Below are 115,343 nucleotides of genomic sequence, written 5' to 3'. Positions count from 1 at the left end.
TCTAGGTGATTTGGTCTAAACCCAGCTAAATACTCCCCATCTTCAAGTTTAAGAAAGATGTCAGTAGCTGGAATTTTATTTGAATTGTGAAAATAAATAAATCCATCTTTTTTCTCTATATTTAAAAAGTTCATTGCTGGGTTAGAAAAAACCTTCGCAGTAGTTGCATTGTTCGGATTGTGATAAACATCTGCTGTTTTTCCAAATTGTGTTATTTTACCTTCCCATAAGGTAGCCACATTACCACCTAATAGAAGTGCTTCTTCTGGTTCAGTTGTTGCATATACAAAAATTGCACCCGATTCTTCAAATAATTTTGGTATTTCTGCTCTTAATTCTTCTCTTAGTTTATAATCTAAATTCGCCAATGGTTCATCTAAAAGAACTAGCCCAGACCCTTTTACAAGTGAGCGTGCCAAAGCACAGCGTTGTTGCTGTCCACCTGATAATTCAAGGGGTTTTTTATGCAACATATCTGTCATTCTCATTAATCCAGCAGTTTTTCTTACGGCTTTATCAATGAAATCTTCGCTTTTTTTCATTAATCGTAAGGGTGCGGCTATATTTTCATATACAGTCATTGCTGGGTAATTAATAAATTGCTGATATACCATTGCAATTTTTCTATCTTGTACTTTCATACCAGTAACATCTTTACCTTCCCACAGGATTTTACCAGATGTTGGTACATCTAATCCAGCCATAATTCGCATTAAGGTGGTTTTTCCAGAAGAGGTTCTTCCTAGAAGAACATTCATCGTTCCTTTTTTCAGTGTCAAGTTTGTATTATAAATATGCATGTTACCATCAACGCTCATAGATATATTTTGTAGTTCTAATGACATTCACTTTACTCCTAATTCTCAGTTTTATCAATTTCATATTAATAATTAAAATCTCTATGTTGTTATAAATATTTAGCAACGTTATAACATTATAATGATAGCCTTTATAGTGACGTATCAAAATTTAAATATAGCTTAAATTGTTCCTAAATTTCAAAAGTTTTTAAAAAACATTTTAATGCAGATAATATTTTTATTATTATTTAAAGCCACTATAAGGTCAGTCTAAGTATAAAAGATTAATTATATTGAATTTTTGTTTGGGCGTTATCTTAGTGTTAGTTTACTTAAATAGCATGTGGATTTTATTAAAAAGTAATATAATATTTTAGTTTAATCTAGTTTTAAAGGTTATGACCTTATAATCTAATCCATAACATTATAACCTTATGATGTAGTTAGGAAATAAGGAATAGAATCCATGAAAAAAAACAAATATGAACTTATTATTATAGGTGGTGGAGCAACTGGAAGTGGAATAGCATTGGATGCAGCTTCTAGGGGAATTAAAACATTATTATTAGAAAAAAATGATTTTTCAGAAGGTACAAGCTCAAGAAGTACTAAATTAGTTCATGGCGGGGTTCGTTATTTAGAAGCAGCAGTAAAAAAATTAAACAAAGATCAGTTCTTATTGGTTAAAGAAGGTTTAAAAGAAAGATCACGTTTACTTAAGAATGCACCGCATTTATGTTCAAGATTAACACTAGTTACTCCTATATATAAATGGTGGGAACTGCCGTATATGTTTATTGGCTTAACTTTATATGATTTAGTTGCAGGAAAAAAAGGGCTAGGAAGATCTTCTATTGTTTCTAAAGATACCATGATAAACTCTTTTCCTATTATAAAAAAAGATGGTTTAGTTGGTGGGGTTAAATACTATGATGGATCATTTAATGACAGTAAATTAAATGTATCTCTTTTGCAAACGGCACAAAAACACGGAGCTGTTTGTAAAAACTATCAAGAAGTACTTGGTTTTTTATATGAAAATGAAAAAGTTAGTGGTTTAAGAATAAAAGATAAAATCAATAATGAAGAATACACAGTAGAAGCAGACATGATTGTAAATGCTACGGGAGTATTTTCAGATAATATTAGACGCTTAGATGATAAAGAAGCAAAAAAGATGCTGGATTTAAGTTCTGGAATTCATATTGTATTGGACAAAAAATACTTGCCTTTAGGTGAAGGTTTAATGATTCCAAAAACGGAAGATGGAAGAGTATTATTTATTTTACCTTGGATGGGAAAATGTTTAGTAGGAACTACGGATGAAAGTACAAAACTTCAAGAAAGACCAGAAGTAAGTGACAAAGATATTGAGTATATTTTAAAACACTTAGAAATATATTTTTCATTAAAAATTAATAAGAGTGAAATTTTATCTTCTTGGTGTGGGATTAGACCTTTGGTAGCGCCTGATAAAGATGCAGATACATCAACAATAGTACGTGATCATGTAATTACCAGCTCAAAATCTGGTTTGGTAAGTATTATTGGTGGAAAATGGACTACGTATAGAAAAATGTCACAAGAAGTAGTTGATTATCTTGATAAAAAGTTTGATTTAAATAAAAATAAATGTTTTACTAAAAAATTAAAGTTAATTGGAAGTGAAAATTTTGATTCTTTCAAAAAAGACAATAATAATGAAGATAAAACATTTCAACATCTTGTTTCTTTGTATGGTGATAAAACTTCTTTGGTTCTTTCTTCTGGGAATAAAAATGAGTATATCAACAAAAACTATCTTTATACACATGCTGAATTAATGTATTGTTTAGAATATGAATTTGTTAAAAAACCTTTGGATTTTTTAGTAAGACGAACAAGTTTAGCACTAATAGATAAAGATGCTGCAAAAGAATCATTAGATACAGTTGTTAATATAATGGCTTTGTATTTTAAGTGGAACGATGAGAAAAAAGAAAATGAAAAAACTACTGCTCTTAGAATATTAAACAATAACTTATAAAAAACAAATGCGTAAATAGGTGTATTTAAAAAAAACTTATAAATTTAAATACACTCTAGAAGTAAAAATATCCTATAGTAAATAAATAATGTTATGACTTAAGTACCTATATTAGTAAAAGGATATAACTTTTGTTTATAAAAAATGGCATACCTCTTTATCTTCAATTAAAAGAAAAACTTTTAGAAGATATTCGTTGTATGTTTCAATTGCATAAACAGCAGCAGAACTATTGTTTGCTTCACCTCTAACTACACTAGAAGCTACTGCTTGCGTTTATCATTAACTCTGATTCCTCACACCATGAACAAACCAATTTTCACAATCATAAACTGATAAAAAAAGTTTTAGATTATATCAAAGAATGAGCAAACTCAACAAATCCAAAACCTCCGTTACTATGGGTGATATATTTTGGCTTATGAGTAAGGGTATCTAATACTTTTGCAATATTTGCCACTCCCACTGTTAGTTCAAAAGCTTCATACATTGGTTCATCATTAGAAGAATCTCCAATGAATGCACATTTTTCTTTTTTGATACCATGTTTTTCAAGCCAAGAAAGCGAAGTTTTAGCCTTGTTGTAGTCACCAAACCAAGCATTAATATGAATTGAACTAGCAGAAACATTTAAGCCTTTTTTTCTTAGCCAATTAGATGCTTTAATAACAATATCTTTATCAATTTTTACTTCTTGATTGATATCAAATGCAATATCTGTAATACGAAAATTTTGATCTTGTGCTAAGGGTATTCCAAATAATTGTTTTATTTCTTCAGCATAACTGATAAATTTCAAATAATTTTTTTTACGCACATCCTCTGCTAGTTGATATTGTTTAATTAAATTTCCATTTTCATCTAAATATAACCAAAAAGCACCATTTTCGCCAATGATACAATCTATTGGCCAAGTTCTAATAATACAGTCGCACCAACCAGCGCAAGCGCCAGTTACTACTACAATTTTTTTTCCATTTTTTTTAAGTGCACCTAATGATAGGTACGTCTCTTGGTGCATTTTTCCTTCCCATGTTAAAGTATCATCAAGATCACTGAAAATTACTTCAATATTATTATCTATTTTAATGGGTAAGCTTTGTATTTTTTGGCTTTTCATAATTTCCTATTTATATTAATTTTTTTCGAATATTTACAACAATAATTTCAGCAATAATAACTACTGCAAAAATTGCCAATAATGCAATTGAAACTTGTCTCCATTGAAATAAGTTCATAGAATCACTTAAGATTACACCAATTCCACCAGCGCCAACTAAGCCAAGAACTGCAGATTCTCTAACATTTATATCCCACCTAAATAGTATAATACTAAAAAATGCTGGCATTACTTGAGGCCAGTAAGCTTTAAGTAGAATGGTAATCATAGGAGCACCTGTTGCTCTTAATGCTTCAACAGATCCCATGTTAACCTCGTCCAATGCTTCACCTAAAAGTTTTCCTATAAAACCAATAGATCTAAAAGCGATAGCAAGAACCCCTGATATAATACCTGGTCCAAAAACAGCAACAAAAAGTAAAGCCCAAACTAAAGAATTGACCGTACGTGATGAAACTAGAAAAAATCGTGCTACCCAATGTACCCAAGAATAAGAAACAATAGTTGAGGCACTCATTAATGCTAAAGGTAAAGCCAGTACTAAAGCTACAAGAGTACCAAGTGTTGCAATGTTTAATGTTTCTATAATAGCAGTGTGAACAGCAATAGGATAGTATTCAAATTCTATAGGCCACATTCTGGAAAATAAATCCATCATTTGCTCTGGTGCATCGTAGAAAAATTCAGGAATAACTTCTACCGTTCGTATTGAGAAAAATAAAGCTGATACAAAACAAACATATACTAAATAACGCAATAGACGTTGTTTTAAAGTGAATCTTTCCCAATAATAATCTATGTTATTCATATAAAAATCCTTCTCACTAAAATAGATATAAATTCCCATACTAGTATGACAAAGATGGTTGTAATTAAAATAGCTGCAACAAAATCGTAGTCAAAACGTTGAAATGCTGAGAATAAAGTACCACCAAGTCCACCGGCTCCTACAATTCCAATCATTGTAGAGTTTCTTAAGTTAGAATCAAATTGATATGTTGCAAAACCTATAAATCTGGAAAAAACCTGTGGTAGAACAGAAAACAAAATAATACTTGAAAAACTAGCACCTGTTGCTCTTATGGCTTCAACTTGTTTTAGAGATATCTCTTCAATTGCTTCTGCAAAGAGTTTAGCAATAAAACCAATAGAAGCAGTAATAAGAGTTAATATCCCTGCCAATGGTCCAAAACCAACGCTCTTTACGAATAAAATAGCAATAATTACAGGGTGAAAAGAACGACATAATGCAATAAAAACTCGAACAGAAGAACTTACCCAAAGTGGCATAAAGTTACGAGCGGCCAATAGTCCTATAAATAGTGATAAAAAGATACCTATAGAGCTAGAAATAACAGCTATTTCAATACTTTCAATCAATCCTTCTAATAACAATGCCCAACGCGTAAAATTTGGTGGAACCATTCGTGCCAACAAATCCCCAGCGTGAGATAATCCCTGAATAAATCGAGGCCAACTCAAGCCCATTGCCTCTACAGAATAAATTACATATAGAACAAAAAGTACGGTCAATCCAATTAATTTCCAATTTGTAGGAAAGGGATTGGGATAATTATTTTTTATTCCATCCATTCTTCGCCTCCATATATTTCCTTAAGCAAAGTGTCTGTAATTCCTGATGGTTCTCCATCGTAAACAACATAACCCTCAGACATACCAATAATTCTAGTTGCAAAACGCTGTGCCAATTTAACATCATGCATGTTTACAATAGCTGGAATATTGTTTTTCTTAGAAAAATCTGTTATTAGTTCCATTATCTCAACTGCCGTCTTTGGATCCAGAGAGGATGTAGGTTCGTCAGCTAATAAAATATCTGGATTTTGCATTACTGCGCGGGCAATACCAACTCTTTGTCTCTGACCCCCAGATAAACTATCTGCACGCTTTTTTGCGTGATCAGACAAACCAACAGTTTTTAGCAATTCATAAGCAGTATTAATATCTTTTTGCGAGAATTTTTTTCTAAAAGCCTGCCATGAAGTCATATAACCAAGTCGTCCTGTTAAAACATTTTCAATAACACTTAGTCTTTCAACTAAGTTATATTCTTGAAAAACCATTCCCATATGACGCCTGACTTTCCGTAAAGTAGAACCTTTTATTTGACAAAGGTCTAAATCTTTAAAAATAATTTCTCCACCATTTGGATCAACAAGTCTGTTTATGCAACGAAGCAAAGTACTTTTTCCTGTACCAGAAGGACCAATTATGGCTATTACTTCTGGTTTTGTAATTGATATATTAATACCTTTTAAAATCAAATCTCCAGGTACGTACCATTTTTTAAGATTTTTAATTTCAAGATAACTTTTTGTTTTCGACATAGGGACCTCTTTTAAATCAATATAACTTTTTGTTTTCGACATACTAACCTCTTTTAAATATGGAAGATTTAGAGAACTGAATGAGTAATCTAAGCCACATAAAAAGTGGGCTTAAATTATTTCAAAATACTTGTGTTAGCTTTTATTTTTTGCAGCAGCAGCTTTCTTAGCAGCTTTTTTTGCTTTCTTAGCAGCATCTTTTGCTGCTAGTTTTTTCAAACCACTTTCAGTATACGCTACTCCTGTAGAGTGAGCTATATCACGAATTACTTGCCATTCTTTTTTGTATGTTATAGGGAAAAACCTATCAGCACCACCAAAAGTTTTTGTCATTTCTGGTGTAAAACGGTAAGAATAAAAAGCATCTTTAATTTTTTTAGCCAATTCAGGTGCTAATTCACTTGAGTAACCAAATGAAGATGTTGGAAACTGAGGACTAGTATATAAAATTCTAAAGTCTTCACTATTAATTCTACCTGCTGCACTCATTCTTTTGAAAACATCAGAAGCAACTGGTGCAGCATCATAATCTCCAGATAAAACACCTAAAATAGATTGATCATGCTTACCAGAATATTTAACAGTATAGTCAACACCTGGAGTGATTCCTATTTTAGGGAAGAGCGCTCTAGGAGCTAAATTTCCTGAATTTGAAGAAGAAGATGTGTGAGCAACTGTTTTGCCCTTTATGTCGCTCATTTTTTTGATAGGACTGTCTTTTCTAACTATCATAATTAAGTTATACCCTTGAAAACCTTCGCTTGTTCCCTTTACAGCGATAGGTACAAAACCACCTAAATTAACTGCATAACCTGTAGGTCCTGTAGAGAATCCAGCAATATGTAAACGTCCTGAACGTAAAGCTTCAACTTCAGCTGCATTAGAATGCACAGTGTAATAAATAATTCTTTTACCTGTAGCTTTTGATAAATAGGCTTGAAAATCAGCAAAAGCATCTTTATAAACAGCTGGATCTTCAACTGGTGTATAAGTAAATACTAATGTACTTGGGTTTTTATAGTTTTCCGAATTTTGAGGAGCATCGGCAACCATATCTTTGTTTTCATCACAATATCTATTGTCTAAAACGCCTCTATTACTACAACCTTCAGCTTGAGCCATACTTCCTGCTAAAAATAACATACTCATAAAAGCTATTTTTAGTTTTTGTACATATTTTTGTGTGTTCATTGTTTTTCCTTTAATTTTGTATGTTTAACTATACACTATCAAGTCAGACATATATACTTAATCACAATCTTATAAATATCTAGCAACATTATAACATCATAATGATAGTTTTATAGTGACGTATCAAATTTTAAAGATAGCTTAAATTGTTTCTAAATTTCAAAAGTTCTTAAAAACTATTTTAATTCAAATAATATTTATTTTATTATTTAAAGCGACTAGAAGGGACATCCAAGGCTAATAAATCAATTATTTTGTTTTTTTGTTTGGCGTTATTTACTTAAATATTATGAGGGTTTTATTAAAAAATAATGCAATCTTTTAGTTTAATCTACTTTAAAAGGTTATGACCTTATAATCTAACCCATAACATTATAGCCTTATGATGTAGTTAGAAAATAAGGAATAGAATCCATGAAAAAAAACAAATATGAACTTATTATTATAGGTGGTGGAGCAACTGGAAGTGGAATAGCATTGGATGCAGCTTCTAGGGGAATTAAAACATTATTATTAGAAAAAAATGATTTTTCAGAAGGTACAAGCTCAAGAAGTACTAAATTAGTTCATGGCGGCGTTCGTTATTTAGAAGCAGCAGTAAAAAAATTAAACAAAGATCAGTTCTTATTGGTCAAAGAAGGTTTAAAAGAAAGATCACGTTTACTTAAGAATGCACCGCATTTATGTTCAAGATTAACACTTGTAACTCCTATATATAAATGGTGGGAACTGCCGTATATGTTTATTGGTTTAACTTTATATGATTTAGTTGCAGGAAAAAAAGGTCTAGGAAGATCTTCTATTGTTTCTAAAGATACCATGATAAAATCTTTTCCTATTATAAAAAAAGATGGCCTTGTTGGTGGGGTTAAATACTATGATGGATCATTTAATGACAGTAAACTAAATGTATCTCTTTTGCAAACGGCGCAAAAACATGGAGCTGTTTGTAAAAACTATCAAGAAGTACTTGGTTTTGAATATGAGAATGAAAAAGTTAGTGGTTTAAGAATAAAAGATAAAATCAATAATGAAGAATACACAGTAGAAGCAGACATGATTGTAAATGCTACGGGAGTATTTTCAGATAATATTAGACGCTTAGATGATAAAGAAGCAAAAAAGATGCTGGATTTAAGTTCTGGAATTCATATTGTATTGGACAAAAAATACTTGCCTTTAGGTGAAGGTTTAATGATACCAAAAACGGAAGATGGAAGAGTATTATTTATTTTACCTTGGATGGGAAAATGTTTAGTAGGTACTACAGATGAAAGTACAAAACTGCAAGAAAGACCAGAAGTAAGTGATAAAGATATTGAATATATTTTAAAACACTTAGAAATATATTTTTCATTAAAAATTAATAAGAGTGAAATTTTATCTTCTTGGTGTGGAATTAGACCTTTGGTTGCGCCTGATAAAGATGCAGATACATCAACAATAGTACGTGATCATGTAATTACTAGCTCAAAATCTGGTTTGGTAAGTATTATTGGTGGAAAATGGACTACGTATAGAAAAATGTCACAAGAAGTAGTAGATTATCTTGATAAAAAGTTTGATTTAAATAAAAATAAATGTTTTACAAAAAAATTAAAATTAATTGGAAGTGAAAATTTTGATTCTTTCAAAAAAGACAATAATAATGAAGATAAAACATTTCAACATCTTGTTTCTTTGTATGGTGATAAAACTTCTTTGGTTCTTTCTTCTGGGAATAAAAATGAGTATATCAACAAAAACTATCTTTATACACATGCTGAATTAATGTATTGTTTAGAATATGAATTTGTTAAAAAACCTTTGGATTTTTTAGTAAGACGAACAAGTTTAGCTCTAATAGATAAAGATGCTGCTAAAGAATCATTAGATACAGTTGTTAATATAATGGCTGAGTATTTTAAGTGGAACGATGAGAAAAAAGAAAATGAAAAAACAACTGCTCTAAGAATATTAAACAATAACTTATAAAAAAAACTGCGTAAATAGGTGTATTTAAAAAAAAAGTATAAATTTAAATACACTCTAGAAGTAAAAATATCCTATAGTAAATAAATAATGTTATAATGTTATGACTTAAGTACCTATATTAGTAAAACTTATTTGATTTTACAATTTTTTTGGTGCTAGTATTTAAAAGGATATGACTTTTGTTTATAAAAAATGGTATACCTCTTTATCTTCAATTAAAAGAAAAACTTTTAGAAGACATTCAACGTAATTATAAAGTTAATGATCTAATACCTGCTGAAGGCAAACTAGAGGCTATGTATAAGGTTTCCCGCATTACAGTACGTAAAGCAATTGAGGAATTAGAAAGAAGTAATGTTGTTGTTAAAAAACAAGGAAAAGGAACTTTTGTAACAGAAGAAAAAATTCTTTATGATGCAAATGCTATTGGTTCTTTAACTCAAAGGCTTGCAAAACAAAACAAATTCTTAAGTACCAAATCTATAACCTTTGAAATAATTAAAGAAGAACATTTTGTAAAAGATTTATTAAAGTGTGATACGCTTATATGTATTAGAAGAACAAGATTGTTAAATAAAATTCCTTTTGCTTTAATGATTAATTATTTTGATATTAATACTGTTCCTAATATAGAACATAAATTAGATGAAGATTCTTTATATACCTACTTAAAAAAAGAATACAATATTGAATTTTTTACAGCAGAAGAAACAGTAGAAGCAAAAGCTGCAAATAAATCAGAAGCTAAAAAGCTTGAAATAGAAGAAGGAACACCTGTTTTATCTCTTCATAGATTGTCTTCTGATAAAAAAGGGAAAGCAGTTGAATACTCTGATTTGGTGATAAAATCAGATATGTATAAACATAAAATAATGTTATTTAGTGATAAAGTAACAAATATTTAATTTCTTTACTATAAAACGCTAAGCTTAGTGTAAAATGAAAACTAAGCTTTTTTCTATCTAATCTCTTAATCCACTTACTATAATGAACTTTCAAATTAATTTTTTAATGAGACATAAATACAGGAATACTTGTATTTTCTAGTAGATACCTAGTAGCACCACCAAACATAAGTTCTTTTAGGCCTTTATGTCCGTATGCTCCAGCTATTATTATGTCAAAATCTCCATTTATTGCAGCATTTAATAATGCTTGTCCTGGTATTCTAGTAGTTTTAATAATTTCATAAGTGGCACATATATCATGCTCTTTTAAATAATCAATAAGATTTTCCAAAACATCTAAATTTTCCACATATTCTATTGATGAAATTATATGTACTTTTTTAGCAGTTTTTAATAGCTCAATTGAAGAAGTGAGTGCACGTGATGCTTCTGTAGAATTATTCCATCCAATAATTATTGAATCAGTAGAAAACTTTCTTAAAACTCTTGGAAACATTAAAACAGGTTTACCACTTTTTAAAACGGCAGTTTCAAATGTTGCAGTAGTAAGACCAGAGGGTGGAGCAGCAGCAATTACAAGATCACAAAATTTTGATTCTTGTTCTACTAAACTACTTCTTAATCCTTCTAAGACTTTTACACGAACCAAAGCATTATTTTTATTAGTATCAATAGAAATATCGACTGCTAAGTCTTTTGCTACCTTATTAAAAAGTTCTAAAAAAACTTCATTTTCTTCTTTATACTTCATATCAACGATTTGGTCAAGCTCATTTATGATTTTTTCAGGAATTGCATATCTTTTATAAAGTGTGTTATTGTCTTTTAAACTTGACTTTAAAATATCTAATTTTATATTAAGTTTTTTTGCGATTAATAGTGCACCATAAATTCTTTCTTCTAACTCATCTCCACCACCAATTGGGAAAAATAGTTTTTTATAATACATGTGTAATCCTTTAAGTTTTTATCTATTCTAAGCAATGCATACAGATAATAATACGATGTTTATTATCTATATTCACGTTTTATATTTAAGAAAATACGTTTTTGTCCTCTAAATAAAAAGTGTAGAGGTCCTCTTAAATAAGAAACAATTCTTATTTAAAGGACGTAAAAATAAACCAATTATTAGTAGGAGCTTATTGAACTTCATGTATTGCAAGCTGTTCAAAAGCTAGAGCAATCCATCCGCTAACTAACATATCAAACCATTGTTCAACACCAGAACAAGCAACTACAACATTTCCATAAACAAAAGATCCATAGAAGGGTAAATCTCCTTCTCTTAAAGACGATGGGTGCATCGCTTGTGTTACAAGATTTGCTTGACTTTCTCTCCAAGCTTGTTGTGCTTTACTTCGTGCAAAGTCATCAAAGGGTTTTTCCCAAGTAGAATTTTTAATTGATTCTTCATATAAAATTGCATCAGAAAAAGAAGACTCCCAAGGTTTTAACCTTGGGTCCATAATCACAATATGAAGTTCTTTTCTATTGGTACGTTTGAATAATTCTTCAATTGAAGGTTTAACGAGCTCAACAGCTTGTTTCGCAATGTTTAGATGATTCATTATTTTGCAGTCTTAGCAAATATTTTAGCAAAATGAGCAACCATATCAGGAACATCATTGTTTGCTTTTCCATCTTCTACTGCGCTTCCAAGTGATGCTTTTGTACCTGCTGCGATGGCAGAAGAAACATTTAATGATTCAGTCATACTTACATAATAAGCTAAATCTTTATGTGCATTTCCAATTGAGAAACCTAAAGATTTAGTATTTCCATCAACTGCATTTGATTTTACAAAATCCATCATCATAGAATGAAGAGGTCCTGCTGACATAATATTATAAAGGTCTTCTCTTTTAATTCCTGCTAAATCAGCCATAGCAAAGGATTCTGACATTGCAGTTGCAAGTGTCATTCCAAAGAAATTATTGATAAGTTTTAAGGTATGTCCAGCACCTAAAGTACCTACATGAAATACATTTTCACCAATATCCGCTAATAGAGATTTAACTTTATCAAAATCAGTTTTTTCCCCAGCAGACATTATATTTAATAAACCATCAAGTGCATGTTTAGGAGTTCTTCCTAGTGGAGCATCCATATAACTTGAGCCTTTCTCTTTTATTTCTGCAGCAAGCATTTTAGTTGATGCAGGTAAAGATGTCCCAAAGTCTATGACTATCGTGCCAGGATTAAGTGCTTCAATTAGGCCATTTTCACCTAACATAATAGATTCAACAGCTTTTGATGTATCAACACAAATAATGATAATATCAGAATTAGAAGCTACTTCTCTGTTATTAGAAGCAACTTTAGCACCACGACTTTCAGCTTTTACTATCCCTGCATTACGGCTTCTACTGAAAACTGTTACTTCATAATTTTTATCTTGTAGTCTATTTACGATGGCAGAACCCATTAATCCTAAACCAATGAATCCAATTCTTTTTCTTTGTGTATTTGACATTATTTATTTCCTAATTTTAATTTATATTTTTCAATTAATATATTTCTATACTTAATAAAGGGGCTAGCCCCTTTATCTTTGATTTTAATTATTGTTTATTATTTTTTGTTTCTTATGAAGCTTTTTTTTCCAATTCTTTTTCAGCTTTTTTCAATTTTACAAACCTTCTATAAGAAGTAATAGCCATAAATAAAGCCAGTGCTAAGAATGAAGCACTAATTGGTCGTGTAAAAAAGATACTAGGATCATCATGAGACATTAATAATGCCCGTCGCATATTTTGCTCAGCCATTGGCCCTAGAATTAATGCCAATAATATGGGTGAAATCGGAAATTTCGCTTTATCCATAAAATAAGCCAGAATACCTACAATAAGAGCTAATCCTACATCAAAGAAAGAAAATCTCATAGCATAAGCTCCTGTAATACAAAGAAGAAATATGATTGGTGTCAAAATACTAACATTAATATTAATTAATTTAGCAAATAATTTTGCACCACTTAAACCTACAATTAATAAAACAAATTGACATAAAATCATACCAGCAAATAAAGGGTAAACAATATCAATATGATCTTTAAATAATAAAGGTCCAGGTTGTAAACCATGAATAGTTAAAGCTCCAAGTAATACAGCAGTAACAGCATCACCAGGAACTCCTAGGGTTAACATTGGAATCATCGCACCACCAACTGCTCCATTATTAGCAGATTCTGGTGCAGCAATACCTTCATGTGAACCTTTACCAAATTCTTCTGGTGTTTTAGATGTTCTTTTTGCTTCACCGTATGCAACAAATGCAGCAACATCACAACCAAGTCCAGGAACACTTCCCATTAATGCACCAATAGTTCCAGACTTACCCATAGTAGGAAGAAGGGCTTTAATATCTTTAAATCTTGGTAAAATTCTACCAACTTTTGATTTTACCTGTGGTACTAGGCCCATAGTTTCTACATTTCTAAATACTTGAGCAAAACCAAATAAACCAATTAATACTGGAATAAAAGTAATTCCACCTAATAAGTTATCGTTTTCAAAAGAAAAACGTGCCACTCCAGATAAAGGATCAAAACCAATAGTTGTTAATAATAAACCAATTAAAACTACGATTACACCTTTAAGAAGTGATTCTCCCGAAATTGAGATAATCATAGTAAGTCCAAAAACAGCCAAAGCAAAAAACTCTGGAGGTCCAAAACGTAAACCAAATTGTGCAATTTCAGGGGCTAAAAATGCCATAATTAATGCACCAATAGTACCACCCACAAAAGAAGAAACAGTTGCAATACCAATGGCCTTACCACCTTCACCTTTTTGAGTTAAAGGGTAACCATCAAGTAAGGTAGCTGCTGCTGCTGGTGTTCCAGGTGTTCTTATAAGGATTCCTGAAATAGAACCCCCATAAATTCCCCCCGTAAATATTCCCATTAATAACAATAATCCCTCAACTGGAGGAAGACTGTAAGTAAAAGGAATTAATAAAGCACAGCCCATAGTTGCAGTTAATCCAGGTAAAGACCCAACTACAATACCAGCAGTAACTCCAATTACAATAAATAATAAACTAGAAGGCGTACTAAAAATTAGTTGGAATGCGTCTAATAAATAATCAAGTGTCATTGCATTCTCCTATAAAATAAAATTCTTGTTTTAAATTTTTTATAAACTTTTTCAAAAGAGCCCTTCTGGTAAAGGTATTTTTAAAAACACTTTAAAAATTCCAAAAACAATAGTAGCAACACATGCACTAACTATCAAGGTAACTAAATAACTTTTTAGACCTAAAAACTTCATAGTTACAAATAAAAATATTCCCGTAGCAAGATAAAATCCTGCAACTTGCATCAAAAATAAATAAGCAATGGCAAATCCTAAAACAATAGAAGTACGAATAAAACCTTTTTTATTTATTGTCTCAAAGTTTTTTAAGGAATTCCCTTTTAATGCTTGATAAATAAGGGTAAGAGAAGCTAAGAGCAACATTACAGATACGACCTGTGGGAAGAAATTAGGCCCGTAACGGTTAACTCCACTTCCCACATATTGTTGTTCTGCATATAAATAAATGGCAATACTTAATAAGCTTAAGAAAATACCACTACAAACATCAATAGTCTTGTTATACATCAAAAATTACTTTTTAAGTAGACCAACAGAATCTAATGTTGGTTTAAGTACATTTTCCATATTTTCTAAAAATTCTTTAAAACCTTTAGCATCTGCATACACTAAGTTAAGACCAACTTTTTTTGTAAATTCTCTAAATTCAGGATCATCAAACATTTTTTTGAATCCAGCTTCTAAAATTTTTGTACGATCAGCTGGTACATTTTTAGCCAATGCTAATCCACGCCAATCTAAGATAGGAGCATCAGATGCGAAACCTTCTTCTTTAAGTGTTGGAACATTTGGGAATAAAGGATGACGTTTTGTATCATCTGTTACAATAATATTAACTTGACCCGCTTCCTTTAATTGCTTCATTTCATCAATACCCGTTGCTGCTAAATCAATATGTCCACCAAGTAGAGCAGAACGTGTAGGAGCTCCTCCATCAAAAGGAATAAAGTTAAATTCAATACCATTTTTAATACCTAAAGAAGCAGCAGATAAATGCCAAGCTACACCAGCACCTGTATGACCAATTGTTACTTTGCCAGGATTTGCTTTTGCATATTTAACAACATCAGCAATTGATGACCATTTAGAATCAGCTTTTACACTTAAAGCAGGAGCACTTTGATTTAATAATTGTAATAATTTAAAATCACGAAAGTTAAGTTTTGATAAACCCATTAATTTATAGGTACTAAGTCCAAAAGTAATCATACCAACTGTATAACCATCTGGCCTTGCAAGTCTAGCTGCACTCATACCAACAACACCTTGACCGCCTGTTTTATTAACTACATTTACATTTACACCAATGTGCTTTTTCGCATTTTTAACCAATGCTCTTGCAATTGTATCTGTTCCACCACCTGCTGACCATGGTACAATTAACGTGATGTCTTTTTCAGGGAATGCTGCAAATGCAGTACTTACAGAAAGTCCTATAGCCAATAGTACACTTCTAATTTGTTTTACTTGTTTCATTTTTTTTCCTTAATTATATTTAGTTTTTAAATTACACATTAGAACAATCAAAATTAATTATTCATTGTATCAATTATAAAATCCAATTCTCCTATTTGGTATGACCAAATTAGTAATTCCATCTTATACTAGTTTTTTTTAAATATTGCTTAATTTATCTATGTAATTCTAAATTAAGACAAAAAATGACTTAATATCGTGATTATTTATTAGTAAAGAAAGATTTGTTTTGATTTTTCTATGTATATAGTTAGGTATATTTTTTAATATGGTTGTACCAAACTAGGACAATATGTAATTATGGTACAATTAATAAATTTAAAGGAGATAATAATTGTGAATAAAACAGAATCAGCTCAGAAAGGAAGAATTTCTGATTATTTAGTAGATCAATTAGAAGCAAGAATATTATCCAATAATATAAAAGATGGGGAAACTTTGCCGGCTGAGAGAGAATTAATGAATCAATATAATGTAAGTAGAACGGTTGTTAGAGAAGCCATTGCTACATTGTCAAGTAAAGGTTTAGTAGTTACAAAACCAAGATTTAGACCCGTTGCAAGAAAACCAGATATTGATTCTGCTTTAAATTCTATTAGTGGGATAGTATCTCATCTTTTAAGTGAAGCTGATGGGGTGAAAAATCTATTTTATACGCGATTAATGATTGAAGCTATGTTAGTACGTGAAGCTGCAATTCATGCCAATAAGGATGATATAAAAGCATTAAGACAGGCTTTAGAAGCCAATTACCTTGCAATAAATGATTCAGATATATTCCATACTACAGATGTATTATTTCACTCTATTCTTTATGCAATTCCTAATAATCCAATATTCCCTTTGGTGCAGAAGGCTTTTGTAAATTGGTTATCTGGTTATTGGAAAAAAATGAAAATGCATGAACAAAGAAATGAAGTCAATTATTATGCACATAAAAAAATATTTGAAGCTATTTTAAACAGAGATCCTGATGAAGCTGAAAAAGCATTAAGAGAACACCTTACAAATGGGTGGAAAGAGCTTGAAGAAACTTTTAAATCATAAGGAAAGTTTTCACAAGTCTTATATAAAGATTAGATTTTTATAAGACGATAACTTTCAATATAATTTAAAAGATATTCTTTCTTAGATACTTTGAATAAAAAATATGTAAAGCAATGAAGCACAGATTTTTTAAATCTTTAAAAAATCTGTGAAAATTCCATCTACTCCCATAGCATAAAGCTCTTTTTTTCTTTTATCGTTATTGACTGTAAATACATTTACTTTATAATTAGCATTTTTTAACTTTTCTACAAGTTTTTTATTAAGAATTGCATCTTATCTTATGTTTATAAAAAATCCGTAAAAATAGCATCAACTCCCAGGGAAAAAAGTTCTTTTTTTCTCTTTTTATTATTAACAGTGAAAACATTTATTTTATAATTAGCATCTTTTATAAGTTTTACCAGTTTTTTATCAACCAAAGAATCTTCACAATTATACGCTTTGACATCTAGTTTTTTAAGATAAAGCAATAAATCTTTTGGATGTTTTTTTTCAACCAAAGCGGCTCTGTGTATATCAGGCGCAATCTTTTTTGCTTTTTTTAAATAAGAATGATTAAAAGAAGATAAAAGTACCTTTTCTTGCATATGTGTTTCTTGAACTATTTTTATGATTTCTTTGACTATTTTTTTATGAAAAGGTGTTTTTTTCATATTTTTTATTTCAATATTTGCTAAAAGGTTCTTTTTTTTACAAAACTCTAATACTTGTGTTAGTGTAAGAATTTGATCTGCTTTGATGTCATTTTTATTGACTCTTTTATCTTTAATAGTATCAAAAGGATCTTTTTCTTTAAACCAAGAAGCAAAATCAAGCATTAATAATTCTTGATAGGTAAAATCATGTATTTTCTTTTTTTTATGTGTTTTTTTATTTCTAATGATATTAGATGTACGTTTTAAGGTTTTGTCATGAATAACAACAGCAATACCATCTTTACATAAGGTTACATCAAATTCAATAAAATCACATTTTCCAAGAGCTGCTTTAAAAGCGCTCATAGTATTTTCAGGACGAATTGCCCTAAACCCCCTATGTGCTGCAATTAGCTTGGATTTGTTCTCTAGCGTATCATAAAACCCTATCATGATTTTTTCTTTGAAAAAATTAAATTTAAGATAGCAAGTACAGAGGTTCCCATAATAAGTAAAAATGAAATAGCATTAATAACAGGAGTACTTCCATCTCTTACTTGCAAATATAAGTTTACGGGTAAAGTAGTTTCAGAACCAATTAAAAATAAAGTAGTATTAAAATTTTCAAAACTCATTAAAAATGCCACGGCACCAGCTCCTATTAAAGCAGGTTTTAAAAAAGGAATAATTATATAACGAATGCTTTGAAATTTACTAGCACCTAAATTAAGGGCTGCTTCTTCCAGCGAATTATCAAATTTTTTAAGTCTTGCAGATACAACTAATAATACAAAAGTAGTAATAAAAGCAAATTGTCCAAGTACAACCAACCAAAAACTAGGGCGTAAAATCTCTAAGTCCAAAGCAAAATTATCTTCTAAAAATAAACCCGTAGAATTAACAGACAATAATAAAGATATTCCTAAAATAACACCTGGAATAACTAAAGGTGTTAGGGCTAAAAAGAATAAAAATTGTTTGTATCTAAAGTGTTCTCTTTCAAATAAAAATGCGGCCAGCGTACCTATAATTAATGAGGAAATAGATACAAAAAAGGCAGTTTGAGCTGAAACCCAAATAGACAATAGATTCTGAGTATCTTTTAATATTCCAAGGCGCTCTTCTGTATCACTTATAAACCAGTCCAAAGTAAAACCATTCCAAGGTAAAGAAGGGAAATTAGAATCATTAAAAGCCAAAACAGATGTAACCATTAAAGGTGCAAATAAAAAAATAAAAAAAGCTATAACATAAAGTTTAAAACCTATTGAATAGGCCTTAGAATTGGGTAGGGTACGAATCATGATAAAGCCTTAGATAGATTTTGTTTGGTGAGTTTAAGTCCTAACCAAATAATAAAAGAGGATAAAGCCAAAAGTAAAAAACCAAAAGCTGCACCTTGATTCCAATTTAAAGATGCTATAAATTCATTATAAATTTGTTCTGTAAACCATAAAGAATTTTTACCTCCCATTAAATTAGGGGTCAAATAATTTCCAAGTGTTAACATAAAAACAACAATAGAACCAGAGACAATACCTGAGGCACTATAAGGAATGACTATTTTAAAGAATATTGTTAGTTTTGAAGCCCCTAAATCATGTGCTGCTTCTATATATGAATCATCCATGCCTTCTAAAGAAGAAATTAAAGGCACAGCCATAAATAACATGGAAGTATAAACAAGTCCCATAATCATGGCCGCATCATTGTATAAAAATTCAATACCTGAACTAGTAAATCCCATACTTTGTAAAAAATAGTTAATCACACCACTTTCTCGCAACAGTATTGTCCATCCATAAACACGTACAAGTTCACTCACCCAAAAAGGTAAAAGTAAAAGTATAATTAAAAAAGCACTGTAACGTTTATTTACTATTTTGGTGATATAAAAAGCAATAGGAAATGTAATAATAAAAGTTAAAAAAGTAACAAAAATAGCATACATTGCTGTTCTTAAAAAAGTCAACCAATAAATATCATTGTTAAAAAACTCTTTATAATTTTCAAAACTCCAAACCATTATTTCATCATCGTTCTCAAAACGTAAAGACATAATTAAGAGCTCAATTTGCGGAATTACAATTAATAAAGCCAACCATAAAATAATAGGCACTAAAAAAATATAAAACCCTAAAGATGTTGCATTTTTCATATTATGCCCTATATGTTTTGCAGTCATTAAAATGTACGGCTGCTTCTATTGTATCTCCTACTTTAATATGAGAAAACTGTCTGTTTTGGGGAAGTGATACTTGAATTTCTTCTTTTGTACCTTGAATAATTGCTAGAAGTTTTGTATTAGAACCATCAAATAAAATACTTTTAATATCTAAGGTAAAACGATTTAAATCCGTTAATTCCTTCTCTGGCATTAATATAATAGCTTCGGGCCTTATATATACTTTACAAGTATCTTTTATTTCTTCTATACAAATAACCTTTAACTGCAAAGAATTCTCTAAAACTACCGTATCATTTTGGGTGAATTTTCCTTGGAATATATTGGATTCTCCAACAAAACCTGCTACAAAAGATGTTTTTGGGTTTGAATAGAGATTTTTGGGTGTATCAATTTGCTCAAAAACTCCATTGTTCATAACAGCTACTTTATCACTCATTACTAAAGCTTCACTTTGATCGTGAGTAATATAAATAAAAGTCGTTCCAAATTCTTTTTGAAGTTTTTTAAGTTCAATTTTCATTGTTTCTCGCAGTTTTAAATCCAGCGCTCCTAAAGGTTCATCAAGTAGTAAGATAGAAGGTTCTAATACAAGTGATCTAGCAATTGCTACACGTTGTCTCTGTCCTCCTGAAAGTTGTGATACTTCTTTTTTTCCATAACCTTTTAAATGAACTTTTTCTAAAATAGCAGCTACTTTTTCTTCAATCACTTTTTTTGAAAGTTTTTTTCGTTTTAATCCAAAGGCAATATTTTCTTCAACATTCATCATAGGGAAAAGTGCCAAGTTTTGAAAAACTAAGTTTACTGGACGATTATTAGGAGCAATTCCAATCATTTCTTCGTCTCGTATTAAAATAGAACCAGAACTTGGTTCTAAAAAACCTGCAATCATTCGCAGAAGTGTGGTTTTCCCACATCCTGAGGGTCCTAGAATTGAAAAAAACTTTCCTTCTTCTACAACAAAATCAATACCATTTACTGCATTATGGTCTGCAAATTGTTTTTGCAAATCCTTTATTTCTAATACATTCTTCATTCATTCCCTTTGTTTATAATAAACAAATTTATGCAATACAAACGCTATTTATATTGCATAAATTTGGAAAAGAGGGTAAACCCTCTTTTTTTATCTTGATGCTTTAATTTTATCTAATAACTTACCTTCTAATTTTTCAATTTTTGCAGGTACTGGTGGGTACCAATTGATATTATCAAGGTCTGCTTTTGAGTAAGAACGCTCAAAGTTTGCTTTAATTTCGGCATTTAAAAATTCATTAGCGCCTTTAGAAGCTGTTCCATAACTCTCTTTATTCGTAAAGTATGCCGCATTTTCTGGTTTTAACATAAAGTTAATCCATTTATAAGCACCTTCAACATTTTTAGCTTTTGCAGGAATTGCAAAAGTATCAATCCAACCTAAAGCACCACTTTTAGGAGCAACAAAGTCAATATCTGGATTCTCTTTATGAAGTTTCCATCCGCCATTATCCCAACCCATTGCTACATATACTTCACCTGTTCGTAACAGTTCAAGTAAAGCATCTCCATTTGCATAATAGTTTTTAGCATAAGGTTTAGCTTTGATTAAATCTTTAGCTACGCCTTCCATCATTGTTTTGTATGCTTTTGTATCGTTATACTTAGAAAATGGATCCATACCTTTTGAAAGTGCTATTGCTAATAAAGTAGGTCTTTTTAATCTGTATGTAATTCTTCCTGTATATTCTTTATTTAATAAATCACTATAATCGCTCGCATTTGGAGCCATTCTTTTATTAATAATTAAACCAGAAGTACCATAATTAAAAGGAACTGCATAAGATTCACCTTTAACTTTAGTATTTGTTTTTACTGCTTTTAACATAGAATCAATAATTTGATTTTCTTCAATTTTAGAATAATCTAAAGCTTGATAAATTTTGTATTTTTTTTGAACAGATGAAATTCTATCTTGACTGGGTTGTGCAAGGTCAAAACCAGCTCCTCTAGTAGCTCTAAGTTTTGCAATCATTTCTTCATTATTTGAATACGTAAGTTCAACTTTAAGACCTGTTTGTTTCTCGAATTTTTCAACCAAAGCTTTAGGTGCATAACCTTTCCACGTTAGTATTTTTAGGGTATCTTGTGCCAGTAAACTTGTACTTGAAAGTAAAGCAATTAATCCAGCGCTTAATAAAATGGTTTTTTTCATATTCTTCTCCAATTGATCTTGTCTCTTGACAATAAAGTGGTTTATCTTTTTCTGTGGCAGAAAAAGACACAAAAGTATCGTTATTTCAAATAAAATCTAATCCAATATAAATTTTATGAGTCATTAATTTGTATATTATTTAAAAAAATAATAAGGCAAGTTATAGAAATTCGAATACATGAATATTAACATCATAACATTCTAATGTTATGATTTATAATGACGTATAGAATTTTAAAACTTTCTTAAAAAGATTTCTTTTTACAATAATTGTGTCAATACTACAACTTTTTGTAGCCATTGTATATAAAATATAGAAGTAATTCTTTTTTTTTATATTCTTTTAATCATCATAACCTTATCATGTTAATATAAAATGACTTGCACGTAGTATAAAATTTTTAAATTACATAAGAGTTACAATAAAGAAAAATATTAAGGCTATGTGTAATATAAAAACACTTACATTAAAAATATAAACAATTATTTTTAAAATACAGTGCTAATGATAAGTAGTTTTTATAAGTATTCGCTTTTTTTGTATAATAAAAGGATTGAAATGATGGGAATAAATGCGATTATTGAAAAAAGTAGAATTAAAATTGTTTTACTTCCTTTAGGTATTTTATTTATATCGTATTTTTTGTTTTCAGATGAAAATATGAAAACTATTTTTGCTGGCATTGCTATTTTTATTATTGGTATGAAATTTATGGAAGCAGGTTTTAAATTATTTTCTGGAAATAGTTTAGAAGCTTTTTTAGAAAAATCAACCAATTCTTTACCAAAATCAATGTTTACAGGTTTTTTTGCAACTACCTTGGTCCAAAGTTCTTCTTTGATATCTATTATAATTATCTCTTTTTTAAGTATTAAAATCATAACTTTATCCCAAGCCATTGGCGTAATTTTTGGTGCAAACTTAGGATCAACAACAACAGCATGGTTGGTTGCATTTTTGGGATTAAAATTAAATATTTCTTCTTATGCAATGCCGATGATAATTTTAGGCGTTTTAGCTACTTTTTTAAAAACCAGAACCTATGAAGCAATAGGAAACGTACTTTTAGGTTTGGGGTTCGTTTTTTTAGCTATTTTTTATATGAAAAGTGGTTTTGAAAATTTGCAAGGAAATATCGACTTTTCTTTGTATATAATTGATGGTTATTTGGGTTTTATTATTTTTGCTCTCATTGGTGCATTTGCTACAATTATTATGCAATCAAGCGCTGCTTCTATGGCACTCATAATTACAGCCCTTGCTTTGGGCCAAATTTCTTATGATAATGCTATCGCTCTAACTATTGGAGTTAATGTAGGAACTCCTTTTACCGCTGTTTTAGCCTCCCTTGGTTCAAATGTAAATGGAAAACGTTTGGCTTTGGTACATCTATTATTTAATGTAATAACAGCATTATTTGCATTAGTATTTTTAGTGTTTCTAAAAGATTTTATTGATGTTATTGCTGTATATTTTGGAATAAATGATGATAATTATGCTATTAAACTCTCGCTTTTTCACACTCTTTTTAATTTAATAGGCATAGTGGTTTTAAGTCCTTTTATTTCTAAATTTGAATATTTTTCTAAGTTTCTTATTAAAGAAAAATACCAAGCCACCTATAAACCTAAGTTTATATCAAAAGAATTAATAGACGTGCCCGTAATTTCTTTAAAAGCTTTAGAAAATGAACTGGTTCACTTATATAAGAGTTCCCAAAAGATTATTTTACATACCATTTCTTTACATAAATCGGATGTTTTTGGTAAAAAGAATTTAGAAAAAACCATTCAAAAATCGAATAAACATATTTATTTAGACAATATTTATAATAAAAATATGAAATCTTTATATGGGGATATTATGCATTTTGCTTCTTTATCCCAAAAATATATGAATAAAGAAGATATACATAAAGTATTCAAATTGAAAATTGCTGCAAAAGAGATTATTAATGGAGTAAAAGAAGTGAAAAAATTGGAGAAAAATACTTCTTTATATTTAAAATCAAAAAATACTTTTATAAAAAATGAATACAATGTTTTGCGCATGGGACTTGCTAATGCTTTAAAAGAAATAGATTTATTAGCAAATGATAAATACAGTTTTGAAAAAAAAACCAGCAAATTGAATAAAATAAATGAGCATATAGCTGCTTTAGATATTTTAAGTAATGGTAAAATTGACTCACTTATAAGAGAAAATAAAATCAATGCGAAAATGGCATCATCTTTAATAACGGATGCTTCAACAACCTACCATTTGTGCAAAAAACTATTGTTAATTTCTAATATATTATTTGTAAAAGAGAACAATGAAGAACTGGATGTTTCTTAAGTAAAAGAAATTCCTACAGTTCTTGAAAATAGTTTATTCTTTTTTAAAGAAATAATACCTTTTTTGTCTTTAAATATATACTTAGTATTGTCATCATCTGCAATACCACACCAAGGTTCTAAACAAACAAAATCAGCATTCATTGGAGCCCAAAAACCAATAAAAGGGAAACCTTCATAACTTATATTAACACTTTTAGTATTTTTGGTGTTTTTCAAAGATACTTTTTTTGATTTTATATTTTCAAAAATGAGAGCATCTTTTTGGAAAATATTTTTTTCTAGTTTAAGTATCTTAGAATTTAAATAGTCTTTTTTTGTTTTAGAAATACAACCATTATCCAGATTTAAACACAATAAATCAAGATTTTCTTTTTCTTCAAATTCTAAATAAGACTCATCAATTCCAGCTTTTAAAATAAAAGCAGGGTGAGCGCCTAAAGAAAATAGAATATCTTCGTTTGAAGATACTTCATAGTTAATATCAAAAGAGTCTTCTTTTAATGTATAAGTGATTTGTAAAAAAAAAGTAAAAGGATAGTGTTTTAATGAATTACTGTCTTCTTTTAAAGAAAATACCAAAGTATTTGTATCTTGTTTTACAAAAGTAAACTCTTTGTGTCTTGCAAGGCCGTGAATAGGTAAAGAATAGTTTTTATTATTGTATTTGTAGTTATTGTTTTTTAATTTTCCAACAATTGGAAATAAAACAGGGGAGCTTCTGTTCCAGTAAACTTTTTCTTTTTGGTGTAAATATTCTTCTTTCTTATAAGAAGCAGAAATAAGTTCTGCCCCAAGAGAATCAACTTTTAGTGCATATATATTATTACTTATTTCATAAATCATTTTTAACCTTTATTTAACAAAAGAAATATTAGTGTGAATCTCTTGCAAACCATTTTTTATCAAGTATTTTAGTATAAGGTTGCTGTAACTTCAAACATGCTCCATCTGCTAATCCTTCTACAAAATCTCTGTAGATTTCTTGCCAAGGTGTTTCATTTTCTAATCGAGGAAGAACTAGGTTTTTTTTACGCTCAAGAATCTCTTCTTTTGAAACCAACATTTGTACTTCTCTTTGATTTAAATCAATTAAAATATCATCGCCTGTTTTTAATATAGCTAAACCTCCACCTGCATGGCTTTCTGGTGTTGCATTCAAAATAGATGCACTAGCACTTGTTCCACTTTGTCTTCCATCCCCAAGCGTTGGAAGAGCAAGTATTCCTTGCCTTACTAGTTTATCAGGTGGAAGCATATTAATAACTTCTCCTGAACCTGGATAACCTAAAGGCCCACAGTTTCGCATAAACAAAATTGATTTTTTATTTATATTTAAACTCTCGTCATTGATTCTGTCATGATAATCTTCAGGGCCTTCAAAAACAACGGCTTTTCCTTCAATTTTTCCATCATGAATAAAATCTTTTAAAAACTTCTCATCAATTACTGAAGTTTTCATAATAGCAGAGTCAAATAAATTTCCACTCATTACTAAAAAACCTGCATTTTCTAAAAGAGGTTGATCATATGTTTTTATGACATCTTCATTTAAAATACTGGAGTTCTGGTAATTTTCTTGGGTTGTTTTCTCATTTACTGTATAAGTATCTAAATGAATTTTGTCTTTTTTAATTAACTCATTCATAATAGCACCCAAACCTCCTGCACGATGAAAATCTTCACTTAAATATTTCCCTGCGGGTTGGCAGTTTAACAAGAGTGGAATTTTATAACCATATTCTTGCCAATCATCAGTAGTAATAGTAATACCAATACTTTTAGCAATAGCATTAATATGAATAGGCGCATTTGTAGAAGCGCCTATTGCAGTACAAGCAACAATAGCATTAATAAAAGACTCTTTTGTCATAATATCAGAGGGTTTTATGTCTTTGTTAACCAAAGATACAATTTGTTTTCCTGTTTCATAGGCATTTTGACCTCTTTCTCTATAAGGTGCTGGAATGGTTGCACTGTGTGCTAAAGACATTCCTAAAACTTCACTAAGGCAATTCATAGAAGTGGCTGTTCCAATTGTATTACAATAGCCAACACTAGGAGCAGAAGCAGCTGCTATGTCCATAAACTCATCATAATCAATCTCACCTTTTGCAAATTCTTTTCGTGCATGCCAAATAGCAGTTCCTGAACCACAAAGTTTTCCTTTATGATAACCATTTAACATAGGGCCTACAGAAAATGTTATAGAAGGAATATTTAAAGTCCCTGCTGCCATTAACGCAGCAGGTGTTGTTTTATCACAACCAATGGTAAAAATTACCCCATCAAGAGGATAACCATAAATAGTTTCTACCATAGATAAATAAGATAAGTTTCTATCCAATCCTGCTGTTGGGCGTTTCCCTGTTTCTTGAATGGGATGGGTAGGAAACTCAATAGGAATACCACCAGCATCTCTTATTCCATCTTTTAATCTTGATGCTAATTCTATATGGTGTCTGTTACAAGGAGATAAATCACTTCCCGTTTGAGCTATTCCAATGATAGGTCTGTTTCCTTGAAGCTCACCTCTTGTTAATCCATAATTTAAATAGCGCTCCAAATATAAAGCAGTCATTCCAGGGTCTTTTTGATTATCAAACCAAGCTTGACTTCGGTACTTAAATAGTTTTCTATTTTTATCCATTTTTTCTCTTTTCAAATTAATGTTGATATAAATTAGGCTTTTGACCTTTTACATTTGTTTCTAATATAAAGGTACTCCCACTTAAAGGGAAAGCAAGTAATTCTTCTTTACTTAGACCTTTTTGTGCACTTGTAATAAAAAGTGTTTTAAAATCTTTTCCTCCAAAACAACAAGAAGTTACATTGGGAACAGGAAGTTCAATTATTTTATCAATTGAACCATCGGCTTTATATCGTGTAATTTTTGATCCTGCCCAATGAGCTGACCAAATATAATCTTCTTCATCAAGGCATAAACCATCAGGATAACCATCTTCATCTTTTATACGAACAAAGATTTGTTTATTGCTCATAGTAGATGTTTCCAAATCATAATCATAAACATAAATAACTCTTTTTGGACTGTCTGTTAAATAAAACTTACTTGAGTTTTTATTCCAACCCAAACCATTAGAAATAAACAAATCTTTTTCTTTTTTTACACAAATGTTTTTATCTAAACAATATAAAGAACCAGTAATTTTTTCTTCATTATTGTCCATCGTTCCTGCAAAATATCTGCCTTTTGCATCGCATTTTCCATCATTAAAACGGTTATTAATTAACTCCTCTTCAGGATTAATTAAGGAAGTGATTTCTTTTGTTTTTAAATCTAAATACTCATAACCTTCATTAGTAGTTGCGAGTAATTTATTCTCACTTGTAAAAACAAAAGAAGCAATTGTTTTTTGAAATTGAAAATGTTCTACTGTTTTTGAATTTAAATCGTATTTATATATTCTTTTATCTTTTATATCGCTCCAATACAAAGAATTTTCATTTTCTTTGTATAAAGGACCTTCCCCTAAAATACATTTAGAATCGGGAATAAAGGTAAGTTTATGCATTTATCTTGTTTCTTCCAATTACTGGGTATTGTTCTACTTCATAAATAGAACCATTTGCAGGAATTGAGTAATCACTTAACCAAAAAATAGCATGTTTTGCAATTTCTTGTGGTGCTAAAATAGTCCCCCTTGGTGCAAAAGCTTTATTAATATTTTTATACCAATCTTTAGAATTTCCTTCTCCTAATTGTGTTTCATTCTCTTTATCTGTATGGGTCCAACCTACATTTATTTGATTGACTCTGATTTCATATGAACCTAAATAATCAGCTAAATTTCGTGTCATTGTCATTAATGCACCCTTAGAAGAGGAATAAACAAGAAGATTATCTTGCCCACAATAAGAGTTAATAGAACCCATATTTACAATTGAGCCTTTTATTTTATGTTCCATAAAATGTTTGATGACAGCTTGACATAAAAATAAGGGGGCTTTATAGTTTACATTCATAATATAATCATAATCTTCATAATTGATATCTAAAATAGTATTTCTAGGAAAAACTCCTGCATTATTTACCAAAGAATCAATTCTTCCAAATACCTCAATAGTTTTATCTACAATGGGCTGAAGTTCAATTGCTTTTGATAAATCTGCGCACACATAAGAGGTATTCTCTCCTAATTCTTTACATAAAGCTATGGCTTTATCTTTTGAATTATGAGAAGAATGTATCATTACTTTAGCCCCTTTGTTAAGAGCTTCTTTAACGATTTCTAAACCAATACCAGAGGTTCCACCTGTAACAATAACTACTTTATTATTTAAGTTCATCTTCTTTTCCTATCTAATTCTATTTTTTGTTTCTTTATCAAAAAAGAGTATTTTTTTAGCCCAAACTTTTAAATTAATATCTTCTCCATCTTTTTTTGAACCACTAGGAGATACTCTTGATACTACTTCTGTATTGTTTAAATTAATATGTAAAAATACATCAGACCCAGTTAATTCAGAGAAATCAATTTTTGCACTTAAATCTTGCAGTTCATTGGTAACACTTGCATCCCTAAAACCGTTTTGAATATGCTCCGGTCTTAAACCAGAAATAACTGTTTTGCCAAGATACTTTTCTAAATCTTCATATTTATGATCTAGGTAAATAATATTATCTACACCCGACTCATTAATATAATTAACAAAATACTTATCGTCTTCTTTTTGTATTTCTACTTCAATGAAATTCATAGAAGGAGAGCCTATAAAACCAGCTGTAAAAAGATTGCATGGGTTTTCATAAACATTAGATGGGCTATCAAATTGTTGAATTCTTCCTTTGTTCATAATGGCAATTTTATCAGCCAAAGTCATAGCTTCAACTTGATCATGTGTAACATATACAATTGTTTTTTTAACTCTTTTATGCAGTTTTTTAATTTCTGCTCGCATTTTTACTCTAAGCTCTGCATCAAGATTTGATAAGGGCTCATCAAAAAGATACATATCCGGTTCTCGTGAAATTGCTCTTGCAATCGCAACTCTTTGTCTTTGACCTCCTGATAATTGTGCAGGTTTTCTATTTAACAATTCTTCAATATGTAAAATATCAGCTGATTTTTTAATTCTATTTTTTATTTCTTCTTTTGAATATTTTGATATTTTCAACCCAAATTCAATGTTTTCTTTAACTGTCATATTAGGATACAAAGCATAGGATTGAAATACCATTGCAAGTCCTCTGTCTTTTGGTTCAAGCTGAGTCAAATCATTCTCTCCTAAAGAGATAGTTCCTTGATTAATATCTTCAAAGCCAGCAATACTTGCTAATAGAGTTGATTTTCCGCAACCACTAGGTCCTACAAGAACTAAAAATTCTCCTGCTTTTAAATCGATGTCAATACCTTTTAATACTTCGGTTTGATCATAACTTTTATGTAAATTTTTTATTATTAGTGATTTCATTTTACCTCTTTTATTTAATGGCCCCAGCCATTAATCCTTTTACAAAATATTTCCCTGAAACAACATAAGCAATTAATGTAGGTGCTACTGCTATAAGTGCTGCTGCCATATCAATGTTATACATTTTAACAGCAGATGTTGAGTTAACTAAATTATTTAAAGCAACCGTAATAGGTTGTGTATCTGAATCTGTAAAAACAATTCCAAATAAGAATTCATTCCATACTTGTGTCATTTGCCAGATAAAACAAACCATAAAAATAGGCATAGAAACAGGCAATAAAATTTTAAAGAAAATCCTAAAAAAACCAGCTCCTTCTATTTTGGCAGCATTGATTAATTCTGTTGGAATAGAAACATAAAAATTTCTAAAAAACAGCGTTGTAAAAGCAATTCCATATACAACATGTACAAATACTAAACCCCAAATACTTCCCGATAAGCCCATAAATCCCATTGTTTGTGACATTGGAAGTAAAATTACTTGAAAAGGAATAAAACATCCAAATAATAATAATGAGAAAAAAATCTCAGAATACTTAAATTTCCATTTTGCAAATACATAACCATTAAATGCACCAATAACTGAAGTAATTAATACAGCAGGAATAGTAAGCATAACTGAGTTAATGAAATAGGGTTTAATTCCACTTGAATCAGGCCCAATTCGAGCATTGCTCCAAGCATCAATCCATGGTTGAAAAGTAACTACTTGAGGTAAAGACAATAAACTTCCATTTTTAATTTCTTCAATACTTTTTAATGAAGTAATAATCATTACAAAAATTGGTAATAAAAAATAAATAGCACAAATGACTAATATTGTATAAATGAGTACACGTGAAAGAATACTTGAAAAACTTACTCTTTTTTTTGTTTTCATCATGAATTTTTCCTTAATTCTCTGTATAAGTACGGAACAATAAATATCATGATAATAAACAACATTATCATGGCAGATGATGCTCCAAAAGCCAATTTATTTCTTGCGAATGAATAATCAAACATAAACAGTGAAGGCATGATACTTGAGTATCCAGGACCTGCTTTTGTCATAACTAAAACTAAATCGAAGGTTTTAATTGCTAAGTGCATTAATATTATTACGCTTGAAAAAAATACTGGTCCTAATTGAGGAATAATTATCTTCCAATAAATTCTAGGCATTGATGCACCATCCAGTTTCGCTGCATTCATAACTTCAGAAGATATTCCTCTTAACCCTGCAAGAATCATAACCATGACAAAACCAGTAGATTGCCAAACGGCTGCTATTACAATAGTATAAATGGACATTTCTGAATTTACAATCCAGTCAAAGGTAAAGTTAGGAAAACCCATTTGTATTACAAAATTTTCTAAACCCAAACCAGGATTTAACATCCATTGCCATACCGTTCCTGTTGCTATAAAAGATAAAGCCATAGGATATAAATAAATGGTTCTAAAAATACCTTCAAATCTAATTTTTTGATCAATAAAGATAGCTAACAATAGACCTATTAATAGGCAAAAACCTATAAATAATGATGAGAAAATAAATAAATTTTCCATTGCTAGCCACCATTTTGCATTGCCGAACAAAGAAATATATTGTTTCAGTCCGGCAAAGGTATATACAGGTAATATTTTTGAATTGGTCAATGATAAAATCATATTCCAAAAAATAAACCCGTATATAAAGATGATCATAATTAGAAAAGTAGGACTTACAATTAATTTAGGAATAGCATTCTCTAAAATCTTAAGTTTACTTTTCATATTTAACCTTTATTCTTTTTCGCTTTTAATTGTAGAAGCTAATATTTTAGTAGCTTCAGCTGAAGACATTTTTGAATTATAGAAGTTTGTAACTACATCAAAAAATACACCTTTTAAATTATCAGTAATAGCCATTTGATGCGCCATACTAGGTACTAATGTTTTAGAATAAGATGCAGCATTTAATTGATCCATTGATCTTAAAGCAATATCATCAAACTGTGTTCTTGGAGCTTCTAGTGAAATTGGAATTGAACCTTTTTTTGTATTAAAGGTAACTTGAAAACTTTTATCTAAAATAAGTTGTGCCAGTTTTTTCTGAGCAACTGCTTTTTTAGCATCTTTTTGATCAAACATTACAAATGAATCAATATTATAAATATAAGAACCAGACGTTTGAGGTGTATCTAAAGCAACATAATCAATACCTACTTTTTTACCAGCAACTTTAAATTCTCCTTTAGCCCAATCTCCCATAAATAACATAGCTGCTTCACCTTTGTATACCATTGATGTAGCTAAATTCCAGTCTCTTCCTGGGGCATTTTTATCAGTAAATGATTTAACCATTCTTAAGATGTCAAAAGATTTTTTGATCGTATCAGACGCCAGCGCTTTTTCATCTAAATCAACTAATGCTTTCGTATAAAAATCAGCTCCACCAACACCTAAAACAATAGTTTCAAACATTGTAGTTTCTTGCCATGCTTGTCCACCAGCTGCTACAGGAATAAATCCAGCTGCTTTGATTTTTTTAGCGGCTACTTCAAATTGTTCCCATGTAGTTGGAATAGAAGCACCTGCTTTTTTGAAAATAGCTGGATTAACCCACATCCAGTTAATTTTATGTACATTTACAGGAACAGCTACATAATTACCTTTGTATTTCATATGTTCAGCAAAACGAGCAGGAATTATTTTATCCCAGTTATTTGCTTTTGCAACGTCATTAAGATTAAGGGTTGAACCAATTTCTGACCACTCTTGAATACTTGGTCCTTTAATTTGTGCAGCACTAGGAGGATTACCAGCAATAACTCTACTTTTAAGTACAGTCATAGCATTTACACCATTTCCACCAGCCACTGAAAAATCTTTCCATGTATGACCACTTTCTTCTAATAAACCTTTTAATTTTCCAATTGACTCAGCTTCAGAACCACTTGACCACCAATGTAAAACTTCTACTTCTGCACTGTATAAAGATAAAGACCCAAGTAATGATAGAGCCACTGTCATTTTTTTTAATGTTTTCATTTATTCTCCTTAATCTTATATTCATTCCATCATATAAGAAAATAGTTAGCTGTTTAAGTGTTTCACCTTATTATGTAACACTGTTACAGAAAATGCTTTTCATGCTTTACATATTTACATTAACAAGCTTAAATTTAGCTTATATTAAAAAGTATGAATATCGATTAAATAGTACTTAAAGAGAATATAAAGAAAATAATGATAGAATATTTATGAAAAAATTTACATATAATTAGTTACATTAAGGAAAATTTATGGGAATTAGAAAAATAGCTGCTTTAGCAAATGTTTCAATTGCAACTGTTTCAAGAGTACTAAATACACCAGAGTTAGTAAAAGAAAACACCAGAAACAAAGTATTGAAAATTGCTCAAGAACTTGAGTATCATAAATACAATAGTTCTTATACTCCCGCTTTGAAAAAAGATGAAATTGCAGTAATTATGCCTGATGTAATAAACTCCTTTTTTGCAAGAATACTTGAAGGTATTGTTAAACAAGCAAAAGCACTAAAATTGCCATTAAACCTCTATTTAACGCATGATGATCCAGAAGAAGAACTCATAGCAGTAGATACTATTCTTCAAAAACAAACAAGAGGTGTTATTTTAATTCGTTCTCGTAATAAAGAAAAAGAATCTTCTAAAACAATTTTAAAATTGAACAAATACAATATTCCTTTTGTTTTAGTTGACAGAGATATTTCTTCTACTAATAACTCTGGGGTATTTTTATCAAATGCAAATGCAGTGTACGATGCTATTAATTTATTGCTGCAAGATGGTTATGAAAACATTTCCATTATTGCAGGAAGTAAAAACAGTTTAAATTCTAATCAACGCTTAGACGGTTATAAAGAAGCCTTGAATAAACATAATATTATAAGCCAAGAAAGTAATATTTACAGGGGTGATTTTTCAATGCAAAGTGGACTCGAGTTAACCAGAGAGATTTTAAAGAAAAAAGTGCTACCAGAAGCGATATTTTCGTGTGCAAATGAAATTACTATTGGCTGTTTAAAAGCAATTTCCGAGCATGGTTTAAGAGTGGGAAAAGATATTAAACTGTTTTCTTTTAACAAATTAGATGCCTCTTATTTAAACAATTTTGACATTTCTTATGTAGAGCATCCGGTTGAATCTATGGGTGAAAAAAGCGTTACAATATTAAAAAATAAATTTGTTGGAACAAAGGGTTTAATTAGAGAAATCGTTAATTATAAAATACACTATTAATAAAAAGGGAAAAAATGAATTATAATGAAGTTTTAGACGAGACTAGGTTGATTGCTATTTTAAGAGGTATTACACCTTCTGAAATATTAGGGGTGGCAAAAATATTGGTTAAAAGTGGATTTAAAATAATTGAGGTTCCTTTAAATTCTCCTGATGCTTTTAAAAGTATTAAAATGCTTGTTGATGAGTATAAAAATGACAAAGATATTTTTATTGGTGCTGGAACAGTATGCACTGTAAAAGATGTTGAAACATTAAAAGAAACAGGTGCATCTTTGGTTATTTCCCCGAATGTTGATGCAGAAGTTATTAAAAGAAGCAGGGAATTAAATCTTATTTCAAGCCCTGGGTTTTTAACTCCAAGTGAGGCTTATATTGCTATTAAAGCAGGTGCTCATTCTTTAAAACTCTTTCCTTTCAAACGTTTTGGTATTGGTTATTACAATGATATAAAAGTTATTATTCCCAAAGAATATCCTTTAGTTGTAGTAGGTGGAGTAGATGAGGAAAATATTTCTACTTTATTAGAAGAGGGAGTGGAATATTTTGGATTAGGAAGTTCTTTATATAAACCTTCTATGGACCTAGGTTTACTTAAAACAAAAGCAGATTTTTTTGTTAAAGCAATCAAGAACTATTATGACTAAGCTCATAATAGTAGATTGGGGTACAAGTAATTTTAGAGCACAGGTTCTAAATGAAAAACTTGAAGAAGTTCACAGTATTTCTTCAAATGAGGGAATGTTACAATTAAAAAAAAATGAATTTCATGCGTATTTAATTAATATTCTAAAAGACTATTTAGATGAAAACAGCATTATAATAATGTCTGGAATGGTTGGAAGTATGAATGGTTGGATAGAAACTCCTTATGTAGTCTGTGATACTTCTTTATCTTTACTTTCTAAAGAACTTGTAAAAATTCCTGATATCAAAGAAAATATTTATATTGTTCCTGGCGTTAAAAGTTTAAAAAATAATAAAATTGATCTAATGAGAGGAGAAGAAGTACAAGTTTTTGGTGCTTTAAAATTATTAAATAAAAAAGATGCAATGTTGATTCTTCCAGGAACTCATTCTAAATGGGTAGAAGTAAGAGGTGAAAAGATTATTGATTTTAAAAGCAATATGACAGGAGAGGTGTTTAATTTATTAAGTACCAAAAGTCTTTTGGCAAAATCAATTTCATCTCATGTAATAAACGAAGATACTTTTAAAAAAGGTTTGGAATTATCTTTTACTGATACCGGTTTACTTAATCAAATTTTTCAAGCACGAGCACAAGCTTCTATTCTAGGTGAGCATAATGTATATTCTTTTCTTTCTGGAATAATTATTGGAAATGAAATTAAAGAAATGAAAAATGTATATGAATGTAAGGAAGTTATTGTAGTTGGTTCTTCTTCTTTAAATGATTTATATACGCTAGCTCTTAATTTTTACAAAATTAAGATACAAAAGGTTGATGCAGGACTTGCTACGCAAGAATCAATGAAAGTTTTATATAAAGAAATAAGAAATTCAAGGAATTTAATATGAAAATGACATTCAGATGGTATGGAACAAATGATGTGATTTCTTTAGCCCATATTAAACAAATACCTGGAATTTCTGGAGTAGTTAGTTCTTTAGTAGATATTCCAGTAGGTGAAGTATGGCAGAAAAAAGATATAAAGAATTTACAAGATGAAGTACATGCACATGGTTTAGCTTTAGAAATTATTGAGAGTGTAAATGTTCATGAAGATATTAAACTGGGTTTACCTTCAAGAGATAAATATATACAAAACTACAAAGAAACACTAAAAAATTTATCTGAATTTGGTATTGAAACGGTTTGTTATAATTTTATGCCAATATTCGATTGGACAAGAACGGAACTTGCAAAAGAATTAGAGGATAAATCTACCGTTTTATCTTTTGACTATACACAATTAAAAGATCTTAGCGCCAAAGAACTAATTGAGCGAATAAAAAAAGATTCAAATGACATGGACTTACCAGGTTGGGAAACTGAGCGTTTGGATAAAATTGAAGGTTTATTTGAAGCCTATGAAAAAGTAAATGAAGAACAACTTTGGAAAAACTTAGAATATTTTTTAAAAGAAATTATTCCTTATGCCCAAAACTGCAATATTAAAATGGCAATACATCCAGATGATCCTCCTTTTAGTATTTTTGGACTTCCAAGAATCATGACCAATGCTTCTAATTTACAAAGAGTACTTGATATTATTCCTTCGCTTTCAAATGGTTTAGCTCTTTGCTCTGGTTCATTAGGGCCAAATGAAGACAATGATATTCCTTCTATGATAAGAGATTTTGGAGCGCAGGGAAAAATTCATTTTGCCCATGTACGAAATGTAAAACGCAAAGGTGAAAAAAGTTTTCATGAGAGCTCTCATTTATCAAGTGATGGTTCTTTGGATATTTATGAAATTATGAAAGCCTATAATGATATTAATTTCCAAGGACATATACGTCCCGATCATGGAAGAATGATTTGGGGAGAAAAAGGTATGCCTGGATATGGATTATACGACAGAGCTCTTGGAATTACGTATTTAAATGGACTTAATGAAGCCATTTCTAAAGCAAAAAATAAAGAGTAAACTAATTATTTATGCCTTAAAATAGATACTTACACTGTAGAATAGGAGATAAATTCACTCTTAATAGTTCTATATTGAAAAGAAGTTTGTTAAAAGATAATATATGACAGAAATTTAATTTAGCAATAATGAAAAAATATATGAAACTAAATTCCCACTTTCTCTCAGAATACTGCATTCCTTGTAAATAAGAGTTGTTAATATCCTAATAAGTAGAATTATTAACACCCTTTTACCAAATTATAAAATATAATTTGGTAAAGTAATTTTTTCTTCTTTTTGTTGAAAATATATATCTAAAAAGATATTATTAATTATATATTTTCCTTGTCCAATTTTTTTTATTAGTCCTTTATCTTCTAAAGAACTGTTTACATTATATAAAGTTTTACTATTTAGGTTAATTTTCTCTTTGTTTGCAATTGAATATAAAACATTTAACGAGTGTTTTTTCAGTTTTGCGTTAGATAATACTTCATCTAAGTAAGCTTTATTATTTAAAATTACATCTATTAAACTTTCATACCCATCTTTATTTGTAAGCTCCTTTATATTATTTACAATGGCTTTAAAATATAAGTGCTGCAATACTTGTAATGAATAATCAGGATGTCCTCCCAAGTAATCTAGTAGATACCTTAGTGATTCACATTTAATACCTTTATTTTTAAACTGTAAAATACTATATTCGTATAACTCATCTATGTCTAAGGGTAAAAGTGAAACAATTGTTACAAAAGGAAAGAAGGGCGAAGTTCTGTATTCAAAGATTTTCGTCATAATTGTCTCCATACTCCCCAGAAAAATATAGGTAATATTTTCATGCTGTTTCATCACAGAACTGCTTTTAATTAAAATTTCATCTGTAGCTATATTTAAAATATCTTGAAATTCATCAAGAGCAAACTTAATATTTATATTTTTCTTTTTTGCAATACTATTCATAATATTTAAACTATGTAAATAGTATTCAACGTCATCAATCTTTTTATTTTCAAGTATCTTAATTGTAGATTCTGCAATATCATCTATTTTTAATTTTTGAATAGCTTTGAAAAGATCAAACATTGAGTTTTTTGTTTGATATAAGAAGTTATCAATCGAATATATTTTATATGCACTGTCTATTATCGTATCTGCTAATGCGGTAAGAGAACTAGCTCTTTTAATATCAACATATACAAATTCATACTCTTTTTTATTTTTTAGCATATGTTTTACCAAAGAGGTTTTCCCAAATCTTCTTGGCGCTTTAATCATAAATGACTGATTGTGGTCAATATAAGTTTTAAACAGTGCTAAATGTTTGTTTCTACCAATAAAATTTTCTCCCGTTACTGGTTTACCCGTTATAAACATTATTATCCTTATCAAGTTATATATAAGATAATTATATCTACTAATTAAATGGATGTCAATTTTAACAAGTAAAATTCTACTTATAGTTGCTATATCTATTAATTATATAGATAAATTAATCATATATATTAATGGATACTTGTGAATATTTCTCTCTTATAAGAATAAAACTAAATATTTAATATCATTTTCAAAAAATATTCTTCAAAATATTTCAAAATTATTTTATTTTATTTGCTTCAATTTTGTGAAATGTGAATAAAATTATTTTTACCATACCGATATAGTAGGCTATTATTGATTTAATTTCAATTTTTGTTTAATTATACTTTTGCTGATATCATTTAAAAAATATCTATCTTTTCTCATATGAAACAAATACTGGCAATATTAAGTTCTTAAATTTAATGATACTAAAAGTTACATATTAAAAATAATAGTTTTTTATAATTGTAAAATATTTTTTAATTTGTGTAGAATATACCTATTTGTGCTAGGATTAATTTAGTTTATGTTCCATATAAATTAAACAAAATAAAAAAAGGAAACAAAATGAAAAAAAGTATTGGTTGGGTATTAAGCCTAAGTTTAATGTTAAGTTCACTTCTTGGGGCTGCTTCAATTTTGAAAACAAAGGGTCCAAATGGTAATAGTGCTGTTTCATATAAAGAAATTAATATTTCTAATGATCAAAAAGATCAAATAAGAAAGAAGAATTTGAAAGCAGTTTTATTGTTACATACGAGTTCTGATTTTACGAATTCGATTAAACTTGGAGTGCAAGAGTCTTTTAAAAATCTTGGTATAGATTTAGTCTTAACAACGGATGCTGGTTTTGATTCAAATAAACAACGTATGGATATTGAAACAGCTATGGTATTAAACCCTGATATTATTATTACATTAATATTAGATCCCGTTTCAGGCGCGGTGGCATTAAGACCAGCTATTGAAAAAGGTATAAAAATTGTATTAATTAGCAACTTACCTAAGGATTTTAAACATCTTAAAGATTATGCATCTATTGTAACAGATGATTTATTTGGAATGGGAGAAGCTGTTGCACAAATGATGAATACACAGTTAAAGGGTAAAGGTAATGTTGCCTTAATGTACCATGATGCGAATTATTATGTTACCAATCAAAGAGATCAAGCTGTTAAATCAGTTTTAATCAAAGAATACCCCAGTATTAATATTATCACCTCAAAAGGAATTGCAAATCCCAGTGATGCGGAAGCAATTGCGGGCGCTATTATTACTCAAAATCCAAATGTTAATGCAATTTATGCACCTTGGGACAGTATTGCAGAAGGTGTTGTAGCAGCAGCAAGATCAGCGAATAGAAGAGATATTAAAATATATACTATGGATTTAGGTGAAATTAATGCACTAGATATGGCAAAAGGAAGAAATATTTCTGGAATAATTGCTGATTTACCTTATGAATTAGGGGAAACGGTTGCTAAAGTGGGAGCATTAAATGTAATTAATATAAAAACACCACCTTTTATTACAGTTCCTGCTATTAAAATTTCAAAAGATAATTTAGAAGAAGCGTGGAAAGAATCATTAAAAAGAGATTTACCAAAATCGGTTAAGAGAGCATTATCTAGATGATAGAAAAAGAATATGCAATAGATATTGAGAACTTAAACATAAGTTTTAATAATGTAAGCGTTTTAAAAAATGTAAACTTCTCTTTACGTGAGGGGGAAATACACGCTTTGGCTGGTAAAAATGGTGCTGGAAAATCTACTTTAATGAAAGCCATTACAGGTATTAATCCCTCTGATAAACATTGCATTAAAATTTTTGGAAAAAGTTTTGATAAGTACACTACTGCTGAGGCTCTTGAATCAAAAATTGCAATGGTATATCAGGACTTAAGTTTAGTCAAAACAATGAGTATTAGTCAGAATATTTTTCTTAATAACGATTCTTTTAGTAAATATGGCATCTTAAATGATGCCTTGGCTAATGAAAAAGCAAAAGAACTTCTTCTTTCATTAGGAATAGATAATATTGATGTAAATACCTTAGTAAGTGACATTTCTGTAGGAGAGGCACAATTAGTTGAAATTGCAAAATCATTAGCAAATGAACCTAAAATTTTAATTCTTGATGAACCTACTGCTTCATTGACGTCAGCTGAAGTTAGTAAGTTATTTGAATCAATTAAATTGCTTCAAGCAAAAGGCATGAGTATTGTATATATAACTCATTATTTGGATGATATTATGAGTTTATGTAATGCCGTAAGTGTTTTAAGAGATGGCGAAATTATTTCTTCTTGTAAAACTGAAGATACTTCTATTGAAGAAATAATTTCAGGCATGTTAGGTGAGGATAATTTAAGCACGCGTAATTGGAGAAATAATAAAGAAGTCATTGATAAATCTGAAATGCCTTTATTGGAGTTAAAAGATATTTCAAGCTCTTATGTTAATAATATAAATTTAAAAGTATACAAAGGTGAAATTGTAGGTTTAGCTGGTTTACTTGGAAGTGGACGAACAGAAATATTAGATTTAATTTATGGTTTAACAAATAAAGATTCTGGTGATGTAATTATAAAAGGGGAAAAAGTTACTATTAATTCGGTGCAAGATGCGATTAAGAATAAGATTAGTATGTCTCCTGAAGAAAGAAGAACACAAGGCTTAGTTCTAGACTTTAGTATAAAACATAATCTTGTAATGCCAATATTAAACGAAGTATCTAAGATGTTTATGATTAATTCAAAAAAAGAAATAAAAATTGCTTCGCATAATATTTCCTATCTAAAAATTAAATGTAATGGTCCAGAGCAGGCAATAAAATATCTATCTGGGGGAAATCAACAAAAAGTTGTTATAGGAAAGTGTTTGGCTAGTAAATCAAATATTCTACTTTTAAATGATCCCACTTTTGGAATTGATATTCACTCAAAGCTTCAAATTATGAATATTATAAAAGAGTACGTAAAAGAAGGAAACTGTGTCATTTTTGTTTCCTCAGAATTTAAAGAAATTGCTGATTTTTGTGATAGGACATATATCGTAAAAAAAAGAGAAATTGTAAAAGAGTTAAACAATGATGGCTTAAGTGAAGAAAAACTTTTACAAGAAGTACAATAAGGAAAATTATGGTGAATATTAAGAATATAAATTGGAATGACTATATTATATATATTGTTTTTATAGCAATTTTTGTTTTTTTTGCAGTTACATTAGGAGATAAGGGCTTTTTAAGTTCTCAAAACTTGATGAATATTGTGCGACAAACAACTATGATAGGAATAATGGCAGTTGGGGTAACTTTTGTTTTATCAACGGCAGAGATTGACCTCTCTTTTGGAAGTATTGTTGCATTAAGTGCTATTGTTTGCGCGCTTGTACTTGAGAACACAGATAATATTGTAATCAGTGTTTTTGCAGGATTAGCAGCAGGTACCTTAGTTGGTGCTATTAACGGTTTTTTTGTGGGATATGTCAATATTCCAAGTTTTTTAGTAACTCTGGGAATGACAGGCATTGTTGCAGGTATTTCAAGAAATATTACAGAACTTAGATCAATTCCAATTGATAACGATACTTTCTCTTTTATTTTTGGAAATGGTGATATTGCAAATGTCTCAGTATTATTTATATGGTTGTTATTTGTAGGTATTGTTGGGGCAATTTTATTAAATAAAACCTCCTTTGGGAGGCAGGTATTAGCAACGGGTGGCAATATGTTGTCTGCCATTTATTCTGGTATTAATGTCAGTAAAATAAAAATGCAAGTATTGATGTTAAACGCATTTTTAGCTGCTCTTGCTGGTATTTTATATGCAGGTAGATTAGAAGGTGCAAGATATACTCTTGGTGAAAATGATTTAATGATGGTAATTGCTGCTGTTATTATTGGAGGAACCAGTTTATTTGGTGGAAAAGGTAGAATAATTGGTTCAATTATAGGGGCATTGTTAATGGGTATCATAAACAATGGACTGATTTTAATGGCACTATCCATAGATCATCAAATGATTTTAAGAGGAATTATAATTATTCTTGCTGTAACAGTTATGATGAAAACTGAAAAAAAATAGAAAGGTATAATATGAATTCGATTAAAAACATAATCAAAGAAATGAGTTTAGAACAAAAAGTTGGACAACTCTTTATAGTTGCTTTTCCTTCTAAAGATATAAATAACATTTCTCCACTTATTGAAAAATACCAGATTGGGGGATGTTATATTTCAGATGAAAATGCACGTTCTTTTGATGAAGCACAAGAGTTAAGCAATAAAATACAAACAATAGCTTTATCTCAAAATAAACATCTTCCTTTGCTTCTTGCAGTAGATCAAGAAGGGGCTTGGAGTGTTCTATCAGATGACTCAATTACAGGACCAGGTAACTTAGCGTTGGGCGCATTGAATGATGTAAAAAGAACTGAAGAAATGTACAGTATTTTTGCACAAGAAATGACAGATGTAGGTTATCAATGTATTTTAGGACCATGTTGTGATATTAATTTAAATACAGACAATCAAATTATAGGAACGCGAGCTTTTGGAGAAAATGCAGAGCTGGTTTCATCTCATGTAAAAGCATCTATTAGAGGAATGAAACAAAACAATTGTATAACAGCAGCAAAACATTTTCCAGGACATGGAGATACACATAGTGATAGCCATAGAGAGATTCCTATTGTAAATAAATCTAAAGAAGAATTATTTAAAAATGAGCTTTTACCTTTTCAAGCTGCAATTGATGCTGGAGTTGATTTAATAATGACAAGCCATATTTTGTATCCTAGTTTTGATGAACAATATCCTGCAACACTTTCTTATAATATTTTAACAAAATTATTAAAAGAAAAAATGAACTTTAAAGGCTTAATAATTACGGATAGTATGAATATGGGGGCTATACGAAAAACCTATTCAGTGGAAGAATCAACTATTTTAGCTTTAAAAGCTGGGGCTGATTTTATAATGCTTTCAGAAGAACATTATGATCATAATGAAGATTATTTAGAAAATCAAATCAAATCCATACATTCAATTATAGATGCCGTTAGAAATAAGGATATAGATATAAAATTAATTGAAGAGAAACTTGAACGAATTATATCGTTCAAAATAGAAAAAATTTTAAATAATAGAAAAGAAGTAGCTAGAAGAACACGTGTAAATAATATAAATGTTGAAAAAAAAGTTAGCTATGATTCTATTAAGTTATTAAAAAATAAAACACTTAAATTTCCTTTAATAAATAAAAAGATAGCACTGGTTAATGCTACACCTATTAGCTCTTATAGTAATGTAGTTAATATAAGAGGTATTGGTCCAAATCAAAGCATTAGTGCATTTACAACATTTAGTGAAACATTTGAAGCTCTTAGTAAAAATTCAAAAATTATTTCTTATGAAAATACAAGGCAAGAAAATTTAGATTCTTTTGAGACTATTATTCTTGTAACAGAAGACTATCCTTTACCAGGTGAAGATTTTGATAAAAAAGAACAAATAAAAAGAGTTAATGAAATACTTACAAAGTATAATGACAAAACACTGGTGCTTGGGTTAAGAAGTTCGTATGAATTAAAGCATTTTCCTAGTGTCAATAATTATATGTGTGCATATACAAGCCGTAATGTAAGTGCAAAAGAAGCTGCAGAAAAACTATTAAATATCAGTGTTAAGTAAAAAAGAAACTTCTTTTTTACTTAACTTTTTTAATCGTTTCTCACAAAATTTTAATATTAGAAAGTAAAAACTAACTAAGATAATAAATTTAAGGGAATGTATTGTATTTAACTTTAACATTTTAATTCTTCTTTTTATAATTAAAAGTAGTAATATGAGCATTTTTTTATTTCTTATTTAATTTATGACAGAACTATTTAAAGGGACTTAAGGAAGTCCTTTCTAAAGCAAAAAATAAAGAGTAAACTCTTTATTTTTAACTTACATTATTCCAAAATGATCCCAGGCTTCAACAGTCGTCATTCCTTCTTTTAAAGCTTCCATTACTTTTTTCTCAGTATTTGCTTTTTCAAAGGCTTTTATAAAAACTTCTTTTACATGTTCTTTTGGAACAATACAAACGCCATCTATATCGCCTACAATAATATCACCATCATTAATAGTAACTGCTTCAATTTTAATAGCTACTCTGTATGCAATAACTTTTCCTCTTGGACCTTGATCTTGCCCGTAAGAACCAAAAGAAAAAGTGGGGAAGTTTAATTTATTAATGCCTCTTGTATCTCTGTGATAACCATTTACAACAGCTCCTCTTGCTTTTAATTGCAAGGCTCTTGTAGACATAAGTTCTCCCCATAAAGCATAAGTGGGAGAGGAACCTGCACAAATGTAAATTTCATCTTCTTTTAAATCATCCAAAGCTTCAAACATTATTCCAAAAGCTCTGTTATAAACATCACTTTTAGAATCTCCTAAAGTAAGTTCAAATACATCTGTTTCTAAAACAGTCATAGCCCTTCCAATTAATAAATCTGCTTTTGGATTCAAGGCTTTAATTTGAGGACTTAAGAATTGATTTCTTAAATTCATAAGATCCATTACATCCCCAATTACTGCTGTAAATAATTCTTTTTGAGCTAAAGCAAATAATTCTTTATCATTTTTCCAGGTATACACACTAAAGCCTATTTCTTTTCTAAAGGCATTTTCATGTCTTTTATCATAGGTACAAAACGCTTCATTACGGCATCTACTATACGTTTTCCTTTTTCTTTTGAAGCTACTCGTGGATCTCCATAAATACCATTGCTTGTATATTCTTTCATAGATCTGTGTAACATTGCACGTGAGCCTCTAATTAAATCAGCTGCTGCCCACTCAAAAGTAGTGGTAACTGGACCATTTACAATTTCTTTTTCTCTTACATTATTACCTTCAATATACTGTAATAAAGAAGTTTCAAATTCACAAGCATGACCTACTCCAAATAATCCTGTTTCAGTAATATCAAAAAGTTCTTTTGAAGCAATTTTCCACCAAGTCATAATGGCTAAATTACAATCTGGATTTTTAACTCCAAAACTTTCAACTACAACAGAACCCCAAGCTTGATTTCCTCCATGGCCATTAAAAATAATAATATTTTTAAAACCATTTCTAGAAACTGAGCTTAAAACATCTTTTACATAAGCTATAAGTGTTTCATGAGATACGCTTAACGTACCTGGAAACTCCATATGATGTTCAGAGGAGCAAATAGCTAAAGGAGGTAAAATCAATACCTCTTGTTCAATCTCTTTATTTAATTCATGACAAAAATATTCTGCAATCAAAGTATCTGTTTCCACGTTTAAATGTGGTCCATGTTGTTCAATTGCACCAATTGGAAGAATAACAGGTATGCTTTTATCCAAATTTCCGATTTCTTTTGAAGTTAAGTGTTTCCAAATCATTTTTTTACCGCCCACATTTCAATTTCTACTTTAAAGGTATATAACAATCCTGCTTGAACAGCTGCTCGTACAGGATAAGGTTCGCACATCATGCTTGAATAAACTTTATTAAATCTTGGCCACTCATCTAAGTCGGTAAGCCAAACATTTACTTTAAATACATCTTCTAAACCAACGCCAGCTGTATTTAACTGTTTTTTGCAGGCATTAATTGTAAATTCTGTTTGTTCTTCTATTGTATCTCCTATGACATTTCCTTCAACATCAATAGGAGCTTGCCCAGAAATAACAACTATTTTAGAAGGTTCAACTACTAAAACAGGAGAATAAGGACCCGCAGTTTTATGTTGTGAGGCACCAGCAGGCACAGAAAAATTAGGTTTTTTTTCTGCAATTGTTACCGTATTTGCTCCCATAGGATTTGGCATATAACCTACAAAACCAATAATTTTCCAATCCCCATTAATTTTTCGCATTTTATAAAGTGTTTGCCATAAAATGGGCTCTACTGTTCCATCAAGTTTGGTAATAGCACCATCAAACTTTTTATGTAAAACAGCTGATTCGCCTTTTATTTCGATGTCTCTTAAGGTAGTTGCATTAAATAAGCTTTCTCTTTTGTCTTCTTTATATTCATTTGAAGCAAAATCAGCGGCTTGTTTTAACCAGTCTTCTTTATAGGTTTCTAATGAATCATAAGTAAGAGACCATGAATCTGGATTGGCACTTTTTCTGGCATCTATTCCCATGAAGTTTTCTTCGTGAAAATCTTTTTCACACATAGACCAGTCTTGTGCTAAAAATGCATCAATATCTATTCTTACTACTTTTTCCCAAATACTGTATCTGTCTTTATCATTTTTTGAAAATGGGTTTATATCATAGGCCATATTTTTCCTTTAGTTAATTATTTTTTCTGTTTTAGAATCAAATATATGTGTTTTTTTAACATCATACGTAACATACAAATCTTTATTTTTATCGAATATTTCTTTTCTTGAAAATGCAATATTGATTTCGTTTTCTCCGATTTGTCCATATATCACATTTTCGGCACCTGTATATTCATGAATTTTAATATTTACTTTAAGACCTTGGTCTTTGTTAACACAATGGAAATCTCTGGGTCTTATTCCTAAAATAATTTCTTGATTTTCACTGAGACTTGTTTCCGGATTTAGTGCAAAACTGGTACCATCTTGTGTTAATAAAGTAGGAATATTTTTCACAAATTTTACATTTCCTTTTACAAGTGAAATATTAGGACTTCCTAAAAAGGTAGCTGTAAAAATACAATTGGGTCTGTCGTATAAATCTTCAGGAGTTCCAATTTGAATGGCATATCCCTTGTCCATTAATACAACTTTATCTGCCATTGTCATCGCTTCTACTTGATCATGTGTAACATAAATAGTGGTTGTTTTTAATCTTTTTTGTAAAGATTTGATTTCATTTCTCATTACAACTCTTAATTTTGCATCAAGATTTGATAAGGGTTCATCAAACAAAAAGAACTTAGGTTTTCTTACAATTGCTCTTCCCATAGAAACTCTTTGTCTCTGTCCCCCTGAGAGGTTTTTAGGTAATCTATCAAGATAATCACCAATATTTAATAATTTTGCTGCGGCTCTTACTTTTTGATCAATTTCACCTTTTGGCATTTTTAAAATTCTTAAACCATAAGCAATATTGTCATATACACTCATATGTGGATATAAAGCATAAGATTGAAATACCATAGACATATCTCTTTTTTGTGGGCTTACTTCATTTGCTACTTGCCCATCAATTATTAACTCTCCAGAAGAAATTTCTTCTAAACCACAAATCATTCTTAAGAGTGTAGATTTTCCACATCCTGATTCACCAATTAAAACGACAAACTCACCATCTTTAATATCTACATTGATACCATGAAGAACTTGTACTCCTTCATAATCTTTTTTGATATTTTTTAATTCCATTGTTCCCATACTATACTCCAAAACTTTCAGATGTAATATCTTTTGCAAAAGGTGCAACCCCAGCACTTAATCCTGCATCCACTCTTAAATTAACCCCTGAAATACAAAATGCATCATCGCTTGCTAAAAACAGTGTTGCTTTTGAAATACAAGCAGGTGTTGCAATACGTTTTAAGGGATACCATTTTAATAAATTATCAAAGGTCTCTGGATTATTTTTTATTCTAAAATCCCAAGCTTTTGTTCTTACACTGCCCGGACTTACTGTATTTGCTCTAATATTATATTGTCCATATTCAGTTGCAATAGCATTCATATATTGAACAAGTGCAGCTTTAGAAGCACTGTAAGCAGGATTTCCAACACAGCGGTCTGAATTTACAGAACCAATAGTAATTATATTGCCTTGTTTTGCTTTTTTCATATGTACTAAACATGCATTGGTAATATAAAAAGTTCCATTTATATTAATTTCTATATCGTCTTTCCATAATTGAACACTTGTAGTATTTAGACTTTCTGCTTTAGTAACGCCTACATGATTGATTAAAATATCAATTTTCTTGTGTTCTTTTATTACTTCTTCTATAATATTTTCTATTTCTTCTTGATTAGAAATATTTGCAATTACGCGTTTAAATGCTAATAAATTTTCTTTTTTTAAATCATCTAAAAATGGGTCTAAAGTAGACGCTCTTACTCCAAGAGTTACTACAAAACCACCTTCTTTTATAACTTGACGTGTCATCTCTTGCGCCATTTCACCGGCAGCTCCTGTAATAACAACAACTTTATCTTTAAATCTCATTTTTTTCCTTCACTTATTTCACGGAACCAGAAGTTAATCCGCCCACTAAATGTTTTTGTAACCAAGCAAATAATATTGCTACTGGAATGGTTGCAATAATTACTGAAACCATAATATAATCCCATCGTACTGAATAATAACCCGTCATCTCAATAATTCCTAATTGAATGGTATAAGAAGAACTATCTCTTAATGTAGAGAAAGCAATAATAAATTCATTCCAGGAGTTTACAAAAGTAAACATGGCAACAATTACAACAGCAGGAAGTGCAAGAGGTAAGAAGATAGTTAATAAACTTCTAAAACGACTAGCACCATCAATCCATGCTGATTCTTCCAAGTCTTTAGGAATGGTTTCAAAATAACTTTGAAGCATCCATACACAAAAGGCAATATTAAAAGCAGCATAAATAACAGATAAAAAGCCAAGTGAATCTACAACACCCATATACACCATTAATCTAAATAATCCAAGTACTAAAACAATTGGAGATAACATTTGTGTTACTAGTAAAAAGAATCTATAAGCTGTTTTCCCTTTAAAATCAAAACGTGTCATAGCATAAGCACAAGGTGCTGCAACCACCAAAGCAATAATAGTTGCTACTGTACTTATGAACAAGGAATTAAGCAAAGAGCTTGCAATATTTGTATTTTGCCAAACCTCAATAAAATTGCCCCATTGAAACTCACTTGGCAAAAAATTAGGTGGAATTTGTGTTAATTCATTTCTTGGTTTCAAAGCCGTTAATACTGTTACAACAAAGGGAAATAAAACAGTAAGCATTACAGGAAGTAATACCAACCAACATATGATGGTTCTAATTATTTTTTTCTTTTTCATTTCTTTTCTTTCATAGCTACATAAGCATATATAAAGGTAAACATTAATAATAATGACAACATAATAATTGAAACAGCAGCAGCTAAACCAATCTCTCCATATTGAAATGCCATCTTATAAAGATAAGTAGGCAGAATATCTGTAGAGTTAGAAGGTCCACCTTCTGTTAAAATCCAAATTATTGGAAAAGAATTAAAGACATATATTACATTTAAAACAATCGCTATGTTTATAAATGGTTTTAATAAAGGTAAAGTCAATGTTCTTAACCTAGTAAAGTATGAAGCTCCATCTAAAAAAGCAGCCTCATATATATCTCTTGGAATTGACGTTAATCCACCCATTAATATTGATATAGTAAAAGGAATAGAAACTAAAATTCCAATAAGAATTTGCATGGGAAAAGCAGTACTAGCATTTGCTAACCAGCCTATATTTTCATCAATCAAACCAAATGATAAAAGAACGCTGTTTAACATTCCATACTCTGGATTTAATATCCACTTCCATATTACTGCTGTCATAGCTAAAGAAATAGCCCATGGCAACATAATAATAGTAGTAGCAATGCCTTTACCATAAAAATCTTCGTTAAGTGCTAAAGCAATAGGAACGGAAATAATTACCGTTCCTAAAACTACGCTTACTGTCCAAAAAAGTGTTCTTAATAATACTTCAAAGAACAATTCATCTTCAAATACATCTTGATAATTCAATAATCCAATAAAACCGTTTAAGTCACCAAAGGTTCCTACATCATTTACAGATAATCTAATTAAATCAATAATCGGATAAGAAATAATAATAAATGCAAGTAAAAAACTTGGGGCTATATATAATAGTGGTTTTAAAGATTTTTTATTCATAACTATTTTCTTGCTGCTCTATTAATTTTTTTATGAGCTGTTTTTAGCGCTTGTTCCGGAGTTTTTTTACCAGAATAAATTGCTTGTAATTCATTTCTTAAAATGTCGATAATTTTTGTTGATTTTGCATGTATAAATGCAAACTTAGCATTTGGAACGGCTGAAATCATAGCTTGTAAATGTTTTGCTTCAAAAGCTTTATCTTTTCCAGCTTCAATTGTTACAGGTAAAAGATTTGCTTTTGCAATCCAATCTGCTTGGTACTTAGGTTTAACAGAAAACATTAAAAACTTAACAGCATCTTTTTTGTTTTTAGAATTTTCAGATAAATGAACAGCATCGATTACACCTAATGTAATACCTTTTTTACCTTTAACCATACCTGGTACATCAGTTTGTACAAAGTTAATGTTATGACCTTCACTTGAAATTTGCTCTGCTAATACTCCATGAGTAATCATCATTGCTAATTTACCTTGTTTGAATAATTCTTGTAAATCTTCTCTGTTATATGAGGTTACGTTTTTTTGAGCATATCCCTTTTTAATTAAATCATTATAGAAATTGGCTGCTTTTAACGCTGCGTCTGAATTAAGAGCAGACTTAGTACCACCCACTGTTTTGTCTAATACTGAACCACCAAAGTTCCATAAAGCATAATAGAAATATTTTTCCATTTCAACTTCTTTTCCTTGAATACCGAAACCATACGCATCCGTATTTTGAGATACTAATTTAGCTGTTTCTTGAAGTTGGGTCCATGTAGTAGGAACTGTAGCACCTGCTTTTTTTAATAAATCTAAGTTTACATATAAGTTTCTAGCAGATGTTACACTAGGAAGTGCATATAATTTTCCATTTACTTTAGCCGCTTCTAAAAGTGATGCTGGAAATTGTGCTTTATCACTGTCTGAAAGATATGAATCTAAAGCTACAATTTTATTAGCAGCAGCGTAAGTAGGAACCCACGCTCTTGTAGAATAAATTAAATCTGCATTTCCCCCAGAGAAAAAATCAGTTTGTAATTTTTGTTGCCATGATGACCAAGAACCTACTTCTAATTTAACATCAATTCCTGGGTTTTCTTTTTCAAAGTCAGCAACAATTTTTTCAAATGCAGGTTTTGTACTGTCTGCATATGCAGGAACAGATACTCTTAATGTTGAAGCATAAGTTAATGTTGATAAAACGCAAACTCCAGTTAATACTTTTAAAATACTTTTTTTCATAATCTTCCTTTTTAATTAATTATACGACAATAATGTCAACAATCACAAAATCTGAGGGATGTTTACTAGCCAAAAAAAACATCCTTAAACAATTTTATGAAACAAATACTTCATTGGTCTTAAATGATTCTATAGCCTCCTCATCAAGTTCTATCCCCAAACCTAAACCTTCTGGTAAATAAGCATACGGTGCTTCTATTCTTAGTGGTGTTTTTAATAAATCATGACTTCTTATTAGTCTTCCAAAAATATCACTTGGCCAAATACAATTTTGAGTTGCACTTACTTGGTGGATATACATTGCTTCTAAAATACCTAAATCAATTTCAGATCCATGCCAAGAATACATATTTGCAGCATTTGCAATTAAATCTTGTTGTTGAAATTTTGCAAGTCCTGCATTAAAGTTAAAACCATCTGCTGATCTGTGATTTAAAATATTAATTACATCATGAATTCTCTGCCCTTGATAAATATAAGGTAAAGAAACATGTCTAACAATCTTTATATCTGTGAATTCTCTTAAACTTGCATAATCTTGAATCATCCAAAAAGGCATAGGATCTTCTAAACAAAAAACATTTCCTACTTTTTCTAAGTCTCTTACAATTTTTTTAGTTTCACCTAAATTTTCCCATCGTTGATTGGGATCAAAAATTACTGTCATATTAGGAGCAGCTTTTTTAATCTCTTCACATGTTGCTACTACATCATCCTCTAAATCAGCTTTAAACTTAATACTGTCATATCCCATATCTGCAAAATTTTTAGCAACTGCTCCAACTTCAGATACTTCTCTATGTGATGACCAAGAACCAACTTTTACTTTATCTTGTAATGGCCCTCCTAATAAATCAACCACTCTTAATTCGTGTGATTTAGCATAAGCATCCCAAATACAACACTCAAAACCGTCATATTCTCTGTACAAACCAATAGGAAGTTTTCTTAAAGACAAATCACTTAAATCAACACCAATAAGGGATTGTGCGATATTTTTAACCAAGTCCATGTTATGGTCTCTATAGAACTCACCAAAACCAATGATTCCATTTTCTAATTCCATTCGAACAATTAGTTTAGGAAGTTCATCAAACTGTGCAGACCAGCCATCACTTGCTTTTTTTATCACAGGTAACATATGTAAGGGTTTGTTAATACTCTTACTTGATATCATGCCTTCTTTTGCGGGTACGATAACTTCTGTGAAATGAAAAGATTTGATTTTGTTATTCTTCATAAATATCCTTTAAAATATTATATAGGTTCAAAATTTCATATTAACTTAAGAAAAAGTATTAAATGAATATCTGATTGTAAATATATATTCAATTATGACATTAAATTAGCAGAAAAAAAGATTTATTGAATAATTCAAGCTTTAAATATCAATTATGTTTCAAATTGAAACTTTTAATAATAAACTTGAATTCATTTTGTTTTATTATTCATTGTTATGAATATTATTATCAGTAATATATTTCATTTTGAAATATATTTAGCCTAAATTATTTAAATATGAAATATTTAAAAAAAAGAGTGGTAGTAGTGTTTTTGTGAGATAAGCTATGCAAAAAAGAAGCACATTTAAGATATGCCTCTTTTTAATCTTTTTAGTATTTTTGATTTGCTTTGTCTACTTCTTGGATATATACGCTTAAAAGTTCTTTCGCTTTTGCATCGTATTTTTCTTCAATAAGTTTTTTTACTGCGGGTTGTGAAACTGCTCTCATTCTGTTTAGTTCTTTGGCACTTAAGGAAGTGACTTCCATTTTTGTAGATAAAAAAGCAAGACCTCTTGAATCGGAATTAGCAATAGCTAAAGAAACACCACGACCTGCTATTATTCCAGCTTTTGTAGCTCTGTTTATAATTCTTTTTTCATCTTCACTTAAAGACTTATAGAATTTTTTATTCATAGTAAAAGTATAAGGCGTGAATAAATGATTTGTTACAGTTAAGTACTTTTGTACTTCATAAAATTTGGCAAAACTTACTGTTGGAATTGGATTCATTTGTCCATCAATTACACCTGTTTGTAAACCTGAATATACTTCAGCCCATGATAAAGGATACGCTTGTGCACCTAAAGAATTTAGAATTTTTTGATGGGAAGCCAAGGTCATAGTTCTAATTCTTATACCTTTAAAATCTTCTAATGTTTTAATTGCGCGCTTTGAATTCGTAATTCCAAAAAAACCACCCGTATCAGGAAAACCAAGTACTTTTACATCTTTTAATTCTTTTTCCATATCAGAAGCCATTGCTTCCCCAAAAGCACCATCCCAAACACTGTAAGCTGCAATATAAGAGTTAAAAGCAAAAGGCAAATCAATAATACCAATTCGTGGGTAAGATGATGCCATTGCTCCTACACTTGTGATGGTGGCTTGTATAATTCCTTTTCTTGTCATTGATAAATGTTCTTTAGAAGAACCTAATTGATTTGAAGGATAAATTTCAACTTTAATTTCGCCATTACTTGCTGTTTCTACAATACTTTTGAATGTTCCTGCAAAAGCATGAGCAGGGTTTTCAAATACATCCTCTTTATTGTCATGAGCAAATTTAATTGTTTTTTGTGCATAAGCACCACTAATCATAAGTCCTGTTAATAATACACTTGTTACTATTTTTTTCATTTTTTATCCTTTTTAATTCTTTTCAAGCAAAGAGTTAACATCTCGCTTCACAATCTCTTTTCAAAATAAATATTTCCTCCCTTATAAATTTATAAATTCTTATAAAAATCCCAATAACCTTGGAATAAATAAAGCAAAATCTGCCCAATAAGCAAACAAAAATAATACAGCTATTTCTACAATTAAAAATGGCCATAAACTAGCAGCTATACGTTCCATTTTTTCTCCTGTAACAGAAGACAGTACAAAAAGACAAGCTCCAATAGGAGGAGTCATGAGTGATATATTTAAAGCAAGAACAAAAATAATACCTGCATGTAAGGGATCAATTCCAATGCTAGCTGTTATAGGCACTAAAATAGGCGCTAAAATAATTAACATGGCTGTAATATCCATAATCATTCCAACCACAAGTAAAAACACAATAATCAGTAATAAAATCAAATAGGGGTTTTCTGTAATCCCAATAATTGCCGAAGTCAAAGCTTGAGGGATTTGTTCAAAACTTAAATACCAACCTAAAATAGAAGCAGAAGCAATAATTAAGAAAATTACTCCACAAATTCTTGAAGTACTTAGAATAATAGAAGACAAAGCAGAAAAACTTAAATTTCTATATACAAAAACGCCTAAAATTAAAGCATAAGCAACAGCAATTGAAGCAGCTTCTGTTGGAGTAAAAATACCAAAAATAATTCCACCTAAAATGATTAAAGGCATAATCAGTGCTAAATAAGCTTCTTTTAACGCATGAATAACATCTTTAAAAGAAGCTCTTTTTGCAGCCATTGGAAAATTTCTACGTTTTGATACAACAGTAATTACCATCATACAAACAATACAAATTAAAATACCAGGAAGAATTCCTGCTGCAAATAAACCCCCAATGGATACTCCCATTAAAGAACCATAAACTACCATTAAACCAGAAGGTGGAATAGTAGGGCCAATAATAGAACCTGCTGCTGTAACTGCACAGGCAAAGGGTCTGTCATAACCTGCTTTTACCATGGCTGGTACTAGTGTTCTTCCAAAAGCGGCCGCATCACTAGTAGCTGCTCCACTTACTCCTGCAAAAAACACAGAAGAAATCATATTTGCATGGGCTAATCCTCCTGGTTTATGTCCTACTAGAACATTTGCAAAAGCAATTATTTTACTTGTAATTCCAATATGATTCATAATTTCACCTGCTAAAATAAAAAATGGCATGGCTAAAAATGGAAAAAGATTTAAACCATTGAATATTTTTTGGGGAACAACAGACATGAAATCAAAACCAGATATGGTCATAATGCCAACTATTCCACTAATCCCAACAACAACGCCTATTCTTAAACCTAAAATCAAAAGACCAAAAAAAGTAAATAAAACAATCATGTAAAACTCCTATGCGATTTTTCATCTAAATCATAAACATGAATATCTCCAAAATCCCTTATTCCCGTACAAATGACTTGTAGGCATGAAATGAAAGCAAAAGTAGGAATGCTAAGATAAGGAACAAACATAGTAACTCCTATAATAGAGTCAACATATTTTTCTGCTCCACTGTTGGCAAAATCAAGTCCATATATAAAGATAATAAGAAAAAAGATAAAAGTTATAATGTCTAGAATTACTAGAACCGGAATTCTTAAAGCCCTAGGCATTTTATTTAAAACTAAAAAAAGTCCTATATGTTCTCTTTTCGCCAAAGCACATGGTACTGCCAATAAAACAGCCCAAATCATAAAGTATCTTGCCATTTCTTCAATCCATGCAATTTCCCAGCCAAATACATATCTGTCTAAAACGCCAATCCATACATCAATAACTAAAATCATCATTAAAATGACAATAACTACAGCATTGACTTTACTAATAGCTTCACTAATGTTTCCAAAGATTTTTTTAACATTATTTAACATCTCTACTCCTTTTTTTAATAAAAACCCTTAAACACAGAATAAATTTCCAATTGAATGAAAAAAAGATAATTATTATTCATATTTAAAGTTTTTTTTATTTGATATATTCAAAAATCCATTTTATTGTAAATTTATTTTAAATTTACCAAATAACTATATAACATTTTAAATTATTACATTAAAATTGAAAAAAAATGTCAATATTGAATATTGTAAGTTATAAATATGCAAAATGTTTCATAAATACACTTTTTATTGTACAATACGAATATAAAATACTTTAAAAGAGGCAAAAATGAAAATAATAGAGAGTTATAATGAAAACAAAACAAGCTTTTCTGCCATTATAGAAAGATTGATGACATATTTTAATGTAAGTCAATCCAAAGATTTAAGTGATTTACTTGAAGTGAATTATGCAACTTTTTCAACTTGGATTAGAAGAGAAAAAATTCCTTATGAGTTATTAATTGCATTATGTATTAAGCGAGATATTTCTTTGGACTGGTTATTAGCAGGGGTTAAGAATGACAATTTATATGGGCAGGAAAAAAAAGATGACAATATCGTTATTAATTCATTCTTTAATAAAGAACATAAAAATATAGATATTCTAGCAGTAGAAGAACATTTAAAAGACAAACATTATTTATCAGTCTCCCAAAACATTCTTGATCGTTTCGCAGAAGGCGAAAAATTAGATGAATTAAAAATGGTAACTATTGTAGGATCTTCTATGAGTCCTACTATTAATAATGGAGATAAGGTATTTATTTCTACAGTTGCTAGTGATGAAGAGTTATTCAATAGTATTATGTATTTAGTTGTTTATAAAAACAGAACCTATATTAAACGTATTCAAGTTAACCCTGTAACAAAATCAGTACGCCTAATATCAGATAACGAGAGATATGAGACATTTGAAATTCCAGAAAGTGGTTTAGATGATTTTAAAGTTCTGGGACGTGTTATTTTTAAGTGTACCTTTGAAGATATTATTTAGTTAATTAAGAACTCTTTATTCTTCTTGTATGAAGAACATTACATACAATCTGATTTCAAGTAATTACTTATAGAAAGCTTAATGATTATAATGATAAGATAACATAACAAATTAAATAAATTAGATACATCATATTTAAATACCTTTAGTTTTTCATATGTAAAACATCCTTTTAAATCAAGGGATGAAAAGTGTTATTATTTTAAAAATTAAATTTGTAGAAAACAAGGGTTTACTTAGAGAGCTTCTATGTTAAAAATCCATTATAAAATATAAATAGAAAAGTATAAGGAAATACAAGAATGATCAAAATAGCAGTAATAGGCGAATGTATGGTTGAGCTGTACCAAGATGAAAAAGGCTCGTATAAACAAACATTTGGAGGAGATACTTTTAATTGTGCGGTATATTTAAAACGATCATTAAAAAATGCAAAAGTAGAATACATTACAGTATTAGGTGAAGATGCACGTTCTTCACAAATGTTAGACTTTTTTCATAAAGAAAATTTAGAGACTACTTATGTAGACAGACTAAAAGATAAAAAACCGGGTTTATATATTATAGACACACATAAGGGTGAGAGAAGTTTTGATTATTGGAGAGGACAAGCAGCTGCAAAAGAATTGTTTTTAACACAAAGCTTAGATAAATTATCAAAAGATTTATTAACTTTTGATTTAATTTATTTTTCCGCTATTACTTTGGCAATAATGAGTGAAAAAGGAAGAGAAAATCTTTTTAAAATCATTAAAAAAGCAAGAGCGGCCGGTGTAAAAATAGCCTTTGATTCAAATTATCGTCCAAGATTGTATAACAATCAAGATGATGCAAGAAGAATATACAAACAAGTAGTTAATTATACAGATATATTTTTGCCTTCTATTGATGATGAGATTGATTTATGGGGAAGAAGTACACCTTCAGATATTATAAAAAAATCCTTAGAAGCAGGAATAAAAGAAATTATAATTACCTGTGGAAAAGAAGATATTGTTTGTCATTATGAGGGAATAACGGTTCATAAAAAAACAAAACAATTAAAAAATATCGTAGATTCAACATCAGCAGGAGATTCTTTTAATGGACAATACCTAGCATCAAGATTAAAAGAAAAAAGTGTTAACAAGTCAATAAAAAAAGCCAAAAAATTAGCGGCAAAAGTAATTATGCATAAAGGCGCAATTATGCCAAAGGATAAAAATGATTAATGATTTTAAAAATTCACCCGTAATTCCTGTTTTAACATTTAATGATGTAAAAGAAAGCCTGGAAATATCAGAAGTATTAGTAGAAGAAGGTTTGACAAATTTAGAAATTACGCTAAGAACGCCTAATGCATTAGCTTGTATAGAAGCAATAATAAAAGAGTTTCCAAGTGCAAATGTAGGAGCTGGAACTATTGTAAAAAAAGAACAATTACTTCAAATACAAAATATTGGTTGTAATTTTGCAGTAAGCCCAGGTGCTACAAAAACACTTATAAAAGAAGCAAAAAGAATTAATATGAATTATTTACCAGGCGCATCAACACCAAGTGAAATAATTGCATTAATGGAAGAAGGAATATTTTTCCAAAAATTTTTTCATTCAGGAAACTCAGGGGGGTATAAAATGCTTCAAGCTTATGCGAATATATTTGAAGATGTATCCTTTTGTCCAACAGGTGGAATAGGGCAAAAAGATTTTAAAGAATATTTAGAATTAAAAAATGTTGTATGTTTAGGTGGTTCTTGGATGGTTAATACAAAAACTATGTCTTTAAATGATATTAGAAGTGAAGCTAAAAATATTAGCTCTATGCTTAAAAGTTAAGAATAAAAGATAAGAAAAATATCAAAAACATTGTTTCAATGTTTAATAGGTTATAATGTTAATACAACATAACAAAGACAGTTTTATTTTGAATGCAAGGACATATAATTTGTTTCATAAAAATGGTATACCTTTATATACACAATTAAAGAATAAACTCTTAAAAGATATTAAAGAGAATTATAAAGTTGGGGATATGATCCCAGCAGAGATCAAGTTAGAAAAACAATATGAAGTTAGCCGTATTACGGTTAGAAAAGCGATTGAAGTACTTGAAAAAGAAAATGTTTTAGAGCGTAAACAAGGGAAGGGTACTTTTGTTAAAGCACATAAAATTTTATACGATGCAAACTCTATTGGTTCTTTAACACAAAGACTTGCTAAACAAAAAGATATTATAAAAACAGAATCTCTTCACTTTTTAATTGTTGAAGGAGAACATTACGTAAAAGATTTACTTAAGTGTAGTAAACTCTTATGTATTAAACGTATACGTTTATTAAACAATGTTCCTTTTGCTTTAATGTGCAATTATTTGGATTTTGATTCTGTTCCTAATATAGAAGAAAATTTCAAAATTGAATCTTTGTATACTTTTTTAAAAGATGAATATAAAATTGAATTTTATAATGCAGAAGAAACAGTGGAAGCTAAAAATGCCAGTATAACAGAAGCGCAAAAATTAGATATCAATGAAAGAGATGCTTTGTTATCTTTACACCGTCTCTCTTTTGATAAATATAATAATCCTGTAGAGTATTCTGATATTTTAATTAAAGCCAATATGTATAAACATAAAATTATTTTGTCCAATGATAGGCTTTCAAATATTTAAAAAATAAAAGAGAACTATGGAAATTGAAACAATTAATTTTAATGAAATGTATATAGAACAAAAAAATAAAACTACTTTCCAAGCCAAAAATAAAGAGGCTTGGAACAGTAAAGCTTCTACAATGAATAAAAATATTCATAAATCAATTTACAATCAGAACTTTTTAAATCACATAAAACTAGAAGGAATAAATTCTTCTTTAGATGTTGGTTGTGGTGTTGGCAACTTGTCTCTTTTATTATCAAAAAAACTTAAAAATATTTACTGCTTGGATTTTTCAGATAAAATGCTGGATTTTTTAAAAAAGAATGCCAAAAAAGAAAAATGCACAAATATCAAAAGCTTTAATCTTTCATGGTACGATGATTGGGCTGAGGTTCCTAAAACAGACTTAGTTATTGCATCGCGTTCTATGGAAGTAAAAAACATGCAAAAAGCCTTAGAAAAACTAAACAATCAAGCGCTTAAAAAAGTCGTACTTTCTTATAAAGTAGGAGGAAGTTTTTTATCTTTAGATATTTTAAGTGCTTTAAATAAAGATATTAATAAAAAACCTGATTACATATATATTTTAAACATCTTATATAATATGGGAATTAATGCTTCTTTAAACTTTATAAAAAGTGAAGCCAGAAATATTAGCTATAAAAATGAAGAAGATTTTATATCTTCTGTTATGTGGAGTTTAGGAGAGTTAAAACAAGAAGAAATAAATCTTTTAAAAACACATTATCAAGATAAAATAAAAGATCAAAAAGAAGATACATACGTAGAATGGGCAATTATAGCTTGGGATAAAAAGTAAAAGTTAAATATCAATAATTTAATGCAAAAAATACTAAGTATTTGATATATTGAAGAAAATTATTAGAACAAAAGAAGGTTAATTATGGAATACAAAATCACACAAGGCATAGTTGGAGTTAGACCCAATGTTACTTTACCTAACCCAGAAATTTTAAATGTTCTTGGCGAAGATGGTATGAGAGCTTTGACGAAAGAACATTATGAGATATTAAGACACTCAGAGATAAAAGATTTATTTCCACCACATGATGCTGGAATTGAAATGGCAGTAAAACATGCCTCTGATTTTTTTATACAAATTTGTGGAGGTCAAAGACATTTTGATCAAAACAGAGGAAGACCAATGATGGCAGCAAGACATTCTCCTTTTAAAATTGATCAAGCTGCAAGAGTTATCTGGTTAGAAGCGTATGCAACACTTTTAGAAGAGAGTAATTTAAGTGAAGAATTAAAAGAATCTTTCTGGACTTATTTGGATATTTTCTCAATTTGGATGATGAATACACGAGACTAGAATCAAGGGAAATAAGGTGAATATACTTATTATTGGAGCTGGAATAGCTGGTTTGAGCACAGCAATATCTTTGAAACTGCAAGGTTTTAATGTAAAAATAGCTGAAAAAAATTCTTCTATAACAGACATTGGGGCAGGTATTATATCTTGGCCCAATGCTTCAAATATTCTAGATAAACTGGGCCTTTTAGAAGAAGTTCTTAAAGTATCAGGAAAAGTAACTTCAATGAATCGTTTTTCAAGCGAAGGTGTAAACATTGGTTCAATAGATATAACTACAATCAATGAAATGATGTCTTATCCCAGTTTATCTATTCTACGTTGCGATTTAATGCGTATTTTAAATAACAAAATAAATGAAATGAAAATTTCCATACATTTTAATCATAACTTACTTTCTTTTGTAAACAATAATAATCTTGTAAGTGCAAAATTTACCAATAAAAAAATAATCAAAGCTGATGTTATTATTGGGGCAGATGGACGAATGAACTCACTTACTAGAGAATATGTGAAGGGTGATAATACACCTAAGTATCAAGGTTTTATTAACTGGGTAGGTATTATTAAAAGTAAGAATGATATTTTTACTAATTTGAGTGTAAGTGATTATTGGGGTATTGGAAAACGTTTTGGTATTGTTCCCATTTCAAAAAATCAGGCATATTGGGCAGGTGGAATGACATCTAAAAATATAGAAACAAAAAATCCTTCTTTATATAAAAATGAATTATTGCATGAGTTTAAAGACTGGCCTTCAAATATTCTAAATATTATAAAAAATACAAAAGACTCTGGTATTAATAAAATATATGTACATGATCATGACCCACTTTCTACATGGCATAAAAATAATGTTATTTTAATAGGAGATTGTGCACATGCTGCTTTACCAACGTCTGGGCAAGGTGCTTGTCAAGCCTTAGAGGATGCATGGCATTTAGCCTCTTGTTTAAAAGAAAATTCAAAAAACTTAACACATGCTTTTGAATCTTTTACAAAAATAAGAATAAAAAAAACAAATAATATTACAATGGGTGGCAGAGCACTTGCTTTTTCAATATTTAATGATGATAAAGAGTTTTGTTTAAAAAGAAATATACACTCACAAAATACGAATGGACATAAACAAGCCAGTGCAATGGCAAATCTTTGGTTAGAGAATCTGGCTTAAATTAAAAAACGTAATAAAGAATAAAAAATATTAATCTTATTTTTTGTTTTTCTTCTATTAGTATCATATTTATTTACTGCTATACTTTACTATAGACTTAGCATGTCCTAAAGGATATATTATGATAAAAGAACTAAAAGTTAAAGAGCTTTACAATAAATGTAATAAGTCAATATTTTCTTTTAAAAATACAGAAGAAGCCAAAAAAACAAATCAAATAATTTTACAAGGAAGAGCCTTAAGTGCAATTGATACTGCTCTTGGAATAGAAGAAGAGGGCTTTAATCTTTTTGTTATGGGTGAAAAAGGAAGAGGTAAACACTCACTTATTAAAAAAATATTAGAAACAAAAAGTAAAAATGGTAAAAATATTTATGATTGGTGTTATGTAAATAATTTTAATGATGATAACAAACCTATAATAATAAAACTAAAAGCAGGACTGGCTAAATCTTTTAAAAAATCCATGTTAAACTTGGTGGAAAATCTTAAAATAAAAATAACACAAGTCTTAAAATCAAAAAAATACCTAAATCAAAAAAAATCTCTAGAAAAATACACAAAAGAGGAACAAGACAAACTTTTTAATAAATTAAAAAGTTTAGCACTGCAAGAGAATATTTCTATATCAGATACTCCCAATGGGATTGTTATCGCTTCTTTAAAAGAAGGAAAACTTTTTACAAGTGAAGAATACAGTGCATTGGCTTTAAAACAAAGAGATAAGCTTGAAAAAAATATTATTAAATACCAAGAAAAAGTCGATGAAAATTCAAAAGAAGAATTAGACTTAAGCAATAAATTTCTTGAAAAATTAAATGACTTAGACAAACTATTTATAAAAGAAATTCTTAAAAAATCCATGCAAGGTTTAGCAGAGAAATTTTCATCTTATGAACAAGTACTTCTTTATTTATCTGATGTAGAAAAAGATATTTTAGAACATTATAGGTACTTTGTCAAAACAGAAAATGAAAATATACTGAATGCTTTTGAAAGTGTATTAAAACAAAATCTGGAACATGAAATCTCCTTCGATATATATAATATTAATATTTTAGTAAATAATGAGAAAGTAAAATCTCTGCCTATTATTTACGAAGACAATCCCCGTTATGCAAACTTATTTGGAAGAATTGATCATATATCGCATATGGGAACAATAAGTACAGATTTTAATTTAATTAAAGCAGGTTCTTTGCATCAAGCAAATGGAGGTTATTTAATTATTGATGCTATAAGTTTATTATCTAATCCTCATGCATGGGAAGGTTTAAAACGAATGTTAAAATCTTCTTTGATTCATTTAGAAAGTATAGAAGAATCAATGGGATATACCAGTTTACTTTCCTTAAGTCCCCAAAGTGTTCCTTTAGATATAAAAATAATCTTGATTGGTTCTCGAGAAATTTATTCTTTGCTTTTTTTTAATGATGAAGATTTTAAAGAATTGTTTAAAATAGAAGCAGATTTCGAAGATAAAATAATAAGGAATAAAGAGAATACTCTTTTATATATAAATATTATCACAAATATAAGCAAGGAAAAAAAACTATTAACACTTGGCAAAAATGCGCTTTGTAAAATAATAGAATTTTCTTCAAGGCTTTGTTCGAATGCTTCTTATTTATCAAGTGATTTTTCAGCTATTAGTGATTTATTACAAGAAGCCAATTATCTGGCCAAAAAAAACAATAGAAAAACAATTAATGAAAAAGATATATTAAATGTTTTAAAAGAAAGAATATATAGAAAAGAGAGAATAAAAGAAGAGGTTTATACGCATATCAAAGAAGAAACAATACAGATTAATACAAAAGGTGAAAAAGTGGGACATATTAATGGTCTTGCTTTAATAGATTTTGGAAATTATTCTTTTTGCATTCCTATGAAAATATCATGTTTAACAAGGGTCGGGAAAGAAGGTGTTGTAACTATCGAGAGAGAAGTTGATCTTTCTGGTTCTATTCATTCAAAAGGTGTATTAATTATATCTTCTTATTTGGCTTCACGTTATGCTCCTGATTTTTCTTTAAGTCTTAGTGCTTCTTTAGTATTTGAACAATCTTACAGTGTGGTTGATGGAGATTCTGCATCTTTGGCTGAGCTTTATGCTCTTTTATCTTCTATTTCGAAAATCAAAATAAAACAAAACTTTGCTATTACTGGATCTATTAATCAAAATGGAGATGTACAAGCTATTGGTGGGGTTAATGAAAAAATAGAAGGTTTTTATGATGTTTGTAAATTAAAAGATGAGAACTTTTGTTCTGCTGTTATTATTCCTGCCTCAAATGTTAAAAACTTGATGTTAAAAGAAGATGTTCTAAGTGCTGTGAGAAAAGGTCAATTTAAGATATATGCTATTAATCATCTTGATGATGGAATAAAACTTCTTATGGGTATTGAAGCAGGAAAAAGAAAAAAAGATGGAACTTTTACTAAGAACTCATTAAATTATCTTGTTAATAAAGAACTGAAAAACTTAAATACACTTAGTTTAAATAAAGAAAATAGCTAAATTAAATATTTATTAAAATAAGTATAAGTATAACAATTTTTAATTTTTTAAAGCAATATATTAAATACAAATTATGTTAATATCTCTTATGATAAATAAATATGAAATATTAAAAAATACCTTTGGCCACGAAAATTTTCGCTCTTTTCAAGAAGAAGTGGTTGATGCTATTATTGCAAAAGAGGATGTCCTTACTATTCTTCCTACAGGTGGTGGAAAATCACTTTGTTATCAATTGCCTGCTTTATTAATGCAAGGAGTTACTGTTGTAATTTCTCCTTTGATTGCTTTAATGCAAGATCAAGTTAGAGCCTTAAAAGATCTAAATATAAAAGCTTCAATGATTAACTCTCTTCAAACTCCTAATGAAAACAATGAAATATTACAAGCTTTGTTAAAAAATGAATTAAAATTTGTTTATGTTGCACCTGAGCGTTTTACTTCGAATGATTTTGTCGGAGTTTTACAAAGAGTAAATATTAATTATTTTGTAATAGATGAAGCCCATTGTGTATCTGCTTGGGGGCATGAATTTAGAGCTGAGTATAGAAACTTAGACAGATTAAAACAATTTTTCCCTGATACTTCTATTGCTGCATTTACAGCAACGGCTACGTATAAAGTACAAGAAGATATGAAAACATCTTTGCGTTTAAACAATGCAAAAGAATTCAGAGCCAAAACAAAAAGAGATAATTTAATTATTTCCTGTAAACCTCGAGCTTCTAATGGAAAAAATCAAATTTTATCTTTTTTAAAATCGCATAAAGGAATGTGTGGAATTATTTATACCTTTACAAGAAAAGAAACAGAATCTACTGCTAAATATTTAAATGAACAGGGGTATAAAGCAAAAGCTTATCACGCCGGATTAAGTGCTGAGATTAAAAATGAAGTTTTTGATGATTTTGTTTATGAAAAAATTGATATTGTAGTTGCAACCATTGCATTTGGGATGGGAATTGACAAATCCAATATTCGTTTTGTTATTCATACTTCTATGCCTAAAACCTTAGAGAACTATTACCAAGAAATAGGGCGTGCAGGGCGTGATGGAGATTTGTCTTATGTGTATTTATTGTATTCTAAAAGTGATGAGATCAAGAGAAAAATACAAATAAATGATGGTTTAGATAATGCCTATAAAAGTACTGCTTTAGATAAATTAGAGAAAATGTATAGGTATTGTATTTCAAATAATTGTCGCCATACTATTATTGCTTCTTATTTTGATGATAAGATTGATCACTGTTTAACATCATGTGATAATTGTACCAAAGAAGAAGTGGAACAAATAGATATTACTCTTGATGCACAAAAATTACTTTCTTGTATTTACAGAGCAGAACAACGTTTTGGTTTAAATCATATTATTGATATTTTAAGGGCTTCAAAAAATCAAAAACTTTTAGATATGAATCACGATAAACTCACTGTTTATGGAATTGGGGAGCATAAAAATAAGAATGAATGGATTGCTATTGCGGATAAGTTAATTGATTCTGATGTTATTTCTTTAGGTGAGTATCGAGTGCTTAAACTCTCAAGTGCTGCTTTTGAGATTTTAAAATCAAAGAGCAAAGTTTTTATTGATTCTGATAAAATGGGACAAAGTGTTCAAGAAGAACTTGTAGAGGAAGAACTTACTTTTGATGAAGAGTTATTTGAGAAATTTAGAAGTTTAAGACGTGAGTTATCCAATGAAAAAGAAGTCCCTGCTTATGTGATTTTTGGAGATAAAACTTTAAAAGAACTTTGTTCAAAATTACCAAGCACACAAGATGAAATGTTGGATATTAATGGTATTGGACAGGTTAAATATGATAAATACGGTGAAGTGTTTTTAAATTTATGTGTAAGTATTAAAGAAGAATTCGAAGATAAATTAAAAGACAGAGTAGAGCTTAAAAAATTAACAAAAACCTATTTAGAAACCCTAGTTTTATTAGAAGACAATAAAAGTTTAGAAGAAGTATCTCAAATAAGAGACTTAGGTCTTGTTTCTATTTTATCTCATCTGAAATTATTGAAGCAACATCAAAAAATCACGGAAGAGCAAAAAGATAAACTTCTAGAGCCTATTAAAATTGATAAGAATGTTCTTTCTTGGATTGAAGAAGGTTTAGAGCTAAAAACATTAAAAGAACTAAAACAAGATTTATATTTGTATGAATACTTGAAGGATTTAAATGAAAAATGATGCACTTCAATATAAAACATTCTTTTTAAAAGAAGATAAATACAATGGTTTCACGCTTGATAATAAAAAAGTATTTTTGGATACAAAAGATTTTAAAGAAAATATAGAAGAGTTGATTCTAACGTTAAGAAAAGAAAAAAGAAAACTCTTATGGGTTCCTTTAGACATAGAACAAGCTTCTTATATTCCTATTTTAACAAAGATGGGTTTTACTTTTCATACCTGTGAAGAGAAAAAACTCTTATTGGTAAAAGAGCTTATAAAAAATTCCATTATTCCAACGGCTTCAAATCATACTTTAGGTGTGGGAGTTGTCGTTTTTAATGAGAAGAATGAAGTATTATTGGTTAAAGAAAAATACTCCAATATTGGTTTTAAATTACCAGGAGGGCATATTGATGATGGAGAATTAATTACTTCTGCTGTTAAACGAGAAGTAAAAGAAGAAACAGGAATAGATGTAGTGTTTGAGAGTATTGTTTCTTTGGGACATTTTTTTCCACATCAATTTAATCAAAGCAATTTATATATTTTGTGCATAGCAAAAGCACTGTCAAGTGAAATTAATATTCAAGATACAAACGAAATACTAGAATGTAAATGGACAGATGTGCAAAGATATATTAATGATGAAGATGCTTTTGCATATAATAAAGAAATTGTAAAAATTGCTTTAAAACAAAAAGGCTTAAAACAAAAAGAATTTGATTCTTTTAGAAGTACACTTAAAAACTATGAGTTGTTTTTTTAAACAAATTACAGTATAAAGAAAAAATTAAATATAAAGGTTTAACTTGGAATATACTTCTCATCGCATGGTTATGTATCCTCACTTAAATGCAGCAGGAATTCTTTTTGGAGGAATGGCTTTGGCTTGGATTGATGAAGAGGCTATTATTTTTGCAACCAATCTTTTAAAAACAAGTAAAATTGCTTTAGTAAAAATGTCAGAAGTTGTTTTCAAAAATATTGCCAATATTGGAGATATCGTAATTATGGGTACTGAACTTGTAAAAATTGGAAGAACATCTATTACTGTACGCTGTGAGATTAAAAATAAAACGAGTAATAAAATCATTTTAATTGTAGAAGAAATGGTTATTGTGGCTTTGGATTTTAACAAACAACCCACTCCTCATAATTTAGAAAAAATAATTTAGTTCTACTTTTGTGATTTAAGTAAAATCATAAACTTAAAATATAAAAAAAGAAAAAAACTAGTCCCAGTACTGTGAATATTTTTAAGATATTTTAAATATAATCGCACTTGAAAACATATTGTTAGCTATTAAAATAAATTAATTTTGAGGTAAAAATGGAAAATGCATTTAGAGTAGAAAAAGATTTTTTAGGTGAAATGAATATAGATATTCACGCATACTATGGAATTCAAAGCTTAAGAGCTAAGAATAATTTTGATATCACACGTACGAATATTTCTTTGTTTCCTAACTTTATTAAATCTTTGGGAAAAGTAAAAAAAGCCTGTGCTTTAGCTAATTATGAATTAGGGGATTTATCCTTAGAGCAAAAAGATGCAATTGTACAGGCTTGTGATGAAATAATTGATGGTAAACTTGTAGAACAGTTTATTGTTGATCCTATTCAAGGAGGAGCTGGAACTTCTACTAATATGAATGCAAACGAAGTTATTGCTAATAGAGCTTTAGAAATCTTAGGTCATCCAAGGGCTGCTTATCATATCATTCATCCTAATAATGATGTTAATCGTTCACAATCAACCAATGATGCTTATCCTACTGCTATTAAAATTACTCTTTATGAACTGATTTTTAAATTAAAAGATTCTTTACGTTATTTAGGAGAAAGTTTTGATAAAAAAGCAGAAGAATTTAAAGATGTTATCAAAATGGGACGAACCCAACTTCAAGATGCAGTTCCAATGACTTTGGGCCAAGAATTTAAAACCTATGCAATAATGATTGAAGAAGATGTTTTTAGATTAAGAGAAGCACAAGCTTTGTTAAAAGAAATAAATTTAGGAGCTACTGCTATTGGAACAGGTATTAATACTAAAAGTGAATACCGTCATGTTGTTATTAGACATTTAAAAGAAGTAACTGGCGTTGACTTTGATAATTCAGGTAATTTAATTGAAGCTACACAAGATACAGGTGTTTTTATTCATGTGTCTGGAATATTAAAACGAGTAGTTATTAAAATATCCAAAGTGTGTAATGATTTACGTCTTTTAAGTTCAGGTCCACGTGCTGGCTTTAATGAAATTAATTTACCAGCTATGCAACCAGGTAGCTCAATAATGCCAGGAAAAGTAAACCCCGTTATTCCAGAAGTTGTTAATCAAGTAGCTTATGAAGTAATAGGGGCTGATACTACTATTTCTATGGCTTGTGAAGGAGGTCAGTTACAATTAAATGTATTCGAACCTTTAATTGCCTATAAACTTTTTACTTCTATTAATATTATGAGACGCTCTTTTTATACACTTGCAGATAAGTGTGTGGATGGTATTACTGCTAATGCGGACGTATGTTTAGAAAATGTTTTAAACTCAGTTACAATTGTTACGTATTTAAATCCTATTTTAGGATATGAAAAGTGCTCTGCATTAGCTAAAGAAGCACTTAAAACAAAAAAAAGAGTTTATGATTTGGTGCTGGAGCAAGAACTGTTTACACAAGATGAATTAGATGAGTTATTATTACCAAAAAACATGTTGAAATAAGGAAAATAAGTGAAGATCACTATAATAAATACAGGTGGAACATTTAATAAAAAGTACAATTTAATAAAAGGGGCATTAGATGTTAGAGATGATGCTTTTTCTTTGGAAAAAATATTAAACTGGACGCACAATGTTGATTTTGAAGTAAAAAATATTTTAGCCTTAGATTCTTTAGAGATAAAAGATAAACACAGAGATATTATTATTAAAAATATCAAAGAATCTCAAAATGAAAATATAATCATTATTCATGGAACAGATACTATGAATGAAACGGCTTTATATTTAGATGAACGAATAAAAGATAAAAACATTGTAATTACTGGTGCTATGATACCTATGAGTATAGATACTACTGAGGCTGTTATGAATTTTGCTTCTGCTTATGGGTTTTTAAATGCAAGAGTAGATAAAGGAATTTATATAGCGTTACATGGAATAGTTTGTTCACATAAAAAAATATATAAAGATAAAAAAATGGGGAAGTTTTTAGTAAAATAGAAAAATCTACTCTTAGTGTGAGAGTAGAATTTCTTTGTCATCACTTCGAGTATTTTTAATAGCATCATTAGAAAGTGCTTTTACCGTATAAACAAAAGATATTTTGTTTTTCTTGCTCATGTTTTTAGAAGCATGATGCAGTGTTTTACAGTGAAACAATACAACATCCCCTTTATAAAGATTTTGATGTACACGTTTTTTAATAAGTTCTTTATTTTTTGCATGTTCATCTAAAAAATTTGAATTTTTATCGAACTGATCTTTTTCAAAATCCAGTTTATGAGAGCCTGGAATAAATTCTAATAAACCATTCTCTAAATACTCATCATCTAAACATAACCAAACAGATATTAAATCATCGTTTTTAAAATTCCAATATCTTCTGTCTTGATGCCAAAAAGTAACGGTTGAGATTTTGGCTTGTTTTGTCATAATTGAATTATGATGTGCAAGAGTTAATACCACTTTATCTTGAAGTAAATCTTCTAGAATAGGCAAAATTTCTTTATTTTCCATCCATGCTTTAAATAAATCGTTTCGTTGATATACTTGACGTAAACGTCTAAGAGTTACAGAACTCTCTACTTCATTGTAATATTCTTGTTCAGTTTCATAAGGTGCAATTTTTTCATCAAGTTCTTTTTGTGCTTGTTTTAAAATATCATCACAGATATTTTTTTGCGCAAAACGTTTAAGAACTAAAAATCCATTTTCATGAAATTCTTTTTTTTGATTGTGTGTTAAATTCATTTTTTTTCTTTGCTTCAAATTAAAAATTAATTATACTATATCTCTAATAAATAATAAATTTTTTATCACGCTAATTGAAACTTTTTTCTATTAATAAGTATTGACCTATATAAGAACTGTATTTTATTTCTTTGGGAGCGTGTGAATAGGGGTTTTTCCAGGTATTATTTACAATGCTTTTTTTGTGTAAAAATAGATTATTATCTAAAAATATATTTGTTTCATTGTTAAGTCTAATACATCCATGAGAATACGCTTTTCCTTTAGGGTAAGAGCTTTCATGTGCATGCATAGCTAATTGTAAAGTATCATTGATAATACTCCAATTATCTTCATTTATAATCTTTGTTTTATTTGCTCTAAATGTATTAAATCTTTTTGATTTTTGTTTACCAAAATAAAAAATATATCTTCCTTTTTTTCCATAACCCAATGATACTTTATCAGAACCTAAATCTCCCACAGAGCGCCAGCCTCTATGTGCTTTAAACAAACCACTTGGAGTATTAAAATAATGGTTTTCTCCAAAGATTATTTCTCTTTCCCTATACATATCACCTGTAGATACTAGGTCTGAGCCTATGTATTTAATTGAATCATTTTCATAAACAACTAAAATAAGAACTTGTTTTGATAAATCTACGATAGAAAGATATTGTTTGTTTCTAATTTTTTTATCTTTAAATATTTGAAGAACTTTGTTTTGTATTTTATTAAAATACTCAGCATTAATTTCTATATTTTTGAGTCTTCTTTTTAGTAGTTTTGTGAGTTTTTTATCTTTTGGTGTTGTGGACCAGCTTTTAATATTTAGTATTTTTTCTCTTAAACAAGAAGTATCTTTTTTGCAAAGTTTATTTAAATAAGCAGGAAAACGTTTTTTATAAACAGGTATTTCTATTACTTCTAATAAAAAATCTTTTCTCATTTCTAAATTTTGTGAGAATAAGGAAGAAAATAAGAGTGAAAAAATTAATAAGAATTTCATAAGAGAGTATAGCAAAAATGCATAAAAAAAGGCAGAGTTAGCTCTGCCTTTTCTAAAATTAATTTATATTATAATACGGGTGATTTTAATACCATTAATTTTTCTTTTGACATTTCAGTCATTGAGTGATGAATTCCACCCATTCCTAATCCGGAAGCTTTAGCTCCTCCAAAAGGCATCCAATCAACTCTAAATGCTGTATGATCATTAACCATAACTGCCGTTCCACTTAATCTTTTAACTGCTAATAAAGCAGTATCAATGTTTTTAGTAAAAATAGCAGCTTGGAAAGATACATCTAAAGAATTTGCTCTATCAAATGCTTCTTCTATATCATCATAAGTATATAAACAAACAACTGGTCCAAAGATTTCATTCTTAGAAATAATTGCATCATCACTTGTATTTAAAATAACAGTAGCTTCAAATAAAGAATCAGAAATTCTTTTTCCACCTGTTAAAATCTTACCACCATTAGATACTGCATCGTTAACCCATTCTTCAACTCTGTTTACTTCATTATGGTTAATTAATGGACCCACTTCAGTTTTTGGATCTAATTGATCTCCTACGATTAATTTAGATGCAGCTTCACTTAATTTACTTGCAACTTCATCTATAATATCTTTATGTACATATACTCGTTGAACAGATACACAAACTTGTCCAGCATGGTAAAAACCACCCTTAGCTAAAGCAGGAATTAATTCAGATATATCAGCATCTTTTTCAACAATTACAGGTGCAACTCCACCATGTTCTAATGCAACTCTCGTTCCATTAGCAACTTTAGAATTTAAGTACCAACCAACTTTACCAGAACCAATAAACGTTAAGAAATTAATCTTAGGTGAAGTAGCTAATAATTCTCCCCCAACTCTGTCACAAACAACTGCTTGCGCCCAACCTTTTGGTAATCCAGCCTCTGCTAATAATTCAATTAGTTTAAGAGCTGACATTGGCGTTTGAGTAGCAGGTTTAATAATAACTGAACATCCAACAGCAAGTGCAGGAATTACTTGATGAATTGCTAGGTTAAAGGGGTGATTAAAAGCAGATACAGCAGCAACAACACCAATAGGTTCTTTAAAGGTATAAGCCATTCTATTTGCACTTGATGCAGTATGACCCATAGCAACTTCAGTTCCTTCAAATGATGATAAACCTTCAATTGCAAGTTTAACTCCATTAATAGCTCTTTGGATTTCTACTTTAGAATCCATATAAGGTTTTCCACCCTCAGATGCACAAAGAATAGTTAAGTCTTCGATTTGTGAGCTCATAATTTCTACTAATTTTTCTAAAATCTCTACTCTTCTGTATTTAGGAAGGGCATTTTTGTGATCTTCAAATGTAGTATATGCTAAATCAATAGCACCTTGTACTTCTTCAACTGAAGAAAACTTTACTGTACCAACAACTCTACCATCAAATGGTGATGTAACTTCAATAGTGCTCATTTCTATCCTTTTTTAAAGCACAATTGCACAAATGAAAATCTAAAGATTTCATCCATGCAATTGTGAATTTTATATATGTAATATTGTACTTAGATTATAAAATACACTCTTTTTTCTCTAATAAATCAAATAAGATTGAATGATTTAATGAATAATCAACTGCTAAGTCAATTAAATGTAAACCATCAGAATTTACACAATCATTTAATGTTTTTTCAAATTCTTCACAAGAAGAAGGTCTGTATCCTTTTGCACCATATGCTTCTGCATATTTAACAAAATCAGGGTTTCCTAAATCTAATCCAAATGTTTCAAATCCCATTCCTGTTTGTTTCCATTTAATCATTCCGTATGCATTATCATTTAAAATAATAACAGTTAAGTTAAGTTTTAATCTGATTGCAGTTTCCATTTCTTGTGAGTTCATCATAAATCCACCATCACCACAAACAGCAACAACTTTTTTATCAGGATGAACCATTTTAGCTGCCATTGCAGAAGGAAGTCCAGCACCCATAGTTGCAAGTGCATTATCTAATAATAAAGTATTAGGTTTAGCACAATCATAGTTTCTTGCAAACCAGATTTTATATACTCCATTATCTAAAGTAAGAATATCATCATCTGCTAATTGTTTTCTAATAGTATTTACAGCTCTTTGAGGTAAGATTGGAAATCTTGTATCTTCAAAGTATTTAGAAGTATGTGTTCTTACTTCTTTAACTACTCTTTTAAAATAATCAAATTCCCAAGTGTTTTGGTTTGTAATTGCTTCAGTTAAAGAAGTAACATTTGAAGCAATATCTCCAATTACATCTAATTGTGGGAAGTAAGTATCATCAACTTCTGATGGAAAAAAGTTTAAGTGGATAACTTTAGTTGAATTTTCATCATTTTCCATGAAAAATGGTGGTTTTTCAATTACATCATGACCAACATTAATAATTAAATCAGCTCGATCAATTGCACAATGAATAAAATCATTTGCACTTAAAGCAGCCGTTCCTAAACATAATTCATGACCATCATCAATTACACCTTTACCCATTTGAGTAGAGAAAAAAGGAATTCCAGTAGAATTAACAAAGTTTTTTAAAGCATCACCAATTCGTGTTCTATTAGCTCCTGCTCCTACAAGCAATAAAGGCATTTTAGCATTTTCAATCATTTTAACAGCATCTTCGATTGATGTTTCATCTGCTTTTGGATATCGTACAGGATTAACAGCATAAATATTATCATCACACTCTTCAGCCGCAATATCTTCAGGTAATTCAATATGAACAGCTCCAGGTCTCTCAGCAGTAGCAATTTTAAAAGCTTCTCTTACCATAGATGGAATATTATTTCCATTTACAACTTGTTTAGCATATTTAGTAACAGGTTTCATTAAATTAACAATGTCAATAATTTGAAATCTACCTTGTTTAGATTTTTTAATAGGTTTTTGACCCGTAATCATTAGGATTGGCATACCACCTAATTGTGCATAAGCAGCAGATGTTATAAAGTTAGTAGCTCCAGGGCCAAGTGTTGCTAAACAAACACCGACTTTACCAGTAAGTCTACCGTAAGTTGCGGCCATAAAACCAGCACCTTGTTCATGTCTTGTTAATATTAGTTTAATATTTGAATCTTTCATAGAGTCAAGAAAATCAAGATTTTCTTCTCCAGGAATTCCAAATATATATTCTACACCTTCGTTTTCTAAAGCTTTTACAAATAGAGCTGATGCTTTCATGTTATCTCCGAGTTAATTTATTTAAATTCCCACATTTTCTCACAATTTGTGTTAAATCAATATAAAAATAAAATAATACTTCCTAAGTCTAATTAGAAGTAAATTTACTGTTTACTTTTTACACAGTTGTGTAAAAAAAATGTCCTTAAAAATCTTGTTTGTTAGTAGTATTTGTTTGAGAATGTTTAAGAGGGCGAAAAATGTAACAATTATTCCTTTATTGTTACATTTTGTTTGTTTATTTTTGTACTTCTAATAATGCCTGTCCTAGAGCTGTAATGGTTCGTACTGTTCTAACCCCTGCATTTTCTAGGGCTCTGTATTTATCTTCTGCACTTCCAGCACTTCCATCAATAATAGCACCTGCATGGCCCATTCTTTTTCCTCTAGGTGCTGTTACTCCTGCAATATAAGATACAACAGGTTTTGTAATATGAGACTTGATATATTCAGCAGCTGCTTCTTCTTTAGCTCCACCTATTTCACCAATTAAAATAATAGATTTGGTTTGTTCATCTTCTTCAAAAAGTTTTAAGATATCAATAAAATCACTGCCAGGAACAGAATCGCCCCCAATACCTACACAAGTAGATTGCCCCAGTCCAACTTTTGTTGATTGGTAAACTGCTTCATAAGTAAGTGTTCCTGAGCGTGAAATAATTCCAACGGAACCTTTTTGATGAATATTAGCAGGCATAATTCCCATTTTACATTCATCAGGGGTAATAATACCAGGACAATTTGGTCCAATTAAACGTGCTCCATTTAAATCAATGGCTGCTTTTATGTTTAACATATCAATAGTAGGAATTCCTTCTGTTATACATACTATTGTTTCAATTCCATTTTCAGCGGCTTCTATGATTGCATCTTTACAAAAAGGTGCGGGAACATATATAATTGAAGCATTTGCACCTGTAAGTCTTTTTGCACACTCAACGGTATTATAAATAGGTATACCTAAGTGTTTTTGACCACGCTTTCCTGGAACTACACCTGAAACAATATTTGTTCCATAATCAAGTGCGTTTTTTGAATGGAAACTTGCTTGTGCTCCTGTAAATCCTTGAACAATTACGCGTGTATTTTTATTAATTAAAATAGCCATTACTTTAATCCTTGTGTTAATTCAATGATTTTTTTACTGGCTTTATCTAAATCATTTTCTTCATAAATATTCAATTTTGAGGCTTTAATTAAATCTAAACCTTCTTTTGCATTGGTACCTTCTAATCTTACAACAATAGGAACAGATATATCCATAGCTTTTGTAGCTTCTATAATTCCAGAAGCAATAATATCACAACGTACAATTCCTCCAAAAATATTAATTAAAATACCATTGACTTTTTTATCACTTAAAATAATCTCAAAAGCTTCAATAACACGTTTTTCATTAACACTTCCACCTACATCTAAGAAGTTAGCAGGTTCTCCTCCATAAGTTTTAATTAAATCCATAGTGGCCATAGCTAATCCAGCACCATTTACCATACAAGCAATATTACCATCTAAAGATATATAATTTAAATCCAGTTTTGAAGCTTTTAATTCTCTTTCATCTTCTTGAGAGTCGTCTCTGCTTTCATTCATTTTTTCTTGTCTGTATAAAGCAGAATCATCTACTTGTATTTTTGCATCTAAACAAATTAAATACCCTTGTTTTGTAACAACAAGTGGATTTACTTCAACAAGTGAGAGGTCATTTTCTACAAACATTTTGTAGGTTTTTTGCATTAAATCTATCATTTGAGAAGAAAGTGTTTTATCCAAATTTAAATCTTCACAAATTTGTCTACATTGAGCAGGCATAATTCCTACTACTGGGTTGATAGTATTTTTTAGGATTTTTTCCGGAGTATTTTTAGCTACTTCTTCAATTTCAATTCCACCTTGCGAAGAAGTTATAATCATAATTCTTGAGCTTGTTCTATCAACTATAAAAGCCAAATAAATTTGTTGAAGTATTTCACATGGTTCTTCAATATAAATAGAATTAACACTCTGTCCTTCGCTTGATGTTTGATGCGTTACTAGTTTAGAACCAAGTAAACGTCTTACTTCTTTGTTCGCTTCTGCTTTTGAATCTACTATTACCACACCACCTGCTTTTCCTCTTCCTCCTGCATGAACTTGGGCTTTTATAACCCACTTGTCTTTTCCAATGGTATTTAAAATATTATCCAATTGGCTTGGATGAGTTAATAGTTTTCCTTTGGTTGTAGGAATGTCATATTTTCTATAAAGGTTTTTGGCTTGGTATTCATGTAAATTCATTTTGTCTCCTAAAATAATTTGTAGAATAACAAAATTATGATTAAGTGTGCGTAAATCTTTTAATGGGAATTTATTTTTTCTTTAAATAGATTTTTTTTAATTTCTCATATTGGGAGAAAAAATGATCAAGTTCTCTGAAATCGTCTTTTGATAAAGAAGGCAGTAATTGTACCGTTATTGAATCAGAAATTCTTGACTTATCTAAAATATTTGTAATATTTCTTGCTAATTGAAAAAGATTATTTTTTTCACTTTTTGTTAAGGATTTATGAGTAAATGCGATATATGTGCTAAAAATATTTTTTGATTTATGTAAAATCTTTATTTTTCTTTTTAATTGTGGATTGAGTTCTATTGCGCTTTCATATACTTCTTTTTTAAGAACAGCAAGATAGTTTTTATTAAAAAAAACCTTATTGCTTAGTTTATTAAATTTTGTAGTGTATATATATTCAAATTTTTTTTGTATTTTTTTTGTTTTAGAATATTTTAAATAATCAAACCATAAAAGTGAATTCATATAACCCGCATGACTAATTATTGAGTATGTTTCTTTACTATTAAATATATCACTTGTATTAGCCGTATTATTTGCAATTAAATAATATTGTTGGTATTTACTTTTTCCAAATTGTAAGTGCCATTTTGTATCAAAATCATCTAGGATTTTATTTTTATTTTTAAAATAAAAATAACTTCTAAGTAATATTACTTTTAATCTATTTTCTTTAAAATCTTTTAAAATTTTTTCAGGGGAATAATAGGATTTGATAGAAATATTAATCTTCTCATTATTTTTGTTAATAGACTTTTCGACAACACTGGTAATAAATTTAATATTTTTAATATTTACTTTTTCTTCTACATATAAGCCAACATTGATTTTGTCAATTGCGTATAAATGTATGGATAAGATAAAAAATAAAAAAATTAATTTCATAATTAGCCTAAATAACAAAAGTCACGATATATAATTATTATATGCAAGATAAGATTAAAATTAATACATTATTTAAGTGTTATTTTTTTTCTTAAGATAGTCATTAAATAAATACAATCTTAAGTCAAATTCTACTTGTGCGTAGTTATTTAACATATGATGGCATAATTTGTAAAAAGCCTTATTATGTTCTTTTTCTTTTAAATGGGCTAGTTCATGAACGACAATCATTTCAAGAAACTCTTTCGGAGCATCTTTAAAAATATGAGAAATACGAATTTCATTTTTTGCTTTTAATTTGTTGCCTTGAACGCGCGAAATAAAAGTATGTAAACCTAAGGCATTATTAATAACATTAATTTTTGAATCAAAAAGAACCTTATGTAAGTTATACTTTTTAAAATACATGCTTTTAAGTTTACTAACATAGGTATACAGTGCTTTATCTGAAGTGATTTGATGTTGTGCTTTATATTTATTTTTTAAATATTTATCCAATTGATTGTTTTTGATTAAGGTATTAACATCATCAATTATGTTTTGTGGGTAATGTTGTAGAAAGTTATTGATCTTTTTTCCCTTGTATCTTGTTGTACTTTTTATTAAAACCTTCCAATGTATTAAGAATAGAACATTTTTTAGTTTATACAATGTATATGCTACCTCAGAGGATATGTATTCCTAAGCAGTAATATACTTAAGTATACTATATTATTTGGAATACAAAGTTTAATATGAATCCTTGTAAACTAATTATTAAATTGAAATAAGGTATAAAATGACAATAGTGATTGCACCTGATTCTTATAAAGAAAGCTTAAGTTCTATAGAAGTAGCTAGAAGTATAAAAAAAGGTTTTTTAAGTATTTTTCCTGAAGCCACTTATGTATTAGCGCCTTTAGGGGATGGAGGTGAGGGTACTGTTTCTTCTATGGTATATTCAGAAAATGGCACTATAGTTAAAACAAGGGTGCAAAATGCCTTAGGAGAAAAAATTGACTCCTTTTATGGTTTAATCAATGATAAGAATACAGCTGTAATAGAAATGGCTGCAGCAAGTGGTTTAGAACAGATAAAAGAAGAAGACCGTGATATTATGAACAGTTCTACCTATGGTTTTGGAGAACTTATATTGCATGCAATACATAAGGGTGCAAAACATCTCATTTTGTGTTTAGGCGGATCTGCCACTAATGATGCAGGAATAGGAATGTTAAACGCTTTGGGTGTGAAATTTTATGATAAAAATAAGCTAGAAATAAGAAGTAATTCCAAAAATGTATCTAAAATCATTGCGTTTGATGCAAGTGCTTTAATTAAAACGTTTAAAAATATTACTATAGAAGTGGCTTGTGATGTTCAAAATCCTTTATATGGAGAACATGGTGCTTCTTATATATTTGCAAAACAAAAAGGTGCAAGTGAAGAAGACATTAAAATACTAGATTCTGGTTTAGAATCTTTTGCAGTACTGTGTGCAAGAATATTTAAAAAAGACTATTCAAAATGTGAAGGAGCAGGGGCTGCTGGAGGTTTAGGTTTTGCACTTCTTGCTTTTTTAGAAGCACCTTTAGTCTCTGGTATTGATTTGGTTCTTGAACATTTAAGCCTTGAAGATAAAATTAAAAATGCCACCTTATTAATTACAGGAGAAGGCAAAATTGATAAACAAACCTTAGATGGGAAAACAATTATGGGTCTTGCTAAACTAAGTTCTAAACACAAGATTAAAACAATAGTAATTGCAGGCTGTTTAGGTGAAGGTTATGAACTAATACTTAAAAAAGGCGTAGATATTGTATTTGATTGTACCCCCATTAATTCAAGTTTTTCTCTTTTAAAACAAAATGCAAAATACAATTTAGAGCAGACATCTAATAGTATTGCTAAGTGTTTAAAAATGAACTTAGGTTAATCTTGACTAAATTACGTGTAGCTAATGTCTACACTTAGGAAATTAAATCTCCTAAAATTCTACATTTAAAGCATTTGAATAATATAATTCCTAATAAATATATATAAAATAAGACACTTTTTTTTAAATGCACTATAGTAAATATAAATGTTTTTAAAAGGAAGTTAATAGTGGAGCAAAAATGAGCAAAGAATTATCAAAACTAGAAATACTAAAAGCTTCTAGAAACCCTTTACATGTAGTACAAGATATGTTTGAAGAAGCCAAAGGTGGAACGCCTTTAAGTGAGGAGCATATTGGATTATTAAAGTGGTATGGAATGTATCCACACATTAATAATGATGAAACAGAAGATAAAAAATATTTCATGAAACGTGTTAAATTAGTTGATACTACTATGAATTTAGAACAATTAGGCGTTATGGCAAAAATAGGTCAAGAATATGCACAAGGTTTGGTTGATTTTACAACAAGACAAAATATTCAGTTTCATTTTATTCAAATCAAAGATATTCCTAAAATTTTCGAACTCTTAGACAGTGTTAATTTAACCTCAAGAATGGCATCAGGTGATGGTCCCAGACCAATTATGTCCTGTCCCGTAGCAGGAATTGATAAAAAGGAAATTTTTGATGCCAGCCCCTTGGTTCGTTCAATTGATACGTACTTTGATAAAAATGATGATCAATTTTGCAATTTTCCAAGAAAATATAAAATAGGGGTATCTGGTTGCGCCTGTCACTGTCCAACACACGAAGTACAAGATATATCCTTTACAGCATTTAAAGATGAAAATGATGAGGTATTGTTTGATTTATGTGTAGGTGGAGGTTTATCCAAATCTAAGCAAATTGCATTTAGAGCCAATCGTTATGTAAAAGAATCACAAGTTCAAGAAATAGCAATTGTTTGTGCTGAAATTTTTAGAGAACATGGAAACAGAGCAAATCGTGGAAAAGCAAGAGTAAGACATCTTGTAAATGAATGGGGACTGGAAAAATTTGTAGCCAAAATTGAAGAAAAATTGGGTTATGCATTACAAGTTGGTGAAAAAGAACCTATAATTACTTCTTTTGAACACAGAAATCATTTTGGAATTAATAAAGCAAAACAAGAAGGTGAATCGTATATAGGTTTCGCTACAAATTCAGGTCGTGTTGCAGGGGAAGATTTTAAAGCCATGCATGAAATCTTAAGTAAATACAATGCAAAAGGTTTGGCGCTTACATCTACTCAGAACTTTGTTGTTTATGGTGTAAAAGATGAAGATGCTCAAGCCTTAGCAGATGAATTTGATGCTTTGGGTTATCCTTATAAACCAAGTCCTTTTAGAGCAAGATTAAATTCATGTACAGGAAACGAGTTTTGTAAATTTGGAATTACTGAAACAAAAGAGTTTTCAAAAAAGATATTAGTTGAACTTGAGAACAGATTCCCTAATTTTGATGAGAATATTACTATTGCAATTTCTGGTTGTGGAAATGCCTGTTCACACCCTCAAATTTCTGATATAGGTTTTACTGGCCTTAAGGTTAGAAATGATGAGGGTAAGAGAGTTGAAGGTTATGAAGTAATATTAGGTGGAAATTTAGAAGGTGAAAAACTCAGTCGTTTTGCACAAAAAATAGGGAAAAAAGTTGAAGCTTCAAAATTATTAGATTATATTAGTGATTTAATAAATGCCTACAAAGAAGATCCAAAAGAAAGTACATCCTTTAAAGATTATTTACATAAAGTATCTTTAGAAGCTTAGTTTAATTAAATTTTATTAAAGTGAGCGTCTTTTATGTGTGAGATACTCACTTTTTTAGAATATAAATACCTACTAGTACTACTGTAATTGATAGTGGAATAAAGATATTAAGTGATGATAAAAATACATTATATGTATTTACATCTTCAAAATAAAATAATGCATTGATTTTTGTATAAAGATAATTGCATAAAATAAAAACAAAGATTGATATAAGAACCAAGATTGTATTCTCTTTAAGCCTTGAAATATCTTTTATTTTAGAATTATTTTTTTCTTTTTCTATTAACATTAGATTTTTAATATAAAGAATATCTTGGTCAGAGAAATTTTTAATTTTTTGCACTGTTTTCCTTTAATAATATAGTTTATTATTAAAGCATTAAATAACTTTATAAATGATTAAAGTCTAGACAAAAAAGTGTTTTTTATGTAAAGTTTTTATATAATTAAATTATAAAAAGGACTAAAATGCCAGATGACGCGTATATTTATCTTAGTATTATGCTAATAATTAGCGTATTTTTCGCTTTTAAATTAAATAAAGACTAGGATTTTATTATAAAAGAAATAAGATACATACTATGCTAGATATTTCTAAAATTCAAGAGTTAGATTTTTTTAAAGACTTAAAACTTCTAGAATTAAAACTATTGAATAATCAAGGCTTATGCAATACAAATTATTTGTTATATAGTAAAAAAAAGACTTATCTTCTTAGAGAATTAAATACAAAAATTTCTATCAATAGAAAAAATGAATTTTTCCATCAAAATCTTGCCTATGAGAACAACCTTGCAGCAAAAGCATATTTCCTAAGTTCTAATGCTGATTTAATGCTCTGTGATTACATAGAAGGTGTGCATAAAGAGACCTTATCTAAAAAAGGCATGTCTTCATTGGTTCTGTGTTTAAGTACGCTTCACAGTATTAACTTAAGGTCCCAGCCAGTTGATTTACAAAATGAATATAAAAACTATAATAAAGAGTGTTTAAATAAAGAAACAATTAGTAAACTAGATTTTTATTTCTCTGCTATTAAGGATTATAGCAGTGAGTTGGTTTTTTGTCACAATGATTTAAACCAAGGCAATATATTATTTAATAAAGAGGTAAAACTAATTGATTGGGAATATTCTTGCCTGAACGATAAGTACTTTGATTTAGCGAATGTAATTATTGAATATGATTTTAATAAAAAAGAGGAAGAATCATTTTTAAAGCAGTATTTTAAAAATAAACAAAGCTGCAATAAAAATAAACTATATTTGTTTAAAATTCTATATTTAGCTTTGTCTCTTTTATGGTTTAATGCCTACAATCAAAAAAGTAAAAGAGATATATTTATAAAAAAAATATTATCTCTATTAAAGAATGAGTTTTAAGACTTTTTAAATGTCATCTCTTATTTTTTCCAAAGCACTTATTTTTTCTATATAGTTTTCTTTTTTATTTTTTACAAAAAGAATACTTTTTTCATTGATTTCTAAATATTGTTCTTTTGAATACTTAATTATTTTATAAAGATAGTTACGTTTTGATGTTAGAAAATCTTCGATTTTTTCAAATGCAAAATTGGCTTTTAGTTTGGTTAATATTTCATCTTCTCTTGGATGTGCTACGGTAAATTTTGTGGGTTCTTTTTCATATAAAATGACAGATTCTGCAATTTGCTGTTCAAAATGAGCAATAGTTGCCTGCGTTGTTTGTATATAAGAATACGATAAAGCTCCATTAAAGTATGCAAACTTTTTTCTTAAAGCAGAAATATTCTCTAAAATAGCTCGATGATAATTAACCAGAACATTTTCATATACTTTTGCAGCAAAATGTCTTGTCATAGAAAACTCTAAATCAGAAGCTATTTCTCTTTGTTTTCGTATTAACTCATAAGGTTCTTGCCATCTAGCCACATTGTGTTTTAAAATTCTGTAAACATTTCTATAGGCTTCGTCTGTATTAATCTCAATCTTTTTTAATTCTTTAATCGTTTTTTTAAACATTTTATCAATGGTTTGGTCATCATAAAATAAGTTTTTGTATACATTATTTGAATCAATATAGTAAGTATCATACTCAATTTTAAGAAAATTGTCTTTTGATAAAAAAGAAGTTTTTTCTTCATATCTGTGCGCTTTTACTGTTTTTATATTTTTGAATGTTTCATGAGATATTTTTTCCATAATTGTTTCTAAGGAGTTATAAATCCCAAAAAGTTCTTTAGAATACACCTTATAAATATTATCAAAAGCCACTAATATTTCATCAGAATCCTCTAAAATAGTAATAAGACTATCATATACACCAATAATAGTAGAGTATTCTTTAATTAAAATATCACAAATACCTTTTAAATCTTTTTTGATAGCAAATTCTTTATCTTCTTGCGCTTGTGGACGTATCGTATTTTCTATGAAATCCAATACTTCTTGAATATTAGAGTCTAATAGTTGTTGATTGTTAGTAGAAGCATCTGTATTTTCTATCTTAGCTACTGTTTCATGGTATTTTGAGAAAGATTCTTCAAAAAAATCTAAATCTTGTGTTTCATGATTTTTCAACTCGTCTTTAAAACTCTTAACAATTTTTTCATATTCATCTTGAATAAGAATTTCTTTTTGTGAAGCTCTTGATTCAAGTGCCATTTTCGCCGATATTGGTGTGACTTGTGCAAAATACTTAGAAAACTTTTTTTCTACATAAGCAGTAGTTGTTTCAATTTGTTCTTGGGTGAATTTGTCTTTTTGATTTAAGACACATAAAGATTTATTTTTAAAATTTTCCATGTATTCTTCAAGTACTTGGGACTCAGACATTTTTCCTGCATTATCTATTAGGGTTAACCAAATAATACCTCCCACATCTCTTAATACTTTCCTGGTTGTATCTGTATCACTTTGTGACTGTGAATTAAGTCCAGGAGTATCTACGAATGAGATTTCTTTTAAAATATCCATAGGTGCATAAAGAGTTAGATATTTGATGTTTTTCATTTCATCTTCTCTTTGATCGGTAAATTCAGCAATTTTATCAATACTTGCATATTCTTGTGCACCTGAATAATAGGTTATTTTTAGTTTGTATTCTTCTCCATAATTAATAAAATTCACTTTTGATGTTACAGGTGTGATTCCCGTTGGTAATATATTTCTTGATAATAACGCATTTAAAAAAGTTGATTTACCAGAAGAAAATTGCCCAGTAATAGCGACTTCCATGGGATATCTTGCCCGTCTTAATTGTTTATCTAAAATAGATTTTAATTGAACGGATGGTAAAAAAGTATCGTTTAATAAAGCAGCAGAGATTTTATTTATATCTCCTAATAGCCCCTCTTCATATACAATTTCTTTTTGGATATATTTGTCATTGTATTCAAGCACAAAAGAATTTAAGATACTCATATTTTTATTCCTTTAGAGATTGTTTCAAGTTTTTTTATTCTTTTATGAATATGTATTGTTTCTTCATCTTTATTTATTTCATTATTCTCAAAGGTTTTTAAAGATTTTTCTAAGGCTTGAACATCTTTATTTAAGCGTTCTTCAAATGTTTTAAGAGGTTCTACTAAAGCAGTAAAAAAATTCTCCATTAAAATAAGGGAAATTTCTTTCGCTTTATTTTTTATATTTTCTTCAATACTGCCAAATTCTTCTTTAATATAGGCTTCAATATTTCTGTCAAATTCATTGAGTTTACTTGCTTTTGTTTTTAACACTTCTTTTAAAATTTTTGTAATTAAGACTTCATTTGAAGCGGTTAAAAAACCACTTTTAAAATCATCCTGAAAAAAACCCATTGCATTAAAATTGTCATTTTTATGCCCCATTGAAAAACCATAATCTTGATATTTCTGTTCACAAACTTCGCCTATACTTTCTGATTTTTTGATAAACTTATATCTATAATCTCTAATAATATCTATGATTCCATCTTTGATTGCTGTTTGTATAATTACTTTTATTCGCTCTCCCAAAGGACGTTTTTTTGTTTTCTCAAAAGAATATTTTACATCAGAGAATACACGTTGTTTTATTATTTTTTGCAGATCCAAAAGTTCATTACTTAAAAAAGTTTCTAAAGTTTGAATATATGTTTTTGCATCATTTTTATATCCAAGAATATCAGAATTCATATTTTTAAATACAAGTTCATTTTTTAGTTTCGTTTTATTAAAATCATGTAAATCATTCTGTAATTCTTCTTTTGATTTTCCAAGTAAGATAAGTTCGTAATTAAAAGATTTGATTTCTTTATCAATTGTTTTTAAGAGTTTATTTTTAACACTTCTTATTATTAGTTCAGATTTTGATGAACCTGTTCCAAATAAGGTTTCATGCAAGTATTCTTCAATTTCTAAAATACCTGTTTGTTCTAATTCATAACCTGCATCTCTAGCTTCTTGTGCTCTTCCTGTTCTGTGTAAAAGTGCCATTTTCCCAGAAATAGGAATAAACTGTATGCTTTTTAAAATATAATCTAAAGATGAATCTTTATTTTGTTTGCTAAGTTGTGCTTTAATGGATTTTTTTGTATAAGATATTACTTCATCCAACTCTTTTTTAGAAACGGTATCTGCTCTTGTAATTACAATTAATAGTTTACTAACGTTTTGGTATAACAAAGCATCAATTATAAATTCAACATCTTTTAGCGTTGCACTTTGGCTTACATTCATTAAATGAAGCATTAAATCACAAGTACTTAAATATTCTTTTGTTATTTCTTCTCGCTGTATTACTGGATCATCAAGTCCTGGGGTATCAACTATTTCAATACCATCTTTTAAAAAATTTAAATCTGATTTTAATTCTACATATTTTACCAAATTACATTTTTTACCTGATGCTTCTGCTGACGTATAAGCAGCCAGATTATGGATGTCTACATTTTCACAAAAAGATTCTTCTTTAATAATATTATGAAGTTTATCTCCAAATATTTTATGTGTTTCATTTATAAAATCTTTGATTGAGGCAATTTCTTGTGCACTTTTTTCAATTTTTGCCCATTCTTTTTTATTCCAATAAAAAACTTTTGCGCTGGGTTTACCATATTTTACAATAGTTAAGTTTGCAGTTTCAGGAACTACGGCTGAACCTAGAATTTCTTGTCCCATTAATGCATTTAACATAGTCGATTTTCCAGCATTCATAACACCAGTAATTCCAATTGAAAATTTTTGATTGTTTAAATATGTGAATGAATCTGTAAGTTCATTTTTTAAGTCTTTTGAAGAAAATACATCATTTAGTTCTGTAATTAAATCTTCTATAAGTATTTTATTATCTTGGAAAGAGAGATTTTCTTCAATAATAATATCATCACTTACATCTATTTCATCACAAACACCCAATTCTTCTGGGTCAAATAAAGAGATAAGTTTATTATAATTGGCTTCATTAATGATTTTTTCATTTTTTAAATATTCAAAAGCAGAATGCAGTTTATCAATATGCTCCTTTTGTGTATCATTTTGTATGCTTTGTAATAAACAATACTGGCACTGGTGTAAATCATCTAAAGATTTTATTTCACGTCTTGTAATTAAGGAAAGAAGTGTTTTAAAACTATCCAATTGTATGAATTTTTCATAGTCTTTTCTATTGGCGCTTAAAATAAGTGCAGAAATATCAAAAAAATCTTCTGTATTTTTATAATCAGCAGTTTCGTAGGTACTTGTTTGTTCTATGTTTTTCCCATGGTATAATAAAAAGTAGTCATTACTTAAGCCCATTTGTTCTCCATAATCTTTTGATTTTATTATTGTATCTTATATCTTATATCTTATATCTTTAATATATAAATAAAAAAAGTTAATTACCTTAAAGATAATTAACTTTTTTTATTTTTGGCTAATGGTAGGTTTCCCTACCACTTTTATCTTAGTGCTACTAATCTTCTTCGTAAATAAGCAATTTTACTTTGTAATGGTAAATGTTTTGGACAGTGATCTTCACATGCCATTAAAGACATACAACCAAAGATTCCATCATCATCACCAATTAATTCGTAAAAATCTTCTGCTGTTCTATTATCATGAGGATCAACTTCAAAACGTGCTACTCTATTAAGCCCAACCGCCCCAATAAAATCAGGTCTCATTAGTTTTGTACCACAAGATGCAACACAAATTCCACACTCAATACATCTATCAAGTTCAAATACTTCATCTGCAACTTCAGGTTCAATGCGCTCTTCAATTTTTGAAATATCAGTTTCTTTGTTGGTTACTATCCATGATTGTACTTTAACACTCATAGCATCCATCCATTTTCCAGTATTAACAGATAAATCTTTGATCAATTCAAAAGCAGGCATAGGCATTACTTGTAATTTTCCTGTAGGGTAATTAGCAATTAATGTTCTACAACCAAGTACAGGTTTTCCATTTACAATCATTCCACAAGAACCACAAATTCCTGCACGACATACAAAGTCAAATGATAAATCAGGATCATACTCTTCTCTTATTTTCATCAAAGCAATAAAAAGTGTCATTCCTGGTGTTTCTTCTAAAACATAATCCACAAAGCCTGGTTTAGAACTTTTTGCTCGGGGATTAAACTTTAGTACGGAAATAGTTATTTCTCTACCTTTTGCAATACTCATTATAAATCTCCTACTCTTTCATTTAACAGTCTATAGTTCATCGGTAAATCAAATGGCATCAAAGCATCTTGTATTTCGTGCCTGTCTTTACCTTCTGCTTCAAGTTTTTCAACAATTTCATCTACTTCTTCTTGTCTGACTGCTGATAATTCATTTTCAATAATCATACCCTTAGCTCCATATCCTCTAAAACCTGGAGGTAATTCCATACTCATAATATCAATTTTTTCATAAGTAAGAGTGGGTTTAGTATCATTTTTATTTGGCCATGTGGTAATAGATCTGTTTAACCACTTTTCATCATCTCTTTTTAAGAAATCTTCTCTGTAATGTGCACCTCTTGACTCTGTTCGTGCCAGTGCTCCATGAGCTGCACAAAGAGCAAGTTTTAACATTCTAGGAACTCTATAAGCTTCTTCAAGCTCTGGGTTTCCTATTCTTTCTTTAGAAGTAATATTAATGTGTTTTGTTTTAACTAATAATTCTTCTAATTCTGTTACTGCTTCTTGTAACCTTACACCATCTCTAAAAATTCCTACTTTATTATCCATAAGATTTTGCATAGTATTTTTTATTTTAAAAATATTTTCAGGCCCATCGTAAGCTATAATCTCATTTAAATACTCATCTTGTTCGTCAAGAAATTTTTGTACAGTTGCTGTTTTAATTTCAATATCATTGTTTATACAATAATCCGCAAAATAATTTCCAACAATCATTCCAGCAACAACTGTTTCAGATACTGAATTTCCTCCAAGACGGTTAAATCCATGCATATCCCAACAAGCAGCTTCTCCACAAGAAAATAAACCGTTTAGCGTTTGAGATTCTCCTGTTTTTTTAGTACGAATTCCACCCATAGAATAATGTTGCATAGGAAGTACCGGTGCCCATCCTTTTTTACCTTCATCTGCTGGATCAATACCATTAAATATTTGACAGATTTCTTGTACATCTCTTAAGTTTTTTTCAATATGTGCTCGGCCCAATATAGAAATATCTAACCAAAGATGATCTCCATATGGTGAAGGTGCACCTTTCCCATTTCTAATGTGTTCAATCATTCTTCTTGATACAACATCTCTTGAAGCAAGCTCTTTTTTCTCAGGCTCATAATCTGGCATAAATCTGTGACCATCTACATCTCTTAAGATTCCACCATCTCCTCTACACCCTTCTGTTAATAAAATACCTGAAGGAACAATAGGTGTTGGGTGAAATTGAATAGCTTCCATATTTCCTAATGTTGCTATTCCCGTTTCTAAAGCAATGGCTTGCCCAGTACCTTCACAAATTACTGCATTAGTTGTTTGTTTAAAGATTCTTCCATATCCACCAGTAGAAATACATGTTGCTTTTGAAACATAAGCTTCTAATTCACCCGTTATTAAATCTCGTACAATCGCTCCATAACATCTTCCATTATCATGAATTAATGAAATAGTTTCTTTTCTGTCTCTGATATCTACATCTGCTTTTAAGGCTTCATTAGCAACAGAAAATAACATAGTATGCCCTGTAGCATCAGCTGTATAACATGTTCTCCATTTTTTAGTTCCACCAAAATCTCTTGATGTAATAAGTCCATGTCTGTCTGCATTTTCTGTAATAGTCGTTTTTTTAGCATTAATTACTGCTTCTCGATCGCCTTCTTTAACTCTAGACCATGGAACTCCCCAAGCTGCAAGTTCTCTAATAGCTTTTGGTGCAGTATGTACAAACATTCTTGCTACTTCTTGATCACATCCCCAATCTGAACCTTTTACAGTATCAGAGAAGTGTAAGTCTTCATTATCCCCATCTGCCATTTTAGAGTTACCTAAAGAAGCTTGCATACCACCTTGAGCAGCAGCACTGTGTGATCGTTTAACAGGTACTAATGATAAAACAATTGCATTTAGCCCTTTTTTCTGTGCAGCAACACTGACTCTTAAACCAGCAAGTCCTCCACCAATGATGAGCGCATCACAGTAAATTATTTTCATTATGCAAGCCTTTTATTTGTAGTTGTATATTCTATTATTTGTGCACTAGGTACATATCTTTCACCTTTATTAGGTGCATGATCATAACCAATTTTCATATAAGCAGCTAGGGTTATAAAACCTAATACTAAGAAGAATACAGTCAATATTTTTTTAATCTTTTTAAGTTTAATTCTTGTTGCACGTGGGTCAGTTCCATCAAACCATCCCCACTTGATACAGAGTCTGTATAAACCAATTGTTCCATGGAATTCAACAGCTAATAATAAAAGAATATATAAAGGCCACATCCATTCAGACCAAATTCTATCAGCAGATGCATAAGGTCCAATTTTGTCGGAGTTAGTCATTATAATAAATAAATGAATAGAACCTAAGAAGAACATAGAAAAACCAGTAAAGGCTTGTGTAAACCATAATTTTGTATCTTCATGATCCATGTGATTAGCATGTGCTTTCATCACTTGGTATTGTTTAAAGTTAGCTGGAAGTTTTCTCATTCCTAAAGCTGCATGGGTAATAAATATTGCAAATATTACAATAGCAGTTGCCGAAACCAATAAAGGACTTCCGCCATCAATTATAAAACTGGCTTCCAATAACTTTGTTATTTGATACATAAAATCTTTTGAAATTAAAATTGAAGAGACAAGTAACATGTGTCCCCACATAAATAAACCAAGAATTAGTCCTGTAGCACTTTGTAGATAATCAAGTTTAGCAGGGGTTCTACTCTTTTTTCTTTCAACGGTTACACCTATATAGCCTTCTATTAGGTCACTCATTTGACATCCTTTCTTTTATATGAAAATTGTTTGCAAGCAACATTATATCTCAAAAGTGCTTTTATAACAGCATTGTTAGATGTACAATATTTTTACAGTTCATGTACAGTTCTTGTACGGTATTAGATTTAAAACCCAAATTAATGGGCTTTAAAATGAGAGTAAAAGTCACTATTATGTAAATTGTTATGCAAGGACTGTTACCTTACAACACAGTATTACTTTAAGAATAATGACTCAACTGCAATTTTTGAAATATCTATAATTGCATCAATATTTGGTACGGGAATAAAAAATACAATAGCAGAACCAATTCCACCCCAAACAACTAAAGCAGCAATAAAAGCTACTGCATAAGTGGAAACTCTTTTATCATTAAAACCTTCTATTTCACAGGTTAATGCTGCTGGGTAAAAGTACATCATAGCTATTAATCTAAAGTAATAATATATTGAAACAATGGTTGCAACAATAGCCAGGACTGTAAGTGCTGTGTATCCTGCGTTTATAGTTTCCGTAAAAACGTAAAACTTACCAATAAATCCAATAGTTGAAGGAATTCCTGCAAGTGAGAATAAGAAAATAGTCATCATTGCTGCTAAAAATGGACGCTCGTGAGCAAGACCTTTAAAATCAGCAAAAGTAACTCTTACTTTTGTTTCTGAAATAATATGAGAAATTAAACCAAAAGCACCTACTGCTGAGAGTAAATAAGCAATTAAATAAAACATAGTTGCATATGCAGAAGCAATATTTTGTCCCAATGATAAAAAGGCCATTAACATATACCCTGTATGTACAATAGAAGAAGCTGCAAGCATTCTTTTAATAATAGTTTGAGTAACTGCTAACCAGGTACCAAAGATTAAAGTAACTACAGCTAGTACATAAATGATATTGTCCCAATAATCTTGAAGAGGTGCAAAATCACTGATGAAAACTCTCATAAATAAAGAGAATATGGCAATTTTAAATACGGATGCCATATACGCAGTAATAAGCATAGGTGCACCTCTGTATACATCAAGAACCCAAGATTGGAAAGGAAAAGAAGCAATTTTGAAGAGAAAAGTAAATAATAATAAAGTGATACCAATATATACAAGGTCTAAATTATTCCCTTCTGTTGCAATAAATTCACCAATTTGAGTAAAGTTAGTAGTTCCTGTTGCTCCATAAATTAATACTGTACCTAATAGATAAAAAGCACCAATAAAAGAACCTAGTACTAAGTATTTAAATATCGCTTCAACTCTTTTTGAGTCTTCTGTATTAAATCCAACCATAATATAAACAGAAAAAGATGCAATTTCTAAAGCAATATACGCAGTAATTAATTCATTTGCATTTGCTAATATCATCATTCCAAATAATGCAAATAATAAAATAGCGAAAAACTCACCCTTAAAATAAGTCTTAGCTTGGAAATAATGCTCGCCAATTAAAATAGTGAATAAGGTTCCCCCAATTAATAATACGTGGAAAAAATCTGAAAAACTATCAAAAATCAAAACATCATTAAAGATGTGATTAAAAGGTCTTGATGTATATAAGTTTCCAAAAGGAACAAAAGAATTTCCTAGAGCAACTATTAAAAACAAACTTGAAACAATTAAAAAATGTTTCGTTTTTAGTGTTTCGTTCAAAGACATAAACATCAAAGTAAGGGCACCAACTAAGATAGTAATTGCTGGTATAAATGGTATTAAATCTTCCATTATTTCACTTCTCCTATTTTTAATATATCATCTAAAAAGTATGTTACTGTTGGTTCAAACTTATCAATAAATAAATCTGGTGCAATTCCCATTAAAAATACAAGTACAATCCATGGTGCAAAACCAATAATTTCTTTCATTTTTAAATCACTCATTTTTAAGGGCTCACCCACTCTGTCTTGTAATATTGCTCGCTGAAACATCCATAACATATAAGAAGCCCCAATAACAACAGTAAAACCTGCTATATAACCTAAGGTATGATTAAATTCATAAATTCCAAAGATAATTAATAACTCAGCAACAAAACCATTTGTTCCTGGTAATCCAACATTTGCAAATAACATAATGGCAAATACAAAGGTTAAAATAGGGGCTTGTTTTGCAAGTCCTCCTAAATCTGATATTGTTTTATATCCTGTTTTATAGTGAATTAATCCTACTAATAAAAACAAGGCTCCTGTTGCCATTGCATGTGCAATCATTAAGTATAAAGCTCCATTAATCCCGTAAGAATTTAATGAAAATATTCCTGCTGCAATAAAAGAAAGGTGAGATGCAGATGAATACGCAAACATTCTTTTCATATCATCTTGTTTTAATGCTGCGATTCCAAAATAAACGAGACCAAAAAGACCTAAACATACAAAATAGGTTGAGAACTCAACATAAATATCTGGAAATAATGGAATCATAAATCGTACAATTGCATACACTCCTAGTTTTGCCATAATGGAAGATAATAAAAATACAGCTCCAGTAGGAGCATTTTTATACGTATCCATAATCCAAGTATGTAAAGGAAATAAAGGAATCTTTATTCCAAATGCAATAACAAATGCAAAAAAACAATAAAGTCTTTCAGTATGACTTAGTGTTGTAATTTCTGTTAATTTATCGTATTGAAAAGACCATTCTCCAAACTCATTAAAATAAGCAACACCTAGGTACATAATGGCTAAAAACATTAATAAAGAACCACCCATAGTATAAACAGTAACTTTAATCGTTGTAAATACTTTATTTCCTGTTCCCATAATACCAATCATTAAAAAGACTGGTAATAACATAACTTCCCAGAAAAAATAAAACAATACAATATCTAAAGAAAGTAGGGTTCCTGTAACACCTGTTTGAACCAATAACATATTGATCCAGTATCCTTTTGTTCGTCCATCCCACAATAATAAATATGCAGTTGGAATTAAAATAGCAATCATCATTAAAATAGTTAATGAAAATCCATCTACTCCAATATAGTATCTAATACCATACTCTACAATCCAAGGGACATTGGTTACAAATTGCATTTGTGCTTGGGGCTCAAAACTAATGTATAGTTTTAAAACAAGCACTAAAATTGCTAAAGTAGATAAAAAAGCAATATTTCTTACTGCTTGTACGTTTTTTGTTGTTACCATTAAAGCAAATGCGGTAACAGCGGGAAGAAATATTATAAAAGTTAAAATATCAGCACTCATTTTTACAATCCTAAAGAAATATATAAGTAAATAAAGATGCTACTCATACCAACAAGCATGAAAGCAGCATAAAATCTAACATTAGCAGTTTGTAAGGTACCAACTATTTTACCAAACTCAACAAATTTATTACAAGTACCCATAATAAAACCATCAATGATCTTGGTATCAACCACTTTGTCAATAAAAACAGAAAGTTTTTGTATTGGTTTTACCAATGTTTTATCATAAAACTCATCTACATAAAACTTATTAGCAATAAGCCCTTCTTCACTTTCTGGTTTAAATACATCAAAGTTAGCATATTTTTTATATGAAACATAAATACCAGCACTGGCAACTCCTACAGATAAAATCATTAATATCCACTCAGTTAGATGGGACATGTGTAATACTTTTGAGTTAAGTTGAAGTAACCATGTATCAACTAAATGCTCACCCCATAAAACAGAAGGAAGGTTTAAAAACCCTGCACCAATTGCACCAAGGGCTAAAATAGCTAAAGGAATAGTTATTGTTTTAGAGGTATAAACATAAGGGTTTCCTACTTTTTTATTAGGAGCTACAAAAAGTATAAAATACAATCTAAACATATAAAAAGCAGTTAAAAAAGCAGTAAACATTCCTACTGCCCAAATTAAATATTCGCCTTCTGCAAAAGCGGCCGCTAAAATAGCATCTTTGGAGAAAAATCCTGAAAAAGGAGGAATACCTGAAATAGCTATAACTCCCACCAAAAAAGTAGCAGAAATTATAGGAAGATTAACTCTTTCTTGTGCAATTTTAAAAATATTTTGATGATGATGAACGGCAATAATAATACCACCCGCACCCATAAATAACATAGCTTTAAAAAATGCATGGGTGAAAACATGAAATAATCCAGAAGAATAATATCCAAGACCCACACCAATAAACATATAACCTAATTGACTCATAGTAGAATAAGCAAGTATTTTTTTAATATCTTGTTGTTTGCATGCAATAACCGCTGCAAAAAGTGCTGAAGCAGCTCCCACATAAGCAATATAAATTCCAACACCTTCAACACCTTCGTATAAAAAGTGAAATCTTGCAACCATATAAATACCAGCAGTTACCATAGTAGCTGCATGTATTAAAGCAGATATAGGAGTAGGTCCTGCCATTGCATCTGGAAGCCAGGTAAATAAAGGAATTTGTGCTGATTTCCCCATAGCTCCTACAAAAAGAAGTACGCCTGAAAGTACTAACAACTCAGAACTTGCATTTCCAATATTTGCTTCTAATGAAGAAAAAGACATATCTCCTTCTCCCACTGCAAAAAATAAAGTAACAACTCCTAATAAAAATCCTAAATCTCCAACTCTGTTTACAATAAAAGCTTTATTAGCAGCTTTAACATTTTCTGCTTTTCCATAATAAAATTTAATAAGTAAATAAGAACAAACTCCTACGCCTTCCCATCCTATAAATAATACAATAGGGTTATCAGCTAATACTAAAATTAACATAGATGCTAAGAAAAGGTTGAAATACGCAAAAAACTTTCCAAATCCAGGATCTTTATGCATATAACCAATGGCATAAATATGAATTAAAGAACCAACAAAAGTAACAAACATTGCCATAAAAATAGACAAATTATCTGCTAATAATTTCATAGAAATATAAAGATTACCAACTTCTAACCAGGTAAATAAATCTTGAGAGTAGACATTCCCTGTTTCTTTCATATCTAAAAATAAAATGAATGTAAAAACAAAACCTAAAATAGGGCTAAGAGTTCCAATGAGTGAAAACAATCTTTGAGGTATTGCTCTTTGTGTTATATGATAAAAATATAATCCGCCATTTAATAAAGCACCTAATAATGGAGCTAAAATAATCCAAATAATTAAACCAGATTCCATTATTTGATCTCCTTGTCTTTAAGTTCTGTAAACATATCTGTATCTAAAGATTTTTTAGATCTAAAGAGTAAAATAATAACAGATAAGAATATTGCAGCTTCAGCAGCAGCAATTGCTATAACCATAATTGTTATAATTTGTCCATCTAAATTCATATGGTATCGTGCAAAAGTAACTAAAAATAAATTGATTCCATTTAACATTAACTCAATTGACATATATATTACAAAAACATTTCTTCTTGAAACAACACCTATGGCACCTATAGTGAATAAAGTCATTGAAACAAAAGCATAAGATGTTAAAGAAATCATTATTCAGCCCTTCTTGATTTTTTCTTTTTAGCTAAAACTACGGCACCAATTAAAGCAACCAAAAGCAAAATAGAAATAAGTTCAAAAGACAAAAGCCAATCGGTATATAAATGCATTCCTACATCTTTAATCCCACCAAACCCTTCTGGTACTATTGATAAATCAGCATTTGGAAGGTTTGAAACAGCTTTTATAATTACTAAATTAAAAGGAATCATCACAACAGCTGCCATTATCATATATTTATGTTTATTAGGTTCTTTTGGCATGTCTTCTTCATTAATATTTAAAAACATTAATAAAAAGATTACCAGAGTCATAATTGCACCTGCGTAAACGATAAGCTGAACCATGAAAAGGAAAGTTGCGCTTAAGAGTGCAAATAAACCTGCAATACTTAAAACACAAATTAATAATCCAAGCGCACTGTACATAGGATTATGGTTTAATAACATTGCAAGTGCTCCACCAATTGCGAAAAAACTCAATGCTAAAAATACAATATCAATCATTAGGGAAATCCTTTCCTCTTTCGTTGTTCATTAAATATTCTTTGTCAACTAAAAAATCTGATCTTTTGCTTGCAACAAAAGAAAATATTCCAGTATCCATTCTAATTGCATCACATGGACAGGCTTCTACACAGTATCCACAATAAACACATTCTAATAAATCAATTGAAAAAGCAGTGGGTCTTTTTTCTGCTTTATCATCAAATCTTTCTTCTGCTTCTATAAAAATACATTCAGCAGGGCAGGCAGTTGCACACATATAACATGCAACACATTTTTCACTTCCATCATCCCATTTTGTTAAACGGTGAACCCCTCTGTAATTTTCTGTAATATCAGATGGTTGAACCTCTGGATATGCCATTGAGATAATTTTACTGGTATCTTTAAGATTTTTGGAGAAGTGTTTAAAGGTTGTTTTCATTCCGCCAAAGATTGCTGGTAGATACAATTTATCTTTAAGACTACTACCATGTCTTTTTACTACTTTTATTCCCATTTTACTGTCCTACTACTATTACGGTTGCTGTTATTATTATGTTTAATAAAGATAAAGGTAATAATATTTTCCAACCAAGCATTTGCAATTGATCATATCTAATTCTCAATAGCGTCCATCGTACCCACATAAATACAAGTACCATCATAAAGAACTTAGCTAAAAATGTACTTACTTGTATAATTGTGACTGCTATACTTGTTCCATTAGCACTTAAACCTGTAAATGCCAAATACGCTAATAAAACGAAAAGAGAGAAAGCCATTCCTAAAAATATTTTTACTAAAATAGCTGTTTCTCTAAATCTGATATCATTTTTATCTGGCCATACATTATTCTTTTTAATCCAGCCTGTAAATATTACAAGTGAAAGAGGAACCACAACCATCAATACCATTAGAATAATAGAAATATGCTCTTTTAATGCTTCTGTATTTAAATAAGGAACTTGATATCCACCGAAAAATATAGTAACAATAATAGCAGCTCCACCACTCATAGCAGCAAATTCAGAAACTTGAAATAAACCAAAACGCATAGCTGAATATTCAGTATGATAACCAGCCACAATTTCTGATTCACCTTCTGCTAAATCAAAGGGTGCTCTATTGGTTTCTGCAAATACAGTTACAATAAATATAATACAAGCTAAAGGTTGCATAAATATACCCCAGGCTGGAATAAATCCAAATAATAAATCCCCTTGTGCTACAACCATATCATTTAAATGAATAGAACCATACGTTAAAAGCATAGAAATAAGAGAAAGTCCCATAGCTGCTTCATAAGATATAACTTGAGCAGACGCTCTTATTGAACCTAAAAGTCCAAATTTACTTTGAGAAGCATATCCACCTAATATAATCCCATAAACACTTAATCCAGCAAATGCAATAAACCACATAATTCCAATATTCATTGGCAATGCTTGCATTTGATGTGAAATACCATCAAGTACAATATTATCTGCAAAAGGAATAACCCCAAAAGTTAAAAAATAACAAATAAATACAATTCCAGGTGCTAGGGTGAATAAAAATTTGTATTTAATAAAAGAGGGTGTAAAATCTTCTTTAAAAACAAGTTTTAACATATCTGCAATACTTTGAATAACACCACCTAATCTGAAACCACCAATGTGACATCTATTTGGTCCTAATCTGTCTTGAATTAAACCAGCAACTCTTCTTTCCCACCATACAAAAACAGGAGTAAGTCCCACTGCTAAAACAACAGCCAATAGTATATTTACAACAATAACAATTATTGATGCCGTACTCATATATTTCCTTTTTCTAACATAGATTGAATATTTTCTATTAAAGTAGAAGCATTCATTAAATATTTATCTTTATTCATCCCAGATATAACTTTTTGTTTGATTCCATCTTTATTAATATAGGTTCCATTTTTCTCATAAAATGATGCCATTGGAATAACAACACTTGAATGTTCAACCGTTGTACAAGTATTAGCAAAACAAGATATAATTTTCTTTTGGTCTAGTTCTTTTAAGTTTTCATCAAAATAATTGTTCTCTAAAATCACAACTAGTTTTGAACTTTTAAGATGAGCTTTAAAATCTTCTTGCGATTGAGAAATACCTAATTCAAAAAAGGCTGCTCTGTTGGCTGCTTTATCATTGTCTTTTAAATAATCATCTCCAAAACTTTCATCTATATATGTTGGGGAATATCCAGAAATATTAGCGCCTATACTTTTAGCAAAAGCTTGAGTATTACTTAATTCTTCTAAACTTAAATTAGGTCCTACTAAAATTAATGAATTTTTATTAGTAGAAAGTTCTTTATATAAAACAGCTAAAGCAGTATTCTCTTCTACTTCTTTTTTATTAATTAATGCTACTTCTACTCTATTGTCTTGATTTTTTTTATACGATAATCTTCCCTCGTCACACATAAAATAACCATTTACAGCATCATTATGTCTGGGTCTAAATCTAAAAATAATATCATCTTTGTATTTTTCTTTTCTATGGTCTACATCTATATTACAGCCCTTAGAACAACCATTACAAATAGCTTTAAAAGATTCTAAAAACCATACTCTTTGTTGAAATCTAAAATCTTTAGAAGTTAGTGCTCCAACTGGGCATAAGTCTACTACATTCATTGCATAAGGATTATGCAATTTCATTCCAGGGAAAGTTGCGATTACAGAATGATCTGCCCTTGCTACTACGCCTAATTCATTTGTTCCTGTTACATCAGAACAAAATCGTACACATCTTGTACAAAGGACACATCTTTCTTGGTCTAACATAACATTAGCACCTAAGTCTTCTCTTTTTCTAGCATGATTCTTTTTATTTAATTCCATTCTTGAGCTGTAAAAACCAGATTCCATATAAAAATCTTGTAATTTACATTCCCCTGCTTGATCACAGGTTGGACAGTCAATGGGATGATTTAATAATTGAAGTTCAAGTATGTCTTTTCTTACTTGCATGATGTTTTCGCTAACAGTTGATACTTCCATACCAGCGCTAACAAAAGTATCACAGGAAATCTGAGGTCGTTTCTGACCTTTGATTTCCACCATACACATTCGGCAATTACCATCTTTACCAAGGGATTTGTGATAACAAAAATGAGGAATATGAATATTTTCATCTAATAATTTATCAATTAGTAAACTACCAACTTCTGCTTCCATTTCCTTATCATTAATTATTATTTTTACCATTTCACTCATATCAGTTATCTTCCTTGTTTGCTTTTTTATTTACCAGTATATAATTGTCTAGGACGTGCTATTTTTGTTGTTGGATCTTGTTTTAATTCTGACCACTGAGTAATCCAACCAACTGTTCTTCCAATAACAAAAATAGGAGTAAACATTTCAGGTGGAATTCTAAGTGCTGTTAAAATAACACCAGAATAAAAATCAATATTTGGATATAAACCACGTTTAATAAAATATTCATCTTTTAAAGCAGCTTCTTCAACAGCAGCAGCAATATCTAATAGTTTAGAGTCAAGATTTAATTCTTCTCTTAATTGATCTTGTAAACCTTTTAAACTTTCAGCTCTTGGATCTCTGTTTTTGTAAACTCTGTGACCAAATCCCATAAGTCTAAAGGGATCATTTCTGTCTTTTGCTTTTGCTATATAAGTATCTACATTTTTAACATCACCAATTAGTCTTAATTGATCCATTACTTTTTCATTAGCTCCACCATGTGCAGCTCCCCATAATGCAGCAATTCCAGAAGCAATAGCAACATAAGGATGGGCTTCTGTTGAAGCTACATTTCTTACAGTTGTAGTTGAAGCATTTTGTTCATGATCAGCATGTAAAGTAAAAATTGCATCAAGGGCATCTACTTCTACTTGTTTGATTTCATCTGTTAACCCGTTTCCTAGGTTTTTCATTTTTCCACCAGGATAAGCTCTCATCATATATAAGAAGTTTTCAGTAAAATATCTGTCAACATCAGGATAAATAGGAGGAACTCCAATAGAATTTCTGTATGCCATAGCAGCAATTGTTGGCATTTTTGCAACAATTCTTCTTCTCATTTCTCTGAATTCTTCTTCCCCTTGAGGATTTAAATGTTCTTTATAAAATGTTGCTAGTGCCATAGTTGCAGCACCAAGTGTAGCCATTGGATGTGCGTGATCTGGAAAAGCATCAAATATTCTTATTAGTCCTTCATGTAAAAAAGACCGATGTCTGATTTCTAAATCAAAGTTTTTTGATTCTTCTTCATTTGGTAGTTTTCCCGTCATTAATAAATAACATACATCTAAGTAAGATTTTTTACCAGCTAAGTCTGCAATAACATAACCTCTGTATCTTAACTCAGATTTTTCCCCATCAATAAAAGTAATTTTTGATTCACAAGCAGCAGTAGATGTATAACCAGGATCATAAGTAAACATTCCTGAATCTTTGTAGAATGTTCTAATATCAACTACAGAAGGTCCTCTTGTTCCATGTAGTATACTGTATTCATAACTTTTACCACTTCTATTATCTGTTAATGTAAACGTATCTTTAGCCATTTATTCTCCTATTAATTTGTTTTAAATTCTGCTAGAAATTCACTTCTAAATTTAATAACAATACTCTTAATGATATCTTTAACTGCTGGTGCAAAAACACAAATAGTTTTACCATTCATCGTATCACATACTTCTAAAAGTGTATCTAGGTCTTGTTCTTTGCCATTTCCTTCTAAAATTTCAGCCAAAATTTTATCAATCCAAGATGTACCCTCTCTACATGGTGTACATTGTCCACACGATTCATGATGATAAAATTCAATTAAATTTTTTGCTACATCAACCATGTTTTGAGAATCATCTATTACAATCATTCCCCCAGTTCCCAATGTGGATCCAATATCCCACATTGATTCATAGTCCAATACTGCATTATTAACTTCATCAGCTGTTAAGATGGGACAGGATGAGCCTCCAGGGATTAAAGCTTTTAACTTCTTCCCGTCTTGCATTCCTCCACCTATGTCATTGATGAAATCTATCATTTTATTTCCAAAAGCAAGTTCATATACACCTGGATTTTTAACTGCGCCACTCATTGCGAATAACATAGTACCGGGAGATTTAGATGTTCCATGAGCTGTATATGCTTCATAACCATTTTTTACAATAAAAGGTACTGTTGCAATGGTTTCTACATTATTAACAGTTGCTGGGTTTCCAAAATACCATTCACATTCTTTTTGTTTTGGTTTTAATCTGGGATGGCCTCTTTTGCCTTCCAGCGATTCTATAAGTGCAGACTTTTCTCCACAAATATAAGCACCTGCTCCTCTTTGAATAGTAATATCAAGTTTGAAATCATGTCCCATGATTTTTTCACCAATAATACCTGCTTCATAAGCTTCATCGATGGCTTTATTTAATCGCTTAATAAACCATTCATACTCACCTCTAATATAAATATAAGCAGCATGGGCATTAATCGCATAACAAGAATATATAATTCCTTCAATTAATAAATGTGGATCGTACTCGAAAATTTGTCTGTCTTTAAAAGTACCTGGTTCTGATTCATCTCCATTTACTATTAAATATGCAGGTCTTGGATCATTTTTAGGCATCATTTGCCACTTAGGTCCACAAGCAGCTCCTCCGCCACCTTTTCCTCTAAGTCCTGATTTTACAACTTCTTGCGTAACTTCATCTGGACTCATTTTAAACATAGCATCAATTGCATCATAAGTGCCGCATTCAAGTGCTACTTTTAAAGTATGTGAATCTGCTATATCGAAGTTTTTGCTTACTACTTTAACTAACATTATTTACACTCCTTTAAAAGTTTTTCCAAAGATTGAATACTTTGATTTTCATGGTAAGCTCCATTTAAAGAAAACATAGGAGCTCCACCACAGGCACCAAGACATTCAACTTCAGATAAGTGAAACTTTCCATCTTTGCTTGTTTGACCTGGATCAATACCAATAGTATTTTTGATAAACTTTTTTAAATCTCTTGAACCCATCATCATACAAGAAAGTGTTTTACACAATTCTATATGATAGGTACCAATAGGTTTCAAATTGAACATAGTATAAAAAGATACAAAACTGTGTACTTCAATGGGTGCTTTTTTAAGTTTATTAGCTATAAAAATCATAGCTTCAGGACTTACCCATCCCAATTGGTCTTGAACCAACCAAACAGCAGGTAACATCATAGAATCTGAATTTGGATATTTTTTAAGTTCAATTTGGAACTTTTCTTCATTTTCTTTTGTATAAGTAAAAGTATTCATTATCTGTCAAACTCCCCTGCAATAAAATTCATTGAAGCCATTGTAATAACAGCATCTGCTAACATACCTTTTTCAGCAATTCGTGGAAATGCCGCAAGTGAGTAAAAACATGGTGGTCTACACTTAACTTTATAAGGTGTTCCACTTCCATCAGAGGTAATATGAAAACCAAGTTCTCCATTTCCTGCTTCAGTAGATGAATAATATTCACCTTGAGGTACTTTAATTCCTTCAAAAGTAACTTTAAATTGATTCATTAAACCTTCAATATTTGTATAAACATCTTTTTTTGCAGGTAAAACGATACCTTGATGATCAACATTAATAGGGCCACCTGGCATATTTTTCATAGCTTGTCTGATAATTCTTATACTTTGTATCATTTCTTCGAAACGACACATAACTCTATCGTATACATCGCCATGAGAACCCACAACTACATCAAAATCAAAGTTGTCATAACCGTAATAAGGTTTGTCTTTTCTTAAATCAAATGCTATTCCAGCTGCTCTTAAATTAGGACCAGTTATTCCTGCATTTATTGCAAAATCTGCTTTTATAATTCCTACATCTTGTGTTCTGTCTAAGAATATTTTATTGTGTGCAATTAAAGATAAAGCTTTATCAATTGCTTCTTCTGTATTTACTAAAATTGCTTCTAAGTCTTCTTCAAAACCTTGGTATAAATCATGCTCTAAACCACCAATTCTTGTATATGAATTGGTAAGTCTAGCACCTGTTAATTTAGAAAATAAATCATAAGCTAGATCTCTTGGTCCAAATAAATACCAAAAGTTTGTTAATCCACCTAAATCTACCATATTTGCAGCATTACAAACAAGGTGGTCAATGATTCTTGATAATTCACCCGTAACTATTCTGATCATTTTTGCACGTGGAGTAATTTCAATTTGTAACATATCTTCAACTGCTTTTGAGTATCCAATATTATTTAAAATTGCACTACAATAGTTTAATCTGTCAGTATATGGAATGATTTGGTTATAGGTATGATTTTCGCAAGATTTTTCGAAACCTCTGTGTAAATAACCAATTTCAGTTACACAAGCAAGAATACTTTCCCCTTCCATAGCAACAAAGTTTCTTATTGTTCCATGGGTTGCTGGATGCGCTGGCCCTACATTTAATAACATGATTTCTTCCATATCTTCAGGGGTAACACCATAAGATTTTAATAAAGGAGTCATTTCATCCATTAAATCATGGGTTTCTGTACAGATTTGTCCTTTAGTTATTGGATAATCTTTTCGTAAAGGATGGCCTACAAATTGGTGATGATTAAGAACTCTTTTTAGATTTTTATGACCTCTAAATTTGATTCCATATTGATCATAAACTTCTCTCTCAGCCCAATCTGCTGCATAATATAAATCTGTAATAGAATCAACAATTAAATTATGGTCATCTACATATGATTTTACAACTACTTCTTTTTTAAATGTTCTGTCTCTTAATATATAAACCAAAGCAAAACGTGAAGGTGTAACATCAGGAAATTTTAAATAATCAATTGCAGTGATGTCTAATAATAAATTAAAATCTTCTTTGTTTTTTAAATTTTCTATAGTTGATTTGATTTTATCACTCGAAACTATAATCTCTCTGTTATGCATCCAAGAGTCCTTTGAAAGTACTAACTCGCTCAACAATTCCAGAATCAGCTTTACATCGTTCTTGAATTCTCATAATAGCATCTAAAACGGCTTCAGGTCTTGGCGGACAACCTGAGACATATTCATCTACAGGTATAATTTCATCAATTCCTTGAAGGGTTGTATAATTATCATAAAAACCACCAGAACAGGCACAGGCTCCCATAGAAATAACCCATTTAGGTTCACACATTTGATCATATATTTTTTTAAGAATAGGTGCTTGTTTATAAGAAATGGTTCCTGCAACAATCATTAAATCTGCTTGTCTTGGTGAAAACCTTACTACTTCAGCCCCAAATCTAGATAAATCATATCTTGATGCAGCAAGTGACATAAACTCAATTCCACAACATGCCGTACCAAATACCATTGGCCATAAAGAATATGACCTCGCCCAGTTTACTGCTTGATCTAATCTCGTTGTAACAACGGTATCACCAAGTGCTGCTTCTGCTCCTAATCCCATGATAGTGCCTTTTTCTTATAGATATAAATTAATCCTGCATACAATAGTCCCATAAACATAAACATCTCAAATAAACCAAGGTATCCAAGTTCTTTTATATTTACAGCCCAAGGAAACATAAAAATAATTTCCACATCAAATAAAACAAATAAGATTGCTACGAGGTAAAATTTGATTGAAAATCGTAAGTTAGTTCCGCCAACAGGGTTTGATACACCTGATTCATATACTGTGTTTTTAGCAGGGTCTTCTTTGTTTTGTGGCCCTAGTTTTCTAGTTGAAAAAAATACTCCAACTAAAATAATACCAATTAAAACAAAGACAATAGATGCTAATACTAATTCATTTGACATATGCATTATCCATTAATAAATTTATTTATCCAAGTGTACTATAAGTTTATGCCATTTTTCTTTTATGGATAATAGAATTGTTAACTATATGAATTATTGTGAATTTTTGTAATATTCACCATCCCAGGGGATAGTGAATTAGTGTAGATTCGTAACAATCTTTTGAAGGGCAATTTTAAGTTTGGCTTTTGGAAGGGCAATATTTATTCTAAAATAACCTTTTGCTTCTTTCCCAAAGGTAGTTCCGTCATTTAGGGCAACCTTCGCATCTCCAAGTAGTCTGTGTTTTATTTGAGAATGAGTATTATTAAGTTTTCTAAAATTCAACCAAAGCAAATAAGTAGCTTCTGGTTTAACAAATTCTATTTTAGAATTGTTACTTTTTAGAAAGTCATAAGTGAAATCAATATTGGATTGTAAGTAGTTTTTTAACTCTTCTAACCAAATATGACCTTTTGTATATGCTGCTTCATGAGCAACAAATCCAAATAAATTAATAGCATTTACTTCTCTTTTTGTAACCACTTCATCAAAGCTTTTTTTCATTTCTACATTTTTACAAATAGCATAACCACAATTTAAACCTGCAATATTAAATGTTTTTCCAGCAGAGTTAAGTGTTAAAGTAATATCTGCAATTTCTTCTGAAATTGAAGCCAAAGAAGTGAACTTTTCAAAAACCAAATCTGCATGTATTTCATCAGAAATAATTTTTATATTGTGTTTAATACAAATTTTTGCCAATGCACTTAGTTCTTCTTTTTTCCAAACTCTTCCTACTGGGTTATGAGGGGAACATAAAACAAGAATTTTTGTTTTAGCTGTAATTTTATTTTCAAAGTCTTCTAAATCCATAGTATAGTAACCATCATTTTCTTTTAATGGATTGCATACTAATACTCTGTTATTAGATTTAACATGATTAAAAAAAGGATAATAAGCAGGGGTTTGCACAATTATTTCATCCCCTTCTTTTGAAAATGCTTCAATTGCAGCACTGTATGCAGGAACTACTCCATTAACAAAAGTAAGGTATTCTTCTTTTATTGTGTAATTATGTCTGTCTTTCATCCATGCAACAACTGCATCTTTAAGTGTTTGAGTGGGTCTGGTATATCCAAATATACCATGCTGTATTTTTTCACTCATTGCTTGAGTTATAAAATCAGGCGTTCTTAAATCCATATCTGCAACCCATAAAGGCTGTAAATCTTTATAATCACCAAAATAAGCGCTCATAACATCATGTTTTAAACAAGAAGTATTTTTTCTATCTATTTCTTCATCAAAATTATACATATTTCATTCTTCCTATGTAGAGATTTACTTAATAGAATTATAGCAAATAAAATAAAAAATAAGATAGAATAACAAATATTTTAAAAAGAGGGAAACCATGAAAGAAGCAATTGCACTGCTAAAAGAACATGACTTACTACGAATTATTGATGATGAACTTGATATTTACTTAGAAATTCCACATATTGCGTATATAGAAGTTAAAACTAAAGATTCAAAAGCATTATTATTTACGAATGTAATAGATAAAAAAAACAATAAAAAATTTGATGAACCCGTACTTATGAATGTATTTTGTAACGAAAAAGCAGTTGAATTATTTATAGGGGATGGAGATAAAATAGGTGCGGAGATAGAGTCTTTACTTAAAATGAAACCGCCTAAAACCTTGGGTGATAAATTTGCTTTATTTGGCAAACTATTTTCATTAAAAAATACCATTCCCAAAGTTTCAAAAGCAAAAGCTGCTTGTCAAGAAATTGTACTCTTAGGAAAAGATGCCAAATTAAGTGATTTACCAGTGCTTACTACTTGGGAACAAGATGGGGGTCCTTTTATTACTATGGGGCAAGTTTATACTACTTCTTTAAATGGAGAAATGAAAAATTTAGGAATGTACAGACTACAAGTATATGATGATCATACACTAGGAATGCATTGGCAAATACATAAAGATTCAAATCACTTTTTTCATGAATATAAAGAAGCTGGTAAAAAAATGCCTGTATCTATTGGAATTGGAGGCGATCCTATGTATATTTGGTGTGGACAAGCACCTTTACCTATTGGAGTTTTTGAATTAATGCTTTATGGTTTTATTAAAAATAAAAATGCAAAATTGGTTAAAAGTATTACGAATGATATAGCTATTCCTGTTGATAATGATTATGTTATTGAAGGTTTTGTAGATCCTTCAAAAATGAAAATAGAAGGTCCTTTTGGAGATCATACGGGATATTATACCCTTGAAGAAGAATACCCTTTTATGGAAGTAAGCGCCATTACAAAAAAGAAAGATGCAGTATTTTTAGCAACAGTTGTAGGAAAACCACCTTTAGAAGATAAATATATGGGGCATGCAACTGAGAGAATATTTTTACCTTTATTACAAACTACTTGCCCTGATTTAATTGATTATTACATGCCTGAAAATGGTGTTTATCATAATTTAATTATTGCTAAAATTAAAACACTTTATCCCGGCCACGCGCAACAAATGATGCATGCTTTTTGGGGTGTTGGACAAATGTCTTTTGTAAAACATGCCATTTTTGTTAATCATGATGCACCTGCTCTTACTTCTCATGAAGATTTAACGCGTTATATATTAAATAGAATTGATATAGAAGAAATATTAATAACAAGAGGTGTGGTTGATGCTTTGGATCATTCAAGCCCAAGATTTGCTCTTGGAGGAAAATTAGGACTTGATTGTACGGGAAAAGAAGTTAAAGAATTAGGTATTAAGATACTAAGTGATGAAGAACTTTTAAAAAAACTGCAAACTATGAGTTCTGAAATAAAAGAATTAAAACAATATTTCTTAGATACTAAAAATCCAATTACTATTATAACTGTAGATAAACAGCGTTCACAAAAAGAATTATTTGAAGATATCAAAAAAATATCTGCTCATGTTAAAATACTTATTATTATTGATGAAAAGAACCAAAACGATTTAAACAATGAATATATGTTGTTATGGAGAGTTGTTAATAATATTGATTCAAACAGAGATATTTTCTTTCATGAAAATACTATTTGCATTGATGCTACTAATAAAAATACAATGGATAATTTTAAAAGAAGATGGCCAGATGATGTTGATTGCACGCAAGAAGTGTTGGATTCTTTACAAAAACGTGGCATTATAGATATTGATGATGCTTTTAAGAAAAAATGGCACTTGTAAGAGAGATCTCTTACAAGTCCTAGGGTTTAATTAAAATAAGATTTTCTTTTTTTATATCTAAATACAATTCCGATTCTTTAGTGTAACCATTTAAGTCTTCTACATTAATGATTATTACGTAGTTATTATATTTTGTGAACTCCAAAGACAGTTCATAATAATCCCCACAATAAGAAATATCAAGTAAACGAAGTTTATGCTCATTTTTTTTCTTGGTAAGGAAGGTTTTATTAACTCTTATAATAAGATCATCATTGTTTTTATTTTTTAAATCAAAATCTTTTAGAATTTCTTTTGGTAATTCATTAATATCTCCTAAAAAGTTTGCAACATATTTATTCACAGGATTAGAAAACAACTCTTTAGGTGTTCCAAATTGAACAATGGTTTTGTTTTGAATAATAGCAATTTTATCTGAAATACTCAAAGCTTCTTTTTTATCATGGGTTACTAAAATAGCAGAAAATCCAAATTCTTTAATAATACCTTTTAACCAAATTTTTGTTTTATTTCGTAAAATTGAATCAAGATTTGAAAAAGGCTCATCCAGTAAAAGAACTTTTGGTTTATAAGCAATTACTCTGGCAATTGAAACTCTTTGCTGCTGTCCACCTGATAATTCATGTATTTGTTTGTATTTATGTTCTTCTAAATCAAAGAGTTCTAAGAGTTTATCTGCTTGTATTTCTTTTTCTTTTTTACTTAGGTCTTTTAGTGCAAATGTTATGTTTTGAAGTACATTTAAATGAGGAAAGAGGGCATAATCTTGAAAAATATAACCAATATCTTGCGTTGCACATGAATTTTGGTTTTTCTTTAAATAACACGTATGTAAATAAATATCCCCTTTATACTTATCTTCAAGAGAAGAAATTGAACGTAATATTGTACTTTTTCCTGAACCACTGGCTCCTAAAATAGTAACAATTTCTCCATCTTTTACATCAAAAGATACATTTTCTAAAATTTGTGTATTACCAAAAGCTATTGAGAAGTCTTTAAGACAAATTCCAAGCATATTAATCCTTTATCATTTTTTTAGCCAGTAACAAAACAGAAACAATTCCCAAAATAACAATAAACATAGCTGGTACTGAAGATTCATATAATTGAGCTTGTCCTACAAGTTCATGAGAATATACAGCTAAGGTATCAAAATTAAAAGGACGTAAAATCATTGTCAAGGGTAATTCTTTTATTATTTCAATAAATACAACTATAAAAGATGCAAGTGCAGAATTTTTTATCAGTGGGAAAATGACGGTTCTTAATTTCCCTGTTTCACTTATGCTCATTGTTTTACATGCATCATCATAAGATTGTGGAATTTTTGAAAATCCAGATTCGTAGTTATTAATAGAAATTGCTAAAAATCTAACACAATACGCAAAGATTATAGAAAGTATACTTCCCGAAATAAAAATATTAAATGCATTATCTATATGTGAGAAAAAACTTAATACTCCAACTGCAACTACTGCTCCTGGAATTGAATAACCCAATTTAACAATTTGTGTTAAATTATCACTGATTTTGTTTTTATGTAAACGTACATTATAAACAAATATAAAACCAAGCATTGTAATTAAAAGTGAACCTCCAAGGCCAAGACTTAAGGTTTGCAGTAAAATACGAATAAAATCTTCATCAATTACATCTTCATAAGACAAAATAAACCAATGAGTCATTTGCGCTAAAGGAAGAATAAATCCCATAAATACAGGTATAAAACAAATAATAAAAGCGAATACGTTTGCTTTCCCTTTTAAAGGTGTTTTACAAATAGGTGCGAAATCTTTTCCTGAGGATCTGTATCTAATATTACGTCTTTGAAAACGTTCTAAAAAGATTAAGGTAAAAACAAATAACATGAGCATAGAAGCTAATTTTGATGCATCTTCAACAGAACCCATTCCATACCAGGTTCTAAATATTCCTGTTACAAAAGTAGGCACTCCATAATAATCAACAACCCCAAAATCAGCCACTGCTTCCATAACAGCTAAAATAGTTCCAGCTACTATTGCTGGGCGTGAAATAGGAATAATTACTTTTACAAAGGTATCAAAGGGACTTAATCCCATTGTTTTAGAAGCATCAATAATAGAGGCAGATTCAGCTATTAAATAGGTTTTTGATATTAAATAAACATAAGGATATAAAACCAAAGACATTACAAGTATTGCACCTTCAATTGACATAATATCCATATAATAAACTTGGGTAATATTTTCTTTTCCTAATAAATCAAGAATAAACATAGTAACTGAACCTGTAATATCAAACATTCCTGCGTAAACATAAGAGATAATATAAGTAGGAATAGCAAAAGGTAAAATTAATGCATAATGATAGAATTTTGAGAAAGTAAAACTATACATTGTTGTTATATAAGCCGTAGTAAAACCTATAATTGATGTTAAAAATGCGACACCAAACATAATATACAATGAATTAAAAACATACTCACTCAAAACTGTATCTTTAAGATGTTGCCAGTTTTCAGTATTAGGGCTAAGAATATTTACTAAAATTAGTAAAGCAGGTAAAGCAATAAGTAGGGTTAAAATACCGCTACTTATTGTTAGTTTTTTAAAATATTTCAATTATTAAAATCCGTTAAATTTATTTCCATCCAGCTTGATCGAATATTTTAACAGCTTTTGCATTGTTTTGACCTAAAGAGTTAATAGAAATATTATCTTCTTTAAATGTTCCCCAAGATGTTACTAAAGGAGATGATTCTATACCTGCTAATACAGGATATTCATAATTTCCTTGAGCAAATAATTTTTGAGCATCAGCAGAAGCTAAAAATTCAATAAACTTAATTGCATTTGCTTTATTAGGTGCATATTTTGCAACTCCAGCACCAGATACATTAATATGTGTTCCACCTTTTTCAAATTTTGGGAAAAAGATTTTCATTTTTGCAACAGCTTCTCTTTGAGATTTGTCTTTGTTATTAACCATTTTACCAATGTAATAAGTATTTGCAATCGCAATTTTACCAATTCCATTAGCTACTGCTTTAACTTGTGCTCTGTCATTACCTTTTGGAGTTCTCGCCATATTTGCAACTACACCTTTAGCCCAAGATAATGCATACGCTTCACCATGATGTTCAATCATTGCAGCTAATAAAGATTGGTTATAAATGTTATTAGAAGATCTTACAACAATTTGACCTTTGAATTTAGGGTTAGCTAAATCTTCATAAGTAGATAATTCTTGATCCGTACCTGAACCAATTTTATAAACAGCTACTCTTGATCTTTTAGTTAATGCAAACCACTTATTATCAACATCTCTGTAATTAGCAGGAATGTTTTTTGTTAAATAATCAGATTCAATAGACTGTAATAAATCTTGTGATTTTGCTTGAAATAATCTTCCTGCATCTACAGTAATTAAGATATCTGCTGGTGAATTTTCACCTTCAGAAGCAATTCTTTTAATTAATGCTGAAGCTTTTGCTTTAACAACATTTACTTTAATTCCTGTTTTTTCTTCAAACATTTTGAAAAGAGTTTTATCTGTGTCGTAATGTCTGTGAGAGTAAACATTTACCTCGTTAGCAGCAAATACTGAGCTGGCTAATACTAATGAACTTAATACAAGTTTTTTAAACATGGGTTTCCTTTTTTTTTATATAAGGGAATGATAAAGAAAGTTACCTTTAAATAATCTTAATAGTAGTAATGGTTATCATTATGTTTGCAAATTTGTTACTTCTTTGCATAAAAAAACAAAAAATTCCTATTTAACTTTATCTTGATATAATGCGAATAATTAATATAATAAATTTTACTTAGACAAAGATGAGGGAAATACTGATGATTCTTATGATTGATAATTATGATTCATTTACATATAACATTGTTCAATATTGTAAAGAACTTGGGGCGGATTTAAAAATTATACGTAACGATGAACTAAACATAAAAGAAATTGAAGCCTTAAACCCAGAAAAAATCATAATATCTCCTGGCCCTTCTACACCCGATGATGCAGGAATTTGTTTAGAAGTTATTGAGTATTTTTGCGATAAACTACCTATCTTTGGTATTTGTTTGGGGCATCAAAGTATTGCTCAGGTATTTGGTGCAAAAATAATTCGCGCTAAAAATATGATGCATGGAAAAACTTCTAAAATTAAAGTATTAAAAGAGACGGCAATCTTTAAAGGTTTACCTGCAACATTTATACAAACAAGATATCACTCTTTAAGTGTAGAAAATGTGGATCTTCCTTCTATTATAATTCCAACATCAGTATCACTTGATGATAATGAAATGATGAGTTTAGAAATTGAAGGTAAACAAATTTATGGGGTGCAATTTCATCCTGAATCAATCATGAGTGAATATGGTTATGAGATGATTGATAATTTTTTGAAGTTGTAAATTAATGCAAGCAAATATAAGTGACAAAAATTATAAATACTTATTTTATATCTTATTTTGTTTTAGCATATTTGCTTTAATTTATGTAGCGAGTACTTTAAGTATTTCTTATAAAGAAGCCTTAAATGTCTTGGATAACAAATCTTTATTAACTTTTATTACTTTTCCTTTATTGCATTATTTTCCTGGAAACGATATTGCATTAAGACTTCCTTTTATATTATTTTATGCAATGAGTACTTGTTTAATGTATGTACTAACAAAAGATTATTTTAAATATGAAAGTGATCGTTTTATAAATATTGTACTTTTTATGATGTTGCCTGGAATGGTATCTGCTGCAATATTAGTAAATACTGCAATAATTGTTTTATTTTTTACCCTGTTATATTTATACTATTATAAAGTTTTTGGAAAACACAATTATTATATTTTATTTTTTTGTTTATTAATCGATAACTCTTTTGCAATTTTATACTTGGCTTTATTCTTTTATGCTTTTGAAAAAAAATACAATAAACTTTTTTATATCTCTTTAATTTTATTTGGTGCGTCTATGAGTATATATGGTTTTGATACAGGTGGAAAACCAAGAGGGCACTTATTAGATACTTTTGCTATTTATGCGTCGGTTTTTTCACCCTTGATGTTTATTTATTTTTTTTATTCACAATACCGTATTGCTGTAAAAGGCTATAGATCTATTTATTGGTATATTTCTTTTGTTGCTTTGGTTTTTTCTTTGTTATTTGCTTTTAGACAAAAGGTGTATATTGAAGATTTTGCTCCTTTTGTAATAATTGCTATGCCTTTAATGGTAAAACTTTTTTTTCACACCTTTAGGGTTAGGCTTCCCGCTTTCAGGCGCTTTCATTATTTTATGGCAATCTTGGTTTTTTTTATTTTGTTGTTAAATTATTCACTTATTTTTTATAATAAACCAATTTATTTATTTTTAGAAAAAAGTAAAAGACATTTTGTCTATAAATACAGTTTTGCACAAGAGCTTTCTGTTTATTTAAAAGAAAAAAATGTTAATTATGTGTATTCAGATGATAAAGAAATTATGAAACGTTTAAATTTTTATCAAATAGATTCTGGGGATAAATATTATTTGACCACGAATGAAGTATATAAAAATGAATACCAATTTAAATTTGAATTTAAATATAAAAACAAAGAGATAGTAACGTATTATATTAAATGAAAAGATGTTTTACGCTTTTAGAGTTACTTTTTGTTTTAGTAATAATGAGTGGTTTTTTAATATTTGCAAAAATAAACTATATAAACAATGATTTACAAACAGTAAGTAAACACTTGGTTTTACATCTTAAAAATCTTCGATACCAAGCGTTAATTGACAATAAATATTCTTATGAAGATAAATGGTATAAAAAACGATGGACACTAAAATTTTTAAATTGTAATAAAAGTATAGGTGGTATTTATTATATTATGTTCAGTGATTTAAATATGAAAGGTCATGCAAATCAAAGCGAGACTTTAAAAGATGCACTTAATTCTAAATACTTATATGCTACTTCCTCATGTAAAGAAAATAAGAACAGATCCAAACATGTATTACTAAGTAAAAACTATAATATTAAAGAAATTAAACTTTCTTGTAATAAAACAAAAAGTTTGGGACAGATTTCTTTTTCTTCGTCTGGAAAGATTTATGCTTCTTTATCCAATCAAAATGAAAACAATGAAATTAAAAAAGATTGTTATTTAGAAATTATTCATCAAAACAATGATTCTTCTACAATTGTTATTCGTAATACTACGGGTTATGTATCCTTATATTCAAAATAAAAGTTTCTCTCTGTATTATTAAATAAAACAAAATTTATCATAACACTACAAAGCCTATAGAAAAGGCTTAAAAAAAGTAAATAATAGAAACTTTCAACATTTAAGCTACATTTATGTTTCATCCCTTGACAAAGAAGCTAAAACCTCCTATAATTCCCGTCCAAATCAAGTGTGACACTTTAAACTGACACGTGAGAGACTGGATGATCTTTAACAACTTAAGGTTTATAAATGTAATTTTTATAAACTGAATATGATACTTCAAATGT

The 115,343-nt window shown here is 29.6% G+C and carries 104 protein-coding genes (1 of these 104 running past the window's edge); 33 read left to right on the top strand and 71 right to left on the bottom strand.

Annotated features, from left to right (window positions below):
* Positions 1–845, bottom strand: partial view of an ABC transporter ATP-binding protein gene (locus HRT41_07865; GenBank protein NQY23937.1) — the 5' portion only. It extends 244 nt beyond the left edge of the window; only the first 845 of its 1,089 coding nucleotides appear in the window; the start codon lies at positions 843–845; its stop codon lies off the left edge, out of view.
* Between the two features lie 421 nt (positions 846–1,266).
* Between HRT41_07865 and HRT41_07860 the strand changes: the two genes are divergently transcribed.
* Positions 1,267–2,826, top strand: a complete 1,560-nt coding sequence (locus tag HRT41_07860; GenBank protein NQY23936.1) for an FAD-dependent oxidoreductase — start codon at positions 1,267–1,269, stop codon at positions 2,824–2,826.
* 352 nt (positions 2,827–3,178) lie between these two features.
* Here the strand turns inward: HRT41_07860 and HRT41_07855 are convergent, their stop codons facing one another.
* From HRT41_07855 to phnD, 5 genes are all read right to left on the bottom strand, one after another.
* Positions 3,179–3,946, bottom strand: a complete 768-nt coding sequence (locus HRT41_07855; GenBank protein NQY23935.1) for an HAD family phosphatase — start codon at positions 3,944–3,946, stop codon at positions 3,179–3,181.
* A 10-nt stretch (positions 3,947–3,956) separates the two neighbouring features.
* Positions 3,957–4,754, bottom strand: a complete 798-nt coding sequence (phnE, locus tag HRT41_07850; GenBank protein NQY23934.1) for a phosphonate ABC transporter, permease protein PhnE — start codon at positions 4,752–4,754, stop codon at positions 3,957–3,959.
* Positions 4,751–5,539, bottom strand: a complete 789-nt coding sequence (phnE, locus tag HRT41_07845; GenBank protein NQY23933.1) for a phosphonate ABC transporter, permease protein PhnE — start codon at positions 5,537–5,539, stop codon at positions 4,751–4,753. The genes phnE (HRT41_07850) and phnE (HRT41_07845) overlap by 4 nt, the downstream gene beginning before the upstream one ends.
* Positions 5,527–6,294 (bottom strand): phosphonate ABC transporter ATP-binding protein, encoded by a 768-nt coding sequence (gene phnC / locus HRT41_07840; GenBank protein ID NQY23932.1) that lies wholly within the window; start codon positions 6,292–6,294, stop codon positions 5,527–5,529. The genes phnE (HRT41_07845) and phnC overlap by 13 nt, the downstream gene beginning before the upstream one ends.
* 135 nt (positions 6,295–6,429) lie before the next feature.
* The gene (phnD, locus tag HRT41_07835; GenBank protein ID NQY23931.1) at positions 6,430–7,485 is read right to left on the bottom strand and encodes a phosphate/phosphite/phosphonate ABC transporter substrate-binding protein; all 1,056 of its coding nucleotides are present in this window, start codon (positions 7,483–7,485) and stop codon (positions 6,430–6,432) included.
* Between the two features lie 414 nt (positions 7,486–7,899).
* On the opposite strand from phnD, the gene HRT41_07830 reads away from it, so the two are divergent.
* Both HRT41_07830 and HRT41_07825 read left to right on the top strand, forming a co-directional pair.
* Positions 7,900–9,459, top strand: a complete 1,560-nt coding sequence (locus HRT41_07830; protein NQY23930.1) for an FAD-dependent oxidoreductase — start codon at positions 7,900–7,902, stop codon at positions 9,457–9,459.
* Between the two features lie 179 nt (positions 9,460–9,638).
* A complete protein-coding gene (locus tag HRT41_07825; GenBank protein NQY23929.1) occupies positions 9,639–10,364 on the top strand; it encodes a GntR family transcriptional regulator in 726 nt (241 codons plus the stop codon).
* Between the two features lie 103 nt (positions 10,365–10,467).
* Here HRT41_07825 and HRT41_07820 read toward each other — a convergent pair whose 3' ends face one another.
* The 6 genes from HRT41_07820 to HRT41_07795 all read right to left on the bottom strand — a co-directional run bounded on the left by HRT41_07820 (position 10,468) and on the right by HRT41_07795 (position 15,943).
* Positions 10,468–11,316, bottom strand: coding sequence for a universal stress protein (locus HRT41_07820; protein ID NQY23928.1), 849 nt, complete (start codon positions 11,314–11,316; stop codon positions 10,468–10,470).
* A 193-nt stretch (positions 11,317–11,509) separates the two neighbouring features.
* Positions 11,510–11,941 (bottom strand): hypothetical protein, encoded by a 432-nt coding sequence (locus tag HRT41_07815; GenBank protein NQY23927.1) that lies wholly within the window; start codon positions 11,939–11,941, stop codon positions 11,510–11,512.
* Entirely contained in the window at positions 11,938–12,843 is a 906-nt protein-coding gene (locus HRT41_07810; GenBank protein ID NQY23926.1) for an NAD(P)-dependent oxidoreductase, read from the bottom strand. Before HRT41_07810 ends, HRT41_07815 begins: the two co-directional genes overlap by 4 nt.
* A 112-nt stretch (positions 12,844–12,955) precedes the next feature.
* Entirely contained in the window at positions 12,956–14,467 is a 1,512-nt protein-coding gene (locus HRT41_07805; GenBank protein NQY23925.1) for a tripartite tricarboxylate transporter permease, read from the bottom strand.
* A 51-nt stretch (positions 14,468–14,518) separates the two neighbouring features.
* The gene (locus tag HRT41_07800) at positions 14,519–14,977 is read right to left on the bottom strand and encodes a tripartite tricarboxylate transporter TctB family protein (GenBank protein NQY23924.1); all 459 of its coding nucleotides are present in this window, start codon (positions 14,975–14,977) and stop codon (positions 14,519–14,521) included.
* A gap of 3 nt (positions 14,978–14,980) precedes the next feature.
* Positions 14,981–15,943, bottom strand: a complete 963-nt coding sequence (locus HRT41_07795) for a tripartite tricarboxylate transporter substrate binding protein (protein ID NQY23923.1) — start codon at positions 15,941–15,943, stop codon at positions 14,981–14,983.
* Between the two features lie 300 nt (positions 15,944–16,243).
* Here HRT41_07795 and HRT41_07790 point away from each other — a divergent pair, with 300 nt between their 5' ends.
* Positions 16,244–16,990, top strand: a complete 747-nt coding sequence (locus HRT41_07790) for an FCD domain-containing protein (GenBank protein NQY23922.1) — start codon at positions 16,244–16,246, stop codon at positions 16,988–16,990.
* Positions 16,991–17,119: 129 nt separating this feature from the next.
* On the opposite strand, the gene HRT41_07785 is transcribed toward HRT41_07790, so the two are convergent.
* The 6 genes from HRT41_07785 to HRT41_07760 all read right to left on the bottom strand — a co-directional run bounded on the left by HRT41_07785 (position 17,120) and on the right by HRT41_07760 (position 22,007).
* On the bottom strand, positions 17,120–17,260 hold the full coding sequence (locus tag HRT41_07785; protein NQY23921.1) for a hypothetical protein: 141 nt from the start codon (positions 17,258–17,260) through the stop codon (positions 17,120–17,122).
* Between the two features lie 17 nt (positions 17,261–17,277).
* Positions 17,278–18,081 carry a glycerophosphodiester phosphodiesterase gene (locus tag HRT41_07780; GenBank protein ID NQY23920.1) on the bottom strand — a complete coding sequence of 268 codons (804 nt, stop codon included), beginning with the start codon at positions 18,079–18,081 and terminating at the stop codon, positions 17,278–17,280.
* Positions 18,078–18,932, bottom strand: coding sequence for an ABC transporter permease (locus HRT41_07775; GenBank protein NQY23919.1), 855 nt, complete (start codon positions 18,930–18,932; stop codon positions 18,078–18,080). Before HRT41_07775 ends, HRT41_07780 begins: the two co-directional genes overlap by 4 nt.
* Positions 18,929–19,786 carry an ABC transporter permease gene (locus HRT41_07770; GenBank protein ID NQY23918.1) on the bottom strand — a complete coding sequence of 286 codons (858 nt, stop codon included), beginning with the start codon at positions 19,784–19,786 and terminating at the stop codon, positions 18,929–18,931. The genes HRT41_07775 and HRT41_07770 overlap by 4 nt, the downstream gene beginning before the upstream one ends.
* 1 nt (position 19,787) lies before the next feature.
* On the bottom strand, positions 19,788–20,852 hold the full coding sequence (locus HRT41_07765; protein ID NQY23917.1) for an ABC transporter ATP-binding protein: 1,065 nt from the start codon (positions 20,850–20,852) through the stop codon (positions 19,788–19,790).
* A 90-nt stretch (positions 20,853–20,942) separates the two neighbouring features.
* Positions 20,943–22,007: an extracellular solute-binding protein gene (locus HRT41_07760; GenBank protein ID NQY23916.1), complete on the bottom strand. Its 1,065-nt coding sequence runs from the start codon at positions 22,005–22,007 to the stop codon at positions 20,943–20,945.
* 559 nt (positions 22,008–22,566) lie between these two features.
* On the opposite strand from HRT41_07760, the gene HRT41_07755 reads away from it, so the two are divergent.
* Positions 22,567–24,345 carry a Na/Pi cotransporter family protein gene (locus HRT41_07755; GenBank protein ID NQY23915.1) on the top strand — a complete coding sequence of 593 codons (1,779 nt, stop codon included), beginning with the start codon at positions 22,567–22,569 and terminating at the stop codon, positions 24,343–24,345.
* Here HRT41_07755 and HRT41_07750 read toward each other — a convergent pair.
* The 8 genes from HRT41_07750 to HRT41_07715 are packed head-to-tail and all read right to left on the bottom strand — an operon-like array spanning position 24,342 to position 32,798.
* Positions 24,342–25,190, bottom strand: a complete 849-nt coding sequence (locus tag HRT41_07750; GenBank protein NQY23914.1) for an aldose 1-epimerase family protein — start codon at positions 25,188–25,190, stop codon at positions 24,342–24,344. The genes HRT41_07755 and HRT41_07750 overlap by 4 nt on opposite strands.
* Before the next feature lie 28 nt (positions 25,191–25,218).
* On the bottom strand, positions 25,219–26,994 hold the full coding sequence (locus HRT41_07745) for a dihydroxy-acid dehydratase family protein (protein ID NQY23913.1): 1,776 nt from the start codon (positions 26,992–26,994) through the stop codon (positions 25,219–25,221).
* Between the two features lie 16 nt (positions 26,995–27,010).
* The gene (locus HRT41_07740; GenBank protein ID NQY23912.1) at positions 27,011–27,880 is read right to left on the bottom strand and encodes an SMP-30/gluconolactonase/LRE family protein; all 870 of its coding nucleotides are present in this window, start codon (positions 27,878–27,880) and stop codon (positions 27,011–27,013) included.
* Positions 27,873–28,655 (bottom strand): SDR family NAD(P)-dependent oxidoreductase, encoded by a 783-nt coding sequence (locus HRT41_07735; GenBank protein NQY23911.1) that lies wholly within the window; start codon positions 28,653–28,655, stop codon positions 27,873–27,875. Before HRT41_07735 ends, HRT41_07740 begins: the two co-directional genes overlap by 8 nt.
* A gap of 9 nt (positions 28,656–28,664) precedes the next feature.
* Positions 28,665–29,780: a sn-glycerol-3-phosphate ABC transporter ATP-binding protein UgpC gene (ugpC, locus tag HRT41_07730; GenBank protein NQY23910.1), complete on the bottom strand. Its 1,116-nt coding sequence runs from the start codon at positions 29,778–29,780 to the stop codon at positions 28,665–28,667.
* A 10-nt stretch (positions 29,781–29,790) separates the two neighbouring features.
* Positions 29,791–30,663, bottom strand: coding sequence for a carbohydrate ABC transporter permease (locus tag HRT41_07725; protein NQY23909.1), 873 nt, complete (start codon positions 30,661–30,663; stop codon positions 29,791–29,793).
* Positions 30,663–31,541, bottom strand: coding sequence for a sugar ABC transporter permease (locus HRT41_07720; GenBank protein ID NQY23908.1), 879 nt, complete (start codon positions 31,539–31,541; stop codon positions 30,663–30,665). Before HRT41_07720 ends, HRT41_07725 begins: the two co-directional genes overlap by 1 nt.
* Before the next feature lie 9 nt (positions 31,542–31,550).
* Complete coding sequence (locus HRT41_07715; protein NQY23907.1) at positions 31,551–32,798, bottom strand: carbohydrate ABC transporter substrate-binding protein; 1,248 nt, start codon at positions 32,796–32,798, stop codon at positions 31,551–31,553.
* Between the two features lie 254 nt (positions 32,799–33,052).
* Between HRT41_07715 and HRT41_07710 the strand changes: the two genes are divergently transcribed.
* Genes HRT41_07710 through uxuA form a run of 4 tightly spaced genes read left to right on the top strand, consistent with a single transcriptional unit; the run spans position 33,053 to position 36,645 of the window.
* Positions 33,053–34,033 (top strand): LacI family DNA-binding transcriptional regulator, encoded by a 981-nt coding sequence (locus tag HRT41_07710; protein ID NQY23906.1) that lies wholly within the window; start codon positions 33,053–33,055, stop codon positions 34,031–34,033.
* A gap of 14 nt (positions 34,034–34,047) precedes the next feature.
* Complete coding sequence (locus HRT41_07705; GenBank protein NQY23905.1) at positions 34,048–34,680, top strand: 2-dehydro-3-deoxy-6-phosphogalactonate aldolase; 633 nt, start codon at positions 34,048–34,050, stop codon at positions 34,678–34,680.
* Positions 34,673–35,572 carry a 2-dehydro-3-deoxygalactonokinase gene (locus HRT41_07700; GenBank protein NQY23904.1) on the top strand — a complete coding sequence of 300 codons (900 nt, stop codon included), beginning with the start codon at positions 34,673–34,675 and terminating at the stop codon, positions 35,570–35,572. Before HRT41_07705 ends, HRT41_07700 begins: the two co-directional genes overlap by 8 nt.
* On the top strand, positions 35,569–36,645 hold the full coding sequence (gene uxuA / locus HRT41_07695) for a mannonate dehydratase (GenBank protein NQY23903.1): 1,077 nt from the start codon (positions 35,569–35,571) through the stop codon (positions 36,643–36,645). The genes HRT41_07700 and uxuA overlap by 4 nt, the downstream gene beginning before the upstream one ends.
* A 240-nt stretch (positions 36,646–36,885) precedes the next feature.
* On the opposite strand, the gene HRT41_07690 is transcribed toward uxuA, so the two are convergent.
* The gene (locus HRT41_07690; GenBank protein NQY23902.1) at positions 36,886–38,004 is read right to left on the bottom strand and encodes an ATP-binding protein; all 1,119 of its coding nucleotides are present in this window, start codon (positions 38,002–38,004) and stop codon (positions 36,886–36,888) included.
* A 552-nt stretch (positions 38,005–38,556) separates the two neighbouring features.
* On the opposite strand from HRT41_07690, the gene HRT41_07685 reads away from it, so the two are divergent.
* The 4 genes from HRT41_07685 to HRT41_07670 are packed head-to-tail and all read left to right on the top strand — an operon-like array spanning position 38,557 to position 43,683.
* Positions 38,557–39,624 (top strand): substrate-binding domain-containing protein, encoded by a 1,068-nt coding sequence (locus HRT41_07685; GenBank protein NQY23901.1) that lies wholly within the window; start codon positions 38,557–38,559, stop codon positions 39,622–39,624.
* Positions 39,621–41,123 (top strand): sugar ABC transporter ATP-binding protein, encoded by a 1,503-nt coding sequence (locus tag HRT41_07680; GenBank protein ID NQY23900.1) that lies wholly within the window; start codon positions 39,621–39,623, stop codon positions 41,121–41,123. Before HRT41_07685 ends, HRT41_07680 begins: the two co-directional genes overlap by 4 nt.
* A gap of 8 nt (positions 41,124–41,131) precedes the next feature.
* Positions 41,132–42,076: an ABC transporter permease gene (locus tag HRT41_07675; GenBank protein ID NQY23899.1), complete on the top strand. Its 945-nt coding sequence runs from the start codon at positions 41,132–41,134 to the stop codon at positions 42,074–42,076.
* Positions 42,077–42,087: 11 nt separating this feature from the next.
* Positions 42,088–43,683 (top strand): glycosyl hydrolase family 3, encoded by a 1,596-nt coding sequence (locus HRT41_07670; GenBank protein NQY23898.1) that lies wholly within the window; start codon positions 42,088–42,090, stop codon positions 43,681–43,683.
* Between the two features lie 261 nt (positions 43,684–43,944).
* Here the strand turns inward: HRT41_07670 and HRT41_07665 are convergent, their stop codons facing one another.
* From HRT41_07665 to HRT41_07610, 12 genes are all read right to left on the bottom strand, one after another.
* Positions 43,945–44,640, bottom strand: coding sequence for an RraA family protein (locus HRT41_07665; GenBank protein NQY23897.1), 696 nt, complete (start codon positions 44,638–44,640; stop codon positions 43,945–43,947).
* 8 nt (positions 44,641–44,648) lie between these two features.
* Positions 44,649–45,431, bottom strand: a complete 783-nt coding sequence (locus tag HRT41_07660; GenBank protein NQY23896.1) for a creatininase family protein — start codon at positions 45,429–45,431, stop codon at positions 44,649–44,651.
* The gene (locus tag HRT41_07655) at positions 45,413–46,306 is read right to left on the bottom strand and encodes a RidA family protein (GenBank protein NQY23895.1); all 894 of its coding nucleotides are present in this window, start codon (positions 46,304–46,306) and stop codon (positions 45,413–45,415) included. The genes HRT41_07660 and HRT41_07655 overlap by 19 nt, the downstream gene beginning before the upstream one ends.
* A gap of 9 nt (positions 46,307–46,315) precedes the next feature.
* Positions 46,316–47,389, bottom strand: a complete 1,074-nt coding sequence (gene ugpC, locus HRT41_07650; GenBank protein NQY23894.1) for a sn-glycerol-3-phosphate ABC transporter ATP-binding protein UgpC — start codon at positions 47,387–47,389, stop codon at positions 46,316–46,318.
* A gap of 1 nt (position 47,390) precedes the next feature.
* Positions 47,391–48,188 (bottom strand): SDR family oxidoreductase, encoded by a 798-nt coding sequence (locus HRT41_07645; protein ID NQY23893.1) that lies wholly within the window; start codon positions 48,186–48,188, stop codon positions 47,391–47,393.
* A gap of 13 nt (positions 48,189–48,201) precedes the next feature.
* Positions 48,202–49,032: a carbohydrate ABC transporter permease gene (locus HRT41_07640; protein ID NQY23892.1), complete on the bottom strand. Its 831-nt coding sequence runs from the start codon at positions 49,030–49,032 to the stop codon at positions 48,202–48,204.
* On the bottom strand, positions 49,029–49,898 hold the full coding sequence (locus HRT41_07635) for a sugar ABC transporter permease (protein NQY23891.1): 870 nt from the start codon (positions 49,896–49,898) through the stop codon (positions 49,029–49,031). The genes HRT41_07640 and HRT41_07635 overlap by 4 nt, the downstream gene beginning before the upstream one ends.
* Positions 49,899–49,900: 2 nt before the next feature.
* Complete coding sequence (locus HRT41_07630; protein ID NQY23890.1) at positions 49,901–51,127, bottom strand: sugar ABC transporter substrate-binding protein; 1,227 nt, start codon at positions 51,125–51,127, stop codon at positions 49,901–49,903.
* A gap of 94 nt (positions 51,128–51,221) precedes the next feature.
* Positions 51,222–52,367, bottom strand: a complete 1,146-nt coding sequence (locus tag HRT41_07625) for a mandelate racemase/muconate lactonizing enzyme family protein (GenBank protein NQY23889.1) — start codon at positions 52,365–52,367, stop codon at positions 51,222–51,224.
* 373 nt (positions 52,368–52,740) lie between these two features.
* Positions 52,741–53,769 carry a DctP family TRAP transporter solute-binding subunit gene (locus HRT41_07620; protein NQY23888.1) on the bottom strand — a complete coding sequence of 343 codons (1,029 nt, stop codon included), beginning with the start codon at positions 53,767–53,769 and terminating at the stop codon, positions 52,741–52,743.
* A gap of 99 nt (positions 53,770–53,868) precedes the next feature.
* Positions 53,869–55,149: a TRAP transporter large permease gene (locus HRT41_07615; GenBank protein NQY23887.1), complete on the bottom strand. Its 1,281-nt coding sequence runs from the start codon at positions 55,147–55,149 to the stop codon at positions 53,869–53,871.
* A complete protein-coding gene (locus HRT41_07610; protein ID NQY23886.1) occupies positions 55,146–55,679 on the bottom strand; it encodes a TRAP transporter small permease subunit in 534 nt (177 codons plus the stop codon). Before HRT41_07610 ends, HRT41_07615 begins: the two co-directional genes overlap by 4 nt.
* Before the next feature lie 295 nt (positions 55,680–55,974).
* Here HRT41_07610 and HRT41_07605 point away from each other — a divergent pair, with 295 nt between their 5' ends.
* From HRT41_07605 to HRT41_07545, 13 genes are all read left to right on the top strand, one after another.
* On the top strand, positions 55,975–56,682 hold the full coding sequence (locus HRT41_07605) for a LexA family transcriptional regulator (GenBank protein NQY23885.1): 708 nt from the start codon (positions 55,975–55,977) through the stop codon (positions 56,680–56,682).
* Positions 56,683–56,984: 302 nt separating this feature from the next.
* The gene (locus HRT41_07600; protein NQY23884.1) at positions 56,985–57,893 is read left to right on the top strand and encodes a sugar kinase; all 909 of its coding nucleotides are present in this window, start codon (positions 56,985–56,987) and stop codon (positions 57,891–57,893) included.
* A complete protein-coding gene (gene eda / locus HRT41_07595; protein NQY23883.1) occupies positions 57,886–58,497 on the top strand; it encodes a bifunctional 4-hydroxy-2-oxoglutarate aldolase/2-dehydro-3-deoxy-phosphogluconate aldolase in 612 nt (203 codons plus the stop codon). The genes HRT41_07600 and eda overlap by 8 nt, the downstream gene beginning before the upstream one ends.
* A gap of 109 nt (positions 58,498–58,606) precedes the next feature.
* Positions 58,607–59,332 (top strand): GntR family transcriptional regulator, encoded by a 726-nt coding sequence (locus tag HRT41_07590; protein NQY23882.1) that lies wholly within the window; start codon positions 58,607–58,609, stop codon positions 59,330–59,332.
* Positions 59,333–59,348: 16 nt separating this feature from the next.
* Positions 59,349–60,137, top strand: coding sequence for a class I SAM-dependent methyltransferase (locus HRT41_07585; GenBank protein NQY23881.1), 789 nt, complete (start codon positions 59,349–59,351; stop codon positions 60,135–60,137).
* 84 nt (positions 60,138–60,221) lie between these two features.
* Positions 60,222–60,653: a globin gene (locus HRT41_07580; GenBank protein NQY23880.1), complete on the top strand. Its 432-nt coding sequence runs from the start codon at positions 60,222–60,224 to the stop codon at positions 60,651–60,653.
* 16 nt (positions 60,654–60,669) lie between these two features.
* A complete protein-coding gene (locus HRT41_07575; GenBank protein NQY23879.1) occupies positions 60,670–61,827 on the top strand; it encodes an FAD-dependent monooxygenase in 1,158 nt (385 codons plus the stop codon).
* A 121-nt stretch (positions 61,828–61,948) separates the two neighbouring features.
* On the top strand, positions 61,949–64,348 hold the full coding sequence (locus HRT41_07570; GenBank protein ID NQY23878.1) for an AAA family ATPase: 2,400 nt from the start codon (positions 61,949–61,951) through the stop codon (positions 64,346–64,348).
* An 88-nt stretch (positions 64,349–64,436) separates the two neighbouring features.
* Positions 64,437–66,548 (top strand): DNA helicase RecQ, encoded by a 2,112-nt coding sequence (gene recQ / locus HRT41_07565; GenBank protein ID NQY23877.1) that lies wholly within the window; start codon positions 64,437–64,439, stop codon positions 66,546–66,548.
* Positions 66,538–67,299 carry an NUDIX domain-containing protein gene (locus HRT41_07560; protein NQY23876.1) on the top strand — a complete coding sequence of 254 codons (762 nt, stop codon included), beginning with the start codon at positions 66,538–66,540 and terminating at the stop codon, positions 67,297–67,299. The genes recQ and HRT41_07560 overlap by 11 nt, the downstream gene beginning before the upstream one ends.
* A 43-nt stretch (positions 67,300–67,342) precedes the next feature.
* Entirely contained in the window at positions 67,343–67,708 is a 366-nt protein-coding gene (locus HRT41_07555) for an acyl-CoA thioesterase (protein ID NQY23875.1), read from the top strand.
* Positions 67,709–67,863: 155 nt separating this feature from the next.
* A complete protein-coding gene (gene aspA / locus HRT41_07550) occupies positions 67,864–69,255 on the top strand; it encodes an aspartate ammonia-lyase (GenBank protein NQY23874.1) in 1,392 nt (463 codons plus the stop codon).
* Positions 69,256–69,264: 9 nt separating this feature from the next.
* Positions 69,265–69,756 (top strand): asparaginase, encoded by a 492-nt coding sequence (locus HRT41_07545; protein NQY23873.1) that lies wholly within the window; start codon positions 69,265–69,267, stop codon positions 69,754–69,756.
* A gap of 12 nt (positions 69,757–69,768) precedes the next feature.
* On the opposite strand, the gene HRT41_07540 is transcribed toward HRT41_07545, so the two are convergent.
* The 8 genes from HRT41_07540 to HRT41_07505 all read right to left on the bottom strand — a co-directional run bounded on the left by HRT41_07540 (position 69,769) and on the right by HRT41_07505 (position 78,482).
* A complete protein-coding gene (locus HRT41_07540) occupies positions 69,769–70,506 on the bottom strand; it encodes a phytanoyl-CoA dioxygenase family protein (protein NQY23872.1) in 738 nt (245 codons plus the stop codon).
* Between the two features lie 70 nt (positions 70,507–70,576).
* Positions 70,577–71,434 carry a L,D-transpeptidase gene (locus HRT41_07535; protein NQY23871.1) on the bottom strand — a complete coding sequence of 286 codons (858 nt, stop codon included), beginning with the start codon at positions 71,432–71,434 and terminating at the stop codon, positions 70,577–70,579.
* Positions 71,435–71,562: 128 nt separating this feature from the next.
* A complete protein-coding gene (locus HRT41_07530; protein ID NQY23870.1) occupies positions 71,563–72,954 on the bottom strand; it encodes an aldehyde dehydrogenase family protein in 1,392 nt (463 codons plus the stop codon).
* 94 nt (positions 72,955–73,048) lie between these two features.
* A complete protein-coding gene (locus tag HRT41_07525) occupies positions 73,049–74,695 on the bottom strand; it encodes an acetolactate synthase large subunit (GenBank protein NQY23869.1) in 1,647 nt (548 codons plus the stop codon).
* Positions 74,696–74,933: 238 nt separating this feature from the next.
* A complete protein-coding gene (gene sucD / locus HRT41_07520; GenBank protein ID NQY23868.1) occupies positions 74,934–75,803 on the bottom strand; it encodes a succinate--CoA ligase subunit alpha in 870 nt (289 codons plus the stop codon).
* Complete coding sequence (gene sucC, locus HRT41_07515) at positions 75,803–76,972, bottom strand: ADP-forming succinate--CoA ligase subunit beta (GenBank protein NQY23867.1); 1,170 nt, start codon at positions 76,970–76,972, stop codon at positions 75,803–75,805. The genes sucD and sucC overlap by 1 nt, the downstream gene beginning before the upstream one ends.
* A gap of 70 nt (positions 76,973–77,042) precedes the next feature.
* On the bottom strand, positions 77,043–77,912 hold the full coding sequence (locus tag HRT41_07510; protein NQY23866.1) for a hypothetical protein: 870 nt from the start codon (positions 77,910–77,912) through the stop codon (positions 77,043–77,045).
* A gap of 72 nt (positions 77,913–77,984) precedes the next feature.
* Positions 77,985–78,482, bottom strand: coding sequence for a M48 family metallopeptidase (locus HRT41_07505; GenBank protein NQY23865.1), 498 nt, complete (start codon positions 78,480–78,482; stop codon positions 77,985–77,987).
* Between the two features lie 208 nt (positions 78,483–78,690).
* Here HRT41_07505 and HRT41_07500 point away from each other — a divergent pair, with 208 nt between their 5' ends.
* Together HRT41_07500 and HRT41_07495 are read left to right on the top strand one after the other, a co-directional pair.
* On the top strand, positions 78,691–79,827 hold the full coding sequence (locus tag HRT41_07500; GenBank protein NQY23864.1) for a glycerate kinase: 1,137 nt from the start codon (positions 78,691–78,693) through the stop codon (positions 79,825–79,827).
* Positions 79,828–80,008: 181 nt separating this feature from the next.
* A complete protein-coding gene (locus tag HRT41_07495) occupies positions 80,009–81,580 on the top strand; it encodes a nitrite/sulfite reductase (protein NQY23863.1) in 1,572 nt (523 codons plus the stop codon).
* Positions 81,581–81,626: 46 nt separating this feature from the next.
* On the opposite strand, the gene HRT41_07490 is transcribed toward HRT41_07495, so the two are convergent.
* Positions 81,627–81,926, bottom strand: coding sequence for a hypothetical protein (locus HRT41_07490; GenBank protein NQY23862.1), 300 nt, complete (start codon positions 81,924–81,926; stop codon positions 81,627–81,629).
* A gap of 238 nt (positions 81,927–82,164) precedes the next feature.
* On the opposite strand from HRT41_07490, the gene HRT41_07485 reads away from it, so the two are divergent.
* Positions 82,165–82,965: a phosphotransferase family protein gene (locus HRT41_07485; GenBank protein ID NQY23861.1), complete on the top strand. Its 801-nt coding sequence runs from the start codon at positions 82,165–82,167 to the stop codon at positions 82,963–82,965.
* A gap of 6 nt (positions 82,966–82,971) precedes the next feature.
* On the opposite strand, the gene HRT41_07480 is transcribed toward HRT41_07485, so the two are convergent.
* The 20 genes from HRT41_07480 to HRT41_07385 form a co-directional block, all read right to left on the bottom strand.
* Positions 82,972–84,984, bottom strand: coding sequence for a dynamin family protein (locus HRT41_07480; protein ID NQY23860.1), 2,013 nt, complete (start codon positions 84,982–84,984; stop codon positions 82,972–82,974).
* Positions 84,981–87,317, bottom strand: coding sequence for a dynamin family protein (locus HRT41_07475; GenBank protein ID NQY23859.1), 2,337 nt, complete (start codon positions 87,315–87,317; stop codon positions 84,981–84,983). The genes HRT41_07480 and HRT41_07475 overlap by 4 nt, the downstream gene beginning before the upstream one ends.
* 143 nt (positions 87,318–87,460) lie before the next feature.
* Positions 87,461–88,192, bottom strand: coding sequence for a fumarate reductase iron-sulfur subunit (locus HRT41_07470; protein NQY23858.1), 732 nt, complete (start codon positions 88,190–88,192; stop codon positions 87,461–87,463).
* Complete coding sequence (locus HRT41_07465) at positions 88,192–90,177, bottom strand: fumarate reductase flavoprotein subunit (protein NQY23857.1); 1,986 nt, start codon at positions 90,175–90,177, stop codon at positions 88,192–88,194. The genes HRT41_07470 and HRT41_07465 overlap by 1 nt, the downstream gene beginning before the upstream one ends.
* Positions 90,177–90,962: a fumarate reductase cytochrome b subunit gene (locus tag HRT41_07460; protein NQY23856.1), complete on the bottom strand. Its 786-nt coding sequence runs from the start codon at positions 90,960–90,962 to the stop codon at positions 90,177–90,179. Before HRT41_07460 ends, HRT41_07465 begins: the two co-directional genes overlap by 1 nt.
* A gap of 218 nt (positions 90,963–91,180) precedes the next feature.
* A complete protein-coding gene (locus HRT41_07455; protein ID NQY23855.1) occupies positions 91,181–92,680 on the bottom strand; it encodes an NADH-quinone oxidoreductase subunit N in 1,500 nt (499 codons plus the stop codon).
* Complete coding sequence (locus tag HRT41_07450; protein ID NQY23854.1) at positions 92,680–94,161, bottom strand: NADH-quinone oxidoreductase subunit M; 1,482 nt, start codon at positions 94,159–94,161, stop codon at positions 92,680–92,682. The genes HRT41_07455 and HRT41_07450 overlap by 1 nt, the downstream gene beginning before the upstream one ends.
* A 2-nt stretch (positions 94,162–94,163) precedes the next feature.
* Positions 94,164–96,053 (bottom strand): NADH-quinone oxidoreductase subunit L, encoded by a 1,890-nt coding sequence (nuoL, locus tag HRT41_07445; protein ID NQY23853.1) that lies wholly within the window; start codon positions 96,051–96,053, stop codon positions 94,164–94,166.
* Entirely contained in the window at positions 96,053–96,367 is a 315-nt protein-coding gene (gene nuoK, locus HRT41_07440) for an NADH-quinone oxidoreductase subunit NuoK (GenBank protein ID NQY23852.1), read from the bottom strand. The genes nuoL and nuoK overlap by 1 nt, the downstream gene beginning before the upstream one ends.
* Positions 96,367–96,879, bottom strand: coding sequence for an NADH-quinone oxidoreductase subunit J (locus tag HRT41_07435; protein ID NQY23851.1), 513 nt, complete (start codon positions 96,877–96,879; stop codon positions 96,367–96,369). The genes nuoK and HRT41_07435 overlap by 1 nt, the downstream gene beginning before the upstream one ends.
* Complete coding sequence (locus tag HRT41_07430; protein NQY23850.1) at positions 96,872–97,378, bottom strand: NADH-quinone oxidoreductase subunit I; 507 nt, start codon at positions 97,376–97,378, stop codon at positions 96,872–96,874. The genes HRT41_07435 and HRT41_07430 overlap by 8 nt, the downstream gene beginning before the upstream one ends.
* A 1-nt stretch (position 97,379) precedes the next feature.
* Positions 97,380–98,660: an NADH-quinone oxidoreductase subunit H gene (locus tag HRT41_07425; protein NQY23849.1), complete on the bottom strand. Its 1,281-nt coding sequence runs from the start codon at positions 98,658–98,660 to the stop codon at positions 97,380–97,382.
* Positions 98,657–100,093, bottom strand: a complete 1,437-nt coding sequence (locus tag HRT41_07420) for a (2Fe-2S)-binding protein (protein ID NQY23848.1) — start codon at positions 100,091–100,093, stop codon at positions 98,657–98,659. Before HRT41_07420 ends, HRT41_07425 begins: the two co-directional genes overlap by 4 nt.
* A gap of 26 nt (positions 100,094–100,119) precedes the next feature.
* Positions 100,120–101,406, bottom strand: a complete 1,287-nt coding sequence (locus HRT41_07415; protein NQY23847.1) for a citrate synthase — start codon at positions 101,404–101,406, stop codon at positions 100,120–100,122.
* A gap of 11 nt (positions 101,407–101,417) precedes the next feature.
* On the bottom strand, positions 101,418–102,668 hold the full coding sequence (gene nuoF, locus HRT41_07410; GenBank protein ID NQY23846.1) for an NADH-quinone oxidoreductase subunit NuoF: 1,251 nt from the start codon (positions 102,666–102,668) through the stop codon (positions 101,418–101,420).
* Positions 102,668–103,144: an NAD(P)H-dependent oxidoreductase subunit E gene (locus tag HRT41_07405; protein ID NQY23845.1), complete on the bottom strand. Its 477-nt coding sequence runs from the start codon at positions 103,142–103,144 to the stop codon at positions 102,668–102,670. Before HRT41_07405 ends, nuoF begins: the two co-directional genes overlap by 1 nt.
* Positions 103,144–104,778 (bottom strand): NADH-quinone oxidoreductase subunit D, encoded by a 1,635-nt coding sequence (locus HRT41_07400; protein NQY23844.1) that lies wholly within the window; start codon positions 104,776–104,778, stop codon positions 103,144–103,146. The genes HRT41_07405 and HRT41_07400 overlap by 1 nt, the downstream gene beginning before the upstream one ends.
* Positions 104,771–105,286 (bottom strand): NADH-quinone oxidoreductase subunit NuoB, encoded by a 516-nt coding sequence (gene nuoB, locus HRT41_07395; protein NQY23843.1) that lies wholly within the window; start codon positions 105,284–105,286, stop codon positions 104,771–104,773. Before nuoB ends, HRT41_07400 begins: the two co-directional genes overlap by 8 nt.
* Positions 105,277–105,639 (bottom strand): NADH-quinone oxidoreductase subunit A, encoded by a 363-nt coding sequence (gene ndhC, locus HRT41_07390; GenBank protein ID NQY23842.1) that lies wholly within the window; start codon positions 105,637–105,639, stop codon positions 105,277–105,279. Before ndhC ends, nuoB begins: the two co-directional genes overlap by 10 nt.
* 138 nt (positions 105,640–105,777) lie before the next feature.
* On the bottom strand, positions 105,778–106,938 hold the full coding sequence (locus tag HRT41_07385) for a putative C-S lyase (GenBank protein NQY23841.1): 1,161 nt from the start codon (positions 106,936–106,938) through the stop codon (positions 105,778–105,780).
* A gap of 97 nt (positions 106,939–107,035) precedes the next feature.
* On the opposite strand from HRT41_07385, the gene HRT41_07380 reads away from it, so the two are divergent.
* A complete protein-coding gene (locus tag HRT41_07380; GenBank protein ID NQY23840.1) occupies positions 107,036–108,850 on the top strand; it encodes a menaquinone biosynthesis decarboxylase in 1,815 nt (604 codons plus the stop codon).
* A gap of 19 nt (positions 108,851–108,869) precedes the next feature.
* Here the strand turns inward: HRT41_07380 and HRT41_07375 are convergent, their stop codons facing one another.
* Genes HRT41_07375 through HRT41_07365 form a run of 3 tightly spaced genes read right to left on the bottom strand, consistent with a single transcriptional unit; the run spans position 108,870 to position 112,483 of the window.
* Complete coding sequence (locus HRT41_07375; protein NQY23839.1) at positions 108,870–109,868, bottom strand: ABC transporter ATP-binding protein; 999 nt, start codon at positions 109,866–109,868, stop codon at positions 108,870–108,872.
* Between the two features lies 1 nt (position 109,869).
* Complete coding sequence (locus HRT41_07370; protein ID NQY23838.1) at positions 109,870–111,456, bottom strand: iron ABC transporter permease; 1,587 nt, start codon at positions 111,454–111,456, stop codon at positions 109,870–109,872.
* Between the two features lie 19 nt (positions 111,457–111,475).
* Positions 111,476–112,483, bottom strand: coding sequence for a Fe(3+) ABC transporter substrate-binding protein (locus HRT41_07365; GenBank protein ID NQY23837.1), 1,008 nt, complete (start codon positions 112,481–112,483; stop codon positions 111,476–111,478).
* A gap of 203 nt (positions 112,484–112,686) precedes the next feature.
* Between HRT41_07365 and HRT41_07360 the strand changes: the two genes are divergently transcribed.
* From HRT41_07360 to HRT41_07350, 3 genes are read left to right on the top strand one after another with little or no spacing between them, the layout of a single operon-like run.
* Complete coding sequence (locus HRT41_07360) at positions 112,687–113,256, top strand: aminodeoxychorismate/anthranilate synthase component II (protein NQY23836.1); 570 nt, start codon at positions 112,687–112,689, stop codon at positions 113,254–113,256.
* A 4-nt stretch (positions 113,257–113,260) separates the two neighbouring features.
* Complete coding sequence (locus tag HRT41_07355; GenBank protein ID NQY23835.1) at positions 113,261–114,463, top strand: hypothetical protein; 1,203 nt, start codon at positions 113,261–113,263, stop codon at positions 114,461–114,463.
* Complete coding sequence (locus HRT41_07350) at positions 114,460–115,074, top strand: type II secretion system protein (protein NQY23834.1); 615 nt, start codon at positions 114,460–114,462, stop codon at positions 115,072–115,074. Before HRT41_07355 ends, HRT41_07350 begins: the two co-directional genes overlap by 4 nt.
* Positions 115,075–115,343: the final 269 nt, after the last annotated feature.

Source organism: Campylobacteraceae bacterium (genome assembly GCA_013215945.1).
GTDB lineage: Bacteria > Campylobacterota > Campylobacteria > Campylobacterales > Arcobacteraceae > NORP36.
This window is presented reverse-complemented; position numbering and strand designations above follow the sequence as displayed.

Excerpts from the sequence above, each read along its gene's own strand:
- phnD (NQY23931.1), bottom strand. The coding sequence starts at position 7,485 with ATGAACACACAAAAATATGTACAAAAACTAAAAATAGCTTTTATGAGT.
- HRT41_07475 (NQY23859.1), bottom strand. The coding sequence starts at position 87,317 with ATGGGCTTAAGTAATGACTACTTTTTATTATACCATGGGAAAAACATA.
- HRT41_07765 (NQY23917.1), bottom strand. The coding sequence starts at position 20,852 with ATGAAGAATGTATTAGAAATAAAGGATTTGCAAAAACAATTTGCAGAC.
- HRT41_07530 (NQY23870.1), bottom strand. The coding sequence starts at position 72,954 with ATGAGCACTATTGAAGTTACATCACCATTTGATGGTAGAGTTGTTGGT.
- eda (NQY23883.1), top strand. The coding sequence starts at position 57,886 with ATGATTAATGATTTTAAAAATTCACCCGTAATTCCTGTTTTAACATTT.
- HRT41_07360 (NQY23836.1), top strand. The coding sequence starts at position 112,687 with ATGATTCTTATGATTGATAATTATGATTCATTTACATATAACATTGTT.
- HRT41_07570 (NQY23878.1), top strand. The coding sequence starts at position 61,949 with ATGATAAAAGAACTAAAAGTTAAAGAGCTTTACAATAAATGTAATAAG.
- phnE (NQY23934.1), bottom strand. The coding sequence starts at position 4,754 with ATGAATAACATAGATTATTATTGGGAAAGATTCACTTTAAAACAACGT.
- ndhC (NQY23842.1), bottom strand. The coding sequence starts at position 105,639 with ATGTCAAATGAATTAGTATTAGCATCTATTGTCTTTGTTTTAATTGGT.
- nuoK (NQY23852.1), bottom strand. The coding sequence starts at position 96,367 with ATGATTTCTTTAACATCTTATGCTTTTGTTTCAATGACTTTATTCACT.
- HRT41_07365 (NQY23837.1), bottom strand. The coding sequence starts at position 112,483 with ATGTTTAAAAAACTTGTATTAAGTTCATTAGTATTAGCCAGCTCAGTA.
- recQ (NQY23877.1), top strand. The coding sequence starts at position 64,437 with ATGATAAATAAATATGAAATATTAAAAAATACCTTTGGCCACGAAAAT.
- HRT41_07465 (NQY23857.1), bottom strand. The coding sequence starts at position 90,177 with ATGAAAATAATTTACTGTGATGCGCTCATCATTGGTGGAGGACTTGCT.
- HRT41_07715 (NQY23907.1), bottom strand. The coding sequence starts at position 32,798 with ATGAAAACATTAAAAAAAATGACAGTGGCTCTATCATTACTTGGGTCT.
- HRT41_07470 (NQY23858.1), bottom strand. The coding sequence starts at position 88,192 with ATGAGTATTGCAAAAGGTAGAGAAATAACTATTTCCGTACTAAAGTTT.
- HRT41_07400 (NQY23844.1), bottom strand. The coding sequence starts at position 104,778 with ATGCATAACAGAGAGATTATAGTTTCGAGTGATAAAATCAAATCAACT.
- HRT41_07790 (NQY23922.1), top strand. The coding sequence starts at position 16,244 with ATGGTACAATTAATAAATTTAAAGGAGATAATAATTGTGAATAAAACA.
- HRT41_07690 (NQY23902.1), bottom strand. The coding sequence starts at position 38,004 with ATGTTTATAACGGGTAAACCAGTAACGGGAGAAAATTTTATTGGTAGA.
- HRT41_07605 (NQY23885.1), top strand. The coding sequence starts at position 55,975 with ATGAAAATAATAGAGAGTTATAATGAAAACAAAACAAGCTTTTCTGCC.
- HRT41_07775 (NQY23919.1), bottom strand. The coding sequence starts at position 18,932 with ATGATTCGTACCCTACCCAATTCTAAGGCCTATTCAATAGGTTTTAAA.
- HRT41_07770 (NQY23918.1), bottom strand. The coding sequence starts at position 19,786 with ATGAAAAATGCAACATCTTTAGGGTTTTATATTTTTTTAGTGCCTATT.
- HRT41_07735 (NQY23911.1), bottom strand. The coding sequence starts at position 28,655 with ATGAACTTAAATAATAAAGTAGTTATTGTTACAGGTGGAACCTCTGGT.
- sucC (NQY23867.1), bottom strand. The coding sequence starts at position 76,972 with ATGAATTTACATGAATACCAAGCCAAAAACCTTTATAGAAAATATGAC.
- HRT41_07750 (NQY23914.1), bottom strand. The coding sequence starts at position 25,190 with ATGATTTATGAAATAAGTAATAATATATATGCACTAAAAGTTGATTCT.
- aspA (NQY23874.1), top strand. The coding sequence starts at position 67,864 with ATGGAAAATGCATTTAGAGTAGAAAAAGATTTTTTAGGTGAAATGAAT.
- HRT41_07745 (NQY23913.1), bottom strand. The coding sequence starts at position 26,994 with ATGGATAAAAATAGAAAACTATTTAAGTACCGAAGTCAAGCTTGGTTT.
- HRT41_07760 (NQY23916.1), bottom strand. The coding sequence starts at position 22,007 with ATGAAAAAAACCATTTTATTAAGCGCTGGATTAATTGCTTTACTTTCA.
- ugpC (NQY23894.1), bottom strand. The coding sequence starts at position 47,389 with ATGGGAACAATGGAATTAAAAAATATCAAAAAAGATTATGAAGGAGTA.
- nuoB (NQY23843.1), bottom strand. The coding sequence starts at position 105,286 with ATGGGATTAGGAGCAGAAGCAGCACTTGGTGATACCGTTGTTACAACG.
- HRT41_07435 (NQY23851.1), bottom strand. The coding sequence starts at position 96,879 with ATGATTGATATTGTATTTTTAGCATTGAGTTTTTTCGCAATTGGTGGA.
- HRT41_07480 (NQY23860.1), bottom strand. The coding sequence starts at position 84,984 with ATGAGTATCTTAAATTCTTTTGTGCTTGAATACAATGACAAATATATC.
- HRT41_07350 (NQY23834.1), top strand. The coding sequence starts at position 114,460 with ATGAAAAGATGTTTTACGCTTTTAGAGTTACTTTTTGTTTTAGTAATA.
- HRT41_07510 (NQY23866.1), bottom strand. The coding sequence starts at position 77,912 with ATGAAATTAATTTTTTTATTTTTTATCTTATCCATACATTTATACGCA.
- HRT41_07680 (NQY23900.1), top strand. The coding sequence starts at position 39,621 with ATGATAGAAAAAGAATATGCAATAGATATTGAGAACTTAAACATAAGT.
- HRT41_07655 (NQY23895.1), bottom strand. The coding sequence starts at position 46,306 with ATGGCCTATGATATAAACCCATTTTCAAAAAATGATAAAGACAGATAC.
- HRT41_07585 (NQY23881.1), top strand. The coding sequence starts at position 59,349 with ATGGAAATTGAAACAATTAATTTTAATGAAATGTATATAGAACAAAAA.
- HRT41_07640 (NQY23892.1), bottom strand. The coding sequence starts at position 49,032 with ATGAAAAAGAAAAAAATAATTAGAACCATCATATGTTGGTTGGTATTA.
- HRT41_07645 (NQY23893.1), bottom strand. The coding sequence starts at position 48,188 with ATGAGATTTAAAGATAAAGTTGTTGTTATTACAGGAGCTGCCGGTGAA.
- sucD (NQY23868.1), bottom strand. The coding sequence starts at position 75,803 with ATGGCTATTTTAATTAATAAAAATACACGCGTAATTGTTCAAGGATTT.
- HRT41_07495 (NQY23863.1), top strand. The coding sequence starts at position 80,009 with ATGAGCAAAGAATTATCAAAACTAGAAATACTAAAAGCTTCTAGAAAC.
- HRT41_07405 (NQY23845.1), bottom strand. The coding sequence starts at position 103,144 with ATGAATACTTTTACTTATACAAAAGAAAATGAAGAAAAGTTCCAAATT.
- HRT41_07500 (NQY23864.1), top strand. The coding sequence starts at position 78,691 with ATGACAATAGTGATTGCACCTGATTCTTATAAAGAAAGCTTAAGTTCT.
- ugpC (NQY23910.1), bottom strand. The coding sequence starts at position 29,780 with ATGAAATCACTAATAATAAAAAATTTACATAAAAGTTATGATCAAACC.
- HRT41_07425 (NQY23849.1), bottom strand. The coding sequence starts at position 98,660 with ATGAGTACGGCATCAATAATTGTTATTGTTGTAAATATACTATTGGCT.
- HRT41_07830 (NQY23930.1), top strand. The coding sequence starts at position 7,900 with ATGAAAAAAAACAAATATGAACTTATTATTATAGGTGGTGGAGCAACT.
- HRT41_07620 (NQY23888.1), bottom strand. The coding sequence starts at position 53,769 with ATGAAAAAAATAGTAACAAGTGTATTATTAACAGGACTTATGATTAGT.
- HRT41_07635 (NQY23891.1), bottom strand. The coding sequence starts at position 49,898 with ATGAATAAAAAATCTTTAAAACCACTATTATATATAGCCCCAAGTTTT.
- HRT41_07615 (NQY23887.1), bottom strand. The coding sequence starts at position 55,149 with ATGATTGTTTTATTTACTTTTTTTGGTCTTTTGATTTTAGGTTTAAGA.
- HRT41_07355 (NQY23835.1), top strand. The coding sequence starts at position 113,261 with ATGCAAGCAAATATAAGTGACAAAAATTATAAATACTTATTTTATATC.
- HRT41_07450 (NQY23854.1), bottom strand. The coding sequence starts at position 94,161 with ATGAGTGCTGATATTTTAACTTTTATAATATTTCTTCCCGCTGTTACC.
- phnC (NQY23932.1), bottom strand. The coding sequence starts at position 6,294 with ATGTCGAAAACAAAAAGTTATCTTGAAATTAAAAATCTTAAAAAATGG.
- HRT41_07860 (NQY23936.1), top strand. The coding sequence starts at position 1,267 with ATGAAAAAAAACAAATATGAACTTATTATTATAGGTGGTGGAGCAACT.
- HRT41_07385 (NQY23841.1), bottom strand. The coding sequence starts at position 106,938 with ATGTATAATTTTGATGAAGAAATAGATAGAAAAAATACTTCTTGTTTA.
- HRT41_07810 (NQY23926.1), bottom strand. The coding sequence starts at position 12,843 with ATGTCAAATACACAAAGAAAAAGAATTGGATTCATTGGTTTAGGATTA.
- HRT41_07420 (NQY23848.1), bottom strand. The coding sequence starts at position 100,093 with ATGAGTGAAATGGTAAAAATAATAATTAATGATAAGGAAATGGAAGCA.
- HRT41_07700 (NQY23904.1), top strand. The coding sequence starts at position 34,673 with ATGACTAAGCTCATAATAGTAGATTGGGGTACAAGTAATTTTAGAGCA.
- HRT41_07560 (NQY23876.1), top strand. The coding sequence starts at position 66,538 with ATGAAAAATGATGCACTTCAATATAAAACATTCTTTTTAAAAGAAGAT.
- nuoF (NQY23846.1), bottom strand. The coding sequence starts at position 102,668 with ATGTTAGTTAAAGTAGTAAGCAAAAACTTCGATATAGCAGATTCACAT.
- uxuA (NQY23903.1), top strand. The coding sequence starts at position 35,569 with ATGAAAATGACATTCAGATGGTATGGAACAAATGATGTGATTTCTTTA.
- nuoL (NQY23853.1), bottom strand. The coding sequence starts at position 96,053 with ATGGAATCTGGTTTAATTATTTGGATTATTTTAGCTCCATTATTAGGT.
- phnE (NQY23933.1), bottom strand. The coding sequence starts at position 5,539 with ATGGATGGAATAAAAAATAATTATCCCAATCCCTTTCCTACAAATTGG.
- HRT41_07455 (NQY23855.1), bottom strand. The coding sequence starts at position 92,680 with ATGGAAGATTTAATACCATTTATACCAGCAATTACTATCTTAGTTGGT.
- HRT41_07630 (NQY23890.1), bottom strand. The coding sequence starts at position 51,127 with ATGAAAAAAAGTATTTTAAAAGTATTAACTGGAGTTTGCGTTTTATCA.
- HRT41_07740 (NQY23912.1), bottom strand. The coding sequence starts at position 27,880 with ATGCATAAACTTACCTTTATTCCCGATTCTAAATGTATTTTAGGGGAA.
- HRT41_07540 (NQY23872.1), bottom strand. The coding sequence starts at position 70,506 with ATGAATTTAACACACAATCAAAAAAAAGAATTTCATGAAAATGGATTT.
- HRT41_07525 (NQY23869.1), bottom strand. The coding sequence starts at position 74,695 with ATGAAAGCATCAGCTCTATTTGTAAAAGCTTTAGAAAACGAAGGTGTA.
- HRT41_07460 (NQY23856.1), bottom strand. The coding sequence starts at position 90,962 with ATGAGTGACCTAATAGAAGGCTATATAGGTGTAACCGTTGAAAGAAAA.
- HRT41_07675 (NQY23899.1), top strand. The coding sequence starts at position 41,132 with ATGGTGAATATTAAGAATATAAATTGGAATGACTATATTATATATATT.
- HRT41_07670 (NQY23898.1), top strand. The coding sequence starts at position 42,088 with ATGAATTCGATTAAAAACATAATCAAAGAAATGAGTTTAGAACAAAAA.
- HRT41_07600 (NQY23884.1), top strand. The coding sequence starts at position 56,985 with ATGATCAAAATAGCAGTAATAGGCGAATGTATGGTTGAGCTGTACCAA.
- HRT41_07855 (NQY23935.1), bottom strand. The coding sequence starts at position 3,946 with ATGAAAAGCCAAAAAATACAAAGCTTACCCATTAAAATAGATAATAAT.
- HRT41_07375 (NQY23839.1), bottom strand. The coding sequence starts at position 109,868 with ATGCTTGGAATTTGTCTTAAAGACTTCTCAATAGCTTTTGGTAATACA.
- HRT41_07625 (NQY23889.1), bottom strand. The coding sequence starts at position 52,367 with ATGAAGAATAACAAAATCAAATCTTTTCATTTCACAGAAGTTATCGTA.
- HRT41_07795 (NQY23923.1), bottom strand. The coding sequence starts at position 15,943 with ATGAAACAAGTAAAACAAATTAGAAGTGTACTATTGGCTATAGGACTT.
- HRT41_07580 (NQY23880.1), top strand. The coding sequence starts at position 60,222 with ATGGAATACAAAATCACACAAGGCATAGTTGGAGTTAGACCCAATGTT.
- HRT41_07430 (NQY23850.1), bottom strand. The coding sequence starts at position 97,378 with ATGGGAATAAAAGTAGTAAAAAGACATGGTAGTAGTCTTAAAGATAAA.
- HRT41_07535 (NQY23871.1), bottom strand. The coding sequence starts at position 71,434 with ATGAGAAAAGATTTTTTATTAGAAGTAATAGAAATACCTGTTTATAAA.
- HRT41_07685 (NQY23901.1), top strand. The coding sequence starts at position 38,557 with ATGAAAAAAAGTATTGGTTGGGTATTAAGCCTAAGTTTAATGTTAAGT.
- HRT41_07780 (NQY23920.1), bottom strand. The coding sequence starts at position 18,081 with ATGATAGGGTTTTATGATACGCTAGAGAACAAATCCAAGCTAATTGCA.
- HRT41_07710 (NQY23906.1), top strand. The coding sequence starts at position 33,053 with ATGGGAATTAGAAAAATAGCTGCTTTAGCAAATGTTTCAATTGCAACT.
- HRT41_07415 (NQY23847.1), bottom strand. The coding sequence starts at position 101,406 with ATGGCTAAAGATACGTTTACATTAACAGATAATAGAAGTGGTAAAAGT.
- HRT41_07720 (NQY23908.1), bottom strand. The coding sequence starts at position 31,541 with ATGAAAAGTAAACTTAAGATTTTAGAGAATGCTATTCCTAAATTAATT.
- HRT41_07805 (NQY23925.1), bottom strand. The coding sequence starts at position 14,467 with ATGACACTTGATTATTTATTAGACGCATTCCAACTAATTTTTAGTACG.
- HRT41_07725 (NQY23909.1), bottom strand. The coding sequence starts at position 30,663 with ATGAAAACAAAAAAAAGAGTAAGTTTTTCAAGTATTCTTTCACGTGTA.
- HRT41_07380 (NQY23840.1), top strand. The coding sequence starts at position 107,036 with ATGAAAGAAGCAATTGCACTGCTAAAAGAACATGACTTACTACGAATT.
- HRT41_07820 (NQY23928.1), bottom strand. The coding sequence starts at position 11,316 with ATGTATTATAAAAAACTATTTTTCCCAATTGGTGGTGGAGATGAGTTA.
- HRT41_07705 (NQY23905.1), top strand. The coding sequence starts at position 34,048 with ATGAATTATAATGAAGTTTTAGACGAGACTAGGTTGATTGCTATTTTA.
- HRT41_07610 (NQY23886.1), bottom strand. The coding sequence starts at position 55,679 with ATGTTAAATAATGTTAAAAAAATCTTTGGAAACATTAGTGAAGCTATT.
- HRT41_07755 (NQY23915.1), top strand. The coding sequence starts at position 22,567 with ATGATGGGAATAAATGCGATTATTGAAAAAAGTAGAATTAAAATTGTT.
- HRT41_07485 (NQY23861.1), top strand. The coding sequence starts at position 82,165 with ATGCTAGATATTTCTAAAATTCAAGAGTTAGATTTTTTTAAAGACTTA.